Source organism: Gemmatimonadaceae bacterium (assembly GCA_040882285.1).
GTDB lineage: Bacteria > Gemmatimonadota > Gemmatimonadetes > Gemmatimonadales > Gemmatimonadaceae > JACDCY01.
In genome coordinates, this window is sequence record JBBEBQ010000010.1 from 286464 (window position 1) to 401806 (window position 115343).

Annotated in this window: 99 protein-coding genes and 1 tRNA gene (2 of these 100 cut by a window edge); 58 read left to right on the forward strand and 42 right to left on the reverse strand. The window is 66.9% G+C overall.

Features of this window, described 5'->3' with window-relative positions:
* The 3 genes in view from WEA80_06920 to WEA80_06930 are tightly spaced (at most 55 nt apart) and all read left to right on the forward strand, a layout consistent with a single transcriptional unit that may run on beyond the window.
* A protein-coding gene (locus WEA80_06920; protein MEX1186304.1) for a hypothetical protein crosses the window boundary here: on the forward strand, positions 1-11 show its final stretch. The gene continues 577 nt to the left of window position 1, outside the view; 11 of the gene's 588 nt are visible here — the last part of the coding sequence; its start codon lies beyond the left edge, outside the window; the stop codon is at positions 9-11.
* A gap of 55 nt (positions 12-66) precedes the next feature.
* Positions 67-729 (forward strand): Crp/Fnr family transcriptional regulator, encoded by a 663-nt coding sequence (locus WEA80_06925; protein MEX1186305.1) that lies wholly within the window; start codon positions 67-69, stop codon positions 727-729.
* Positions 730-779: 50 nt separating this feature from the next.
* Positions 780-1484 carry an alpha/beta fold hydrolase gene (locus tag WEA80_06930; protein MEX1186306.1) on the forward strand — a complete coding sequence of 235 codons (705 nt, stop codon included), beginning with the start codon at positions 780-782 and terminating at the stop codon, positions 1482-1484.
* A gap of 48 nt (positions 1485-1532) precedes the next feature.
* On the opposite strand, the gene WEA80_06935 is transcribed toward WEA80_06930, so the two are convergent.
* A complete protein-coding gene (locus WEA80_06935; GenBank protein ID MEX1186307.1) occupies positions 1533-1901 on the reverse strand; it encodes a hypothetical protein in 369 nt (122 codons plus the stop codon).
* A gap of 129 nt (positions 1902-2030) precedes the next feature.
* On the opposite strand from WEA80_06935, the gene WEA80_06940 reads away from it, so the two are divergent.
* On the forward strand, positions 2031-2720 hold the full coding sequence (locus tag WEA80_06940; GenBank protein MEX1186308.1) for a hypothetical protein: 690 nt from the start codon (positions 2031-2033) through the stop codon (positions 2718-2720).
* Positions 2721-2738: 18 nt separating this feature from the next.
* On the opposite strand, the gene WEA80_06945 is transcribed toward WEA80_06940, so the two are convergent.
* Positions 2739-3863: an aldo/keto reductase gene (locus WEA80_06945; protein ID MEX1186309.1), complete on the reverse strand. Its 1125-nt coding sequence runs from the start codon at positions 3861-3863 to the stop codon at positions 2739-2741.
* 49 nt (positions 3864-3912) lie between these two features.
* On the opposite strand from WEA80_06945, the gene WEA80_06950 reads away from it, so the two are divergent.
* From WEA80_06950 to WEA80_06985, 8 genes are all read left to right on the forward strand, one after another.
* Positions 3913-5913 carry a M1 family metallopeptidase gene (locus tag WEA80_06950; protein MEX1186310.1) on the forward strand — a complete coding sequence of 667 codons (2001 nt, stop codon included), beginning with the start codon at positions 3913-3915 and terminating at the stop codon, positions 5911-5913.
* A gap of 116 nt (positions 5914-6029) precedes the next feature.
* The gene (locus WEA80_06955) at positions 6030-6575 is read left to right on the forward strand and encodes a hypothetical protein (GenBank protein MEX1186311.1); all 546 of its coding nucleotides are present in this window, start codon (positions 6030-6032) and stop codon (positions 6573-6575) included.
* A 490-nt stretch (positions 6576-7065) separates the two neighbouring features.
* Positions 7066-7815: a fatty acid desaturase gene (locus WEA80_06960; protein MEX1186312.1), complete on the forward strand. Its 750-nt coding sequence runs from the start codon at positions 7066-7068 to the stop codon at positions 7813-7815.
* A gap of 2 nt (positions 7816-7817) precedes the next feature.
* Positions 7818-8096, forward strand: coding sequence for an oxidative damage protection protein (locus WEA80_06965; GenBank protein MEX1186313.1), 279 nt, complete (start codon positions 7818-7820; stop codon positions 8094-8096).
* A gap of 106 nt (positions 8097-8202) precedes the next feature.
* Positions 8203-9978 carry a glycoside hydrolase family 3 protein gene (locus WEA80_06970; protein MEX1186314.1) on the forward strand — a complete coding sequence of 592 codons (1776 nt, stop codon included), beginning with the start codon at positions 8203-8205 and terminating at the stop codon, positions 9976-9978.
* A 133-nt stretch (positions 9979-10111) separates the two neighbouring features.
* Positions 10112-10408, forward strand: a complete 297-nt coding sequence (locus WEA80_06975; protein ID MEX1186315.1) for a hypothetical protein — start codon at positions 10112-10114, stop codon at positions 10406-10408.
* A gap of 129 nt (positions 10409-10537) precedes the next feature.
* On the forward strand, positions 10538-11419 hold the full coding sequence (locus WEA80_06980; GenBank protein MEX1186316.1) for a TIM barrel protein: 882 nt from the start codon (positions 10538-10540) through the stop codon (positions 11417-11419).
* The gene (locus tag WEA80_06985) at positions 11410-12147 is read left to right on the forward strand and encodes a DUF1080 domain-containing protein (protein MEX1186317.1); all 738 of its coding nucleotides are present in this window, start codon (positions 11410-11412) and stop codon (positions 12145-12147) included. The genes WEA80_06980 and WEA80_06985 overlap by 10 nt, the downstream gene beginning before the upstream one ends.
* Here WEA80_06985 and WEA80_06990 read toward each other — a convergent pair.
* From WEA80_06990 to WEA80_07030, 9 genes are all read right to left on the reverse strand, one after another.
* Positions 12144-12272: a hypothetical protein gene (locus WEA80_06990; protein ID MEX1186318.1), complete on the reverse strand. Its 129-nt coding sequence runs from the start codon at positions 12270-12272 to the stop codon at positions 12144-12146. The genes WEA80_06985 and WEA80_06990 overlap by 4 nt on opposite strands.
* A 49-nt stretch (positions 12273-12321) precedes the next feature.
* Positions 12322-15243: a non-homologous end-joining DNA ligase gene (ligD, locus tag WEA80_06995; protein MEX1186319.1), complete on the reverse strand. Its 2922-nt coding sequence runs from the start codon at positions 15241-15243 to the stop codon at positions 12322-12324.
* Between the two features lie 15 nt (positions 15244-15258).
* Positions 15259-16131, reverse strand: coding sequence for a Ku protein (locus WEA80_07000; GenBank protein ID MEX1186320.1), 873 nt, complete (start codon positions 16129-16131; stop codon positions 15259-15261).
* A gap of 297 nt (positions 16132-16428) precedes the next feature.
* Entirely contained in the window at positions 16429-16641 is a 213-nt protein-coding gene (locus tag WEA80_07005; protein MEX1186321.1) for a cold-shock protein, read from the reverse strand.
* Positions 16642-17272: 631 nt separating this feature from the next.
* Positions 17273-19276, reverse strand: coding sequence for a M1 family metallopeptidase (locus WEA80_07010; protein MEX1186322.1), 2004 nt, complete (start codon positions 19274-19276; stop codon positions 17273-17275).
* On the reverse strand, positions 19273-19488 hold the full coding sequence (locus tag WEA80_07015) for a hypothetical protein (GenBank protein MEX1186323.1): 216 nt from the start codon (positions 19486-19488) through the stop codon (positions 19273-19275). Before WEA80_07015 ends, WEA80_07010 begins: the two co-directional genes overlap by 4 nt.
* Position 19489: 1 nt before the next feature.
* A complete protein-coding gene (locus tag WEA80_07020; GenBank protein MEX1186324.1) occupies positions 19490-20575 on the reverse strand; it encodes an SPFH domain-containing protein in 1086 nt (361 codons plus the stop codon).
* 87 nt (positions 20576-20662) lie between these two features.
* Positions 20663-22273, reverse strand: a complete 1611-nt coding sequence (locus WEA80_07025; GenBank protein ID MEX1186325.1) for a S41 family peptidase — start codon at positions 22271-22273, stop codon at positions 20663-20665.
* A gap of 8 nt (positions 22274-22281) precedes the next feature.
* The gene (locus tag WEA80_07030; GenBank protein MEX1186326.1) at positions 22282-23160 is read right to left on the reverse strand and encodes a replication initiator protein A; all 879 of its coding nucleotides are present in this window, start codon (positions 23158-23160) and stop codon (positions 22282-22284) included.
* 71 nt (positions 23161-23231) lie between these two features.
* Between WEA80_07030 and WEA80_07035 the strand changes: the two genes are divergently transcribed.
* Positions 23232-24530, forward strand: coding sequence for a phospholipase D-like domain-containing protein (locus tag WEA80_07035; protein MEX1186327.1), 1299 nt, complete (start codon positions 23232-23234; stop codon positions 24528-24530).
* Between the two features lie 98 nt (positions 24531-24628).
* Positions 24629-24925, forward strand: coding sequence for a DUF4235 domain-containing protein (locus WEA80_07040; GenBank protein ID MEX1186328.1), 297 nt, complete (start codon positions 24629-24631; stop codon positions 24923-24925).
* Positions 24926-25056: 131 nt separating this feature from the next.
* Here the strand turns inward: WEA80_07040 and WEA80_07045 are convergent, their stop codons facing one another.
* The 7 genes from WEA80_07045 to WEA80_07075 all read right to left on the reverse strand — a co-directional run bounded on the left by WEA80_07045 (position 25057) and on the right by WEA80_07075 (position 32898).
* Entirely contained in the window at positions 25057-26313 is a 1257-nt protein-coding gene (locus WEA80_07045) for an IS256 family transposase (GenBank protein MEX1186329.1), read from the reverse strand.
* Positions 26314-26469: 156 nt separating this feature from the next.
* Positions 26470-26940: a MerR family transcriptional regulator gene (locus tag WEA80_07050; protein MEX1186330.1), complete on the reverse strand. Its 471-nt coding sequence runs from the start codon at positions 26938-26940 to the stop codon at positions 26470-26472.
* Positions 26937-27959 (reverse strand): alpha/beta fold hydrolase, encoded by a 1023-nt coding sequence (locus WEA80_07055; protein ID MEX1186331.1) that lies wholly within the window; start codon positions 27957-27959, stop codon positions 26937-26939. Before WEA80_07055 ends, WEA80_07050 begins: the two co-directional genes overlap by 4 nt.
* Positions 27960-28146: 187 nt before the next feature.
* Positions 28147-29067, reverse strand: a complete 921-nt coding sequence (locus WEA80_07060; protein ID MEX1186332.1) for a hypothetical protein — start codon at positions 29065-29067, stop codon at positions 28147-28149.
* 163 nt (positions 29068-29230) lie between these two features.
* A complete protein-coding gene (locus WEA80_07065; protein ID MEX1186333.1) occupies positions 29231-30079 on the reverse strand; it encodes an MqnA/MqnD/SBP family protein in 849 nt (282 codons plus the stop codon).
* A gap of 81 nt (positions 30080-30160) precedes the next feature.
* Positions 30161-30604, reverse strand: coding sequence for a CBS domain-containing protein (locus tag WEA80_07070; GenBank protein ID MEX1186334.1), 444 nt, complete (start codon positions 30602-30604; stop codon positions 30161-30163).
* A gap of 95 nt (positions 30605-30699) precedes the next feature.
* Positions 30700-32898 (reverse strand): glutamine synthetase III, encoded by a 2199-nt coding sequence (locus tag WEA80_07075; GenBank protein ID MEX1186335.1) that lies wholly within the window; start codon positions 32896-32898, stop codon positions 30700-30702.
* A gap of 85 nt (positions 32899-32983) precedes the next feature.
* Between WEA80_07075 and WEA80_07080 the strand changes: the two genes are divergently transcribed.
* Genes WEA80_07080 through WEA80_07090 form a run of 3 tightly spaced genes read left to right on the forward strand, consistent with a single transcriptional unit; the run spans position 32984 to position 34818 of the window.
* A complete protein-coding gene (locus WEA80_07080; protein MEX1186336.1) occupies positions 32984-33592 on the forward strand; it encodes a sigma-70 family RNA polymerase sigma factor in 609 nt (202 codons plus the stop codon).
* The gene (locus tag WEA80_07085) at positions 33589-34488 is read left to right on the forward strand and encodes an anti-sigma factor (GenBank protein ID MEX1186337.1); all 900 of its coding nucleotides are present in this window, start codon (positions 33589-33591) and stop codon (positions 34486-34488) included. The genes WEA80_07080 and WEA80_07085 overlap by 4 nt, the downstream gene beginning before the upstream one ends.
* Positions 34489-34530: 42 nt before the next feature.
* Entirely contained in the window at positions 34531-34818 is a 288-nt protein-coding gene (locus tag WEA80_07090; GenBank protein ID MEX1186338.1) for a hypothetical protein, read from the forward strand.
* Here the strand turns inward: WEA80_07090 and WEA80_07095 are convergent.
* Positions 34812-35042: a hypothetical protein gene (locus WEA80_07095; GenBank protein MEX1186339.1), complete on the reverse strand. Its 231-nt coding sequence runs from the start codon at positions 35040-35042 to the stop codon at positions 34812-34814. The genes WEA80_07090 and WEA80_07095 overlap by 7 nt on opposite strands.
* Positions 35043-35236: 194 nt before the next feature.
* On the opposite strand from WEA80_07095, the gene WEA80_07100 reads away from it, so the two are divergent.
* From WEA80_07100 to WEA80_07110, 3 genes are all read left to right on the forward strand, one after another.
* A complete protein-coding gene (locus WEA80_07100; GenBank protein MEX1186340.1) occupies positions 35237-37282 on the forward strand; it encodes an Ig-like domain-containing protein in 2046 nt (681 codons plus the stop codon).
* A 166-nt stretch (positions 37283-37448) separates the two neighbouring features.
* Complete coding sequence (locus WEA80_07105) at positions 37449-38000, forward strand: helix-turn-helix domain-containing protein (protein ID MEX1186341.1); 552 nt, start codon at positions 37449-37451, stop codon at positions 37998-38000.
* Between the two features lie 144 nt (positions 38001-38144).
* Positions 38145-38216, forward strand: a tRNA-Cys gene (locus tag WEA80_07110).
* Between the two features lie 456 nt (positions 38217-38672).
* Here WEA80_07110 and WEA80_07115 read toward each other — a convergent pair.
* Together WEA80_07115 and WEA80_07120 are read right to left on the reverse strand one after the other, a co-directional pair.
* The gene (locus WEA80_07115; protein MEX1186342.1) at positions 38673-39419 is read right to left on the reverse strand and encodes a class I SAM-dependent methyltransferase; all 747 of its coding nucleotides are present in this window, start codon (positions 39417-39419) and stop codon (positions 38673-38675) included.
* Positions 39420-39664: 245 nt separating this feature from the next.
* Positions 39665-40909 carry a c-type cytochrome gene (locus WEA80_07120; protein ID MEX1186343.1) on the reverse strand — a complete coding sequence of 415 codons (1245 nt, stop codon included), beginning with the start codon at positions 40907-40909 and terminating at the stop codon, positions 39665-39667.
* Between the two features lie 184 nt (positions 40910-41093).
* Here WEA80_07120 and WEA80_07125 point away from each other — a divergent pair, with 184 nt between their 5' ends.
* Positions 41094-42464: an MATE family efflux transporter gene (locus WEA80_07125; GenBank protein MEX1186344.1), complete on the forward strand. Its 1371-nt coding sequence runs from the start codon at positions 41094-41096 to the stop codon at positions 42462-42464.
* 17 nt (positions 42465-42481) lie between these two features.
* Here the strand turns inward: WEA80_07125 and WEA80_07130 are convergent, their stop codons facing one another.
* A complete protein-coding gene (locus WEA80_07130; protein ID MEX1186345.1) occupies positions 42482-43243 on the reverse strand; it encodes a transglycosylase SLT domain-containing protein in 762 nt (253 codons plus the stop codon).
* Between the two features lie 84 nt (positions 43244-43327).
* On the opposite strand from WEA80_07130, the gene WEA80_07135 reads away from it, so the two are divergent.
* Genes WEA80_07135 through WEA80_07145 form a run of 3 tightly spaced genes read left to right on the forward strand, consistent with a single transcriptional unit; the run spans position 43328 to position 46363 of the window.
* Complete coding sequence (locus tag WEA80_07135; protein MEX1186346.1) at positions 43328-44398, forward strand: multicopper oxidase domain-containing protein; 1071 nt, start codon at positions 43328-43330, stop codon at positions 44396-44398.
* The gene (locus tag WEA80_07140) at positions 44391-45578 is read left to right on the forward strand and encodes a ZIP family metal transporter (GenBank protein MEX1186347.1); all 1188 of its coding nucleotides are present in this window, start codon (positions 44391-44393) and stop codon (positions 45576-45578) included. Before WEA80_07135 ends, WEA80_07140 begins: the two co-directional genes overlap by 8 nt.
* Complete coding sequence (locus WEA80_07145; GenBank protein MEX1186348.1) at positions 45578-46363, forward strand: hypothetical protein; 786 nt, start codon at positions 45578-45580, stop codon at positions 46361-46363. The genes WEA80_07140 and WEA80_07145 overlap by 1 nt, the downstream gene beginning before the upstream one ends.
* Before the next feature lie 30 nt (positions 46364-46393).
* Here the strand turns inward: WEA80_07145 and WEA80_07150 are convergent, their stop codons facing one another.
* Positions 46394-46741 (reverse strand): RidA family protein, encoded by a 348-nt coding sequence (locus WEA80_07150; GenBank protein ID MEX1186349.1) that lies wholly within the window; start codon positions 46739-46741, stop codon positions 46394-46396.
* Between the two features lie 327 nt (positions 46742-47068).
* Here WEA80_07150 and WEA80_07155 point away from each other — a divergent pair, with 327 nt between their 5' ends.
* The 11 genes from WEA80_07155 (at position 47069) to WEA80_07205 (ending at position 56860) form a co-directional block, all read left to right on the forward strand.
* Positions 47069-47620, forward strand: coding sequence for an RNA polymerase sigma factor (locus tag WEA80_07155; GenBank protein MEX1186350.1), 552 nt, complete (start codon positions 47069-47071; stop codon positions 47618-47620).
* Positions 47607-48179 carry an isoamylase early set domain-containing protein gene (locus tag WEA80_07160; GenBank protein MEX1186351.1) on the forward strand — a complete coding sequence of 191 codons (573 nt, stop codon included), beginning with the start codon at positions 47607-47609 and terminating at the stop codon, positions 48177-48179. Before WEA80_07155 ends, WEA80_07160 begins: the two co-directional genes overlap by 14 nt.
* Positions 48176-48832 carry a hypothetical protein gene (locus tag WEA80_07165; GenBank protein ID MEX1186352.1) on the forward strand — a complete coding sequence of 219 codons (657 nt, stop codon included), beginning with the start codon at positions 48176-48178 and terminating at the stop codon, positions 48830-48832. Before WEA80_07160 ends, WEA80_07165 begins: the two co-directional genes overlap by 4 nt.
* Before the next feature lie 46 nt (positions 48833-48878).
* On the forward strand, positions 48879-50000 hold the full coding sequence (locus tag WEA80_07170; GenBank protein MEX1186353.1) for a glycogen-binding domain-containing protein: 1122 nt from the start codon (positions 48879-48881) through the stop codon (positions 49998-50000).
* A gap of 76 nt (positions 50001-50076) precedes the next feature.
* Positions 50077-50757, forward strand: coding sequence for a hypothetical protein (locus WEA80_07175; GenBank protein MEX1186354.1), 681 nt, complete (start codon positions 50077-50079; stop codon positions 50755-50757).
* Positions 50758-50845: 88 nt separating this feature from the next.
* On the forward strand, positions 50846-51751 hold the full coding sequence (locus tag WEA80_07180; GenBank protein ID MEX1186355.1) for a DUF4382 domain-containing protein: 906 nt from the start codon (positions 50846-50848) through the stop codon (positions 51749-51751).
* A 235-nt stretch (positions 51752-51986) separates the two neighbouring features.
* Positions 51987-52454 (forward strand): glycine zipper domain-containing protein, encoded by a 468-nt coding sequence (locus tag WEA80_07185; protein ID MEX1186356.1) that lies wholly within the window; start codon positions 51987-51989, stop codon positions 52452-52454.
* 220 nt (positions 52455-52674) lie between these two features.
* Positions 52675-53073: a four helix bundle protein gene (locus tag WEA80_07190; GenBank protein MEX1186357.1), complete on the forward strand. Its 399-nt coding sequence runs from the start codon at positions 52675-52677 to the stop codon at positions 53071-53073.
* A 144-nt stretch (positions 53074-53217) separates the two neighbouring features.
* Entirely contained in the window at positions 53218-54879 is a 1662-nt protein-coding gene (locus WEA80_07195) for a HAMP domain-containing sensor histidine kinase (GenBank protein MEX1186358.1), read from the forward strand.
* The gene (locus WEA80_07200) at positions 54879-56264 is read left to right on the forward strand and encodes a M28 family metallopeptidase (GenBank protein ID MEX1186359.1); all 1386 of its coding nucleotides are present in this window, start codon (positions 54879-54881) and stop codon (positions 56262-56264) included. Before WEA80_07195 ends, WEA80_07200 begins: the two co-directional genes overlap by 1 nt.
* A 107-nt stretch (positions 56265-56371) precedes the next feature.
* Entirely contained in the window at positions 56372-56860 is a 489-nt protein-coding gene (locus WEA80_07205; GenBank protein MEX1186360.1) for a DUF3293 domain-containing protein, read from the forward strand.
* 58 nt (positions 56861-56918) lie between these two features.
* Here the strand turns inward: WEA80_07205 and WEA80_07210 are convergent, their stop codons facing one another.
* On the reverse strand, positions 56919-58460 hold the full coding sequence (locus tag WEA80_07210; protein ID MEX1186361.1) for a hypothetical protein: 1542 nt from the start codon (positions 58458-58460) through the stop codon (positions 56919-56921).
* Between the two features lie 121 nt (positions 58461-58581).
* On the opposite strand from WEA80_07210, the gene WEA80_07215 reads away from it, so the two are divergent.
* Complete coding sequence (locus tag WEA80_07215) at positions 58582-59268, forward strand: DNA-3-methyladenine glycosylase (GenBank protein MEX1186362.1); 687 nt, start codon at positions 58582-58584, stop codon at positions 59266-59268.
* Between the two features lie 13 nt (positions 59269-59281).
* Complete coding sequence (locus tag WEA80_07220) at positions 59282-59779, forward strand: hypothetical protein (protein MEX1186363.1); 498 nt, start codon at positions 59282-59284, stop codon at positions 59777-59779.
* A gap of 7 nt (positions 59780-59786) precedes the next feature.
* Here WEA80_07220 and WEA80_07225 read toward each other — a convergent pair whose 3' ends face one another.
* Complete coding sequence (locus tag WEA80_07225) at positions 59787-60038, reverse strand: CDGSH iron-sulfur domain-containing protein (GenBank protein ID MEX1186364.1); 252 nt, start codon at positions 60036-60038, stop codon at positions 59787-59789.
* A 19-nt stretch (positions 60039-60057) separates the two neighbouring features.
* Positions 60058-60537, reverse strand: a complete 480-nt coding sequence (locus WEA80_07230) for a DUF6526 family protein (GenBank protein ID MEX1186365.1) — start codon at positions 60535-60537, stop codon at positions 60058-60060.
* Between the two features lie 48 nt (positions 60538-60585).
* On the opposite strand from WEA80_07230, the gene WEA80_07235 reads away from it, so the two are divergent.
* The gene (locus WEA80_07235; protein MEX1186366.1) at positions 60586-61017 is read left to right on the forward strand and encodes an OsmC family peroxiredoxin; all 432 of its coding nucleotides are present in this window, start codon (positions 60586-60588) and stop codon (positions 61015-61017) included.
* A 1-nt stretch (position 61018) separates the two neighbouring features.
* Here WEA80_07235 and WEA80_07240 read toward each other — a convergent pair whose 3' ends face one another.
* Positions 61019-62518: an ATP-dependent DNA helicase RecQ gene (locus WEA80_07240; GenBank protein MEX1186367.1), complete on the reverse strand. Its 1500-nt coding sequence runs from the start codon at positions 62516-62518 to the stop codon at positions 61019-61021.
* 169 nt (positions 62519-62687) lie between these two features.
* Here WEA80_07240 and msrP point away from each other — a divergent pair, with 169 nt between their 5' ends.
* The 13 genes from msrP (at position 62688) to WEA80_07305 (ending at position 84394) form a co-directional block, all read left to right on the forward strand.
* Positions 62688-63608, forward strand: coding sequence for a protein-methionine-sulfoxide reductase catalytic subunit MsrP (gene msrP, locus WEA80_07245; protein MEX1186368.1), 921 nt, complete (start codon positions 62688-62690; stop codon positions 63606-63608).
* Positions 63609-63741: 133 nt separating this feature from the next.
* Positions 63742-64218 (forward strand): protein-methionine-sulfoxide reductase heme-binding subunit MsrQ, encoded by a 477-nt coding sequence (locus WEA80_07250; protein MEX1186369.1) that lies wholly within the window; start codon positions 63742-63744, stop codon positions 64216-64218.
* A gap of 9 nt (positions 64219-64227) precedes the next feature.
* A complete protein-coding gene (locus WEA80_07255; GenBank protein MEX1186370.1) occupies positions 64228-65382 on the forward strand; it encodes a class I SAM-dependent RNA methyltransferase in 1155 nt (384 codons plus the stop codon).
* A gap of 208 nt (positions 65383-65590) precedes the next feature.
* A complete protein-coding gene (locus WEA80_07260) occupies positions 65591-71293 on the forward strand; it encodes a HAMP domain-containing protein (protein ID MEX1186371.1) in 5703 nt (1900 codons plus the stop codon).
* Positions 71278-72153, forward strand: coding sequence for a protein-glutamate O-methyltransferase CheR (locus WEA80_07265; GenBank protein ID MEX1186372.1), 876 nt, complete (start codon positions 71278-71280; stop codon positions 72151-72153). Before WEA80_07260 ends, WEA80_07265 begins: the two co-directional genes overlap by 16 nt.
* 1 nt (position 72154) lies before the next feature.
* Positions 72155-72751 (forward strand): chemotaxis protein CheB, encoded by a 597-nt coding sequence (locus tag WEA80_07270; protein MEX1186373.1) that lies wholly within the window; start codon positions 72155-72157, stop codon positions 72749-72751.
* On the forward strand, positions 72748-74046 hold the full coding sequence (locus WEA80_07275) for an ATP-binding protein (protein MEX1186374.1): 1299 nt from the start codon (positions 72748-72750) through the stop codon (positions 74044-74046). Before WEA80_07270 ends, WEA80_07275 begins: the two co-directional genes overlap by 4 nt.
* A 49-nt stretch (positions 74047-74095) precedes the next feature.
* Positions 74096-76843: a 2-oxoglutarate dehydrogenase E1 component gene (locus WEA80_07280; protein ID MEX1186375.1), complete on the forward strand. Its 2748-nt coding sequence runs from the start codon at positions 74096-74098 to the stop codon at positions 76841-76843.
* Entirely contained in the window at positions 76840-79251 is a 2412-nt protein-coding gene (locus WEA80_07285; GenBank protein ID MEX1186376.1) for a PIG-L family deacetylase, read from the forward strand. Before WEA80_07280 ends, WEA80_07285 begins: the two co-directional genes overlap by 4 nt.
* Positions 79248-80360 (forward strand): extracellular solute-binding protein, encoded by a 1113-nt coding sequence (locus tag WEA80_07290; protein MEX1186377.1) that lies wholly within the window; start codon positions 79248-79250, stop codon positions 80358-80360. The genes WEA80_07285 and WEA80_07290 overlap by 4 nt, the downstream gene beginning before the upstream one ends.
* 2 nt (positions 80361-80362) lie before the next feature.
* Entirely contained in the window at positions 80363-81445 is a 1083-nt protein-coding gene (locus WEA80_07295; GenBank protein ID MEX1186378.1) for an ABC transporter ATP-binding protein, read from the forward strand.
* 1 nt (position 81446) lies between these two features.
* Entirely contained in the window at positions 81447-83096 is a 1650-nt protein-coding gene (locus WEA80_07300) for an iron ABC transporter permease (protein ID MEX1186379.1), read from the forward strand.
* Complete coding sequence (locus WEA80_07305) at positions 83093-84394, forward strand: NAD(P)/FAD-dependent oxidoreductase (GenBank protein ID MEX1186380.1); 1302 nt, start codon at positions 83093-83095, stop codon at positions 84392-84394. The genes WEA80_07300 and WEA80_07305 overlap by 4 nt, the downstream gene beginning before the upstream one ends.
* A 94-nt stretch (positions 84395-84488) precedes the next feature.
* Here the strand turns inward: WEA80_07305 and WEA80_07310 are convergent, their stop codons facing one another.
* From WEA80_07310 to WEA80_07330, 5 genes are all read right to left on the reverse strand, one after another.
* Positions 84489-85727, reverse strand: a complete 1239-nt coding sequence (locus WEA80_07310; GenBank protein MEX1186381.1) for an MFS transporter — start codon at positions 85725-85727, stop codon at positions 84489-84491.
* A gap of 201 nt (positions 85728-85928) precedes the next feature.
* The gene (locus WEA80_07315; protein MEX1186382.1) at positions 85929-86792 is read right to left on the reverse strand and encodes an ABC transporter permease; all 864 of its coding nucleotides are present in this window, start codon (positions 86790-86792) and stop codon (positions 85929-85931) included.
* Entirely contained in the window at positions 86789-87859 is a 1071-nt protein-coding gene (locus WEA80_07320) for an ABC transporter permease (GenBank protein ID MEX1186383.1), read from the reverse strand. Before WEA80_07320 ends, WEA80_07315 begins: the two co-directional genes overlap by 4 nt.
* Positions 87856-89412 carry an ABC transporter ATP-binding protein gene (locus WEA80_07325; protein ID MEX1186384.1) on the reverse strand — a complete coding sequence of 519 codons (1557 nt, stop codon included), beginning with the start codon at positions 89410-89412 and terminating at the stop codon, positions 87856-87858. The genes WEA80_07320 and WEA80_07325 overlap by 4 nt, the downstream gene beginning before the upstream one ends.
* The gene (locus WEA80_07330; GenBank protein ID MEX1186385.1) at positions 89409-90446 is read right to left on the reverse strand and encodes a BMP family ABC transporter substrate-binding protein; all 1038 of its coding nucleotides are present in this window, start codon (positions 90444-90446) and stop codon (positions 89409-89411) included. Before WEA80_07330 ends, WEA80_07325 begins: the two co-directional genes overlap by 4 nt.
* Positions 90447-90700: 254 nt before the next feature.
* Between WEA80_07330 and WEA80_07335 the strand changes: the two genes are divergently transcribed.
* From WEA80_07335 to nadC, 3 genes are all read left to right on the forward strand, one after another.
* Positions 90701-92221, forward strand: a complete 1521-nt coding sequence (locus WEA80_07335; protein MEX1186386.1) for an L-aspartate oxidase — start codon at positions 90701-90703, stop codon at positions 92219-92221.
* Entirely contained in the window at positions 92215-93228 is a 1014-nt protein-coding gene (gene nadA, locus WEA80_07340) for a quinolinate synthase NadA (GenBank protein ID MEX1186387.1), read from the forward strand. Before WEA80_07335 ends, nadA begins: the two co-directional genes overlap by 7 nt.
* A 95-nt stretch (positions 93229-93323) precedes the next feature.
* On the forward strand, positions 93324-94166 hold the full coding sequence (gene nadC / locus WEA80_07345) for a carboxylating nicotinate-nucleotide diphosphorylase (protein ID MEX1186388.1): 843 nt from the start codon (positions 93324-93326) through the stop codon (positions 94164-94166).
* Positions 94167-94254: 88 nt separating this feature from the next.
* Here the strand turns inward: nadC and WEA80_07350 are convergent, their stop codons facing one another.
* The 4 genes from WEA80_07350 to WEA80_07365 are packed head-to-tail and all read right to left on the reverse strand — an operon-like array spanning position 94255 to position 98611.
* Entirely contained in the window at positions 94255-94827 is a 573-nt protein-coding gene (locus WEA80_07350) for a hypothetical protein (GenBank protein MEX1186389.1), read from the reverse strand.
* Positions 94803-96074, reverse strand: a complete 1272-nt coding sequence (locus WEA80_07355; protein MEX1186390.1) for an acyl-CoA dehydrogenase family protein — start codon at positions 96072-96074, stop codon at positions 94803-94805. Before WEA80_07355 ends, WEA80_07350 begins: the two co-directional genes overlap by 25 nt.
* Positions 96071-96490, reverse strand: coding sequence for a hypothetical protein (locus WEA80_07360; protein ID MEX1186391.1), 420 nt, complete (start codon positions 96488-96490; stop codon positions 96071-96073). Before WEA80_07360 ends, WEA80_07355 begins: the two co-directional genes overlap by 4 nt.
* A gap of 54 nt (positions 96491-96544) precedes the next feature.
* Positions 96545-98611: a thioredoxin domain-containing protein gene (locus tag WEA80_07365; protein ID MEX1186392.1), complete on the reverse strand. Its 2067-nt coding sequence runs from the start codon at positions 98609-98611 to the stop codon at positions 96545-96547.
* 250 nt (positions 98612-98861) lie between these two features.
* On the opposite strand from WEA80_07365, the gene crcB reads away from it, so the two are divergent.
* Both crcB and WEA80_07375 read left to right on the forward strand, forming a co-directional pair.
* Positions 98862-99236: a fluoride efflux transporter CrcB gene (gene crcB / locus WEA80_07370; protein ID MEX1186393.1), complete on the forward strand. Its 375-nt coding sequence runs from the start codon at positions 98862-98864 to the stop codon at positions 99234-99236.
* A 25-nt stretch (positions 99237-99261) separates the two neighbouring features.
* Positions 99262-100641 (forward strand): dipeptidase, encoded by a 1380-nt coding sequence (locus tag WEA80_07375; GenBank protein ID MEX1186394.1) that lies wholly within the window; start codon positions 99262-99264, stop codon positions 100639-100641.
* A gap of 98 nt (positions 100642-100739) precedes the next feature.
* Here WEA80_07375 and WEA80_07380 read toward each other — a convergent pair whose 3' ends face one another.
* The 3 genes from WEA80_07380 to rho form a co-directional block, all read right to left on the reverse strand.
* The gene (locus WEA80_07380; protein MEX1186395.1) at positions 100740-105344 is read right to left on the reverse strand and encodes a translocation/assembly module TamB domain-containing protein; all 4605 of its coding nucleotides are present in this window, start codon (positions 105342-105344) and stop codon (positions 100740-100742) included.
* On the reverse strand, positions 105344-107551 hold the full coding sequence (locus WEA80_07385) for a BamA/TamA family outer membrane protein (protein ID MEX1186396.1): 2208 nt from the start codon (positions 107549-107551) through the stop codon (positions 105344-105346). The genes WEA80_07380 and WEA80_07385 overlap by 1 nt, the downstream gene beginning before the upstream one ends.
* A 76-nt stretch (positions 107552-107627) precedes the next feature.
* Positions 107628-109106 carry a transcription termination factor Rho gene (rho, locus tag WEA80_07390; GenBank protein MEX1186397.1) on the reverse strand — a complete coding sequence of 493 codons (1479 nt, stop codon included), beginning with the start codon at positions 109104-109106 and terminating at the stop codon, positions 107628-107630.
* A gap of 358 nt (positions 109107-109464) precedes the next feature.
* Here rho and WEA80_07395 point away from each other — a divergent pair, with 358 nt between their 5' ends.
* The gene (locus WEA80_07395; GenBank protein MEX1186398.1) at positions 109465-110052 is read left to right on the forward strand and encodes a hypothetical protein; all 588 of its coding nucleotides are present in this window, start codon (positions 109465-109467) and stop codon (positions 110050-110052) included.
* A 19-nt stretch (positions 110053-110071) separates the two neighbouring features.
* On the opposite strand, the gene WEA80_07400 is transcribed toward WEA80_07395, so the two are convergent.
* Positions 110072-110842 (reverse strand): polysaccharide deacetylase family protein, encoded by a 771-nt coding sequence (locus WEA80_07400; protein ID MEX1186399.1) that lies wholly within the window; start codon positions 110840-110842, stop codon positions 110072-110074.
* A gap of 259 nt (positions 110843-111101) precedes the next feature.
* On the opposite strand from WEA80_07400, the gene WEA80_07405 reads away from it, so the two are divergent.
* On the forward strand, positions 111102-113228 hold the full coding sequence (locus WEA80_07405) for a PBP1A family penicillin-binding protein (GenBank protein MEX1186400.1): 2127 nt from the start codon (positions 111102-111104) through the stop codon (positions 113226-113228).
* A 542-nt stretch (positions 113229-113770) separates the two neighbouring features.
* Here the strand turns inward: WEA80_07405 and WEA80_07410 are convergent.
* Together WEA80_07410 and WEA80_07415 are read right to left on the reverse strand one after the other, a co-directional pair.
* Positions 113771-115024, reverse strand: a complete 1254-nt coding sequence (locus WEA80_07410) for a DUF1501 domain-containing protein (GenBank protein MEX1186401.1) — start codon at positions 115022-115024, stop codon at positions 113771-113773.
* Positions 115025-115038: 14 nt separating this feature from the next.
* Positions 115039-115343, reverse strand: the end of a protein-coding gene (locus WEA80_07415; GenBank protein MEX1186402.1) for a DUF1800 domain-containing protein. Its footprint extends 1417 nt past the window's final position; only the last 305 of its 1722 coding nucleotides appear in the window; its start codon lies off the right edge, out of view; it ends in the stop codon at positions 115039-115041.

Below are 115343 nucleotides of genomic sequence, written 5' to 3' on the forward strand. Positions count from 1 at the left end.
TGGAGGAGTGATTTCAAACGGGCGCGGTGATTGCAATGGTGAGCGGTCGTCAACCGGTGCCTGCAAATGTCGCAGAACGGACAGTTCCAGCCAGGACAGCTCACGCGGGATGACCTCGAGGTTCTCGCGGGATACGGCGCGAAGGCAAACTGGCCTTCGGGATTCGCCTTGTACGAGCGGGGCGCGCCGGCCAACGGACTTTTTGCCGTCGCCAGCGGGCGGATCGTGCTGAGCAACAGCGGGCGGAACAAGCGCGACTTCGTGTCGTGGGTCGCGTTCGAGCGGGAGACGTTCGGCTGCGAAGGTCTCTCGCCGGATGCATCTTACGCCACGAATGCATACGCCGCGGTCCAGAGCGAGACGCTGCATCTCAACTTCGACGGCTACCGCGCGCTCGTGCGCGAGCAGCCCGCGTGCGCCATCTCGCTGACCAGTCAGATGGTGACGGAGCGAGCCGCGATTCTCCAGCGGCTGCACGATTTCGCGGCCGCATCGGTGGACGCGCGCGTGCTGGCCGCGCTCGATCGTCTGAGTCACGATCCGTCCACCAAGGCGAATGGCTCGCTGGTCGTATCGCCGTCAGATTACCGGCTCATCTGCGAGATGGTGGGCGCGACGCGGGAGTCGATATCGCTGGCGTTGGGGCGCCTCGTCGGAGCGGGAGTCGCGGAGCGGAAGGGCACGTCGTACGTGATCAACCGCAACCAGCTCGCGCCATCGCCGGCCTGATTCCCGGCGCCGGGCCCATAGACCTTCGCGGGACGGGCGACTCGGCCGTCCTGCTTCTGCACGGCTTCGGCGACACTCCTCAGACTTTTGACTATCTCGCCGCCGCGCTGCATGCGGCGGGATTCACGGTAAAGGCTCCGCTGCTCCCCGGGCACGGCACCACCGTGGACGACTTCGACCGATCGCGCGCAGCCGAGTGGATCGAGCACGCCCGTGCTGCATACGATTCGATGCTGCCTTCGTTCGGCGCGGTGGGTCTCGCGGGGCTGTCGATGGGTGGGGCGCTCGCCGCAATCATAGCGGCGAACGCGCCGCGGCTGCCCGCGCTGGTGCTGCTCGCGCCGTACGTCGGAATGCCGCGCTCGCTCGCCGTGGCGGCACGGCTCCATCGGTTGTGGGGGCCGTTTGTCGGGCAATTCAAGGCCCAAAGCGACCTTTCGATACACGACCCCGACGAGCGCGCGAAGAATCTGGCGTATGGAGTCACGACCGCGAGCGCGATCCGGCAGCTGCTCGAGGTCACTCGGACCGCCAGGAAGGCGTTGCGATCGATCACGGCGCCCACGCTGATACTCCAGTCCCGGAACGACAACCGGGTCTCGCGGAAAATCGCGAGGTACGCCTATAGTAAGATTCCCGCGAGCGAAAAGCGTCTGACATTCGTGGAGCGGGGCGGCCACATAATCACGGTGGATCACGACCGCGAGCTCGTCGCGGCCGTGGTCCGCGACTGGTTCTCGAGCCACATGCAATAAGAAAGGTGAGGCCTCTCGTCGAGAAGCCTCACCCGTTCCCGCACCGCCCTAGAACCTGTCGGTTACCTGGCTGGCGGTCTCGCTGATCTTGTGCCCGGCCGACTGGGCGAGATCGACCGCCTGTTTTGCGACCGTGGTTGCGACCCGTTGCGTGCGCTTTACGATCGCCCGCGCCCGCGCGCGCGGACTGGTCTTCCTGCCGGACGAGCGACGCTTCGTGGCCGACTTGCGTGCGCTGCCGCGCTTCGCCGAGCTGCGCTTCGCCATGCCTCCACGCTTGGTCGAGCCGCGCTTGCTCGCGCCGCGCCTGGCGCCACCGCGCCTGGCAGTGCCGCGCTTGGCGGAGCTTCGCTTCGCCGTCCGCTTCGACTTGCCCCGTGCCGCGGACTTGCTCCGCGATGATTTTTTCGCCGCCATTGAGGTCTGCTCCTGTAGAGGAGGGTGGTCTTAACCGGACCAGATAGCAAGATTCGCGCACATAACCTGCGTGACGTTGCCCATGGGGTACCTTCCCGGTTCCACCACGGTCTCAAGCGAGGGTGAAAAATGCGCAAAAGAGTGCTGATATTCGGTCTTGTTCTGGGCGCGTGCGCGCCCGCCGCCAGCAGCGGCACCGCGGACACCGGTGCAGCCGCGCCGGCCGTCCAAACGGAGGCGGATCCGGACTTGAGGCCTACCGGTGCGGGCGGCTTGCCCGCCGGATATCTCGGCCGGACCGACCGGGCGAACACGAGCATCGCCGACGCCAAGTACGTCGTCTCGGCAAACAGGTGGGAGATTACGACGGGTCCGGCCCACATCGTGTATTCCCCCAGGGACGCGGGCACGGGCAACTACACCGTGAGCTCGACGATCGAGCAGCTCGCCGCGCCGCGGCATCGGGAGGCGTTCGGGTTGATTTTTGCCGGCCGGAACCTCGACACACCGGCCCAGGAGTACGTGTACTTCGTGGTTGCCGGGACGGGTGAGATGCTCGTGAAGCAGCGCCAGGGTGATGCGACGCACGACCTGATCGCCTGGAAGAAGACACCGGCGGTGCCGGCTGCGGACTCGCTGGGGAGACAGACCTACCGGCTCCAGGTGCGCGTCGCCAGCGACTCGGTGAGGTTCGTCGTCGACGACGTCGTCGCGGGGGCGCTGAGCAAGGCGGCGCTCAACCAGACGGATGGAATCGCCGGTCTGCGGGTTAATCACAACCTTAGCCTGAGGGCGACGCCGGTTGTGGTCCAGAAGTGACTAGTCACTAGTCACTAGTCACCGTTGTACGGCTTCCAGCTGCTCCCGCAAGTGCGCCGGGCTCTTCATGCCGACCAGAGCGGAGGTGACCCGCGGGAGCGAGCGGACAAACGCCACCGCCCGCTGCGCGTCGGTCGCGAGATCGGGAAACGCTTCGGCGAGCTTGGCGGGCAGCCCGCTGGTGAGCTGACCCTGCATGAGCGGGGCGCTGGCGATCACCGTGATCCCCAACTCGCCGGCCGCCTGTAGCAGCGGAACCACGGCTTTGCCCAGTGGCTGCGTCGGCACGCGAACCGCCTCCGGCATCGCGAGGCTGATCGGCAGCTGTATTACGCGAAAATGGTGGTCGGTGCCACCGACCGTCTCCGCGATTTTCAGCAGCTCGGCGAGTGAGAGGTGTGACTTGTCGCCCGGCGCGACCCTGAATCCGCTCCACGTCGCGCAGCCGTAGCAGCCGATGTTCCCGGCCGCGACTTCCCGCTCCAGTTGCGTGAACGCCGCCGCAATCGCGTCGGAGAACGCGTCGCGCGACAGCGCATCGAGCTGCTGCTCGGGGTTGTGCAGGTAATAGATGTCGATGGTGGAGAGGCCGAGGTTGCGGCGGCTCCGTTGAACCTGGTCGGCCAGGTAACGCGGCGCGATGCAGTGTCCTCCGGCGACTACCTGATCCGGCGAGACGATGCCCGAATCGAAGTACTGCGCCTTCAGCTGCGCGTCGTAGTCGCGGCGCGTCGCGGGCGGTGCGCCGTCGAGCGGTATGTAGCCCGCCTTGGTGCACACCACGATCTCGTCGCGTGACTCCGCGCCCGAGGAGAGGAGTGCTCGCAGCGCTTTCCCGAGCGCGCGCTCGGACCGCTGGCAGCGGTAGTTGATCGCGCTGTCCAGCAGGTTGATCCCGGAGCGCGCGGCCTGCTGCGCCGCCACTGCGTACCCGGCGTCGGTCCTGTCGTCGCAGTCGCCGAGGTAGGTGCCGAGCCCGATGGACGATACGCTGAGCACGTCGGCGACCGGCCGGTAGAAATCTTCGGCGCGGTTCGACGCATGCCGGCCGCGGTATCGCTCGGTGCCTTCGCGGGTGGCACAGCCCGCGATCAGCCTGTCTGCTTTCCTCGGCGCGCGCACTGCGGCACTGTAGTGGTGCATTGGTTACCCTGCAAGAACCAGATCTGACCCTCCAACTCGGCCCGTTTCCATGAAAAGAACCGTCCTCGCGCTTTTCTGCCTCGCCTGCGCCCCGCAGCAGCCCGTCACCACCGCCCCGCGCCCCGCCGATGCTTCCGTCGTCCTCGAAAGCAAGGCTGGCGATTCGGCGGCGCCCGCCTCCGCGCGGTCTTCCGTACAGTGGCGAACAATCGACGAGGATCTTTTCATTCTTCCGCAGCGGGGCACTTGGTCGGGACCCAATCGGTACCGATCCGCCGACGGCTCACCCGGACCCGACTACTGGCAGCAGCGCGCGGACTACACGATCGCCACCCAGCTCGACACGGCGGCCAAGCGGATCAGCGGGACCGTGAGCATCCGCTACACCAACAACTCGCCGGATACTCTTCGATTCGTCTGGCTGCAGCTGGGCCAGAATCTGTACCGGGCCGGCAGCAAAGGCGCGGCACTCTATCCAGCCGATTCGCGCTGGGGAGTGCGCGGCTTTCTTGGCGGGTTCGACCTGAGCGACGTCAGAACGAACGGCCGCGCCGCGACACTGCACGTGGATGATACGATGCTGCGCCTGGCACTCGACCGTCCGCTGCCGCCGGGCGGACGCGCGACGATCGCGATGAGCTTTGCCTTCCTCGTGCCGGAGTACGGCTCCGACAGGATGGCGAGAGACGGGAGCTTTTACGAGATCGCGCAATGGTATCCGCGAATGGCCGTGTACGACGACGTTCGCGGCTGGAACATCGAGCCCTACCTCGGCCAGGGCGAGTTCTATCTCGAGTACGGCGACATCGACTACTCCATCACGGTCCCGGCCGGCTACGTGGTCGCGGGCAGCGGTGTGCTCGACAACCCGGAGCAGGTGCTGACAGCCGAGCAAAGACGGCGGCTCGCGGTCGCGGCGCGGAGCGACACGGTGGTGCGGATCATCCCGCCGGCGGAAGCGGTGGCTCGCCCGACGCCGGGGACGAAGACGTGGCGCTTCACCGCCCGCAACGTGCGCGACGTAGCGTGGGCGGCGGCACCCGATTTCAGGTGGGACGCGACGAGCTGGAAGGGAATCCTGACGCAGGCGTACTACTACCCGGAAGCGGGAAAGGGGTGGGAGGCCGCGGCCGAGCAGACCCAGTTCAGCATCCGGACGTACTCCGAGCTGTTCTTCCAGTATCCGTATCCGCAGGCGACGAGCGTGGCCGGTCCCGTCGGAGGCATGGAGTATCCGATGTTCGTGATGGTGCACGGTGGCGCCACTCCGGCGGCGGTCTTTGGAACGCTGGATCACGAGCATGGGCATGAATGGTTTCCCATGATCGTCGGGTCGAACGAGCGGCTGTACGCGTGGCAGGACGAGGGATTCAATACCTACATCAACTCGTTCTCCAACGAGCGCAGATATCCGGGACGCGAGGCGTGGAGCGCCTACTCCGCGAATTGGAAGTCGATAGTCGAGCGGGGGATCGATTCACCGCTCATGACCGCGCCCGACAACGTGCATCCCTCCGCACTCGGAGCCGTAGGATATCGCAAGCCCGCGGCGGTGCTGCTGATGCTGCGGAATCACGTGGTGGGACCCGAGCTGTTCGACGCGGCGTTTCGCGAATACACGCGCAAGTGGGCGTTCAAGCATCCGACGCCGGCCGACTTCTTCCGCACGATCGAGAGCTACGCCGGCGGAGACCTGTCGTGGTACTGGCGCGCGTTCTTCTACGGGAACGACGTGCTGGACATCGGCGTCACCAGCGTGACGCAGAGCGACACCGGGCAGATGCTGGCCACGGTGGGCTTGAGACGGATGACGTCGGTGCCGTTTCCGGTGATGCTGCGCGTGCGCTACGCGGATGGAGGTACGGAGGACTTCCGGCTGCCGGAAAAGATCTGGGCGCGGGGTGACGCATTCGCCGCGACGCTGCCCACCCGCGGGCGCGTGATCGGCGTGCGGCTCTGGCCCATTCCGTCGGTCCCCGACTGGAACAGCGAGAACGACACCTGGGGCGATGCGCCGCCGGCGGATTCGCCGGCCCCAACGACCCGCTGATCGGCCGAAGGCGCGTTTCACCTGCTGCTACGTCACAAGGCGTATGTGGCCGCCATGGGCTGAGTGCGATCGTCATCCAGCGATAACGGTGCAATCCACCTTCAATGGAGAGGATGATGAACGCCGCACTCGGTATTCTGGTCGCTGTACTGGTTTTCTCTTCGCCCGTCGCCGCGCAGATGGCCGGGCTCGGCGCGGGCTCGCGCGTTCGCGTGACGTCGCCGCGCGATGATCTCAACAAGCACGTCGGTACTGTGCTGGAAGTGCGCGGCGATTCCGTCGTAATAGCCGGCCGGCACGGCTCGCGCACCATTGCGCTCGCCAACGTCACGCGGCTCGACGTGAGCACGGGAACCCGTCGTCACGTAGGGCGCGGCGCGCTCATCGGGCTCGGTGTGGGTGCGTTGCTCGGTCTAACCGTGGTCGATGAAGGGGTCGAGGACTGCACGGACGAATTCCTCATCTGCCCGGTTCCGGTGAGTCGGGCACAGATGGCAACGGCCGGCGCACTGGTATCCGGCGCGGCAGGAGTCGTCATCGGGGCGATCGTCGGCGCCTTCGTCAAGAGCGATCGATGGGAGAGCCGCAGCGCGCCCTTCCGTGCCGCGATCAACCCGGGCCGATCGGGCGGGGTGCAGCTGTCGCTTTCACGGAAGTTTTAGCTCGTCATGCTCGTCGTGTGCAACCTTTGGCGGTTGGTGGTTACGCGATCGGCTACGCCTCATACGATGGGCCAGACTTTTTCTCCACCAGTCCAAGCCAGGACGGAACATTCGTCGGCGCCGCGCTTGGTGTGATCGGCCTGTTCACGGGGGCGATTGTCGGCGTTTTCCACCGCGGGGATCATTGGGTTCCCTAGCAGCCGCTCGTCCGAGCTTCGATCGGTGCTACGCGGTCCGGAGGCGTGTCTTTCGGCATTTCGAGAGCGTTCTAGAGGAGAATACATTCCCGGAGGGGGGTGCACGCTCTTTGCATTATCAACCCTCTGGAAACATGAGAGTTAGGGCCTCCGCCGCTAGCAAAATGAGCCAGGGTAGGTTAGATTTCGTACATCGCTCCGGGGAGCCACAAACGGCCTCGGAGCGCTTCTTTTCGGTTAGAAAACCGCGTCGCGGCGGAGGGTTCGTCCCCCGTCCATTGGAGCTTGTGTAAATGCCTTATTTCGCCGCCTGGGCGAGCGAGTGGTGGATACCAGTGGTATTCATCCTCATCGCCGGCCACATCACCAACGTCTGCGTAACTCTGTTTCTGCACAGGTCGCAAACCCACCGCAGCGTCAAGATTCACTCGCTGGCGGCGGTGCCGATGCGCGTCTGGCTCTGGATGTCCACCTCCATCATCACGAAGGAGTGGGTCGCCTGCCACCGCAAGCACCACGCGTTCGCCGATCGCGAGGGCGATCCGCACAGCCCCCTGCTCGAAGGCCTGCGCAACATCGTGCTGAAGGGCGCGCTGTACTACAGGAAGGCGGTCAACCAGCCCGGCGTCCTCGAGAAGTACGGCAAGGGCACGCCCAACGACTGGCTCGAGCGGCAGCTGCTGACGCCGCTCAACTGGCTCGGCATCCTGGTCATGCTCGCAGTCGACATCTACCTGTTCGGCTTCTTCGTTGGCCCGCTCGTCTGGGGCGTGCAGATGCTGTGGATTCCGTTCTGGGCCGCGGGGATCATCAACGGCGTGGGTCACGCCGTGGGCTACCGCAACTTCAGCGTGAAGGACCACAGCCGGAACATCCTGCCGATCGCCATCTGGCTCGGCGGCGAAGAGCTGCACAATAACCACCACGCCGATCCTCACTCCGCCAAGTTCAAGGCGAAGTGGTACGAGTTCGACATCGGCTGGATCTATCTCCGCCTCCTTCAGCTCTTCGGACTCGCCAAGATCGAGTACGCCCGTACGTAACCGTGCCAGCCAGGGTCACGTGCGTCCGCTGCGGCGAGACGCGCGAAGGATTTGAGAAGCCGCCGTTTCCGGGCCCCGTGGGGGCCCGGGCCGGCGAGGAGATCTGCCGCGAGTGCTGGGCGGCGTGGGTCAAGCAGCAGATGATGCTGATCAACCACTACGGGCTGAACCTGATGGATCCGCAGGCCCGGGCCTTCCTCACCAAGCAGATGGAAGCCTTCCTTTTCGGCGGGAAGCGTGAGGAGATCGATACCAGCAAGCAGGGGACGATCAGTCACTAACTGGTGACTGGTGACTAGTGACTCGTGACTAGTAAAAGCTACAACTCCCGCCTTGTCCGCGTCTTTCCGCTCGCCTAGTCACTAGTCACTAGTCACCAGTCACCCGATGAAGCTCTCCACGATCCTTGTCGCTGCGGCGTGCCTGTCATGCGCGGCGATCCCCGCGTCCACCCCGCAACCTGGCAGCGCGGCACAGGCTTCCAACTGGGTCGATTCGGTGCTCGCTTCCATGACTCTGCGCGAGAAGGCCGCGCAAATGGTCTGGCCCACGGTCCTCGGCGATTACACGGCGCTCGACTCGCCGCAGTGGCAGCGCGTCCGCAGGGAAATCGTCGAGGACAAGGTCGGCGGATACACAGTGTCCGTCGGATCGCCGACGGAGATCGCCGCCAAACTGAACGCGATGCAGCGGCTCAGCGAGGTCCCGCTCCTCGTCGGCGCGGACCTCGAGTTCGGCGCGGGCTTCCGGGCGCGCGGCGGCTACTTCGTACCCAACGCGATCGACCTCGGCGGCGCGGTGCTCTTTCCCACGCAGATGGCGCTCGGCGCCACGCGCGATACGGCGCTCGCGTACGAGCAGGGACGGGTCACCGCGATCGAGGGGCGCGCGCTCGGCATTCACATCGCCTACGCGCCGATACTCGACGTCAACAGCAATCCGGCCAACCCGGTGATCAACGTCCGCTCCTACGGCGAGGACCCGCACCTGGACGGCAGGCTCGGCGCGTCCTTCATCCGCGGGCTGCAGGAGCACGGGATGCTCGCCACGGGCAAGCACTTCCCGGGACACGGCGACACGGAGGTGAACTCCCATCTCGCGCTGCCGGTCATCACGGTCAGTCGCGCGCGGCTCGACAGCCTGGAACTCACGCCCTTTCGCGCTGCCATCGCCGCCGGCGTTGGCGCGATGATGTCGTTTCACGGCGTGATGCCGGCGCTGGATTCGACGGGCGTGCCGGGCACACTGTCGCGTGAGGTCCTGACCGACTTGCTGCGCGAGGAGATGGGATTCGGCGGCGTCATCATCTCCGACGCGATGGACATGCGCGGCGTGCTGGATCAGTTCGGCGCCGAGGAGGCGACCAAGCGCGCGGTCGCGGCCGGAGCGGACGTGCTGATCCAGCCGCTCGACATCCGCGCGACGATCGACGCGATCGTCGAAGGCGTGGCGGAGAACCGGTACACCGAGGCGCGGATCGACGCCGCGGTGCGGCGGCTCCTGGCTCTCAAGCAGCGCATGGGTCTGGACCGCAACCGGCTCGTGCCGCTCGACTCGGTGCGCGCGGTGGTGGGCGGCAGCGCCAACTACGCGGTGGCGCGTGAGATTGCGGATCGGTCGATAGTCCTCCTAAAGGATTCAGGCCGACAGCTCCTGCGCAATCCGACGCCCGGCATGCGCGTTCTGTCCATCACGGTCGCGCGTCGCGCCGACCTCGCCGCGGGTGCGGCGTTCAACGCCGAGCTGAGGCGGGTTTACCCGCGCTTGCGGACGATCTTCGTCCCCGCGGACGACATCTCCGGGTCGCTGGCACGGTTGGAGGCTGCCACGGATTCAGCCGACGTAACTATTATCGGCTCATACGTAGGCCAGGGTTGGGACGCCGTGACGGTTGGCGCCCCACGACCGTTTGTGGATTTCGTCCAGCGCAGCTCCGCTCGCGGCCGGGATCCGATCGTGGTGGCGTTCGGGAACCCGTACCTGCTGAGCCAGATTCCATCCGTGCCGACCTACCTCATTGCCTGGAGCGGCGCGCCCGTATCGCAGATCGCCGCGGCCCGAGCTCTGCTCGTCGAAATCCCCATTACAGGGCGCCTCCCGATCACCATTGGGGCGTTTGCGCCCGGGAGCGCGATCATCAAGCGGCCGCCGCGGAATCGATAATTTTCCGCAGCAGCACATTTGTAGCATTTCGTACAGAAGGGCCCTGAAACTATTGCGCCAATTGGTGTAGTAGTTGCAAAGTGGACCTGACGGAGGAAGTGGCCGTCAGGCGCCGATCCGTCACGGAGGGCCTATGCTGGCATATGTAGACTCACTCTGCGCGGCGCTGCTCGCGAGGAATTCCGGCGAAATCCGGCGGCTGCTCGCGCTCCCGCAGGCCGGGAAGCTGCCGCGTCGCGTCCGCGAGGAAGCGACCGCGATCGCCAAGTCCGCCGGATATGGCCATGCCGCCCCGGTGCACGCCCTGCACTACTACTATACGCTCACCCACCTGCTCGACGAGAACAACGACCCGCTGTTCGAGGGGGAAATGGGCCAGGCGGAGCGCTCGCAGATCGAGCTTCCGCTGCGCACGGCCAGCGGTTTCTAGCGCGAGCGTAGATTCGCATGCACCGCCGAAGCCAGGGGATTCTCCTGGCCTCTTGCGTTTGCGAGTGAGCCAGGGCGAGCCACGTGTGACGAAGCTAAACCGGACCGGCAGATGATCAGGCGCGATTTCTTGAAGTCCGGCGTATTGTCCGTAGCGGCGATCCCGTCGCCGCGATCGTCCTGGTTGCAGCCGCCGAGGACGTTCAGGCTCCGCTACGCGCCCCATTTCGGAATGTTCCGCGAGCACGCCGGGAGCGATCTCGTCGCGCAGCTGGAGTTCATGCGCGCGGAGGGATTCGTCGCGTTAGAGGACAACGGAATGAAGGACCGGCCGGTAGCGGATCAGGATCGCGTCGCGGCGGCAATGACGCGGCTGGGGATGCAGATGGGCGTGTTTGTGGCCCACACGATCAAGTGGCGTGAGCCTGATCTCGTGCAGGCCGAGAGCCGCGACGCGTTCCTGCGGGAGATTCGCGAGTCGGTGGACGTGGCGAAGCGGGTGAACGCTAGGTGGATGACGGTGGTGCCCGGGCACGTGGACATGCGCCTGCACAGGGAGTTTCAGACAGCAAACGTCATCGAGACGTTGAAGCGCGCGGCGGCCATTCTCGAGCCGCACGGGCTGGTGCTGGTGCTGGAGCCGCTCAACACGCTGCGGGATCATCCCGGGCAGTTTCTCATGCGAGTGCCGCAGGCGCACATGATCTGCAAGGCGGTGGGGAGCCCGGCGTGCAAGATCCTCTTCGACATGTACCACCAGCAGATCACCGAAGGGAACCTGATCCCGAACATCGACGCGGCGTGGGACGAGGTGGCCTATTTCCAGGTGGGAGACAATCCGGGGCGGAAGGAGCCAGGGACCGGCGAGGTGAACTATCGGAACGTCTTCCGGCACATTCACGCCAAGGGGTACACGGGGATCGTGGGGATGGAGCACGGGAACGCGCGGCCGGGGCGCGAGGGGGAGCGGGCGGTGATCGATGCGTACGCGGCGGCGGACCAATGGGATTGATTCGCGTGGTGGCGCTGAGCGCCGCGCTTGCGTCGCCGTTGGCCGCCCAGGTTCAGCCGCAGTGGGAAGTGCACGATACGCTGCGGACGCTGCCGCGGATCGTGTCGGTGCGAGGTGGGCCGTCGGACGCGATTGTCCTGTTCGATGGAAGGGATTTGTCGGAATGGCGGTCGGTGCGGGGCGGCGCTGCGCCGTGGCAGGTGCGGGACGGGTTCGTCGAGGTCGTGCCCGGCAGCGGCGATATCGAGACGGCGCGCGGCTTCGGCGACGTGCAGCTGCACATCGAGTGGGCGACGCCGGCGGAGGTGAGCGGTGAGGGACAGGGGCGGGGGAACAGCGGCGTGTTCCTGATGGGGCTGTACGAGCTGCAGATCCTGGATTCGCATGAGAATCGCACGTACGCGGACGGGCAGGCGGGCGCGCTCTACGGGCAGCATCCCCCGCTGGTGAACGTGTCGCGCTCCCCGGGGGAGTGGCAGACGTACGACATCGTGTTCCGGCGGCCGCGCTTCGATTCGACGATGGGCGCGGTGCTGTCGCCGGCGCGGATGACCGTGCTGCACAACGGTGTGCTCGTGCAGGACAACGTCGAGCTGCTCGGGGCGACCGCGCACCGGCGGCGCGCGACGTACACGGCACATGCGGACCGGCTGCCGATCAAGCTGCAGGACCACGGCAATCGCACGAGGTTCAGGAACGTCTGGGCGCGCGAGCTCGAGCAGCCCTAGCCTCCCGTTTTTTCATCCTCGGCTTCGGCTTCGTCGAACGACAGCGCCTTGCCCACTGGCACGACGATCTCGCCATCGAGCACGAACCGCCTCGCGGGGAGCGCCTTCAGGGTTTCGACGCCCAAGAAGTGAGAAGCCAGATGTGAGATAGCCTCTCACTTCTTGGATTCCCCGTCATTTCTCCTTGCGCGTGTTCGCGGCCAGCAGCTTCCGCAACGAGTTCTTCCGCTTCATCGCCGTTCCCCAGATGTCCCCTTTCGCAGTAAACCGCTCCATTACCGAATCGATCGTAAAGTCCCGTGGATCGAGCTCCGCAGTCAATTCGTCCCAGTCGAGGGGAGTCGAAACTGTCGCTCCATCGCGCGCCCGAACGCAGTACGGCCCGGCGACCGTCTTCCCCTTGATGTTCTGCAGATAATCGACGTACACCTCCGCCTCGCCGCGGTGTTTCGTGAACCGCTTGACCGTCGCTTCCTTCGGGTGCTCGCGCGCCACGCGCTCCGCGACAATCTGCGCGACCAGCGTGGACGCGTCAGTGGGCGTCCGCGGCGGGAGCGGGATGTACACGTGCAAACCCTCCGAGCCTGATGTCTTGAGCGCCGCGTGCAGCCCGAGCTCGTCGAGCACTTCCTTCACCCAGATCGCTATCTGCACGACGCGCCCGAACTTCGCCTTCGGCCCCGGATCGAGATCGATGATCGAGTAGTCGGCGTACGCGAGATCGGGGAAACGGCCGTGCCACGGGTCCACCGAGACGGCGCCGAGCTGGATCGTGTAGAGCAGAGTGAGCAGATCGCCGCCCACTATGCGGCGCTGCTTCTCACCGTCGTCGTTGGTGACTACCTCGACGCGAACGCCGTCGGGTGTGTCGTCGGAAGCCTTCTGCTGGTAGAACGCCTCGCCGTGGATCCCGTTGGGAAACCGCTTGAGCACCAGCGGTCTGTCGGCGATCGTCGGGAGGATGAACGGAGAGACGAGCGTGTAGTAGCGGAGCAGGTCGCCCTTCGTGTGGCTGGTGGACTGGAAAAAGACCTTGGCCAGGTTCGTGACGGAGAGCGTCCGGCCTTTACCGAAGTCGAGCGTGCCGCGCTTGTCGCTGCCGCACAGCTCGTCTATCTGCTTGAGGACACGGGCCGCATCGGCGCGGAGCGGTGCCGGCGGCTCGGCGCCGGCGATCAGCTTGCCGGTGGATCTCGCCGCGCTCCTTCTCTTCGCCGGCGTGGTCTTTTTGGCGGCCGTGGTTTTCTTCGCGCGCGCGGCGGCTTTCGCCGTCTTTGCGCGTGTCGAGGTCTTTTTTGCGGGCATGGATTCCCTCGCTCGCGGCTGCGCGCTCATCGCCTCGCGGGTGATCTTGCTCGCCGACTTGTCGGTGCGGGTGCCGAGGTAGATGGGCTGGCGGAGCTTTCCGTCGGCGGTCCATTCGCTGAACTTCACTTCGACTACGATCTTCGGCTTTACCCAGTGCGGCTTCTCGTTCGTCTTAGGCCGCGTGCTGAACGGCGGCGTGTCCCGCTCGAGCGGCGCGAGCAGCTTGTACATGTCCGCCAGCCCCTGATCGGTGAAGCCGCCGCCGGTGTGTCCGGCGTACACGAAGTCGTCGCCGTCGTAGTAGCCGAGCAGGATCGCGCCGATGTGCGAGCGGCTGTTGCGCGGCTCGGTGTAACCGCCGACGGCAAACTCCTGCCGGAACTCGATCTTGAGCTTGAGCCACGCGCGCGAGCGGACGCCCGGCTCGTACGCGGCGCCGGTGCGCTTGGCTATGATCCCTTCCCAACCCTGCTGCTTCGCCTGCGCGAGCAGCTTCTCGCCGTCGTCGCTGGTCTCGCCGAGCCGGATCACGCTCGACGTGCGCGAGGCGATCCGCTTCTCGAGGCGCGCGCGCCGCTCGCTCCACGGCTCGCGGACGAGCACGTCCTTCCCGTCGACCAGAATGTCGAACAGGCAGATCCCGACGGGCGATCCCTCCCGGTGGACCGCGATCGCCTTGTCATCGGTCACGTGCATGCGGCCCTGCAGCTCCTGAAAGCGCACGGGCTCTCCCTGCTTGAGCGCGACGACCTCGCCGTCGAGCACAAAGTCGCGCCGCGCGGAAGACGCGAGCTTGCGGAGCGCCTCGGCGATCTCGGGAAACTGCCGCGACTTGTCGTGCCCGTTGCGGGTGACGAGCCTCGCGTCCTTCGCGGTACAGAACGCGAGCACGCGCACGCCGTCGTACTTGGGCTCGAACGTCCAGTCCCCTTTCGGGATCTCGCTGCCGACGCTGGCGAACATCGGCTCGAGCACTTTCGAGAGCTTGAGCGGTTTCGGGTCGCTGCGCGCAACCGTCCGGGCAGGAGGCTTCTTCGCTTCGGCCTTCGCGGCCGCGCGCGCGGCCTTGCGCGCTTCGGCCGCGTTGCCGCGGTTGCTGTTCCACGCCTTGCTCTTCCTGTCCGCCGCGATCTCGTCCATCGTGCGGCCGCTGACGACCGAGCTGTCGTACGTCTCCGCGATGTCTTCGCGGCCGGCGAACTCGTCGCGGTGCTTGATGAACAGCCACTGCGGCTTGTCGGATGAGCCGAACCTGGCACCTTTCATTCGAACGAGCACGTACGAGCCCTGCAACCGCTCGCCGTGAAAGTAGATCTTGAAATCGCCCTTGCGGTACCCTTCGCGGAGCGCCTCCTCTTCGTCGTCGACGGGCTCGACCGTGGTGTACGTGCCGCGGTCCCAGAGCATCACCGTGCCGCCGCCGTACTGGCCCGCGGGTATCGTCCCCTCGAACGTGTTGTACTCGATGGGATGATCCTCGACCTGCATCGCGAGCCGCTTCACCGTCGGATCGATGCTGGGCCCTTTCGGCACGGCCCAGCTCTTCATGACGCCGTCGAGCTCCAGGCGGAGATCGAAGTGAAGGTTGCGGGCCGCGTGTTTCTGGATCACGAAACGCAGGCCTTTCCGCGCCGACGTCTTCTTGCGCGCGGGCCCGGCTCCACCCGCCGGCTCGCGCGTACGCGAGAAGTCGCGCTTGCGGCGGTATTCCTTCAGCTGCCCGGCCGCGGCCTTCTCTTTTCCGGACGTTGCTCCGGCGCGCTTACGCGGCGCTTTGCTGCGCGCCATTGGGTGTGAGTCCGGTTAGGCGGTCTTTCGCTTCTTCGAGCGCGTCGTCTTCTTCGCCGCCGCCGGCTCGCGCTCCGCGCGGTTCGCCTTCGCGCCGCCCCGCTTCGCGGCTCTCCCGCCGCCGCCCTGCTCCAGGCTCTCGCGCAGCCGCGACATGAGATCGAGCACGCCGGTGTCCTCTACCTCCTCCGGCTCCTCGTACTTGATCTTCTTCCCCTTCATCTTGTCCTTGATGACCTTCATCAGCTTTTCGCGGTAGTCGTCCGTGTATTTGTCCGGACTGAACTGCTCCGTGAGATTGGCGACGAGCATCTCGGCCATCTGCAGCTCCTGCGGCCGGACCATGTCGGCCTCCGGGAACGTGTACTCGGCCGGATCGACCAGCTCGTTGGAGAAGCGCATGATCTCCATGACCAGCGCGTCACCGACGACCTTGATCCCCGCGAGGTGCTGCTTCGTGCGAATGATGATCTTGCCGATGCCGACGGCGTCGGCGTTCTGCATCGCGGCGCGAAGCAGAGCGTAGGCCTTCTCGCCCCCCTTGGCGGGAACGAGGAAGTACGGCGTCTCGAAGTAGCGCGGGTCGATCTCCTCCTGTTTGACGAAATCAATGATGTCGAGCGTGCGGGAGGATTCGACCGCCGCGGCCTTGAAGTCGTCGTCGGTCATCACGACGAACTTGCCTTTCTCGTACTCGTACCCTTTGACGATCTCGTTCCACGGCACCGGCTCGCCTTCCTCCTGGCAGACCCGCTCGTACCGGATCGGAGACAGGTCCTCGGCGTGCAGCATCCGGAAGCTGATGTGATCGTCCCGGACCGCGGTCATGACTTCGACCGGGATGTTCACGAGGCCGAAGGTGACCGCTCCCTTCCAGATTGCCGCCATTGCTCAAGATCTCCGTATGTCGAGTAAGGCCCGAGGGGGGGCAAGAGAGGTGCCCCTGTCAAATATGTGACGTGTGGCGGCAAGTTCCGAGTCTACGGCCGAGGGAATCCAAGTATGGAGTGTGGCAGTTTGGAGTGAGCAGTATGCAGTAACTCCTGACTGCCGACTCCGTACCGCCACACTCCAAACTTGGATTCCCTTTCCACCACCTCGGAACCTCCAATAAAGCAAAACGCCCCACGATCCTCGCGGGGCGTTCGTCACCGTCACCGGGTGACTTCGCGCGTGGCGAACATTTTATTCGGCTTTGGTCACGTCCGCGGCCTGCGGTCCCTTTTGGCCCTGCACGATCTCGAACTCGACCTTGTCGCCTTCGGCGAGCGACTTGAACCCGCTGCCCTGGATGGCGCTGAAGTGCACGAACACGTCAGGCCCGCCCTCGCGCGAAATGAAGCCGAACCCTTTCGCGTCGTTGAACCACTTCACAGTACCCGTGATCCGTTCCGCCATTGCTTGCCCCCTTACCTTGCACTTCTCCCCTACCGTACGGGCGGCTTGCGCCGCGGTACCGCCAACCAGGAAAAATCGGGCAATTTTTATGCGCGGTAAGCGGTTACGCGGCTCCGGCGATGTACCGCGCGACCCGACCGCACTCCTTGCAGGTCAGCGTCACATGAGTGGTAGCCGGGGGTGGCTCTTGATCGGGATGGCGCGAGATCGATCCGGAGCAGGAAGGACAGCTCAGCGGCTTGCCGTGCCGGTCGTGAGTAATGAGGCTGAGCGCTTGAGCGGGGTTGTACGTCGCGGGACGAGGCTTACGCATTCAAATCCTCCAATAAGCGACGCTCGTTGGCTACGTAGGGACGGAGCCAAGGTCGCTGCTCGTGTAATCTAACAGCCCCCGGAAGGGCCGGAACCAGATGTTCCTGGGAGCTGTTCCGGGGCGGAGTTCCTGGCAAGGGCTGCTACCCGGACCTGGGGAGCATTGTTCCGTGGGGAAGCTGTTCCTTGGCGGTGGAAGCGGAATCCAAGAAATGAGAAGCCAGAAAACAGAGGCCAGAAGAGAGATAGCCTCTTCTGACAATCTGGCTATCTGGCTTCTGGCCTCTCACCTCTTGGATTCCCTTACAGCATCCCGGGACTATGGACTCCAGGCCTGATTGGACCTGTCCAAGTCCGGGAAGAAGCCTTCGGGATCGATTTCGATCCGGGTCACTGTCCCCGCATTCTCGACCGTATGGGTCGCGCGGGGCTGCCCCCGCAACCAAACCTCGACCGGAATCTCCGCCCGTTCGGTCGTTCCGTCCGACCGGGTTACCACGAGTCTCGTCGGCATCGGCGCCGATCCGCGGTCCTCGACCGTCACCAGCAGCCGGTCGCCCGACCGCTGTACCGCGGCGATCGCCTGGTCGTGCGTCCATGTCTCGTAGAACCACGTGCGCCAGAACCACGACAGATCACGGCCAGTGACGTCGTTGAAGGTGTTGAACAGATCCTGCGGCTGCGGGTGGCGATTGGTCCACCGGCGTCCGTACTCCCGGTACGCGCGCATGAACAAATCCTCGCCGAGCATGCCGCGGAGCGCGTGCAGCGCGACCATCGGCTTGTCGTACGCGGCAACACCCCGCGCCGCGTCGCGCATGTAGTGGTCGCCGTGGCGCATGATCTCGAGCTCGGTGCCGGCGCGGGCGGTCCGGTAATACGAGGTCCCCATCAGCGTCGCGGGAGAGATCCCGGGGAAGAACTCGACCGATCCGTTCCAGTCGTTGAAGCTCGTCAGCCCTTCGTCCTGCCACATGTTCCGCTTCTCGTCCGACCCGACGACCATCGGGAACCACATGTGGCCGATCTCGTGGATGGTCACGCTCTGCAGCGCCACCGAATCGCGGGGCGAGCCGGTGATGAACGTGGTCATCGGGAACTCCATCCCGCCGCCGACCGCGAGACCCTCGACGACGGTCATGTGCGGGTACGGGTACGGCCAGAGGAAGCGCGACAGAAAGTCGATCGAGTGCCGGGCGTACCGCGCGGTCTCGCGCCAGAGCGTGTACTGCGGGCGATACAGCGCGTGTACCAGCGGGAAATCGCCGTCGCCGTCACCGTCCGCGTCGCCGACGCTTACTCGTGCCGCGTCCCAGACGTACTTGCCGCTCGCGGTCCACGCGAAATCGCGCACCTGATTCGCGGTGAACCGCCAGGCGAGCGTGCGGTCGGTCCCGCCGGTAGCCGTCGCGCGCCCCGGTCCGCGCTCCCCTTCTGACACGATGTGCACGATCCCTGAGTCCACCGCGCCTCTGCCTGTGCGGAGCCGCTCGAGCCGGCCGCGCACCGCGGGCGCGAGTACTTCCGATTCGTTCTCCAGCTCGCCTGTCGCCACGACCAGCAATCCCGCGGGCACGCGCACCGTCACGTCGTAGTCGGCGTAGCCCATGTAGAACTCGCCCGTGCCCATGTACTGGTCGGTCTGCCAGCCCGTCACGTCGTCGTACACGGCGAGCTGTGGATACCAGTACGCGAGATGAAACACTTCCGCGTCCTGTCCCATGCGCGGCGAGCCGGGCAGCGGCGGGATCGGGAACGACCACGCTACGGCGAGATCGATGCTGTCGCCGGCGGCGAGCGGCGTTGGGAGATTGAGCCAAGCGATCGTTCCGTCGAGTCTGTAGCCGGTGTTGGTAGTGTCGCTGGATGCGAGCGCCGCGAGCTGCGTTCCGCGCGCGGACAGCCGCGACAGAGTTACGCCGCCCGTCACGCTCACGACCCGGTTCCTCTGCGCGGCCGGCGCGTACAGGTTCTGGTACAGGTGCAGCGCCAGGCGCGGGAGGGCGTTGGGGGAGCGGTTGTAGTAACGGATGGTGCCGGTGCCGCTGAGCGCCTTTGAAGCGGTGTCGAGTGAGGCGGAGAGCTGATACCGCGCGTACTGCTGCCAGTAGCGTGCGCCCGGCTGCCCGGCACGCGTTCTGGTGCCGCGCTCGACGGCCCGGGTGAAATTCGGCGGCTCGACGACCGAGAGGTAGCGCGGATGCAGCGCCGGCGCTGTGGCCGACGGGTCGTCGAGAATCTGAACTGGTAGGGTTACGACACCGGCCGGCGGCGCGCATGCGCCGGCAAGCACGAGCGCGCACGCGATCAGCGCGCGGCTCATTCGTACACTACGTCGCCTTCCGCATCGATGCCGATCTCCTGATGTACTCCGCATACTCCACAGACCCTGGTGACGTGCCACGCCTCGCCCAGCTCCTCGCGATGTGAGGCGCTGGCGGGTTTGACGGTGAGCTTCTTGAAGCTGAATTCACCGCAGATCACGCAAGGATGGCTCCGCGCGATCTGGGTAGCGCGCTTCTCCCCGATAGCCAAGTCAGCGATCCCGCGATGTGCCCGCATCCGGTCGCGGGCCGAGCTGCGAAGGAACGGCTGAATCCCCTCCGCTTCCGCCACGCACGAGCAGCTCGCGCAGTCCGCCGAGCGCGCCCATGACGCCCGCCGCTTCGACCGGGAGAAAGATCGTCGAGCCCTTGCCCTGCGCGAGCGACGGCAGCGCTTCGAGATACTTGACGCCGAGCAGATAGACGGCGGCCTGCCCGTCGGGCAGCGAGTTGGCGATGCGCTGCAGCGCCTCCGCTTCCGCGTTCGCCATGGCCAGCCGCGCTTCCGCGAGACCCTGCGCCCGCAGCACCGACGCTTCCTTCTCGCCTTCCGCGCGGCGGATCTGCGATTCGCGCACGCCTTCGGCTTCGAGAATCGCCGCGCGCTTCCCCGCTTCCGCGTTCGTCACCGCCGCGCGGCGCTCGCGCTCGGCGCGCATCTGCAGCTCCATAGACTGCTGAATGTCGCGCGGCGGCTCGATCGCCTGCAGCTCCACGCGGGTGACGTCGACGCCCCAGCCGATCGACGCTTCCTCGATGACCTCGCGCATGCGCCGGTTGATGACGTCGCGGCTCGCCAGCGTGGAGTCGAGCTCCATCTCGCCGACGATGTTGCGCAGCGTCGTGCGGGTGAGCGTCTCGAGCGCGTACGGCAGGTTCTGCACGGAGTACGTCGCCTTTTGCGGATCGGCAACGCGGTAGTACAGCACGGCGTCGATGTCGATCGTGACGTTGTCCTTGGTGATGACCGGCTGGCTCGGGAAGTTGAGCACCTGCTCGCGGAGGTCGATTCGCGACGTGGACGAGATCCTGAGGGTGTTGCCCGCAAGTCCGGATTCGAGGAAGCGCACGTCCAGCGTCTTGGGGCGCTCGACGAACGGAATCAACAGGTTCAACCCCGAGCGCGCGACCCGGTTGAATCGCCCGAATCGCTCGATGACCATCACTTCTGCCTGGCCGATGATCTTGATGCCTTTCGAGAGCGTAAACAGCCCGAGGGCCGCGAGGACCGCGAGGATGATTGCCGTGGTGAGAATGGGGCGCTCCGGTTGGGACGGGTGAAGTTTACGGCGCCGCAAGCCCGACCAACAGACAGCGCTGGCAGCTATTGGCTGTTGGCTCTTGGCTCTTAGCTAAGCCAACAGCCAATAGCCAATAGCCAAAAGCTACTCTCTCGGCGCCGCGGCCAGAGTCCGCGCTATGGCGAACAGGTCCTGCTGCGTGCGGCCCCTGCCGAGCAGCTCGATCGCGCGCAGAAGCGGCCTGTCCTCGGCCACCGAGCGACGTTTTGCGGTGGAATCGCCAAATGCCACGACGGCTATGCGGTCGCTCAGAATGGCGTCGATCTCGCTCGCGCCTTCGTCGTACAGTTCCTTCTCGATCTTGATTCCCGCTGCTGTCAGGCGCCGAAACAGCTCTTCTCTCCAAGCGGGCTGGAACACGAAATCGGGCGTCACCTGCGACTTGAGCTCACGCGCATAATCGTACAGGGTTGTGCGGAAAATCTGACTCTGCGGGGCAAGCGCGGTAGCCAGACGCTGCTCAGCGGATGTGAGGGTGTCGGGACGCACGATCACGTCGGGCGTGATCGCCCCGCCGCCGTAAACGATGCGGCCGGCGTCGGAGCGGAACTGCGGCTTGTTGCGCCGCGTCTCCTCGGTCTCGAGCGAGTCGGGCGCGACTTCGACGAACTCGCCGTTCGGCATGAGCTTCCGCTCCTTCTGAATCGACCTGCCGCTGGGCGTGAACCACTTCGCGGTCGTCATCTTCAGCGCGTACCCGCCGTTGAGCGGATACACCGTCTGCACCAGTCCCTTGCCGAAGGAGGTCGTGCCGACGATGAGCGCGCGGTCGTGGTCCTGCAGCGCGCCAGCCACGATCTCCGAGCCGGAGGCCGATCCACCGTTCTGCAGAATCACCAGCGGCAGCTCCGCCGACAGCGGCCGCTCGCGCGCGATGAAAGTCTGCGGCTCCGTGCCGCGGCCGCGCATGCTGGAGATCTCCTGCCCTTCGCGCAGGAACAGGTTGCTGACCGTGAGCGCCTCGTCGAGAATGCCGCCGGGGTTGCCGCGCAGGTCGAGGATGATCCCCTTTGCGCCCTGGCCCACGAGGCGCTGCACCGCCTCGGACAGCTCCTTCGTCGCCGTCTCGTTGAACTGGAGCAGGGGGATGTAGCCGTAGCTGTTCGCCAGCATTATCGCGTACGGCACCGCGGGGATGTGCACGATCGCCCGCGTGAACCGGACGGGGATCGGCTCGGGGACGCCGGGGCGCTGGAACTGCACGGAGACGCGCGTGCCGGGCGTGCCCTTGAGCGCGTCGGATACCTGCGTGACGGTCCAGCCGCGCGCCTGCACCGTGTCGATCACGACTATCCGGTCGCCTTCCTGCACGCCGGCCTGCTCGGCCGGAGTGTGCGGGAAAACCTTCTGCACTGTCACGAACCCGTTGACCTCGGCGATCTCCATCCCGATGCCGCCGTACCGGCCGCCGGTCTGCGCGTTGAAGTTCGACAGCTCGCGCGGCGAGAGCAGCGTGGTGTACGGATCGTTCAGCTCGTGCACCAGTCCGCGCGCCGCCTTCTCGTACAGCTGCGCGTCGTTCAGCGTGTCCACGAACCGGTTGGACACGAGCTGCATGACCTGCTCGAGCAGACGGGCGTTCTCGAGCGAGCTCTGGTTTTGCTGTACGAACGCGCCTGCGATCAGGGGAAGGACCAGCGCGGCGGCGATGAAGTGCCTGCGGAAACGGCTCATTTTCTTCTGTTTGGGTGTCATCATCTAACCTAATGAGTACCGCCGGGCGCGGCCGGGGTTCCGGCCCTGCCGGCGATGACGTAATCGACCATCCATTCGCGATTGACCTGCTTGACACGGACGTTGCGCGCGATGCCGGCCGCAAGAAGCATCTCGTGTGCTGGCTGGAGGACGCGCTGCAGGTGCGAAGGGAAACGCTGGGCCAGCGGCAGCTGCTCGGCGAGGCTCTCCAGCGACGAGCGCCAGGTAAGGTGTCCCTCGGCGCGCGCGACTTCCAGCAGGCGATACAGCCGTCGCGCGACGGGACTGCTCAGGGCGAGATAGTGTGCCGGCGACAGGGTGATCGTGTGGCCGGCCGCGATGTTCGCGCGCATGAGCGGCGAAAGCGTGACCCTGGCCTCGCCGGGCTCGGCCGACTCGAGGGCGGGGAAGAAGCTGAGCTGCTCGCGATCGGTCAGCCGCCTGCGGTCGATCGCCACGGCGGTGAGCAGCGTGAAGCCGCCGTCGAGCGGTTTGCCCTCGGCTGCCACGAAATACGCGCCGTTGGATTCGGCCGTAGTCCGGTGCAGTCGGGCGAGGCCGGCCCGCAGCTGCTCGTACGTCCGTCCGTCCACCCGGCGTCCGATCGAGCGAAGAAAGGCATGAAGCGTGAATGTGAGGCACCCGTCGGCCGGGAAGCCGGACTCGTGATAGCGACGGAGCAGCTCCACGTAGATGTCCTGGTCGAACGTGCCGGGCAGGCGGTCGCCGGGGCTGGGAAGCACGCGCCAGCGCCCGCCGGACGGTGGTGAGTAGCTTATCGCGGAGTCGTCGGCGGAATCACTGAGGCGGAAGAACGGCAACGCCTCCAGCGATCGGTCGAGTACTATCGCCCGGGTGGCTGCTCGGCGGCGTGCTGCGACATTCATTCCGCCGAAACTGTTCTGATTCGTGACTGGGAGCAAGCTTTGAGACCTTCAGGCAAGCGGAGAAACGCCGAATGACGTTCATCAAATACGCCGGGTCGATTCTCCTGGTCCTGCTGGTGCTGACGCTGACGCTGATAGGAATTCTATCGGTCACGCGCAGCCATACCGTCAAGCATGTCATCGCCGAAGGGGACGACGAGGGGCCGCCGCACGTGCGCGACTCTCTCTTCGCCAAGTCGATCGAGCTGTACACCGGGACGCACATCGACGAGGGCAACTGGGTCGACATCCTGCTCGACGGCGAAGGGACGTATCCGGTTCTCTGGAATGATCTGGCGGCGGCGAAGCGGACGATCACGGTGCAGATGTACTACTCGCAGCCGGGCGCCGTCGCGGACACGCTGGCGCACTACCTCTCCGAGCGGGCGCGGGCCGGCGTGCGGGTGCTGCTGCTGCTCGACGCGTTCGGGTCGGGGCAGTTGAAGGAAGAGTGGATCGAGGGGCTCCGGCAGGCAGGGGTCGAGGTCGCGTGGCTGCGTCCACTCAAGTGGTATACGCTGCATCAGGCGACGCAGCGGTCGCACGCGCGGGTCGTCGTCGTGGATGGCGAGATCGGCTACACCGGCGGCTTCGGGCTGGCCGATTACTGGCTGGGCGACGGACACAGCGAAGGGCAGTGGCGCGAGACCAACGTGCGCTTCGGCGGCCCGACCGTCGCGTCGCTGCAGGCGGCGTTCGCCGCCGGCTGGGTGGAAGCCACGGGCGAGCTGATCACCGGCGACATGTTCTTTCCGTGGCCCGCGCTGTCGAAGCGCGGGGAGATCAACGCCGGGCTGATGCACACGATTCCCAGCGTGGGGAGCACCCCGGCCGAGCGGTTCCTCTCCGTTTCGCTGGCCGGTGCGCGCAAAACGCTGTACATCGCCAACTCGTACTTCGTCCCCGACGGCAACCTGAAGGCGCTGCTCATCGCGGCGGTGAAGCGCGGCGTGGACGTGCGCGTGCTCACGGCTGGCCCGCCGATCGATGTCAAGACCACGTGGTACGCCGGCCGCGCGATGTACGACGAGCTGCTGGAAGGCGGAGTGCGCATCTACGAGTACCAGCCGTCGATGATGCACGCCAAGACCATGGTGGTAGACAGCTACTGGTCCACCATCGGGTCGATGAATTTCGACAACCGCTCCATCTCGTTCAACAACGAGACGAACATCGTCGTGCTCGACGAAGGCTTCGGCCAGCGCATGGAGGGCATCTTCTTCGAGGATCTCAACTACTCGAAGGAGATGACGCTGGAGGAAGTCCGCGGCTGGCCGCTCAAGGACAAGCTGTTGAGCTGGGGCGCGGAGAAGCTGTGGCGCGTGCTGTAACTGCGCTGCGTGCTGCGTGCTGCGTCCTAGAGAGATCGAGAAGGGCGCGGCATCGGTATTGCCCTCTTACAAGGGTGAGGACTTGAAGAGGAATACGGATGAAGAAAAAGAGACAGAAGCCTGAGAGCATGCTGTGGGCGATCGTCGCCGCGGGATCGGCGATGCTGGCGGGCGCGATCGTGCAGAAGGCGCTCAACCGCGGCTGGCGCGCGGTGACGCACGAGGATCCGCCGAACGTAAAGCAGCTGCCGATCGAACCGTGGAGGAAAGCGCTCAGCTTCACGCTGGCGTCGGCGATCACCGCGGGACTGGCGACGCTGCTGTCGCAGCGCGGCGCGGCGGCGGGGTGGGAGAAGGTGACCGGCGATCCGCCGATCAGACGGCTCAAGAGATAGTCGGGAAAGTGGATCAAAAACAGGGTTGGGTGAACGGTCGTCGGTGTTGGTTCTGGTTAACGACCGGTTAACGACCGGTTGACGGTCGAAAGTTGCGGCGGTATCAGAATTTCTGTGTGTGAGGCTTTTGCTTAGAAGTGCGGTTCAGGGGTAAAGCGATCTGGGAATAACAGGGCGAAGTGGGTCATTGCTGCATGCCATTCCTTGGATGCATGCCAGCGTTTGTGGATGTTGCGCAGCGCGAGATAGATAAGCTTTGCCGCGGCCTCGTCGTTCGGGAAGTGGCCGCGTGTCTTGATGATCTTCCGGAGCTGGCTGTGCAGGCTCTCGATCGCGTTCGTCGTCGTGAGCACACGGCGTATCTGCGGGGGGTACGCGAAGGCCGGCGTGATGTACTCCCACTGCCGGTCCCAGATCGGGGCGATCGTCGGATACTGCTCTCCGAGCGGGCCCTTCCGGAAGCGGTCGAGCGCGGCCTTGGCGGCGGGTACGGTTTCCGCGCGGTAGATCGACCGTAGCTCTGCGGCCACGCGTTTCCTGTCCTTCCAGGATACAAAAGCCAGGCTCCGCCGGACCACGTGCACTACGCAGCCATGGATCTGGGTCTGGGGGAAAACAGCGTTCACCGCTTCGGGAAAACCAGCGAGCCCATCGATCAGCGCGATCAGGATGTCCTCGACTCCGCGCGCCTTGAGCTCGGTCATCACGCGGTGCCAGAACCGGGCGCCCTCGGTCTGCTCGATCCAGAGCCCCAGGACGTCCTTCGTGCCGCTGCGCGTGATGCCGAGCGCCAGGTACACGGCCTTGTTCCGCACCACGCCCTCGTCGCGGATCTTTACCCTGAGAGCGTCGAAGATCACCACCGGGTAGCAGCTCTCGAGCGGCCGCTGCTGCCAGAGCGTGACCTCCTCCAGCACCTCGTCGGTGACCGTGCTGATAAACTCGGGCGAGACCTCCACCTGGTAGAGCTCCTCCAGGTGCTCCCTGATCTCCCGCACCGTCATCCCTCTCGCGTAGAGCGAGAGCACGTTCTGGTCGAAGCGCGGGAGACGGCGCGCATTCTTCGGCACGAGCTGCGGCGAGAACGTCCCCGATCGGTCGCGAGGGATCTCCAGCGGGATCGCGCCTTCCTCGGTGAGCACCGTCTTGGGCGTCGTCCCGTTCCGGTGATTGCTCACGCCCTCGGGCTTCTCCGCACCCCGCTCGTAGCCCAAGTGGTGCGTCAGCTCGCCGGAAAGGATCCGCTCCATCAGCGCCTTCTTCATCTGGCGGAAGAGCAGTTCGACATCCTCCGCCGTCTTCGCATTCCCGATCAGGGCGTCGAGCGACGCCGGGTCAAACCCCGCAGCAGGAACAGCGGGCAAATCCTTCTTGCGTGTCTTGGCCATACAGCCTCCTCATGGCTAGAGTATGACCTCACACACAGAATTCCTGAAAGGGCCAAAGTTGCGGGTCGCTTCGCCACCAATGACCACCAACCCACAACCCGTAGTTAACCAGAACTCAAACCAACAACCGTTCACCCATCCCTGCTGTTGGTCGTTTTAGTCGCGCACGTCCTCTCTGCCGAGCGCGGCACGAACCGCTTCCCGCATCGCGACCACGGCATTCTCTCTCGCCGCCGACACGTCCGACCGGACGTGGATTTCCACTCCTTCGGTGACATCCACTCTGCGCCATGACCGTGCCGGATCGTCGTCGTGCGCGACGGCTTCGGCGGTGCCGGCGCCGAGCGCGGGCGCAAGCGACGTAGCGATGCGCCGCTCGAGCGCGTCGCCCGTGACGCCGGTGAACTCCTGCTTGATCGACTCGAGACTCTGACCTTCGCGCTGCCGGATCTTGATCGCGAGGAGCTGCAGCAGATGCCGGTAGTTGTAAGTCGCCGCGGTGCCCGACCCGTCGGGCCGATCCATCAGTCCGCCGGCCACGTAAAACCGTACCGCTCGCGCTGTCGGCGCCGCGCGCGCCGACGCATTGGTTGGACGCAATCCCGCGGCGTCCACCAGCGCGGTCACATGCGCTGCGAGGCCTCGGGCGTTCCAGGGAGCGTGGCGGGAGTGGGCGCGGAGGAGAGCGACTGGCGACTCAGCCATGCGGAAACGATAACATTAAAGTCCTCGGCACGCTCATCGTGCGGCAGGTCTCCCGCGGGTGACAAAACGGTCAGCTCGATAGCGGGCTGAATTGAGCGATAGCGCGTCGCTTCGTCCAGAGGCGCCTCGGTGCTGTCGCTCCCCCACACGAGCAGGGTCGGCTGCATGAGCCGGCGCACCGCGCGCGAGACGTCGATGTTGAGCTGTCCCGCGAATTCGGCGGCGAGCGCGTGCCGCGCCCCGCGCTGGTGCGTTGTCGTGTGCGCGACCCCAACGAGCTCCGGCGTCACGATGGTGTTGTCCGAGTACTTCTTGCGGAGATGCGCGCGCAGCGCGCGCGACGAGACCATGGCGTTGAACGCCGCGGTGCCGAGCACCGGCGAGTCGAGCGCGAGCCGCCCGGCGTCGAGCGCGATGCTGCCGGTCTCGGTCAGCCGCACCAGGCCTGACGGTGCGATTATCACGAGGCCGGGGAACCGCTGCGGATCGCGCGCGCCGAGCACGAACGCGTACGCCGCCGACAGGGACGACGCGATCAGCACGCACGGTGTGCCGATCACCTGCGCGGCGAAATCGGACAGGAGCGAGATGTACAGCCGCGCCGAATAGCGGATCGCGGGCCGGTCGGAGCGGCCGAAGCCGAGCAGGTCGATGGTGTAGACGGTGTTGGTGCGAGCGAGATAGTCGACGTTGTTCCGCCACTCGTACGACCACGCGGCCGGGTAGATGCCGTGCACCAGCAGCAGCGGGGGCCCGCTGCCGCGCTTGGTGAACGCGATCCGCCGGCCGCGCCAGCTGAACCCCCCCTCTTCGCCGCCGATCAGGTTCGTGAGACGGTCTACGCCCTGCCGCGCGAACGCGTTGAACAACGCCGCGGCCCCGACGATCGCGCCGCCGGAGAGCAGCAGCTTTTTGAGTTTGGCGTTGCCGTCTTCTTCCATGGCAGTCGAAAGCTAGTGCGAGGGCGCTGCGTTCAACGACGCCTTGTGCGCGCGGACGCAACGAGGGTGGAGGCCCCAGGAGAGCTAGTAGCGCGCCCGCTCTTGCGAGCGGGCACCCGCGTTACACGCTCTCCTGGATCTCCACCCTCGTTGCGTCTGTCCAGCACCACGCCAAGGCGCAAGCGGATCAGCGGCGCGCCGCTCTCCCCTTGGCGCGACGCTGGCTGGCCGACCTTCCGGCAGCTCTGCCGCCGCCCGCGGCGCGGCCGCGGCTCGCCTTCGAGCCCCGTCCGCCGGCCGTCGATGCCCGGCCGGCGCCGGCGCGACCCGCCGTCTTGCGACCGGCTGGCCTGCGGGCAGCCGCGCGCTTCTTCGCACCGCGACCCGCGGATTTCTTCATGCCGCGCGAGGCCGATGCCGCGCGCTTGGACTTGGCGCCACGGCTGCCGCCCGAGGCTTTCGAGCCGCCGCGAGCCGACTTCTTTCTTGCACTGGTCGCACCCGACCTGCCGGCGGCTTTCTTCGCCGGCTTCCTGGCGGCCTTGGCCGCCTTCCTGGGAGCGGCCTTCTTCGCGGCCGGCTTCTTCGCCGTCTTCGCGGCCGGGCGAGACGTCTTGCCGGCTCCGCCGGTGTTCGCGCGCGTGGCCGTGGCTCCACTGGTGCCGGCCCCACCGGCGGCGTCGGTTGCCGCGGCGATTCCCGTGGCCGCACCGGTGTTCTGCGCGGCTCCGGGCGTCGACGGCGTGCCGGTGAGACCCGTAACGTCGCCCGTCTCGAAGATGCTCGGCTCGATCGGAGGCGCCGGCTTCACGCTGCGCGGCCTGCCGCGGCGGCGCGGGGCGGTCACCGCGAAGAGATCGGCCTCTTCGTCCTCATCCTCCGTCACCTCCGGGGTGAGGCCCGGCTCCTCGTCGTCGTCCTCATGATCTTCCGCGCTGTCCCACAGACTCTCGGTGTGGTCCTTGTTTAACGCCCAACCGCTGCCGTCCTCGTCCTCGTCGTCATCGTACGACGGACGTCCGCCTCCACCGTAGCTGGGTACGTCTTCGCTGTCTTCGTCTCGATCGGCGAAGCTGAAACCCCGCTCGAGTCCATCTCTCCCCGGCATGCCGCCTCCTTATCAGTAAAGCTGCTGGACCACAGTCAAATGCGATGGAGCGAGCCACACTTGGCCTGCACGACCTGTGCCCCCTCCGGCGTTCGTCACTTCGGTCACTTCCACGCTCCCACTTCCGAATACAACAGACATGTCGTGGCGTCAAGCGGTACGGCTAGTCCGCGAACTCCGCGGCCACGCGCCGGCCGATGATTCCGGCGTCGTGCCCGCGATCCAGCAGAACCTGAACCGCTTCCCTGCCGGTCGCACCATAATCGAGTGTCCACCGGTTCACATACATCCGGACGAACTCGTCGGCCGTGCCCCGGTCCAGACCGCGCGCGTACTGCATCGCGTGGTCCAGCGCGCCGCTCCGGTGGTCCAGCGCGTACGCAATGCTCTCCCGCAGGTGGCGCGAGACGGTCCGGATCAGCTCCTCGCCCAGATCCTTGCGCACGACGTTTCCGCCCAGCGGCAGCGGCAAGCCGGTCTCCCGGAACCACCATTCACCCATGTCGGCGCTCAGCTTGAGCCCGCGCGTGGCGTACGTCAGCTGCCCTTCGTGAATGATCATTCCGGCGTCCACTTCGCCGGCCAGCACCGCGTCCTCGACCCGGTCGAAGGGCATGTGTACGGTTTCTACCTCCGGTTGGTACAACCGCAGCGCCAGCGTCGCGGTGGTCAGCGGCCCCGGCGTGGCGACGCGCTTCCCGCGCAGCTCCTCCGCGGTGAAGACGCGCTTGCCCACCAGCCGCGGCCCATACTGGTCGCCCATCGAGCAGCCGTGCGGCAGGAGAGCGTATCGGTCCGCGATATGAGCGTACGCATGGATGGACACCGCGGTGACCTCGAGCTCGCCGCGCATCGCGCGCTGGTTGAGCGTCTCGATGTCCTGCAGCTCGTGCACGTACTCGATCCCGCCGGTGTCTATCAACCCTTCGGCGAGCGCGTAGAACATGAACGCGTCGTCCGAGTCCGGGCTGTGCGCCACGCGGATCGTGCGCGAGAAAGTTGCGGGGGGCATCCCCAAAAATAAGCGCTGTTTGCTGTTGGCTATTGGCTTTTGGTTTTGCCAACAGCCAACAGCCAATAGCCAAAAGCCGTCTTATTGAGAGTGCTTTCCGAACGGCTTCGAGATGTTCTCGACCATCTCCTCGGCCTTTCTGTCGTCCTTGGCCTCGAGCACGACGTCCGCCTGCGACACCATGCCGACCAGCGCGCCGCGCTCGTCCACGATCGGAATCCGGCGCACCTGCTCGCGACCCATCGTCTCCATCACGTCGTGGACGGGGGTATCGGAGCGGCACGTCATCACGTTCTCGCTCATCGCTTCGCTCACCGGACAGTCGGGCGACGAGTGTCCCTCGGCGACGTGCCGGATGGCGATGTCACGGTCGGTGATCACGCCCACGAGCTGCCGCGAGCCTTCCTCGGTCACCACGGGCAGCGCGCCGACATTGTGGTCCTTCATCAGCCGGGCGGCTTCCTCCATCGGCGTTCGCGGCGTCACGCACACGGGATCCGCCGACATTATGTCCTGAGCTTTCATTGGCTCCTCCTCGAGAGTCGTCCACTCAAAGGAGTACTAACCAGCAACGGTTGTGCCGAAGGGGAAAAGCGCCGCGTGCTGCGTAGTTCAAGCCGTTACACCGGGAACAGCATCTCCCGGTATTTAGGCAGCGGCCAGTACTCATCTCCAACTGTTAACTCGAGCTCGTCACAAACCTCCCGCACCGCTGCCATGGAGCGCGCGCCCTCGGAGGTGAGGAAGCCGGCCTGCTTCCGCGGGTCGTCGTGCAGCTCGTTCGCGTCGTCGATCGCGTCGGACAGCGCGTTCCGGCTCGCCACCAGGCGCTCGATCATCCGCCCGATCGCGTTCGCCGCCTCGAGCTGGGGGATCACCTCCACGCCGCCCGTCCTGGCCTCCGCGGCCGAGCGCGCCAGCGAGCCCGAGTACGCGAACGCCGCCGGAAGGATCATCGTGTCCACGACCTCGCGCAGCGCCGCCAGCTCGATGAGGATGTCCTTGGAGTACCGCTCGAGCCGGACGTGGTAGCGCGAATCCAGCTCCTCGTTCGTCAGCACGCCGAGGCCGGTGAACAGCTTGCGCGAGCTGTCCGTCACGAGCTGGTCGAGCGCGTCGGGACTGCGCCGGAAGTTCGGCAATCCGCGCCGCTCCGCCTCCTTTACCCACTCCTCGGAGTAGTTGTTTCCCTCGAACCGCACCGGCGTGCTCCACTTGAACGACTCGCGCACCACCGCGAGCACGGCGTCGTCCCGCGACTGGGTCTTCTTCAGCTCGGCGCGGAGCTTCCCGGTCAACTCGGCGATCGCCTCCGCGACCGCGGCGTTCAGGATCATCACCGGGAACGCGATCGACGCGCTCGAGCCGACGGCGCGGAACTCGAACTTCTGCCCCGTGAACGCGAACGGCGACGTGCGGTTGCGATCGGTGTTGTCGCGCTGGATCTCGGGCAGCTTCGCGACCCCGAGCTTGATCATCGCCTGCTCGGCGTTCGGGCTGGTCTTGCCGGTGCTGATCTCGTCGATGACGCGCGTGAGCATCTCGCCCATGAAGGCGGAGATGATCGCCGGCGGCGCCTCGTTGGCGCCCAGCCGGTGCTCGTTGCCCGACGACGCGATCCCCGCGCGCAGCAGCCCAGCGTGCTTGTGCAATCCCTGGAGCGCGGCGGCGAGGAAGATGAGGAAGCGCACGTTCTGGTGCGGCGTCTCGCCCGGCTTCAGCAGGTTGGCGCCGTCGAGCCGCGGATCGTCCGACCGCACCTGCATCGACCAGTTGCAGTGCTTGCCGCTGCCGTTGATCCAGGCGAACGGCTTCTCGTGCAGCAGTGCCTGCAGGCCGTGCCGCAGCGCGACGCGGCGCAGCGTGGACATCACCAGCATGTTGTGATCGCACGCGACGTCGGTCTCCTCGAACACCGGCGCCATCTCGAACTGGCAGGGCGCGACCTCGTTGTGCCGCGTCTTGATCGGCACGCCGAGCTTGTACAGCTCGTACTCGACCTCGGCGATGCACGCCTGTACGCGCTCCGGAATGCCGCCGAAGTAGTGGTCCTCGAGCTGCTGTCCCCGCGCGGGCGGCGCGCCCACCAGCGTGCGGCCGGCCATCACCAGGTCGGGACGCAGCGCGAACTGCGTGCGGTCGATCAGGAAGTACTCCTGCTCCGGCCCGAGCGTGGTGTACACGCGGTGCACGTCGTCGCCGAGTATCTCGAGCAGCTCGACCGCCTTTTGCGACAGCGCGTCCGAGCTGCGCAGGAGCGGCGTCATCTCGTCGAGCGCTTCGCCGTTGTAGCCGATGAACACCGACGGCACGCACAGCGTGCGCACGCCGGCCCACTCCGCGATGAATACCGGCGACGCCGGGTTCCACGCCGTGTACCCGCGCGCTTCCCACGTCGCGCGCAAGCCGCCGGAGGGAAAGCTCGACGCGTCGGGCTCGCTCTGGATCAGCTGCTCGGCGGAGAATGCCTCGAGCGGATTGTGATCGGCATCGAACGAGAGAAACGCGTCGTGCTTCTCCGCGGTCAGTCCCGTCTGCGGCTGGAACCAGTGCGTGAAGTGCGTCGCTCCGCGGGAGATAGCCCAGTCCTTCACCACCTGCGCGAGCACCGGCGCCACTTCAGCGTCGAGCTTTTTCCCCCAGCGAATCGACTCGTGCAGCTTCTGGTAGACTTCCTGCGGCAGCTTGTCGCGCATCTGGCGCGCGCCGAACGTATTTACGCCGAAGTAGTCGGAGATTCGGTGTGAGTCACCGCGGTCGTTGAGCAGCACCGAGCGCGTCGCGAGATCCTGGATAGCGGCGAGTCGTGGAGTGGGCATTCTATGCGACGATTGTGGCGAAGGTTGAGAGCGACGAGGCGGGATTGGCGCGGTGCATCAAGCTGAAAGCTACTAATTTGTCCACGTGATTCCAGCCGACATCGCTTCCGACCAACCGCGCGCGACGGACGACCTTGCCCTGGTGCGGCGCATAGCGCACGGCGACCCCGTCGCTCTGTCCGCGCTGTACGATCGGCACGCGCAAGCGCTCCACTCTCACGCGTTCCATCTACTGGGGGGCGTCGCCGAGGCCGAGGACGCGGTGGAGGAGACGTTCTGGCGGGTGTGGCAGCGGGCTGGAAATTACGATCCGACCCTGGCCGACGTCGCCACCTGGCTACTGCTGATCTGCCGCCAGCGCGTCGCCGAGCGGCTCAGGGGCAGGAAGCGTCCGCTCGACGGCGTGCTGGAAGACACCACGGGGCTTCCAGCCGCGGCCGCCGCGCACTCCGGCGGGATTCCCGGTGCCGCGCAGCAGCGGATCGCGGCGGCGCTCGCCTCGGTTCCGGCCGACCAGCGCACGGTCCTGGAGCTGGCGTTCTTCCGCGGGATGAGTTCGGCGGACGTCGCCACCTTGACGAAACAGTCGCCCGAGACCGCCCGCACCCGCCTGCGCGTGGCGATGCGGAAGCTGCGCGACGCGCTGGCCGAGCCCGCGGCGCCGGACGCGAGCGCGACGGAGGGGACGCCGTGACGGCTCCGCTGACGCACGGTCAGGCGGCGGAGGAGATCGAAGCCGTCGCCCTCGGCATCGCCCCGGACGATCTGTCCCAGGAAGTGGTGGCGCACGCCGCGGGCTGCCCGGAGTGCGCCGCAGAGCTGGGCAGCTTCTATCGCGTCGCCGCCTCGCTCTCGGCTCTGATCCCCGAGCGGGAGCTGAACCGGGGGCATTCCGCGGGCATCAAGTCACGGCTGGTCGCGAGGACGGGCGGGAAGGACGCGGCCACGCCGCGCCGCCCGGTGCGGGTCGAGCCGGCGCGGTCACCCGAGCCCCGCGCTCCGGCTGCCAGACCGTCGCGGGTCGAGTCCGAGCCGGTCCGGGAGCGGCTGGACCGGAGCAGCATGCCGATCTGGATCGCGGTGGTGGCGACGCTGATCGCCGTGGGCTCGATCGCCGCGATGTTGAACTCGCGGGGCGAGCGCGACTCGCTGGCGGACGGTGGAGCGACGGAGTCCGCGGTCGACGACTCGCGCGTGGCGGAGCTGGAGCAGGCCGTCGCCCAGCGCGACACGACGATCGCGTCGGTGACCGGGCCGGGCGTGCGGATCATCAGCCTGTACAACCGTGAGGCGCGCGAGCCGCTGGCGCGCATGTTCTGGGACAGGCGGAGCGACCGGTGGACGCTGTTCGTCTACAGCCTGCGGCAGCCGCGTCCGGGGAGGGTCTTCCAGGTCTGGCTGGGCACCGACGACGGCCGTGTCGCGCTCGGCACCTTCCGGCCGGGCGCCGATGGGACCGGGACGTTCAGCACGGAGCATCGGCTCGCGCTCGCCGCGCTGAACACGGTGTCGATCAGTGAGGAGGAGGACCTGGGCGGCGGCGCCCGGTCGCCGACGGGTCCGGTGGTCCTGGCCGGGGCGCTCCGCTGATCTAGCTGTCGGGCGCGGTTCGTGCAAAACGCACATCTGCACATGACACGACGCGAGGGTAACGAGCGGGCGGCGGCGATCAGGCTGACGTCCGGCATCCACCCCGAGACCGCGCGGCGGGTACTCGAGCGCTGCCTCGCGGGCGACCTGCCGCCGTCGTCCGCGCTGCGCGAGCTGCTGGAGATGACGGAGGAGCCGGAGCGGGTGCGGTCGCTGGTGGATCAGGTGACGGACCGCGCGGCGGAGCTTTCCCGCGCGGGCGACCGGTTACTGCAGGACCGGGTGGACGAGCTGACGCAGCTCGTGGTCGAGCCGGAAAAATATCACTGATCCCTCCGCTCGCCGCGCCGCCGGTCGCCGCGCCGCGGCCGGTACCAGCGGACTGTGAAGAAGAACGCCAGCGCGGCCAGGATCCAGTAGCCGGGAATCAGGAGCTCGCGGGCGGCCGGCACCGTCCGGCCGATCCAGTACAGGCCCGCGGCGATGAGCAGCCCCGCCAGCCAGAACCTCACCAGGCCGCCGGTCCGCCTAGTCGTCACATCGAGTCGTCGCATGGCCGCCGTCGTTGAAGGGACCGTTTCCGTTCGATCGGCATAGAAGTCATGGTAATGCGGTGCGGATGCTCTGGTGGCCGGGGCTGTACGGCTCCGGGGCGCGTCCGATTGCTTTGGCGGTTTCCAGTCATAGCTTCAATTTCGCATACGACACCCGGACCTCGAGCTCTCCTCATCATATGGTGGCATTGCGCATGAGCGTTTTTTCCGCGACGAGAGTGCTCGTTGCCGCTGGTCTGATGTTTACGGCTGCGTGCGGTGGGGGGGATGGTCCTACGCCGCCGGCCGGGCCGGCTTCGGTCGATCTGGTGCCGACCGGCAGTCTGCGGCTGTTTGTCATCGGAGAGACGGTCCAGCTCACGGCCACGCCCAAGGATGGTTCGGGCAATCCGGTCTCTGCGCCTGTCTCGTGGACGTCGGGCAACCAGGCGGTCGCGACGGTCAGTGGCTCCGGACTGGTAACGGCTACGGGATTCGGCACGACGACGATCCGGGCCACCGCGGGCACGGTGTTCAAGGAAACTTCTATTCTCGTGCAGGCGGCGGTGACCGAACAGTCGTTCAACGTGAACGCGGTGCAGTCGTGCAGCGACCCGATCATGGCGTCCGCCAGGCTCGAGGCCACGTCCGCCCACCTGTTGATCTACGCCGACGTCAACAACCCGCCGAATGGATTCACGACGGCCGATTACGAGGCGTTCGCGGCGTCGTTCGAGAGTCTCGTCTGGCCCGTGCTCACCGAGAATTTCGGGGAGCCCGCCGACATAGACAACAACGCGAGGGTGATCGCGCTGTTCACCCGCGCGGTCAACGAGCTCACCGAAGCCGGCTCGACGGGCGTGGTGGGCGGGTTCTTTTTCGGGCGCGACCTGTTCCCGAAAACCGCCGGCGGAGGGCTTCCGGCCTGCTCGGCGAGCAACGTAGCCGAGATGTTCTATCTGCTCGTGCCGGATCCGACCGGCTCGATCAATCAAAATCCCCGGTCGGTGGATGATGTCAGACGCATCACCGTTGGCGTGATCGGGCACGAGATGCAGCATCTCATCAACTCCTCCCGGCGCCTGTTCATCACTCAGGGGGCGCTGTGGCCGGAGACCATTTACATGGAAGAGGGGCTGTCGCACATCGCCGAGGAGCTTCTATTCTACGACGCCAGCGGGGACGCGCAGCCCAGGATGAACCTGGGGGCGAACGAGATCCGGGCCACGGAGCCGCGACGGCAGGCGTTCAACCTATTCGGGATCTCCAACGCCGTGCGGTTCAGGAATTACCTCAGGACCCCGCACAACAACTCGCCGTACGAGAAGGGTGATGATCTCGAGACTCGTGGAGCCGCCTGGTCGTTCCTGCGGTATCTCGCCGATCGCATCGGTTCGACCGCCGTCACTGAGTCGACGTGCGCGGCGCCGGTATCGCTCGCGCTGGGCGGACGGTGCCGCATAGACGGTGCCGCCGCGGCCCAGTTCGATGTCGCACCGGGCGCGAGCCTGGGCGAGTTCACGATCGTCGCCTTCGCGGCGGACATTCCCGCGACGGGTAGCGGCCCGACTGCGACGGACGGGACGATGACCACGACAGCCAGCGCGACTTCGAGTATCGCGGTCACGGGACCGCCTAACCCCTCGGCGGCCCCGGCTGGCGCGCGGCTCTCGACGTTCGCTGCGGGGAGCCTTGGACCGGGCAGCGGGGTGCAGCTCGACTACACGGTCCACGACAGGCTGCGCCGGCTGGAACGCCGCGACTTGCCGAGCCGGGTCCCCGCAGCGCGCGCGGCGTACGCCAATCGGGCGCACACGGGTCCGCGGTTTTATTCGGCTCCCGCAACCGCGCCGTCCATGGCGGTGCTCGTCGTCGAGCCTATATGGGCACAGCTCGTTAAGAACTCGGTTGACACCGGCATGGTGAACCTGCGTAACAGGTTCGACCCGAATATCACCGGAGCCGCGAAGGACTGGGCGGTCGCGAACTACGTGGACGACATCGGGCTCAGCGGCCTTCTCGCGCAGTACACGCACCCGAGCTGGAACTTCAGGACGCTCCTGCCGGAGATCAATGATCCGAATGTGTATCCGCTCAAGGTCAACAGCCTTACCGAGGCGACGTCTCTGACGATGACCAATGGGGGTGCGGCCTACTACAGGCTGGGCGTGGCGGCGGGAACGACGAGCACGGTGCGATTCACGGTCAACAATGGCGTACCGACCGACAGGCTCAGGCTGGTCGTGGTGCGGACAAAGTAGGGAGAGCGGGGGAGATTTTCGAGAAACAGCCGGGCTCGCGCCCGGCTGTTTTTTTTTGGCGCGGTGTGCGTTCACCGTCGTTCCGTTTTGCGTGAGGACGTAACGGCGGAAGGTTGTTGAGCGACGAGGCTGCGACTACAGCTTACCGCGCATAGAATTCGGGGTGATGAAGCGAGCGAACAGTGATTGGGGGGCCTTGGCGCGCACGGCGGTGCGTGCGGACGGCGCGGCGCGGTGCAGGCGGTGTCTCGGGCTCACGCAGTCCGATTTCGCCGACGCGGTGGGAGTGGGGCGGGTGACGGTGGCGCGGTGGGAGACGGGAGTCATCCGCCCGACTGCTCGGCACGTGTCCGCGATGCTCGATCTGCTCGCCGGGATGGTGACGAAGTCGCGCGTGCGGGGCGCCGAGAACGGCGAGCTGCGCGAGCGGTTCGCGGCGGTGGTGCTGTTCGGCGCGCGCACGCGGCTCGCGCCGGCGGCGTGGCGGGAGCTGCTGGATCTGCCCGCGAACGCGCTCGGGGGAGTGCCGACGGCGGAAGGGCGGGATGGCCGGCAGCTCGCTTCCGGGTATGACGTTGGGTTGTGGATAGAGCGGAAGCTCAGGCGGAAGAACCCTCGGCTCGCGGTCGAAGGTGACGGTGCGCGGGAGATCGGAGAGCGGCGGTTGATGAGCGAGATCGTGTTTTTCGCCGAAGGGCTGCGGGGGAAGAGCGGGTAACCGCGCTGCGTGCTGCGTGCTGCGTGCTGCGTGCTGCGTGCTGCGTGCTGCGTGCTGCGTGCTAACTGCAACAGCCAACAGCTAACTGCTAACAGCCAATAGCTAACAGCCTCCTTCCCGCTATTTTACGTATTCCCCACACACGGCGCGGTAGCCAAGTGGTAAGGCAGCGGTCTGCAAAACCGCTATTCGCCGGTTCGATTCCGGCCCGCGCCTCTTTGACGGTTACAGAGTGGTTCAGTAGCCCCGAGAATCTCGCGAAGTTTCGGCATGAGATTGCCGACGTCGTTATTTACGCGCTGCTGCTTGCCAATTCTGTCGGGATAGAGGTGCCCTCCGCCGTGCGGGACAAGCTGCTACTGAATTCTTGAACTTTCTTCGTGAAGACCCCGTGATGGGTTGGTTCATATTCTTTGCATTACTGGTAACTGTTGTGCCGGCAGCATCGGTGCTCTGGCGCAGGATATCTAGGCGTGACCAGGTGGAAGTGAAAAAGCAGACAGCTCCTGAAAGAAAATCGACACACTTCGGAAACCGGACGGAAGTTGTCATCCTGTTCGTCGGGTTTATGCTTCTGCTGGCCGTAATCGGCTGGATACGCAGCACCTTTTTTGGATAACTTGGCAAGCTTGGGCAGAGCGAAGCGAAATCCGCCCCGCGCGCGGCCGCTAGCTAGGGACCGAGACTAGCTCGTAGCACGTAGATCACCCACGGCGCGATCGCCGTCTCGCTGATCCAGCTCTGCCCGTCGTCGGGCCTGCCCAGCGGCGTGAATCGCGCGACGAGCTCGAGCTCCGCGGCAGCGAAGAGCGCGAGATAGTCCTCGTGGAACCAGATGAGGTCGACGACCGGCCGCCGGTCGGGGACGTCCTGCATGACGATGCGCACAGGGTCCCCGCTCTTCGCGTCGCGATTGTCAGGAAAATCGCGCGTGGTGAACGAGGCCCACTCGTGCATGTAGATGTCGGGTGTGGACCCGAGCAGGATGATTCGCCCGCCGGGGCCGAGGAGCCGCCGAAGCCCGTGCAGCAAGTCGCGCCGTCTGCTCACGCCCGGGATGTTGTCGAACGCGAACGTCGACAGGACGAGATCGAAGCGGCCGGGCGCGAGCGCGCTGAAGTCACCGTCTTCGACCCTGTGATAGCTCCCGGCGGGGTCGAGCTTCCGAGCGAGCTCGACCATCTTCGCCGAGATGTCGATGCCGGTCGTGTCGAATCCGAGCTGCTTCAGGAACCGTGTGGACCGCCCGGCACCGCAGCCGAAGTCCAATGCCTCGCGCCCGGTGACGTGCCCGGCGATGATCGCCGGCAGGTCGCGGTAGGCGAGGAAGTACGTACCGGGGAAATCGAGCGCCGCGTAGGCAAGGGCCCGCGCGTCGTCGTCGTACACGTTCGAGAAGTGGCCCTCGTCTCCCTGCATGACCAATAAGATGACCGGTTACAATCTCCGGGAAAGTTGCAGTTCCCTTTCGGTTCCCTCGAAGCCTGCCAACAAAAAAAGCCCCTGCCGCCAACCACTCGGCAGGGACTTTCACCAACCCCTGGTAGCAGGACGCGGCTGCCATGATCCGCGTCACAAGCATCCGGAGCTGCTACCTACGCGTGCTCTGATCTATGGGCTGGCGATGATGTTCCTGGTCCAGTGCCGGTTGCTCCCGAGCCACGTCACAACGATTTCAGGAATTGAACGAGGTCGCCCTGCTGCGACGCGCTCAAGCCGAGGCGGCGAACGTTGTTGTAATGCGCGACCACGGCGTCGAGCGTCGCGGCGCTTCCATCGTGGAAATAGGGCGGATGTTGCCAGAGCCCGCGAAGTGGCGTGGTGCGATACCGCTTGTTGGCCGTGCGCATCGCATACGCGGCGCTCATGCCGGTCTCCGACGGATCGTGCAGCACGCCGGAATTGTTGTCGGTCCCGGTCGCGCCGACGTGGCACGACGCGCAATTCGCATTGAAGACCAATCTTCCGCGCGCGGCCGCCGCGGCGTCGAAGCTCCCGGCCGGCGGCGCGGGCGTCTGCAGGCTGTGCTGGTACGCCCGCAGCGCGGCGAGCTTGGGCGCCACGAGGTCCGGCGACTGCCGTATGTCGATCCCGACTCGCGGGTCGGAGAAGTTGCCGCGCCCGTGTAGCTGCGTGATCGCTACGTACGCGTTCCAGTAGGAGATAGGTCCTTCCGCGGTGAACGTCACGTTGCGGGTGGAAGCCAGGCCGTACGCGGGTGGGAGGACGAGCGGCGTGCTCTTGCCGTCGAAGTTGAAGCGCGGATCGTACTTGCCGGGGCCCCATGAGCCATACACCGCCTTTTGCGCGGGGGTGATCGCGGGCGAGAGTGATATGATCGCTCCCACGTTCAGATCCCTATTCGGCGAGCCATCCATCCGCCGGCCGATTCCCCGTGCGAACGAGTTGTCCACGGTCGAATGGCATAGCGCGCACGTGATCCCGAGGCGGACGAGCGTGTCGCGGCCGCCCACCGTGTTCACCGCTCCTTTGAGTCCAACGACGGCGTTCAGCTTCAGGAGCGTCACCGTCGTGGCCGGGCTGTTGAGGTCGACCTGACCTGCCTTGATTGCCTGGGCAACGTCCGGCGGAATCGCTTCGGCATCCACTTTCAGCCCGACGGACAGCGCGGTGTTGGGGCTGACCGATTTCTGCACGACTTCGTGCATGCGCGCCGTGTCGGTCCAGAATTGCTCGTCGCCGAAAGTCTCGAAACGGAAAATGTCCCGTCCCGCTGCGATCGTCTGCGGCGACATGTTGCCCGGCACGTCGAAGCCGGTGGGCGCGGATGCGGCCCCGGGCTGCGCCGCGGTGCAACCGGCGACCGCTCCGCCGACGACGAGCAGGAAGAGAGTCGTAACGATGATTGTGCGACCGGACCAGCGCGAATGTGTCCGCTCGATGCTCACGTCACTGCTCCTTGGCGACATTTTCGAGCGAACTGTACCCGGAAGCGACCGGTTCGCGCTTGCCCGCGAGTGACGGCTTAGGACGTAAGTGACGGGGAGTCCTGCTCTCGATTATGGTTGGTGGTTCGCGCGGCGAGTCGTGGAGGGCGTCGCGTGAGCCACGAACCATGCACGAGGAACCGTCTTGCGTCCCAGCCGGAGTGAATACGGCGCGCTGATCTCGCTCGCTACGCCCATCGTCGTCGTCCAGGTCGGACTGATGACGATGGGCGTGGTGGACGCGATCATGGCGGGACGGTTCTCCGCGGAAGCGCTCGCCGCCACCGCGATCGGGAACTTCTACTTCTTCGTGGTCGCGATCTTCGGCATGGGCGTGCTGCTCGTGCTCGATCCGCTCATCGCGCAGGCGGTGGGCGCGCGCGACGAGACGGGGATAGCGCTCGCGGTCCAGCGCGGGCTGCTGCTCGCGCTCGTGCTTAGTGCCGTGCTCGGCGCGCTGATGCTGCCGGCGGAAGGAGTGCTGCGCGCTCTCCGGCAGCCGGACGAGCTGGTGCCGCTGGCCGCGCGGTACGTGCTGATTTGTCTGCCCAGCCTCCTTCCCTTCAACGCGTTCCTCGTCTTCCGGCAGCTGCTGCAGGCGCTCGGCCTGACGCGCGCGATCGTCGCGACGATCCTGCTGTGCAACCTCGCGAACGTCGGGCTCAACTGGGCACTCATCTTCGGGAACCTCGGGTTTCCGCCGCTCGGGGTGACGGGCGCGGCGCTGGCGACGTCGATTTCCCGCACGCTGCTCGTCCTGGTTCTCCTGGCTCTCGCGTGGCGGCGGCTGCGACCGTACGTGCGGCCGTTGCGGCGGCAGGCTCTCGAGCGCGCGCCGCTCGCGCGGATGCTGCGCCTCGGACTTCCGATAGGCGCGCAGCACGAGCTGGAAGTGTCGTACTTCGGCGGACTGATCCTGCTCATGGGACTGCTCGGGATCGTATCTGTCGCCGCGCATCAGGCCGCCATCAATCTCGCGTCGCTGACGTTCATGGTTCCGGTGGGCGTGGGCTCGGCGACCGCGGTGTTCGTCGGACGCGCGGTCGGGGCGCGGGACGAGCCGGCGGTGCGCCGGTACGCGGTCGCGGGACTGGTGTGCGGCGTCGGGTTCATGTGCCTCGCCGCGGCTGTGTTCCTGCTCTTTCCCTTCGGGCTCGCCGGCCTCTACTCGCGGGACCAGGAAGTGATCGCGCTCGCCGCGGGGCTGATTCCGATCGCGGGGCTGTTCCAGGTGTTCGACGGAACGCAGGTGGTATCCGCCGGTATCCTGCGGGGAATCGGCGACACGCGCTTTCCCATGATCGCGGCCGCGCTGGGCTTCTGGCTCGTCGGGCTGCCGCTGAGCTTGCTGCTCGGTTTCGGCGCGCGGCTGGGCGCGGAAGGGCTGTGGTGGGGATCGCTCGTCGCGCTGATGATGGTGGCGGCGCTGCTGCTTTACAGAGTGCGGATGCGGCTGCGCCGCAGTATGGAGCGAGTGATCATCGACCACAGGGAGCCGTTAGCTAATAGCCAATAGCCAACAGCCAATAGCTGCTATTCAGTCAGCTCGGCTACCATCTGGCTGGCCGCGGTGCGGGAGTACCTGAGGACCTTGTTCGGATACGTGTGGCAGTTGGGCGTGTTCCTGCCGCGCACGCACCCGTTGTAGCGGAGCAGCGCCTTCTCGACTGTCTTCGTCTTCCCCATGTACTCGGCCAGGATCGCGACGCCGTGGCAGATGTTCGCCTCGACGTTGTACAGGTCGGGTGACGAACAGCCGTACTTGCCGCTGTGGAACGGCATGATCTGCATCAGCCCGCGCGCGCCGACGCTGCTCCGCGCCTTCACGTCGAGTGTCGCGTCCTCGGTGAGCAGCACGCCGATCAACAGGGCCGGGTCGATGTTCTTCTTGCCGCCCTCGATGACGAAGGAGCGCGCGATCCTGTCGGCCAGCAGCGTGTCCTTGGTGTGGAGCCGGAGAACGCGCGAGACCCGGTAGATCTCGTCCTCCTGCGTGTTGGGCTGAACCACGGCGACGGGGAGGCTGAGTAGCCCGCCCGGCTTGGCGAAATGCAGCGGCTGCCGGCTGATGGCGAAGACGGTTCCGGCCGTGAGCAGCGCGATCGCTCCCAGGACCTGACCGGCGACGCGGGCGGCGCGGCGGCAGTACCACGCGAGGCATTCGCGCTTTTCCGGAACGCCGGGCTTGCCGGTTTTCCGGGTGTGGGGCGCGAGAAAGGCCGGCGGGGGAGCTGCCGCCTTCCGCCTGTCGTGTGCGAAGTCGCCGCTCATGCCCCGGAGAGTCGCAGGGGCCATGCCATCCTATAGGTGTGCCCGAAGGCCTCCATTGCGCATTCCGCCGCACTAAACCATTATTTAGGGTACACTAAAACAGGGATTATGTCTGATCAGAACGACCGGGCGCCGGAAGGAAAGGACCTCGTCGCGCCCTTGATGAGCCGGCGGCAGGCCGTGAAATGGGGGGCGCTGGGTACCGTCGGGCTGGCGGCGGCCGGGACCGCCTGCGTCCAGCGCGGAGGCCCGCTGGCCGCCGGCGACACCTTGAAAGGCGGACTGGCCCCCGGGCACGGCTCCCATCACGACATGATGGCGGTGGGGGAGCTCCGGCGGGATTCGTTCGACCCGACGGCTTTCCTCACTCGCTTCGATTACGGCCGCGAGTCGACTCTTCCATCTGGGCAGACTCTGCGCGAGTACGACATGGAAGCCACGGAATTCGAGCTCGAAGTCGTGCCGGGCGTGTTCTTCCCGGCGTGGGGCTACAACGGGCAGGTTCCCGGGCCGACGATCCGCTGCACCGAAGGGGACCGTCTCCGCGTCCACTTCACCAATTCCGGGACGCATCCGCACACGATCCATTTTCACGGCTTTCACCCGGCGAACATGGACGGCGCGTTCGAGGTCGTGGCGCCCGGCCGGAGCTACACGTACGAATTCGACGCCGCCCCGTTCGGGCTGCACCTGTACCACTGCCACACCGTTCCGCTCAAGCGGCACATCCACAAGGGACTGTACGGCGCATTCATCATCGATCCCAAGGAAGGTCGCCCGCCCGCGCGCGAGCTGGTGATGGTGATGAACGCCTTCGATACGAACTTCGACGGAGAGAACGAGATTTACGCGGTCAACTCCGTCGCGTTTCACTATCAGAAGCATCCGATCGAGCTCCGGCTGGGCGAGCCGGTGCGCGCCTACGTGGTGAATCTCACCGAGTTCGACCCGATCAACTCCTTCCATCTCCACGGGAACTTTTACCGGCTGTACCGGACCGGCACGAATCTCACGCACCACGAATTCACCGACAACGTGATGCTCTGCCAGGGCGAGCGCGCGATTCTCGAGTTCACCTACGACCACGAGGGGCCGTTTCTCTTTCACGCCCATCAGAGCGAATTCGCCGAGCTGGGATGGACCGGGATGTTCGTGGTGCGGGGCCCGGCCGTTGGCTGACGCCGCGGGGGTATCCCGCCCGGACCGCACGCGCACCTGGCTTGCCGCGCTGCTGCCGCTCGTGGCGCTGCTCGTTTTTCTCCTGCTGTTTCTGCGCTTCGGACCCGCCGGCGTATTCACCGGATCGTTTCCTCCGGTGGAGGAGCTCACCATCACGCGGGTGACGCTGCCGGATCGCGGCGTGCTCCGGGTGCACGCCGTGAATGGAGGGCCGGCGCCCGTCACGGTCGCGCAGGTGCTCGTGGACGACGCGTCGTGGGTGCACACGGTTGATGGATCGCGGACCATCGGCCGGCTGGAGTCGCGCGAGATCACCATTCCGTATCCGTGGGTGGAGGGCGAGCCGGTCGTCGTGCGGCTGGTGACGAGCACCGGACTCACCTTCGACAAGGAGGTAGCGGTCGCGGTCCGCACGCCCGCGCCGGACGCGCGCTATCTCACGACCTTCGCGCTGCTCGGGCTGTACGCCGGCGTGGTGCCCGTGTTCATCGGGCTGCTCTGGTTTCCGTTCCTGCGAAATCTCTCGCAAAGATGGATAGAGTTCTTCCTGAGCTTGACCGCCGGCCTGCTCCTGTTCCTCGGCGTCGACGCGCTGGCCGAGGCCGTCGAGCTTTCCGCGCTGGTTCCCACGGCATTTCAGGGGCTCGGCCTGGTTCTCCTCGGGCTCGTCGGTACGCCGCTCGTGCTGGCCGCGGTCGGCCGCCGGCGAAGGGGCGGTGGCTCGGCCTCGCCCGTGTACGTCGCGATGCTCGTCGCCTTGGCCATCGGACTGCACAACCTGGGCGAGGGGCTTGCGATCGGAGCGGCGTACGCGAGCGGGGAGATCGCGCTTGGCAGCTTCCTCGTGATCGGATTTCTGCTGCACAACACAACCGAAGGTCTCGCCATCCTCGCGCCGCTGACAAAGAGCAGGGTGACGCTCGGGCTGCTCGCGGTGCTCGGTCTGCTCGCGGGCGTCCCCACGATCATCGGAGCATGGATCGGCGGATTTACCTACAGCCCGGGGTGGACCGCGCTGTTCTTCGCCATCGGCGCCGGCGCGATCGTACAGGTGCTGGTCGAGCTGGCGCGCCTCTTCCCGGGTGACGAGAAGGGCAGCATCGCCGCTCCGCTCAACGTCACCGGCTTTCTCGCCGGCATGCTGATCATGTACCTCACCGGACTTCTGGTAACCGCCTGATGCGACGGTTGCCGCTGCTCCTTTGTCTCCTGTTTCTCCCGTCCACCGCGGACTCGCAGGATCCGCCGCCCATCCGCGACAACAGCTTCCTCATAGAGGAGGCGTACAACCAGGAGCCGGGCGTCGTACAACACATCCTGCTGTTCGCTCGCGACCGCGCGACGCGCGACTGGGAGCTTGGCTTCACGCAGGAGTGGCCGTTCCTGAGCCAGGATCATCAGCTGAGCTACTCCGTCCCGCTCGTGAGCACAGCCGGCGGCTCCGGCATCGGGGACGTCGCGCTGAACTACAGGTATCGCTGGCTCGCCCAAGCGCGCAGCGAGTCCGTCCTTCGGATCAGCGCGCTGCTTCCCACCGGCAGCGCCGAGCGTGGGAGGGGCGCGGGGGGAGCGGGCGTCGAGCTAAACCTGCCCGTCTCACTGGAGATTGGCCGTACGCTGGCGGCGCACTGGAACGTGGGCGGATCGGTGATTCCATCCGCGCGCGCCGTGGACGGAACGCGGCGCGCGGCGAGCGAGCTGTTCGCCGGAGCCAGCCTGGTGTGGCTGCTGCATCCAATGCTGAACCTGCTCGCCGAATCGGTGTGGTCGCGAGCGGAAACGCCGGGCATCGGCGGAACGCGAACGTCAGAGACGTCGCTCACTCTTGTGCCCGCAGTCCGCGGCGCGATCAATCTCCGCTCGGGTGCGCAGATCGTCCCCGGCGCCGGCCTGACGATCGACGCGCGGGACGGAATGCGGGTATCTGGCCTGCTCCTGTACTTGAGCTTCGAGCACGGGTTCTGAGCCACGCCGTTACTAGTCACTAGTCACTAGTCACGTCTTCTCAATGAGCCCCTCCGCCTCGATCTCGACCAGCATGTCCGGATCGATCAGCCGCGCGACCTGGACCATGCTTGTGGCCGGGCGAATCTCGCCGAAGAAGGAGCAGTGCGCGCGGCCGATCTCCTCCCACTGGTCGATGTCGGTCACGTAGATCCGCGTCCGCACGATGTCGCTCAGCCGCGCGCCGGCGCGGTGCAGCGCGGTCTCGATGTTGGTAAGCGTCTGGATGGCCTGGGCGTGGGGGTCGCCCTTTCCCACGAGCGGGCCGCCGTCGCTCGTGGCCGTCGTGCCGGACACGTAGATGTGCGAGCCCACGCGGACGACCCGCGAATACCCCACCACGGGCTCCCACATGCTGTCGGTCGAGATGTTTACGCGCGTCAGGGCCGCCTCCAGGAAGATTCTGAAGTAGAGGAATATGCTGCTTCCGACTGAGGACTGAGGACCTTGCGGACTCAGAACTAACTACAATTGCGGATCGGCGACTAATTGAGGACCGAGGATGGGCCCAACCGCGCGGAGGAAGCGATAGGTGTTTCTTTCCGCAATCCTCAATCAGTCCTCGATCGTCAATGGCCGTTAGTCCTGAGCCCGCAAGGGTCCTCAGTCCTCAGTCCGCAATCCTACGGATGTGACCCAAGCACGCCACCATATAGTCTATATCCTGTGACGGACCTCACTGACGAGCAGGTCGTCGACGCGGTGCTGGGGGGAGACACGGACGCATTCGCGGTCCTGGTGTCCCGTTATACCGCGCGATACGCGCGCTTCGCGGTGCGCATGCTCGGCAACCGTGAGGACGGGGAAGAAGCTTTGCAGGATGCGTTCGTGCGCGTCTACCGCGCGCTGGGCAAGCGGGACCGGAAGAGCGCTTTTGGTCCGTGGTTTCATTCGATTCTGTCGAATCAATGCCGGACGGCGGCGAGCAGGCGCGCCAACCGGCTGCGGCTGGTGGTGCACGACGAAGGGGCGCTCGAGCGGGCGGCGGTTGATTCTCCGGCTCCCGCCGGCGGCGATGGGTCCGAGATCGAGACCGCGATCGGAAAGCTGGATCCGGCGCAGCGCGAAGTGTTCCTGATGAAGTACGTGGAAGAGATGAGCTACGAAGAGATTGCGGAGGTCACCGGTGTCGGAGTTTCGGCACTCAAGATGCGCGTGAAGCGCACGGCGGACCATCTGCGTGAACTGATGGGGGAGGTACCGCATGAAGCAGGATGACGAGGATTTCCTCGAGCAGATTGCGAGGCCGCTTCGCGAGCCGGTGGAGATGAGCACGGGGTTCGAGGCGCGGGTCATGGCCGCGGCGCGCAAGCGTGAAGGCACCAGCGTGCTCGCGTGGATCGTGCGCCCGCGCGTTCTGCGTCTTTCGCCGCTGGCGGGACTCGCGGCGGCCGCCGGGATCGCGCTCGCGGTGCTCACGCTGGACCGCGCGGGCTCTGAGCGCGTCGCGACACAGGTGGCCGCGACGTTGCCGGCCGCGCCCGCGGCCGCGGCCGACACGATCAAGCTCGTGCAGTTCATGCTGGTCGCGCCCGAAGCGCGCACGGTGTCCCTCGTCGGCGATTTCAACGACTGGGATTCGACGGCAACGCCGCTGCGCGAAGCGGCCGACGCGGGCGTGTGGACGATCACGGTGCCGCTCGCGGCGGGCAGACATCAGTACGTGTTCATGGTGGACGGCAATCGCTGGACGCCTGATCCCGCGGCGCCCACGGCGGTCGAGGACGACTTCGGCATGCCGAACTCGGTGATCACCGTCGGGGAGAGTGCGACGTGATCCGCATTCTGTTCCGCAGTCTCACTATTGCCACGGTGCTGACGGCGCTCGCGGCGTTCGCGGCGTCGGCGCAGGACGCGCGCGTGTCGACGCGCCTCGACGCGCGCACGGCGGCCGCGGTCACGCGCGTCGTCGATTCGGCGCGGTCGCGGTCGCTGCCCACGGAGCCGCTCGTGCAGAAGGCGTTGCAGGGCGCGGCGAAGCGCGCGCCGTCGGCGCGTGTGCTGGCTGCGGTCAGCGAGCTGCTGGGCGAGCTCTCGACGGCGCGCTCCGCGCTCGGCCAACGGTCCACGGAAGCCGAGCTGGTGGCCGGCGCGGGCGCGCTGCACGCGGGCGTTCCCGAGGCGACGCTCTCGCGGATCCGCGAGCTGCGCGGCGGCCAGTCAGTGACGGTCGCCGTGGGGACGCTGGCGGATCTCGTGGCCCGCGGCGTCCCGGTGGACGCCGCGGTCAGCGCAATCCTGGCCCTCGTCGAGCGGCGCGCCGCCGACGGGGACGTCATCGCGTTCAGCAATCAGGTAGGGCGGGACATCGCCGCGGGCGCGCCGCCCGCGGTCGCGGCCAGAGTGCGAGCCCGCGGACCCGGCGCGCGTCCTGCAATAGTTCCGGGCCGGCCCGACAACGCCGGGCGCGGCCGGCCACCGGCGGAGTAGGCGCCTGCCGGCCGCCCCTGGAACAGTTTCTTTCACTACAAGGAACATGCGGAATCTGATCGCGCTGGCAGGCGCCGCAATGTGCGGATGGTCGTCGCTCGTGTTCGCGCAGGCCGGAGTTTATTTCGACGCGGGTGGCGCCCGGGTCCGGTATGGGGACACGGTTCAGGTGAGTGCCGCTACGGTCGGCGCGTCCGCGTATTCACTCACCCGCAACACGGGCTTCTCCGCCACGCTCTCCGGCTCGACGACGCAGCAATCGAGCTGGACGACATTCGGCGCCGCGCAGGGTTCGGTCCTCACGCCCGCACTCGCTTTCGCGCGGGGCGAGCTGCACGGCGGCGGCTCCATCACCTCGTACGGCGCGGGTTCGGGGAGCGGACAGCTCGCTGGCGGCGGCAGGCTGCACCTCTCGGGGCGCAGCGCGGGGGCATGGCTCGGCGCGAGCGCGGGGAGCGTGAAAGATCCCATCGGCTGGCGATCCATGAACGCGGGCGAACTCGGCGCCTGGATGCAGACCGGCTTCGCCATCGCGCAGGCGGTGATCATGCCGGTGCGGATCGCCGGCGGCCTGCGCTACACAGACGTCGAGGGAACGATCAGGTTCGACAACTCCCGCCTGGAGCTGATCGGCGTCGCCGGGATGCGTTCGGCGATCGACGGCTATGATGACGATCCGGATCCGTGGGCGAGCGTGAACGCGACAGCCTGGCTGTTGCGCGCGGTCGGCATCACCGCCGGCATCGGCAGCTATCCTGCCGACCCGGGGCAGGATTTTTCCGCCGCCAGGTACGTCACGCTCGGCCTGAGGGTCGCGCCGATGAACACGCGCCGCTCTCCCGTGTTGCTGTCCGCCGACGTTCTCGGAGGCACGCGCGTCGCTCCGCCCGCTATGACGGTGACCGCTGGTCCCGGCGCGGTGCGCACGATCACGTTCCGGGCTACCGCGGCGCGGACCGTGGAGATCATGGGCGACTTCACTGATTGGACTCCCGTTCAAATGAGTCCGGGGCGGCCGTCGGGAACGTGGGCCATCTCGCTGCCGATCTCCCCCGGCGTGCACCAGCTCAACGTGCGTCTCGATGGCGGAAGCTGGGTCGTGCCTGAGGGGCTTACCGCGATAAAGGATGAATTTGGCGGGTCGGTGGGGATTCTGCTGGTCCCGTGAAAGAGGATGTGACGGAAGGCGCGGATCGGCTGGTCTATATCTGCGTACCGAGCCACATCCCATTCAGGAGCAAGGAATGAAAGCATTTACTGTTCTGGCGGCGTTGGTTGCGCTTGCCGCCCCGGTTTCGGCCCAGGGGACTTCCGAGGATCTGAGCGCGCGTCTGCGCGCGGTTCTCCCCGCCGAAGTCGCCGATCGCGTGATCGCGACGGTTTCCGAAGCGCGCAACAGAGGCCTTCCCGCGCACGCCCTCGAGCAGCGCGCTCTGATGCTCGCGGCCAAGGGCGTCGAAGCGAGCTCCATCGCCCGTTCGGTCGCCGACCAGTCGCGCGCCATGGGCGAGGCGAGAGCGGCGCTGGCGCGTGGCCGAGCCGACGTTGCGACCGGCGACGACATCGCCGCGGGCGCCGAGGTGATTCGCAAGGGTGTCGACGGCGCACAGGTCAGCGAGCTGGCGAGAAGCGCTCCTTCGGGACGGTCGCTTGCCGTTCCGCTGTTTGTGCTTGGCAGCCTCGTAGATCGCGGCCTGCCGTCCGACGTTGCGCTGGCGCAGGTCGTGGAGCGGATGAACGCCCGCGCTACCGATGCCGAGCTGGCCGCACTGCCTGAGCAGGCCGTGGCCGGACGCGCGCGCGCTGTTGCAGGTGGACGCGGTGCAGGCGCGGCCGGGGGCACGGTCCGTGGCGGGCCGCCCACCAACGTCCCGCCCGTCGCAGGCGGCGGACGTGGCCGCCCCGCTGGCGCGGGCCGACCGTAGTCGAAGGTGAGGTAAGCGCTGGCGACCGCCATGGCGCGGTCGCCGGCGTCCTTCCGTTTTGCTTTTCACATCGAACAGGAGCATTCAGATGATTCGCAAGATCTCGCGCGCCGTTCTCGGCTCGCTGATGGCTGTTACCGCGGTAACCGCGTGCAGCGACACGACGGGGTCCAACACCGGCAAGCTCACCGTCAAGCTGACGGACGCGCCATTTCCGTTCGCGGAAGTGAGTAGCGTAGACATGTGGGTGGTCCGCATCGACGCCCGCACGCAGAGCGTGAGCGAGGCCGAAGCGAGTGACGCGTCGGACACCGGCGGCTGGACCACGATCGCGTCGCCAAACGCCTTGATCAACCTGCTCAGTTTGCAGGGCGGCGTGACGACCAACCTCGGCACGACCTCACTGGCCACCGGCAACTACAATGGCTTCCGTCTCATTCTGGACACGCAGAAGTCCAGCGTGACGCTGAAGGACGGCACTGTTCTCACCGGCGGCAACGGCATCATCTTCCCGAGCGCGGCTCAGACGGGCATCAAGATCAATCTCGACGCTCCGATCCAGATCACGCAGGACAGCTCGGTGATGATCCTCGACTTCGACGTCGGGAGCAGCTTTGTCATGCGGGGCAACAGCATCAAGAACAACGGCCTGCTGTTCAAGCCGGTGATTCGCGCCGTCGCCACCGAGCTCACCGGCGTGCTCACGGGCTCCGTTCGCAGCACGAGCGCGACCGGCCCGGGAGTAGCGGGCGCGACGGTGGACGTGCTCAAGGACGGCACGGCGCTGGCCGATACCGTCGCGGCCAACGTGGTGGCGAGCACCTCGACCGACGCATCGGGGAATTACAGGTTTTCGTTCCTCCTGCCCGGCGCGTACGAGGTTCGGGCGACACCTCCGGCGGCCAGCGGCTTCCTGCCGGCGCTGCTCCCGGATGGTGTGACGATCACATCGGGCGCGACGGTCGCCGACAAGGTGATCGTGGTGGTCCCGTAGCTTTGGAGCCTGTGAAAAATCCCCTGTCCGAAGCGTTCGGATGGGGGATTTTTTTGCGTCCTCCGAGGGGGACACCAGTCTCAGGAAACTGGGCGATTTTCCCGGGTTAAGCGCGTAGACGCGGACTTAAGGGCCCAATGGAAGCAGCAGCGAATGGCACGTCACGTGCCTTAATAAGAGGCATCACCGCGGGAGCCATGAGGGCGACAGCGGCCAGTCAGCGGAGGTTGACACAATGCAGAAACTCAGAGCACTCGTACTCGTCCCGGCGATTCTTTTCGCGGCGGCCTGCGGTGGTGACGATTCCAAGAGCGTCGACGCGGCGCTGGACAGCGATCTGCGCCTGGCGGGTGAAGCGTATGCGCCGGGCATGGACAGCATCTCGATGATGGAGCGGAACGCGGCGCTGGCGCCGACTACGCCGAGGCGGACGACGACGGCTCCGCGGCGCACGACCACGGCGCCGCGACGTGCTTCGAGTTCGGGCAGCGGCACGTACTCGGCCCCGGCTCCGGTTCGCACCGAGACGCAAAGAAACACGGCCCGTGACGCCGCGATCGGCGCCACGGCTGGTGCGGTCATCGGCGCCACGACCAGCAGAGACAAGGTCAAGGGCGGATTGATCGGCGCGGCCATCGGCGGAATCGCCGGTGCGGTGATCGGGCACAACGTCGACAAGAAGACGGTGCCGGTGAACCAGTAACGGCAGAACGGCAAGCTGGAAAGGCGGGTGCGGATCGCACCCGCCTTTTCTTTTTGATTGAACTACCACTGAGAACTGAATAGCTGCCCGCTGCCAGCTGGAAGCTGTCCGCTTGTCAGCCGACGGCATGTTGACTCTTCGCGAAGATCGAACAGCGGATTGATGTTTGCCGGACGGAAGTGATTCACGCCTTGGCTCGGTTGAGGCGCAGACTTCCTGGGTGAGCGACTATAAGAAGCTGCGCGTTTGGAGAAAGGCGCACTCTCTGGCGATCAATGCGCACCGCGTGGCAAGCCGGATGCGCGGGTCGCAGTATTCGAGCTTCCGATCTCAGGTTATCCGTGCGGCCATGTCGGTGCCGACGAACATCGTCGAGGGACGGGAGCAAAAGGGCGAAGCCGGCTTCGCGCGCTTCCTCCGAATCTCGCTCGGGTCGCTTTCAGAGCTGGAGTATCACTTGCTTGCTGGACGCGACGTCGGCGCGATCTCGACGAGCGATCATCGTTCGCTCTCCAGCCAGGTCGAGGAAGTACGCATGATGCTCCACGGTCTTGTGCGAAAGCTCGAGAGCACCGGGAAATTGGCAGGTCAGCCACGACGAACGGTCAACAGGTCGTAGGCTGGACGGCGGACAGCTACCAGCGGGTAGCGGGCAGCTTATCAGTTTTCTTTCAGTAATACCTTCTGCCCATTTTCTTCCGGAAACCTTCAATTTCGTCCGGCCCCCGTACAACTTACCCGCCCCACCTTCGGACCCGCATTAATGGATCGTTCGCGCGGCCCGCGAACAACCGACATACTGACCAGGCTTCCCGGCTTCGCGAGTCTGTTCGCGATCGCTTCGGGAACGGCCGTGCTCCTCGGATGGTCGCTCGGCATTCCCGAGCTGACGCGGATGCTTCCCGGCTTCGCTCCGGCTCGGCTGCTCGCGGGCGCGGCCATGGTTCTCTCGGGAGCCGCGCTATGGCTCGTGCGGGACGCGGAAGCGGGAACGCTCCGGCGGTTCACCGCCGCGATCCTGGCGGTTGTCGTTGCGGCCATAGGGCTCGCGTCGTTGAGCGAGCAGCTGATCGGGAGAGCCTTCGACTGGTCGCTGCTGGGGCCGCGCGTCACGGCGATACCGGGACTGACCAGCAGCCTCCCGGTAAACTCCGCGTGGGGATTCGTCCTGGTTGCCGCCGCGGTGTGGACGCTGTGCTCGCGCAAGCTCAGCCGGAGCCGCGCGCCGCAGTGGATAGGGCTCGCGATCTTCCTCACCGGATTCTTCGCGCTCGTCGGACGAGCGTTCGGCGTCAGCGCGTTTTACAGCCCGATGCCGGGCCTCCCGATGAGCCTCTGGGCGATGTTCGTCCTCCAGGTGCTCGGCGTCGGCGTCGTGTTCGCGCGGCGCTGGTTCGGCTTCTCGGCGCTGGTCATGGACAAAGGGCCCGGCGGAAAGCTCGCGCGCCGTCTGCTGCCGCCCGCGATCGCCATGCCTTTCGTCGTCGGATGGGCCGCGCTGCTTCTCGAGCGCGCCGGCGTGTACGGCACGGAAGTGGGCTCCTCCTTCTTCGCGGTCACGATCGTGCTCGCGTTCACCTGGATGGTCATGCGCGCGGCGCGCGCGGTGCAGCGCGCCGACGCCGACCGGCTGGCGGTGCTCGGCCGCGAGCAGCACGAGCGGGAAGTCGCCGAGCTCGCGCTGGTCACGGCAGAAAAGGCGAGCCTCGCCAAGAGCGACTTCCTCGCGGTGATGTCGCACGAGCTGCGCACTCCGTTGACCGCGATCATGGGCTACGAGGAGCTGCTCGCCGACGGGATCACGGGACCGATCAGTTCACAGCAGGCGCAGCAGCTGAGCCGCATCAAGGCCAGCGCGCAGCACCTGCTCGGTCTAATCGACGAGATCCTGACGTTCTCGCGGATCGAAGCCGGCCGCGAGACGATCCGCCTGGAGATCGCGGACGTGAACCGGATGATCGAGGACTCGGCGAATCTCGTGGCGCCGCTGGCGGTGGAGAAGGAGCTCGGCTTCGTCGTGCACCTGCTCGACCCGCCGCGGTACATGCGCACGGATACCGTGAAGGTCCGGCAGATGATCGTGAATCTGCTCACCAATGCGGTGAAGTTCACCGAAACGGGGACGGTCAGCGTCAAAGCCGCGACCTCCGGACAGAACGTCGAGATCATCGTGCACGACACCGGGATCGGCATCGCCGAGGAGCACCTCGACAAGGTGTTCGATCCCTTCTGGCAGGTCGAGCAGAAGGCGACACGCAGGGCCGGGGGAACGGGCCTCGGACTCACCGTCACGCGGCGGCTCGCGCGGCTGCTCGGCGGCGACATCCTCGTGCAGAGCAGCGTAGGCGAGGGAACCAGCTTCACGATATCGATTCCGGGGCTCGCGACCGCGACTCCGACGGACACTCCAACAGTGACAGAATGATGCGAAACGCTTTCCTCCGTGCAGCGCTCGGCGCGCTGCTGCTGGCTTCGCTCTTCCCGGCTTCGCCGGACGCGCAGACGATCGCCGACCGGTATCGCGCTACGACCGACAGGATCATCGCGGCCGCGTTGAGCGACAGCGCGGCGTACGACCGCGTCGCGCTCCTCACCGACAAGTTCGGCCACCGGCTGAGCGGGTCGGCGAGCCTCGAGCAGGCGCTCGACTGGATAATCGAGGAGATGCGGCGCGACGGACTGGTGAACGTGCGCGGCGAGCCGGTGCTGGTGCCGCACTGGGTGCGCGGCAGCGAGTCCGCGGAGCTGGTGCAGCCGCGTCGGGTGAAGCTGCACATGCTCGGTCTTGGTGGGAGCGTCGCCACGCCGGCCGCGGGAATCACCGCGCCCGTGCTCGTCGTGACGAGCTTCGACGAGCTGATCGCGAGGGGCGAGGAGGCCCGCGGCAAGATCGTGCTGTTCGACGTGCCGTTCACCAACTACGGCGCGACCGTGCAGTATCGCAGCCGCGGTCCCGTGGAAGCCGCGAAGCTGGGCGCGGTCGCGGTGTTGATCCGGTCGGTCGCGAGCAACTCGATGCAGAATCCGCACACGGGAGCGACACGGTACGACACCGCCGTCGCGCGGATTCCGGCGGCGGCGCTGAGCGTCGAGGACGCGGCCATGCTCCACCGGATGCACGCGCGCGGCGAGAGCGTGGTCGTGACGTTGAAGATGGAAGCGACGACGCACCCGGACGCGATGTCCCGCAACGTGGTCGCCGAGCTCGCCGGCCGCGAGAAGCCGGAGGAGATCGTAGTGCTCGGCGGGCACATCGACTCGTGGGACGTCGGCCAGGGAGCGATGGACGACGCCGGCGGAAGCGTCGCGGCGTGGGAGGTCCTGCGCGTGCTCCAGCGGCTCGGGCTGCAGCCGCGCCGGACCATCCGCGTGGTGCTGTGGACCAACGAGGAGAACGGACTCCGCGGCGCGACCGCGTACCGCGACGCGCACGCCGCCGAGATCCCGCGGCACGTGCTGGCGATGGAGTCCGACGGCGGGGTGTTCGCGCCCGAAGGCTTCAGCGTCGCCGGATCCGCCGACGCGGTCGCGATGGTAGGCGGCCTCGCGACGCTGCTCGAGTCCATCGGCGCGACGAGGATAACGGCCGGCGGTGCCGGCGCGGACGTGGGTCCGCTCACCGCGGCCGGCGTTCCCGGCCTCGGCCTCGATGTGGATGGCACGCGCTATTTCTGGTATCACCACTCGGAGGCCGACACGATGGACAAGCTCGACCCGCGCGAAGTCGCGCAGTGCGTCGCGGCGATGGCGGTGATGGCCTACGTGATCGCGGAGATGCCGGAGACTCTGCCGCGGCGGGCGCCCAGATAAGGCGTGACTGGTGACTGGTGACTGGTGACTAGTGACAACGGGCTGGCAGCCTTTATTGCACGTCATCACTAGTCACTAGTCACCAGTCACTAGTCACCAATTGCCAAATGCCCCCCATCTCCGAGCAACTCGACCCCGACTGGCACCGGTATCCCGATACGGTGCTCCACTTCCGTACCGACCCGCCGGTGCGGGTCGATCTGCGCGAGCCGGTGGCACGGGACGCGGTTGCGGCGATGGATTCGATAGGATTGCCCCGCCCCTTCGCGGTCCTCACGGCACACGATCCGCGCGGCCGCGACGAAGACGCCGACGTCAACGAGCGCCGCGCTGAAACGCTCGATGACAGGCTGCTTGCCCTGGGGGTCGAGTTCATTCACGTCGACGCCTGCTCGCCCGACGGCTCGCACTGTGAGGCCAGCGTTGCCGCGCTCATCGAGCGCGAGCGGGCGACGGCGCTGGCGCGCGAGTTCGAGCAGGTCGCGATCTTCTGGTTCGACGGCGAGAAGTTCTGGATTGTGGGGGCGCTCACCGCTGGCGATCCTGTGATGCTGCCGCGGTCCGCAGTCCGAAGTCGCAAGACATGGCCGGACTGACCGCACTAAAAAAGCCCGCGACTTGCGCCGCGGGCTTTTTCGTCTTCTGTCAGCGAAGTCAGAGCAGTGGCTTGTACCTGAACGCCACTATTCCGATCGCCTTCCCGGTGACGTCGAATTCCCCGGTCCCCTTCGCCTCGACCGGACCGACCTGCGCCTGCTCGGTCGCGACGACATTGCCCGACCGGTCGAGCATCTCGGCGATCAGCGTGTACGTCTGCGGGGTGGTACCGAGGTTCTCGATGGTTCCCCGCAGACGGGCCTCGCCCTCTCCGGGTGAGAACTCCGTGAACGACACGCGCACGGGCATCTGGCTCGCCATCCTGTCGTACTTGGTGGACGAGTCCGTGTAGGCGCGACGCTGCGCCGCGCTGGACGCGCGCTCCGCCATGCCGGCGTAGGAGTAGGCGTGGAACACCCAGTTCTCCGGGTTGTTCGGGTCGATGGTCGTCAGCCGCGTGGTGATCGGCAGCAGTCCCGCATAATCGTTCAGCTTGATCAGCGTCAGCGACAGATTGCGCAAGGCGTCCCGGTGATTCGGGTTGGAGGTGAGGACGGCGTTGTACAGCGCGGCCGCCTGTATCGACGTTCCGAAGCGCGTCGCGAGAATCCCGGCCGTGAGCAACGAGCGCTCGCCGTAGCCGGCGGGATTGGACGACACTCCCCCGTACACGGCGCGGATGGACGCCGTATCGTTCACGGCCTCGAACGCCTCGCCGATCTTCTGCAGCGCGTCGGCCCTCTGCAGGTCCGACTCGGCGAGCGCGGCGTACTGCTTGAAATGCTCCGCCGCTTCACGCGCGCGGACCGGGCGCTCGGCAACCGGCGCGTCGGCGATGGACGCCGACGCCAGCTCGCCGAGCTCGTAATGCGAGCTCCGCACCACGTCGACGTACTGCGTGTCGTTCTGCGCTATCTCCAGCGCTCTTGCCAGGTGGCTGCGCGCCTCCGTGTACAGCCTCGTCTTGTCCGCGGCCGCGGCCGCGCCGTCGGCGAGACGCTGTCGCGCGATCCCGCCCAGCACGACGTACGCGTACGGCGCGTTCCGGTCGAGAATCAACGCGCGGCGCGCGAGCGTCTCGGCGGTGTCCAGCCGGCCCTCGCTGAGCGCGGCCAAGGCCTTGTTCATCGTTCCGACCCAGGGCGGACCCTGGCGCCAGGCCGAAACCTGGCTGGCGCACTGCGGCGCAAGCGTCTCGACCAGCGTGAAGATCGAGTCGGCCAGCACGTACAGATCAGCCGACTGCTCCCGATCGGTCGCGAATCCGAAGTCGGCCCGCGTCCCGTTGACGGGCGCCGAGGATTCGGTGAGCAGAAGCGCCAGGGCCTGGCCAAGAGTGAAAGCCTGTCCGGCGGGATTCTTGTCGCGATCGCGCGCCGTGGGATCGGTCAGCAGCCGAACGGCGGTCCGCGCATCGGTGGCGGGATCCCCGTTGCTGTTCAGCGTCGCGATCCCCTTCTGCACGGCGAAGAAGGCACGCCCGACGAATTGCGGGGCGTTCTGGTCTATGTTGCACGCGTCGTCCTGCGCCCGCGCGGGTGTCGCGACTACGGCGGAGGCGCACGCCAGACCAGCCAGGAACTTCACACAGGGATTCATCCACCTACTCCGAGAGGAAGACAAGAGTTACCGTCCTGGCAGTCGGCGAGAAGCGCTCCGCCGGACGGGGGCAATCCTCGTAATATACCATTCCCCTGCCACTGTTCCCCGCGCCAGCCCCATGAACAAGCCGCGACCGTACACACCCGCCCTGCATCGATCCGCCCTGCGACATTTGCGGCGCTCCGACCCCGTTCTGGCGCAGGTTCTCGCGCGCCACGGTCCGCACCGCTTCGAGCTGCGGACCGGCGGGTCGCACTTCGACGCGATCGCGCGGGCCATCGTATCGCAGCAGCTCTCCGTTAAGGCGGCGTCGACCATCCATGGACGGTTCAGGGCCCTGTACGCCGCCGCCGGCGGGATGCCGGAGGTCGTCGCGCGCATCCTCGAGAGCCGGCTGCGGGAAGCCGGGCTCTCGCGGCAGAAGATCGCCTACATCAGGGACCTCGCGCGGCGGGTGGCGGCCGGCGAGCTGGAGCTGGACCGGATCGACGAGATGCCGGACGACGAGCTGATGGCGCGGCTCACGGCCGTGAAGGGTGTGGGCACGTGGACCGCGCAGATGTTCTTGATGTTCCGCCTCGGCAGGCCGGACGTGCTGCCCGTGCTCGATCTCGGCATCCAGAAAGCGATTCAGCGGGCGTATGGGCTGCGGAAGCGGCCCAGCGTTCGACAGATGGAGAGAATCGGGAACGCATGGGCGCCGTACAGGACCATCGCGTGCTGGTATCTGTGGCGCAGCCTCGATCAGCCGCCGGTCGAGCCGCGCGCCGTGGGCCGAAAGTCAAAAAGCGGCCGCCCACAATAGGTAGATTGAAACCATGCCCATGGTTTCCTTCGATTCATTGGGCGACGACTCCCGCGTGTGGGTCTTCGCCGCCGATCCCGCGCTGGACGAAGATCGCGCCCGGCAGCTTCTCACCCTGGTCGACGACTTTCTGCGGGAGTGGACGGCGCACGACGAGCCATTGACCTGCGGCCGGGATTGGCGCGACGGACGGTTTCTCGTAATCGGCGTGGACCAGAACGCCACCGCATACGCATCCGGCTGCTCGATCGACGGTCTGTACCGGAAGCTGGCCGAGTTCGAGAAGCAGACCGGCGCATCGCTCCTGTCGCGGGATCGGGTGTTCTACCGTGACCCCGCCGGACGGGTGCAGAGCGTCTCGCGGGACGAGTTCGCCGAGCTTTCCGCCAGCGGCGCGATCGGCCCGGAGACCACCGTGTTCGACACGAGCATCAGCTCGCTCGGCGAGTGGCGCCAGCGGTTCGAGCTGCCCGCGTCCGCCTCCTGGCACAGGGCGCTGCTGACGGTGTGAGTGCGGGCTAGGGCGCTTTGTTCCCGTCGAGCGCCTGCTGCCTGTCGAACTCCTGCTGCGCTTTCTCCGCGGCGAGAAACCCGATCTTGCTGTGCGTCCCGTCGCAGAACGGCTTGGTGGCCGACGCGCCGCAGCGGCACAGCGAGATCCGCTTCCCCGGCGTGGTCGGCACGCGCTCCCCGAGGTGATTCACCAGGTTGATCTCACCTTCGATCACATATGGGCCAGTCTGCTTGATCGTGATGGTCACATCGGGCATCTGATCCTCCGCGCGGATGTCAAACTCTCAGGGTGTCGGGCCGCCAATTCTTGATGGCGCGCTTGATGTCGTCCTTTTTTTCGAGCTCTCCCGCCAGGCACCGCTGCGCAAGCTCGGGCGCTTCGGCGTCGGAAGCGAACCGCAGGGCGACGAGCTGGCCCGGTCTCAGCTCCGGGATCCGTGGGCGGAGATCTTCAGGGAGGATCCGCGCGAGCCGCAGTCTCTCTTCGAGACCGATGATGCGCGTCTGCACGACGAGGGCCATTGCGCGCGCCGACCACGCGAGACCGACCAGCGCGGCGGCCACGACGACCAGCCACGCTGAACCCCAGGAGGGGTTTCTCACCGCGGCGACGATGCCGACGACAAGATTGGCAAAGAGGATCGGGAATACGAAAAGATGATAGAGCGGATACACCCGCTTGTGATTGGCGTACGTCTGCTGCTGGCCGGCCATGTGTCGCTCTCGGATGGTGGACGAAGGAATGTAGCCCTTCATTAGCTTACTGTTGTCGTAGTCAGTCAACTGTCAGAACCGGAGCGGGCGATGCCGACGAGAAAAGCGAGCGCGGTGTGGGAAGGCGATCTCAAGAGCGGCAAAGGCACCTTCAGCGGCGAGGGCGGAGCGATCGGCGGCTCGTATTCGTTCTCCCGGTTCGCCGACCAGAGCGAGGGTACGAACCCGGAGGAACTGCTGGCGGCGGCCGAGGCCGCGTGCTTCAGCATGGCGCTGAGCGGCGGGCTCGGAAAGAACGGCACGCCGCCGACGCGGGTGGAGACCGACGCGCACTGCACCGTCGAGAAAGTCGGCGACGGCTTCAAGATCACCACCATGAAGCTGATGACCCGCGCGACGGTTCCCGGGCTGGACGACGCGACGTTTCAGCGAATCGCGAGCGCGACGAAGGACGGCTGTCCGGTGTCGAGCGCGCTCAAGGGCAACGTCGACATCCAGCTCGACGCCAAGCTGACGGGATAGGTCAAGCCGTCGTGCTCTCGGTGGCCATGTCGGTCCCGATCTCCCAGTTGTCGATCTCGTCGCAGGCGTCGCAGTTGCCGCAGCGCCAGTCGGGCTCGACTTCCTCGCCGAAGTGCTCGAGGATGAACCGTGTGCGGCACTCCGCCGTCTGACAGAACTCGATCATGGTGCGGAGCTTCTGCTGGTCGCGCTCGCGGCGCTCTTCGTAGTCCAGAAGATCGGCGCTCAGGTTGACCGATGTCAAACGGTCGGCGAGGCGCTCCCACTTTCCGTCCCGGTGCTCGCGCACCACCCCGTGCCGCTTGAGCAGGGAGAACACGATCCGAGTCTTCCGGAGCGGGACTCCGGTCTGCTCGGAGATGTCCGCGCCCGCTACCGGCTGGCCCTTCGGATACTGCTCCAGCGCGATCGCCACGCGCGCGGCTTCTTCCACCTCGGGATATTTCCCGCCGAGAAAGTACGACTGGATCCGCTTGTCTTCGACGCGATACAGAACCGTGCATACGGCCGGTTTGCCGTCGCGCCCGGCACGGCCCGCCTCCTGGTAGTACGCTTCGATCGATCCGGGAAAGTGGTAATGCAGCACGAAGCGCAGATCGTGCTTGTCGATTCCGAGGCCGAACGCGTTCGTGGCGATGATCGCCTTGAGCTTGTTCGCCATGAACAGCTCCTGCGATTCCTTCCGGTCCGCCGCCGGCATCCTGCCGTGATAGATCGCGATCCTGTGCTTGTCGCGAAATTTCTCGTGCAGCCACTCGGTTTCCTTCACGGTGGCGACGTAGATGACGCCGACTCCCTCGCCTTCGGCCAGCGTCCGCTCCACAACCGCGTCCTTGATGCCGTCGTTGACCGTCCGCCTGACTTCGAAGCGGAGATTGGGCCGCGCGAAGCCGGTGATCGTGACGTGCGGGTCCTGCATGCCGAGCTGGTGGATGATGTCCTGCTGCACCTCCGCCGTGGCCGTCGCGGTGAGCGCGAGTATCGGCGGGCGGCCCAGCCGCTTGGCGATGTTTCCCAGGGCGAGATAGTCCGGGCGGAAATCATGCCCCCACTGGCTGACGCAATGCGCCTCGTCCACCACGAACAGACTGATCTCGCGGCCGAGCAGATGCTCGAAGAACTCGCGATCCTTGAACCGTTCGGGAGTCAGGTAGAGGATGTCGCCCTCGCCCTCGCTGATCTGCCGGTGCGTCTCGCGCGATTCGGAGGTGGAGAGGTGCGAGTGCATGGCCACCGAGTCCACGCCCTGCGCCAGCAGCTTGTCGTGCTGGTCCTTCATCAGGGCGATGAGCGGGGTGACGACGATGGTGAGGCCGTGCAGCATCACGGCGCCGAGCTGGTAGATCAGCGACTTGCCACTGCCCGTGGGCATCACGACGAGCACGTCGCGGCCCTCGGTGAGCACCTTTACGGGCTCCCACTGGCCGCGGCGGAAGTCCTTGTGGCCGAACCGGTCGCGGAGACACGCGACCGCCTCGGATTTCGTAATAGTTTTGGGCATCGGGGGGATTAGGGCAGGAAGTATTCCGTGAAAACGTAGCTATTAGCTATTGGCTATTGGCTATTGGCTATTGGCTTTTGGCTGGAGCGGAGCGCGGAGTCCTCCCCGGTGTACGAAACCGGCTAGGACGCAGCACGCAGCACGCAGCGCAGTTCAAATGGAGCCCGCAATGCTCATTCGACGCCGACCTGACATTCCCGCCAGTGAAATCACCGACGAGCGGTTGTATTTGAACCGACGGTCGTTCATCGCCACGAGCGGCCTGCTCGGCGTGGCGGCCGCGACCGGCGCGCTCCCGGGTTGCCTCCAGGCCGCGCCGTCCGAGGAACAGGGTGAAGACAAGCTGACGCCGTACAAGGACGTCACCACCTACAACAACTACTACGAGTTCGGCACGGGGAAAGACGATCCCTCCGAGAATGCCGGCTCCTTCCGCACGCGGCCGTGGAGCGTGGCGGTCGAAGGCCTCGTGAAGAAGCCCGCGGTCTACGATCTCGAGGACATACTCCGCCCCGTGACGCAGGAGGAGCGCGTGTACCGGCTGCGCTGCGTCGAAGGATGGTCCATGGTGATTCCGTGGCTCGGCTTTCCGCTCGCCGCCCTGATCAACCGGGTCGAGCCGACCTCGCAGGCGAAGTTTGTCGAGTTCACCACGCTGCTCGATCCGCGTCGGATGCCGGGTCAGCGCCGTCCGGTGCTCGACTGGCCGTACACCGAAGGGCTCCGGCTCGACGAAGCGATGCATCCGCTGACGATTCTCGCCACCGGCCTATACGGCCGGCCGCTGCCGAACCAGAACGGCGCGCCGCTTCGGCTCGTCGTGCCGTGGAAGTACGGCTTCAAGAGCATCAAGGGGATCGTGAAGCTGCGCTTCACCGACCGGCAGCCGGCGACCGCGTGGAACAAGGCCGCTCCCTCGGAATACGGCTTCTACTCCAACGTGAACCCGGAAGTCGATCACCCGCGCTGGAGCCAGGCGAAGGAGCGGCGCATCGGGGAGTTTCTCCGCCGCCGCACGCTGATGTTCAACGGCTACGGCGATCAGGTCGCGCGGATGTACGCGGGCATGGACCTGCGCAGATACTACTGAGAGGACTCCGCTCTCGCGCCGAACCCGGGTAATCAAGCCGCTGGTATTTGCCGCGGCGCTCATTCCGCTCGCGCTGCTCCTCCGGGACGGATTCAACGATGGCCTCGGCGCCAATCCCATCGAGGAGATCGAGCTGCGGACCGGGCGCTGGGCGTTGCGCTTCATCGCGATCACGCTCGCGGTGACTCCGCTCCGCCGCCTCACCGGCTGGAACGAGGCGATCAAGTACCGGCGCATGCTCGGCTTGTTCGCGTTCTTCTATGCTACGCTGCACCTGTCGGCGTTCATCGGCCTCGACATGTTCTTCGACGTGAGCGACATAGTCGAGGACATCGTCAAGCATCCCTACATCACGATCGGCATGGCTACCTGGCTGCTGCTGCTTCCGCTCGCCGTCACTTCCACCAAAGGCTGGATCCGGCGGCTCGGCGGCAAGCGGTGGAACCGCCTGCACCAGCTCATCTACGTCGCGGCGATCACCGGCACCATTCATTACCTGTGGGCGGTGAAGAAGGACACCTTCCTGCCGCTCGTCTATCTCACGATCATCGGAGCGCTGCTCGCGTGGCGGCTCTGGCACTGGCTCGCCAAGAGAAAGGCACGCGTGTAAGCTGAGGTCGTGCCGGACCTACTCGAGCCGCTCGAAGCGTTCGCGATCACCGCGCCCGGTCTCTCCCGCATCGCCGCGCGCGAGCTCGCGGGTATCGGGCTCGAGGTGGACGCGGTCGAGCCCGCCGGTGTCACGTTCAAGGGTGGACTACGCGAGGTGTACGCGGCAAATCTGCGGCTGCGCACCGTGAGCCGCGTGCTCGTGCGGCTGGCGCGCTTTCACGCGCGGACCTTCGCGGAGCTGGAGCGACATTCCGCGAAGATCCCGTGGTCGCGGTTCATCGCGTCGGGACGGTCGTTCGAGTTGCGCGTGACCTCGCGGAAATCGCGGCTGTATCACTCCGATGCGGTCGCCGAGCGGATCGAGCGTATCGTGGCGCAGGGGACGGGTGGCGAGCTCGCGGAAGGCGAGCCGTCGGGGGAGCACGACGGCGAGCGGGCGCAGCTCGTCATCGTGCGGCTCGACCGCGACGAGTGCACGGTCAACATCGACAGCTCGGGTGCGCTCCTGCACATGCGTGGATACCGCCGGGCCACGGCCAAGGCCCCCATGCGCGAGACGATCGCGGCGGCGATGCTGCTCGCCTCGGAGTGGCGCGCCGACGAGCCGCTGTTCGATCCCTTCTGCGGCTCGGGCACCATTCCTATAGAAGGGGCCATGCTCGCCAGACGGATTCCGCCGGGGCTGGACCGGGTGTTCGCGTTTCAGCAGTGGCCGTGGGTGGAGGCGGGGCTGTGGTCGCGGATGCGCCGCGACGCGGAGACCGAGATCCTCGACGACCTGCCGGCACCGATCATCGGAGCAGATCGCGACGAGGGCGCGATTCGCGCGGCGAGCGAGAACGCGGCGCGCGCGCGAGTGGACGGCCAAGTCGAATTCGTGCTGAGCCCGGTGTCGGAGGCGAGCGTGGACGCCGGACCGGGATGGGTGATAACGAACCCGCCGTACGGTGTGCGCGTCGGTACGTCGCGCGAGTTGCGTAATCTCTATGCGCGGTTCGGCGCGGTGCTGCGGGAGCGGTTCGGCGGCTGGCGACTGGCGTTTCTGTCCGCGGACCACGCCCTCGAGGCGCAGCTGCGCATGGAGCTGGAGGTGCTCTTCCGGACGACGAACGGAGGTATTCCCGTGCGCTGCATGACGGCGAAGCGGATTGCTCGTCGATAAACGCTACAAGCGTATCTCGCAGAAGGTAAACCCCGGCTGGAGCAGGGGTTACGCCCGCGTCCCGGAAGAGGGTCGCGTCCGCCTCGGCGGTGACTTCGTGGCGGTATCACTCTTGAAGTAGAAAGGGTCGGAGTGTGCCGGAGAATGCTTCCGGCCCGATGAGGATCGGCGCTCGACCGCGCCGCACACCAGACAATCGAGGGATTTCGTGGAAATCGGAGACGAGATCGAGATCGAGGGCGTCGCTGACGCTCCGACCGGCGCTGCGCGTACCCGCAGGCGAAGCAAGGGCAAGTCGGGCAAGCGAGCCGGCAACGGGAGGCAGACCGGCAACGGTAACGGGTCGCGCCAGATTGAGATGCGGCGGCTACTGGCCGGCCTGAAAGACATGTGCGGCGGCGATTTCAGCGTGCGTCTGCCCGACAGTGCCGATCCGATGATGAACGACATCATCGACGAGTTCAACGCCATCGCCGCGCGGAACCAGGCGGTCACGACCGAGCTGCGCCGCGTCGCGACGACGGTCGGCAGCGAAGGGCGGATGCACGACCGCGCGTTCGTCCCCGAAGTCGAGGGCGGCTGGCGGTCCATGATCGGCTCCGTGAACTCCCTGATCACCGATCTCGTCCAGCCCACCACCGAAGTCGCGCGCGTGCTCACGGCGGTGGCCGAGGGCGACCTCAGTCAAAAGATTGTTCTGGAGATGGAAGGGAAGGCGGTCCAGGGGGAATTCCTCCGGATCGGCACCACGGTCAACACGATGGTCGATCAGCTCAGCGCTTTCGCCTCCGAAGTCACGCGCGTCGCGCGCGAGGTCGGCACCGAGGGACAGCTCGGCGGCCAGGCGAACGTCCCGGGGGTAGCCGGCACGTGGAAGGACCTGACCGACAACGTCAACATGCTCGCCGGCAACCTGACGAGCCAGGTACGGAACATCGCGGACGTCACGACGGCTGTCGCGAAGGGCGATCTATCGCGCAAGATCACGGTGGACGTGAAGGGCGAGGTGCTCGAGCTCAAGGACACGATCAACACGATGGTGGATCAGCTCAACTCGTTCGCGTCCGAAGTCACGCGCGTCGCGCGCGAGGTGGGAACGGAAGGGGTGCTCGGCGGGCAGGCGAACGTGCCGGGCGTGGCGGGCACGTGGAAGGACCTGACGGACAACGTGAACTTCATGGCCTCGAACCTCACGGGCCAGGTGCGAAACATCGCCGACGTGACGACGGCCGTCGCGCGCGGCGACCTGTCGCGCAAGATCACCGCGGACGCCCGCGGCGAGATTCTCGAGCTGAAGAACACGATCAACACGATGGTGGACCAGCTCAGCGCGTTCGCATCGGAAGTGACGCGCGTCGCGAAGGAAGTGGGAACCGACGGCAAGCTCGGCGGCCAGGCGGAAGTTCCGGGGGTCGGAGGCACGTGGAAGGACCTGACCGACAACGTGAACACGCTCGCCGGAAATCTGACGAGCCAGGTGCGGAACATCGCCGACGTTACGACGGCCGTCGCGCGCGGCGACCTCTCCCGCAAGATCACCGTCGAGGCCCGCGGCGAGACGCTCGAGCTCAAGAACACGATCAACACGATGGTGGATCAGCTCTCGGCGTTCGCGGACGAAGTCACGCGGGTCGCGAAGGAAGTGGGCACCGAGGGGAATCTGGGCGGGCAGGCGGAAGTGCCGGGCGTCGCGGGAACGTGGAAGGACCTCACGGACAACGTGAACGCGATGGCGAACAACCTCACCGGTCAGATCCGCAACATCGCCGACGTGACGACGGCCGTCGCGAAGGGCGATCTCTCGAAGAAGATCACGGTGGACGTACAGGGCGAGATCCTCGAGCTGAAGGACACCATCAACGACATGGTGGACTCGCTGCGGATCTTCGCGGGCGAGGTGACGCGCGTCGCGCGCGAGGTGGGCACGGAAGGGCGGCTCGGCGGGCAGGCGGAGGTGCCGGACGTCGCCGGAACGTGGAAGGATTTGACGGACAACGTGAACTTCATGGCCTCGAACCTCACGGGCCAGGTCCGCAACATCGCCGACGTCACGACCGCGGTCGCGCGCGGCGACCTCTCGCGGAAGATTACCGCGGAGGCGAAGGGCGAGATCCTCGAGCTGAAGAACACGATCAACACGATGGTCGATCAGCTCAGCGCGTTCGCGTCGGAAGTGACGCGCGTCGCGCGCGAGGTGGGCACGGAAGGGAAGCTCGGCGGCCAGGCGAACGTGCCCGGCGTGGCCGGCACGTGGAAGGACCTCACCGACAACGTGAACACGCTCGCGGGCAATCTGACGAGCCAGGTGCGGAACATCGCCGACGTTACGACGGCCGTCGCGCGCGGCGACCTCTCCCGCAAGATCACGGTCGAGGCGCGCGGGGAGACGCTCGAGCTGAAGGACACGATCAACACGATGGTCGATCAGCTCTCGGCGTTCGCGTCGGAGGTGACGCGCGTCGCGAAGGAAGTGGGAACCGAGGGGAACCTGGGCGGGCAGGCCGAGGTGCCGGGCGTCGCGGGAACGTGGAAGGACCTCACGGACAACGTGAACGCCATGGCCTCGAACCTCACCAATCAGATCCGCAACATCGCCGACGTCACGACCGCCGTCGCGAAGGGCGACCTGTCCCGCAAGATCACGGTGGACGTGCAGGGTGAGATCCTCGAGCTGAAGAACACCATCAACACGATGGTGGATCAGCTGTCCGCGTTCGCGTCGGAGGTCACGCGTGTCGCGAAGGAAGTCGGCACCGAGGGAATTCTTGGCGGACAGGCGGAGGTCCCGGGTGCCGCCGGCACATGGCGCGCGCTCACGGACAACGTCAACGCGATGGCCAACAGCCTCACGCTCCAGGTGCGCGCGATCGCGGACGTGGCTACGGCGGTGACGCGCGGCGATCTCAGCCGGCAGATCACGGTGGAGGCGCAAGGCGAGCTCGACGAGCTGAAGAACAATCTCAACCAGATGATCGGCAACCTGAAGGAGACCACCGAGAAGAACACCGACCAGGACTGGCTCAAGACCAACCTCGCGAAGTTCTCGCAGATGATGCAGGGGCAGAAGGACCTGGAGACCGTGTCGCGCCTCATCATGTCGGAGCTGACGCCGCTCGTGTCCGCGCACTACGGCGTGTTCTACCTCATGGACGACGCGGCCGGCGCTCCGGCGCTCCGGCTCCTGGCGAGCTACGCGTACAAAGAGCGGAAGAACGTGAGCAACGTGTTCCGGCTGGGCGAGGGCCTGGTGGGACAGGCGGCGCTGGAGAAGAAATCGATCCTGCTGACGAACGTTCCCGACGACTACGTCACGATCGTGTCGGGGCTCGGCGAAGCGCCGCCGCGGAACATCATCGTGCTGCCGATCCTGTTCGAGGGGGAGGTGAAGGCCGTGATCGAGCTGGCTTCGTTCCAGCCGTTCAGCCAGATCCACCAGCTCTTCCTCGATCAGCTCTCGGAGAGCGTCGGCGTCGTGATCAACATGATCAGCGCCAACATGCGCACCGCCGAGCTGCTGGAGCAGTCGCAGGGGCTGACGCACGAGCTGCAGAGCCAGTCGGAGGAGCTGAAGCGGCAGCAGGAGGAGCTCAAGAAGACGAACACCGAGCTGGAGCAGCAGGCCAAGACGCTCCGTACCTCGGAAGAGCTGCTGAAGGATCAGCAGGAAGAGCTGCAGCAGGTCAACGAGGAGTTGGAGGAAAAGGCCTCGCTGCTCGTGGAGCAGAACCGGAAGGTGGAGCAGAAGAACGCGGAAGTCGAGGCGGCGCGGGTGGCGCTGGAGGAGAAGGCGGAGCAGCTCGCGCTCAGCTCGAAGTACAAGTCGGAGTTCACCGCGAACATGTCGCACGAGCTGCGCACGCCGCTCAACAGCCTGCTGATCCTCGCGCGGCTCCTAGCGGAGAACAAGGACGGCAACCTCACGCCCAAGCAGGTGGAGTTCGCGAACACGATCCTGTCCTCGGGTAACGACCTGCTCACGCTGATCAACGACGTGCTCGATCTCTCCAAGGTCGAGGCGGGGAAGATGGACATCAGCCCGACGGAGGTGGCGCTCACCGAGCTGTCGACGTTCGTGGAGCACAGCTTCCGCCCGGTCGCCGAGCAGAAGAATCTCCTGCTGAACACGGAGATACAGCCCGGACTTCCTCCCGCGATCTACACCGACGGGCAGCGCCTGCAGCAGGTGCTCAAGAATCTGGTGGCGAACGCGATCAAGTTCACCGAGAAGGGCGCGGTGACGCTGACGATCCGTCCGGCCGAAGCGGGGCGCCGGTACCAGTCGCCGCAGCTGCAGGCGGCGAAGGAAGTAGTGGCGTTCTCCGTCTCCGACACGGGCATCGGCATCCCGCGCGACAAGCAGCGGCTGATCTTCGAGGCGTTCCAGCAAGCCGACGGAACCACCAACAGGAGGTTCGGGGGGACCGGGCTCGGGCTGTCGATCAGCCGTGAGATCACCCGGCTTCTCGGCGGCGAGATCCGCGTCGAGAGCGAGATCGGCAAGGGGAGCGCTTTCACGCTGTATCTCCCCGCGAAATACCATCCGGATCCGGACTCGGACATGGATGGCGACGGCTCGTCCCAGGAAGCTCTCATCCGCCGCGCGTCGAGGCCCGCGAGCAGCCTCCCGTATCAGCAGCGCCCGGCGTTGGCCGGGGAGGAACAGGGCGCGACCGCACGTCAGACCGGCGAGCCGCGGGAGGAGATTCCCGACGACCGCGACGACATCGCCCCGGGCGATCGCGTGGTGCTGGTCATCGAGAACGATCCCTCGTTCGCGAAGATTCTCCTGGGGATAGCGCAAGAGCGCGGCTTCAAGGGGGTAGTGGCGCTGGACGGCGACGCCGGCCTGGAAGCGGCCAGCGATTACCGACCGGATGCCATCACGCTCGACATCGACCTGCCGGGAGGGACGTATGGCTGGGGCGTGCTGGACCAGCTGAAGCACAATCCGGAGACGCGGCACATTCCGGTGCACATCATCTCCGGCGTCGAGCGCAGGCAGCAGGGATTGAAGGCGGGAGCGCTGGCCTATCTCGAGAAGCCGGTCAGCAAGGAATCCCTCGACGAGGCCTTTGGTCGCATCGCGACGTTCATCGACGAGCGGGAGAAATCGCTGCTAATCGTCGAGGACGACGAGACGCAGCGCAACAGCATGGTGGAGCTGATCGGAGACGAGGACGTCAACATAGTCGCCGTCGACAGCGCCGAGGCGGCGCTCGATGCGCTGGCGAAGCAGAAGTTCGATTGCATGGTCGTGGACCTGGGACTGCGCGACATGAGCGGCTTCGATCTGCTCGAGCGGGTGAAGCAGGACCCCGGGATGCAGGAGATGCCCATCATCGTCTACACAGGCAAGGAGCTGACTCCCGCCGAGGACACGCGGCTGCGGAAGTACGCCGAGACGATCATCGTGAAGGACGTGAAATCGCCGGAGCGGCTGCTGGACGAGACCGCGCTGTTCCTCCACCGGGTGGAGGCCAAGCTGCCGGAGCAGAAGCGGGTGATGCTCGAGCGGCTGCACAACTCCGACGCGCTGATGGCGGGCAAGCACGTGCTCGTCGTTGACGACGACGTGCGCAACATCTTCTCGCTCACCAGCGTGCTCGAGGCGCGCGGCATGGAAGTACGGTTCGCCGAGAACGGCAAGGACGCGATCAAGGCGCTGGAAGACGACCCTGCCGTCGACCTGGTGCTGATGGACGTCATGATGCCGGAGATGGACGGCTACCAGACGATGTCCGCGATCCGGGAGATGGAGGAGTTCAAGACGCTGCCGATCATCGCGCTCACCGCGAAGGCGATGAAGGGTGACCGGGAGAAGTGCATCGCGGCCGGCGCGTCGGATTACATCACGAAGCCGGTGGACACGGAACAGCTCCTTTCACTGATGCGGGTGTGGCTGTATCGCTGACGCCGCGGGACGGCGTGGAGTCCCCCGGAGCGTCGCTCGGACGGAACGAGCTGGAGAAGCTGGAGATCGAGCTGCTCCTGGAGGGCATATACCGCCATTACGGCTTCGACTTCCGGTCGTACGCATACTCCTCGCTGCGGCGGCGGCTATGGAAGCGGATCGAGGCCGAGCGGCTCGAGTCGGTGAGCGCCCTGCAGAACGCCGTGCTGCACGATCCCGAGGTGATGGAGCGGCTGCTGCGCGACCTGTCCGTCAACGTCACGGCGATGTTCCGCGATCCGACCTTTTACGTCGCGTTCCGGAACCAGGTCGTTCCGCTGCTGCGCACGTATCCGTTCATCCGCATCTGGCACGCCGGCTGCTCGACCGGGGAGGAGGTGTTCTCGATGGCCATCCTCCTCACCGAGGAGGGACTGTACGACCGCTGCCGCATCTACGCCACGGACATCAACGACATACTTCTGCGCCAGGCGAAGCAGCGGATCTTCCCGCTGGAGCGCATGCAGGAGTACACCGACAACTACATCAAGGCCGGCGGGAAGCGTTCGTTCTCCGAGTACTACACTGCGATGTACGAGGGCGCGCTGTTCTCTGCGGCACTGCTGAAGAACGCCGTCTTCTCGCAGCACAACCTGGTGACCGATGGATCGTTCGCGGAATTCAACGTCATTCTCTGCCGCAACGTCCTGATCTACTTCGACAAGTCGCTACAGGGAAAGGTGCACGGCCTCTTCTACGACAGCCTGTCCACTTTCGGCGTGCTATGCCTCGGGTCCAAGGAGTCGCTGAAGTTCTCCCGGTACGAGCACTGCTACGAGGAGCTGAACACCCGCGAGAAGATTTACCGGAAGGTCGTGTAACGTGGTCTTCGACCTGATCGTCGTGGGCGCTTCGTGGGGCGGGCTCGATGCCCTGACGGTCCTTGTGCGCGGGCTGCCGCCGGACTTCGCCGTGCCGCTCGTGATTGTCCAGCACCGCGGCGCCGATGCCGAGGGCTTCCTCAGCGGCCTGCTGCAGGAGTGGACCGGCAGGAAAGTGCTCGAGCCCGAAGACAAGGATCCGATAGAGCCGGGACACATCTACATCGCGCCGGCGAACTATCACCTGCTCGTGGAGACCGGGCATCTCTCGCTCACCACCGAGGCGCCGGTGCGGTACAGCCGGCCTTCAATCGACGTGATGTTCGGATCCGCCGCGCACGCGTACGGCGAGCGCCTGATCGGCGTGGTGCTGACCGGCGCGAACGAGGACGGCTCGCGCGGGCTCCAGTGCGTGGCCGAGTTCGGCGGGTACTGCGTCGTGCAGGACCCGGCGACCGCGGAAGCCGCGAGCATGCCGGCAGCGGCGCTGCGGCGGGTGCCCGGCGCGGCGGTGCTACCCCTGTCCGGCATCGCCGCCCACCTCGTGGACGTCGCCAGAAACGGACCCCCCTCCGAATTCGTGCGAGCGACCGCGTGAGCGATTCCGCCGAAAAGGTCAACATCCTCATCGTGGATGACCGCCCGAAGAATCTGCTCGCGCTCGAAGCGATCCTCGAGCCGCTGAACGAGAAGCTCGTGCGCGCGAATTCCGGCGAGGAAGCGCTGCGCGAGCTGCTGCTGCGGGACTTCGCCGTGATTCTGCTCGACGTGCAGATGCCGGGGATGAACGGTCTCGAGACGGCGCAATACATCAAGGCCCGCGAGCGGTCGAGGTCGATCCCGATCCTCTTCCTGACCGCGATCAACAAGGAGGAATCGTACGTGTTCAAGGCGTACGAGGTCGGAGCGGTCGACTACCTGTTCAAGCCGTTCGATCCCGAGATACTCCGCTCCAAGGTGGCGGTGTTCGTCGACCTCTGGCGCAAGCAGGAGCAGATCCAGACGCAGGAGGAGCGGATCCGGCTATCGGAGAAGCGCGAGCTGGAGCTGCAGCACCGCACGACTCTGCTGGAAACCGAGGCGCGGTCGGCGGAGGAGCTCGCGACCGTGAACGACGAGCTGCAGCGGCGGCAGTACGAGCTGGAGCGCGCGATCACGGCGCGCAGCAGGTTCTACGCGTCCATGAGCCACGAGCTGCGCACGCCGATCAACGCCGTGCTCGGCTACAGCACCCTCATGCTGGACGGCATCTACGGCCCGCTGAACGAGAAGCAGCGCGAAGGGCTGGAGCGCACGCATCGCGCCGCCAAGCACCTGCTCGAGCTGGTGAACGACGTCCTCGACCTCTCCAAGATCGAGGCGGGCAAGATCGAGCTCGCCATGCAGCCCGTGCAGTTCCCCAGCCTGGTGGAGGACCTGTTCGTCACGGTCGCGCCGTTCGCGGCGGAGAACAAGACGAAGCTCGACCTCGACATGGAAGGGCCGCCCGTGACCATCGTGTCGGATCCCCGGCGGATCCGGCAGGTCATGCTGAATCTCGTGTCGAACGCGATCAAGTTCGGCGGCGGAAACCCGGTGCGGGTCGTGAGCCGCGGCACTCCGGACGGCGGCGTGCAGATCGAGGTGAACGACGCCGGCGCCGGAATTCCCGAGGAGGACCTGACGCGGATCTTCGACGAGTTCGTGCAGCTCGGGCAATCGGCGCAGCCGGGCACGGGGCTCGGACTTCCGATCTCGCGCCGGCTCGTCGAGCTGCTCGGCGGCAAGCTGGAGCTGGAATCCGAGGTCGGCAAAGGAAGCTGCTTTCGGGTGACGCTTCCGCCAGGGGTCGCTGTCAGTGAAGACGGCGCCGAGCCGGAAATGGTGGAAACGGGTTCCCAGTCCGCCGCCTGACGCGCGTCCGGCGGCTGTGAACGCCGGCGCCGCCGGAATAGATTTCGTCATGCCTCTTCCCATGGCGGGCGCGTTCAACGACGGCCTCATCGCCGAGCAGTGGGAGCGCTTTCAGCGCGATCCCGCGTCGGTCGACGAGAGCTGGCGGCAATACTTCCGGTTCGCGCAGTCGCTCGCGGGAACGGGCGAAGCCGGCGTCGGCGAGGCCGACGCGTCGCTGCTGCGGAAAGTCGCGGGCGCCGCCGGACTCGTGGCCGCGATCCGCGCGTTCGGTCACCTCGCGTTCCAGCGCGACCCGCTCGGCGGCCAGCCCACGGGAACTCCCGAGCTCACGCCGGAATTCCACGGCATCGCGGAAGAAGACCTCGCGTCGGTGCCCGGCTCGGCGCTCGGATTTCCGCAGGCCACGGCCGCCGATGTCATCGCGCACCTCCGTCGGCTCTACAGCGGATCCATGGGGCTCGAGTTCGAGCACCTCGGTCGCGCGACGGAGCGCGAGTGGCTGCGGAACGCGGTCGAATCCGGTTCGCTGAACGAGCCGCTCGCGGCGGAAGAGAAGATCGCGCTGCTCCGCCGGCTCACCGAAGTCGAGGGGTTGGAGCGGTTCATCGGGCGGGCGTATCAGGGCTACAAGCGCTTCTCCATCGAGGGAACCGACGCGCTCGTGCCGATGCTGGACGAGGTCATTCGCCGGTCCGAGGACGCCGGCGCGCGCGAGATCGCGATGTCCATGGCGCACCGCGGCCGGATCAACGTCCTCGCGCACATACTCGGCAAGCCGTACACGGCCATCTTCGCCGAGTTCGAGGGCAAGCACGCCGCGACGAACAGCCCCGACGGAACCGGCGACGTCAAATATCATCTCGGCGCGCGCGGCGAGTATCCGCTTTCGGAAGACGAGGCCGCGGCCGTCACGCTGGTGCCGAACCCGAGCCATCTCGAGTTCGTCAACCCGGTGCTCGCGGGCGTCGCGCGCGCGTTGCAGCGCGTACCGGACGAGCCGGGCAGGCACGACGAGTCCACGATCGTTCCGATCTGTATTCACGGCGACGCCGCCTTTCCGGGCGAGGGCGTGGTGGCCGAAACGCTCAACCTCTCCCGGCTGCGCGGCTATCGCGTGGGTGGGACGATTCACATCATCGTGAACAATCAGATCGGCTTCACGACCGACGTGAAGGACGGGCGGTCCACGCGCTACGCCGGCGATCTCGCGAAGGGGTTCGAGATTCCGATCGTGCACGTCAACGCCGACGACGCGAACTCGTGCGTCAGGGTGGCGCAGCTCGCCGTCGCCTTCCGGACGAAGTTTGCCAAGGACTTCCTGGTCAATCTCGTGGGCTACCGGCGGCACGGCCACAACGAGACCGACGAGCCGTCGTTCACGCAGCCCGTGATGTACGCGCGGATCAAGTCGCACCCCACGGCGCGCCAGGTCTGGGCGTCGCGGCTCGTGGCGGAAGGATTGGTGGCCGAAGAGCAGGTCGCGGCGATCGAGGCCGAGGTGAACGCGAAGTTCGAGGCGGCGCACGCCGAGGCGCAGGCCGACGAGGACCCGGCGGAGCAGACGAAGCTGGATCCGAACGGCGGCGGGGCCGTCGCGACGGCCGTGCGCGCGGACAGGCTGGTCGCCATGAACGAGCGGCTGCTCACCTGGCCGAAGGAGTTCAAGGTCAATCCGCGGCTGGCGAAGAATCTCGCGCGCCGGCGGGACGCGCTGGGTGATGCCGGCGGGATCGATTGGGGTCACGCGGAAGCGCTCGCGTTCGCTTCCATAGTGACCGACGGCGTGTCGATCAGGTTCACCGGGCAGGACGCGGAGCGGGGGACGTTCTCGCACCGGCAGGCGGTGCTGCACGACGCGGAGACCAACGAGACGTACGTGCCGCTGAAGAATCTGCCCGACGCGAAGGGCGCGTTCCAGATCTACAACAGCCCGCTGTCCGAGACGGCGGTGCTCGGCTTCGAGTACGGCTTCAGCACCGCGGCGCCGGACGCGCTGGTGCTGTGGGAAGCGCAGTTCGGCGACTTCGTGAACGTGGCGCAGCCGATGATCGACCAGTTCATCGCGTCTGATCACGCGAAGTGGGGGCAGGACTCGAGCGTCGTGCTGCTGCTGCCGCACGGGTACGAGGGGCAGGGTCCGGAGCACTCGAGCGCGCGGCTGGAGCGGTTCCTGCAGCTCTGCGCCGAGGGGAACATGCGCGTCGCGTACCCATCCACGCCCGCGCAGTACTTCCACATCCTGCGGCGGCAAGCGCATCAGAAGCAGCGGCGGCCGCTGATTCTGCTGCAGCCCAAGAGCCTGCTACGCATGCCGGAGGCGGCGTCCCGACTCGCGGATCTCTCCGACGGCGCGTTCCAGTGCGTGATCGACGACCCGGGCCGCGCCGAGGGACGCGATCAGGTCAAGCGTCTCGTGTTCTGCACCGGCAAGATCTATTACGATCTAATCGCCGGCGGGCCGCCGCCGGAGGTCGCGGTCGTGCGCGTCGAGGAGCTGTACCCGTGGCCGCACGAGGACGTGACGCGCGTGGTGGATGCGTATCCCAACGTCGCGGAAGTCGTGTGGGCGCAGGAAGAGCCGAAGAACATGGGAGCGTGGACGTACGTCGCTCCGCTGCTGCGCGTATCTACGGGGGACGCTCTCGTCACGCGGTACATCGGCCGGCCGGAGCGCGCGAGCCCGTCGGAGGGGTACGCCGCGTCGCATACCGCGGAGCAAAAGCGCATCGTCACGTCGGTGCTGTCGCTCGCGCAGCCGGCGCGCGGCCGCAGGAGTGCCTTAGCATCTTCGTGAGCCTGCGGCTCGGAGCCGTACTCCTCGCGCTGATCGTCTCGGCGCCGGCGCTGCGCGCGCAGGACCACGGCGCCGCGGCGCTGGCGAGAGCCGTCGCGCTGCTCGGACCGGAGACGCCGCGCGTGTTGTACATCGCCGCGCATCCGGACGACGAGGACGTGCGGCTCATCACCTGGCTGTCGCGCAGCGGCCGCGCCGAGGTGGCGTACCTGTCGCTCACGCGCGGCGACGGCGGGCAGAACCTCATCGGCAACGAGCTCGGCGAAGCGCTTGGCGTGCTCCGCACGCAGGAGCTGCTGGCGGCACGGCGGATCGACGGAGCGAAGCAGTTTTTCGCCCGCGCGTACGATTTCGGTTACTCCAAGAGCGCGGAAGAGACGTACACGCACTGGCCGCGGGATTCGCTGCTCAACGACGTCGTCCGGGTCGTGCGCGCGTTCCGCCCGCACGTGATCGTGGCCACGTTCTCCGGCACGCCGCGCGACGCGCACGGCCAGCACCAGGTGTCGGGGCAGCTCGCGCGCGACGCGTATGATCTCGCGGGCGACGTCGCGCGGTTCCCGGTCGCGGAGTACGGCGAGCCGTGGACTCCGCTCAAGCTGTACCGCAACGCCGGATTCTATCCCGACGGTCCGCACGTGCTGATGAACGTCGGCGAGTACGATCCGCTGAGCGGGATGTCGTACGACCAGATCGCGAGCGTGAGCCGGTCGCACCACAAATCGCAGGGGCTTCGCGGTAACTACCGGCTCGGAGAAGTGACGAGCCGGTACTTCCGGGAAGCTTCGCGCGTGACGCCCGAGATCCCGCGCGAGCAGGAGCGGTCGGTGCTCGACGGCCTGCCGGGCGTCGTTCGGAACGGCTCCAGCGGGAGCGGCAATCGCTCGGCCGCCGCGACGGTGGACGTCCGCTCGCCGCCTTCCGCCATTCCGTACATCGCCCTGCACGCGCCGCGCAACGACGACGAGCGCGCGCGGTACGAGCGCGCGGCGATCGCGGCAACGGGTCTCGCGTTCGAGGCGCTCGCCCCGCGTTCGTACGTCGCGCTCGGCGACAGCATCGTGCTCGATTACGCGCTGCACAATCGTGGCACGGTCCCGGTCACGATTGACTCCGCGGCGGGCGCGTTCCCATCCGAGACCGTTGCGCCAGGCAAGTCGGTGCGCTGGAAGGGCACGCTCCGTCCCGCGCGCAAGCTCGAGCCGTGGTGGCTGAAGCAGCCGCGCGTCGGCGACATGTTCGCCGGTCCGCCTCCGGCCGCGTCGGACGACCAGATCGCGCAGGCCGACTGGCCCCGGGTGAAGGTGCGCGTCGAGGGACTGCCGCGGCCGGTCGCGCTGAACGCGCACCCGGTGCACCGGCTGAGCGAGGGGTTCTACGGCGACTTGTACTCTCCGCTCGTGGCCGCGCCGGGCATCACGGTGACGCCGTCGCCGGCACACTCCTTCGCGCGCGCGGGGACGCGTTTCGAGCGCGACGTGTATGTCAGCGTGCGGTCGAGCTTCGACGCCGAGAAGACCGTTTCGGTCAGACTCGATCTTCCATCGGGACTGTCGGCATCGCCGGCGGTCGCCCAATTGACGCTGCCGTCCGGCGCGACACGCACGGTCGTCTTCCGGATCACCGGCACCGCGCCGCCGGGCGAGCATCGGCTGAGGTTGCGCGCCGAGTCGGACGGCGAGGTGTTCGGTGAGGCCGTGAGGATCGTCGATTATCCGCACATCTCGCTGCAGCAGATGTACGAGCCGGCGGAGATCAAGTTGCATGCGGTGCCGGTAGAAGTTCCGTCCGGTCTCTCGGTCGGCTACATCGCCGGGAGGGCCGACGCGGGGCCGCAGGTGCTGCGCGAGCTGGGCGTGCCGGTCACGCTGATCGAGCCGGCGGAGATTCCGCGCCTCGATCTCGCGCGCTTCCCGGTAATCGTGATCGGGCCGCGCATGTACGAAGCGAGCGCGGATCTCCTCGAGCACAACGGCCGGCTGCTGGAGTACGCCAACAACGGCGGGCGCCTGGTCGTGCAGTTCGGGCAATACATGATGAGCGGCGCGGGGATTCTGCCGTACCGCATCACGATCTCGCGCCCTCCCGATCGCGTCACGGACGAGAACGCGCCTGTGACGATCACCGACCCGGCCGCGCGCGAGCTGACCTACCCGAATCGGATAACGCTCGCGGATTTCGAGGGCTGGGTGCAGGAGCGCGCGACGTTCATGCCGGACGAGTTCGACCCACGCTATCGCACCATGCTGGCGATGAACGATCCCGGCGAGCCGCCCGTGAACTCGTCCATTCTCGTGGCGCCGGTGGGCCGCGGAACCTACGTGTACGTGACGCTCGCGCTGTTCCGCCAGCTGGAGGACGGAGTGCCGGGCGCGGTGCGCCTGTTCGTGAATCTGCTGGCGCCATGAGGGGAGCTATTGGCTGTTGGCTATTGGCTCTTGGTAACTGCCTACGCCGCAGCTCATATCCGCTGTTGCCAACAGCCAACAGCCAACAGCTAACAGCTGTTGTTCTTTGCCTCGCATTAGCGGCGTGTTCCGGCGATGGACGTACCGTACTTACGGTCTATTCACCCCACGGCAAGGACCTGCTCGGCTACATGGAGACGGAGTTCGAGAAAGCCAATCCGTCGGTGGACGTGCAGTGGGTGGACATGGGGTCGCAGGAAGTGCTCGACCGGATTCGCGCCGAGGGCGCGAATCCGCAGGCGGACGTCTGGTTCGGCGCGCCGGCGGAAGCGTTCGACCGCGCTGCCCGCGAGAACCTGCTCGAGCCGTATACACCGACCTGGTCGGCCGCCGTGGACGGCGAAGCTCGGCATCCGCAGCATCTCTGGTACGGCACGTATCTCACGCCGGAGGTGATCGGCTACAACAGCGAGGCGCTGAGCGCGGCCGAGGCGCCGCAGGACTGGGACGACGTGCTCGATCCGAAGTGGAAGGGGAAGCTGCTCATCCGCGACCCGGTGGCTTCCGGGACGATGCGCGCTATCTTCGGCGCCATCATGCTGCGCTCGCTCGCGCAGACGGGATCAGAGGAGGCCGGTTACGACTGGCTGCGGCGGCTGGACGCGAACACACGCGAGTACGTGCTCAACCCGACGATCCTGTACCAGAAGCTCGGGCGGCAGGAGGGGATCGTCACGCTCTGGGACATGCCCGACATCGCGACGCTGCAGCAGCGGACGCGGATCCCCGTGGACTACGTGATTCCCGCGAGCGGCACGCCGTTGCTGGTGGACGCAATCGCGATCGTGCGCGGCACCGATCAGCCCGCGGTTGCGCGAGAGTACTACGAGTTCGTGACCAGCGAGCCCGTGCTGCTCGAGTCGGCGAAGAGATTCCTGCGCATCCCGGCGCGAACCGATCTGCACACGGATTCGCTGCCGGCCTGGATCCGCGACGCGAACGCGCGCATCAAGCCGATGCCGATGGACCGCGAGATCCTCGCGCGCGATCTCGACCGGTGGATGAAGTACTGGGACGCCAACATCCGAAACCAATCGCGCCGTAGGTGACCATGCGTGATGCAGCGGCCGGCGCAGCCGGCTCCGGCGGCACGCTCTCGCTTCGCAACATCACCCGCCGGTTCGGCGCGCACACGGCGGTGGACGACGTGTCGCTCGACGTCGCCCCCGGGGAGTTGCTGGCGCTCGTCGGCGCGTCCGGGTCGGGCAAGACCACCACGCTGCGCATCGCGGCGGGTTACGAGCACCCCGACAGCGGCTCCGTGCACATCGGCGAGCGGGAGATTACCCGGCTCCCTCCGCAGAAGCGCGCGTTCGGCATGGTGTTCCAGCACTACGCTCTGTTCCCGCACATGAGCGTCGAGCAGAACATTGCGTTCGGACTCGAAGCCCGCGGCGTCCCCAGGAAGGAGCGGCTGGAGAAAGCGCGCGCGGCGCTCACTGGTGTCGGACTCGGCGGCGCGGGGGGTCGCCCGGTGCAGTCGCTCTCCGGCGGTGAGCAGCAGCGCGTGGCGGTCGCGCGCGCGCTGGTGATCGAGCCGCGGGCGCTGCTGCTCGACGAGCCGCTGTCGAACCTCGATCCGATTCTCCGGCAGTCTATGCGCGACGACCTCAGCGCGCTGTTGCGCCGCGCGGACGTGCCCGCGCTGCTGGTGACGCACGATCAGGAGGACGCGTTCGCCATCGCCGACCGGATTGCCGTACTGCACAAGGGGCGCATCCTCCAGACCGGGACGCCCGCGCAGCTGTACAACAATCCGGCTTCGCTCGAAGTCGCGCGCTTCATCGGGCGCGGAACGCTGGTGCCGTGCACGATAGGCGACGGCCGCGCCACGATCACGATTCACGATCACGCGCTGTCGTTTCCGGTGGCCGGTACCGCCACCCGGCTCGCCGGCCGGCCCTCGCACGCGATGCTCCGGCCCGAGCTACTGGAGCTGGCCGCTGCCGACTCGGCGGATGCATGGACCGGAGTAGTGCTCGCGCGGCGCTTCGCCGGGTCGACGATCGTGTATCGCGTGGAGCTGGCCCCGGAAGTCGTCGTGGAAGTGCCGAGCAGCGACGACAGCTCGCACATCGGGGACCGGGTCGGCGTGCGATCGCGCGGCAACCCGGTGCCGGTGTGCGGAGACTAGCATGAGGCGGCCGACGACGGGGACGTGGCTCCTGGCCGTTCCCGTCCTGGCTCTGCTGCTCTGGTCCGTGGTGTACCCGAACGCCGCGGTGATATTCGGCAGTTTCGAGGGCGGGCTGGCGCACTGGCGCGAGTTCCTGGCGAGCCCGGCCGATCGCGAGGCGCTGAACAGCACACTCATCATCTCCGTGGCTTCAGTCTTTGCCGCGCTGATCATCGGCGTGCCGCTCGCGTTCCTGCTGACGCGGTTCGAGTTCCCCGGCCGGCGCGCACTGAGAATCGTGGCGACGCTCCCCGCCGCGTTGCCGCCGCTCGTCGGCGTCATCGCGTTTCTGTTTCTGTACGGCGAGAGCGGGGTGGTCACGCGCGGGGTGCAGAACTTGTTGGGCATGGACGAATCGCCTTGGCGACTGACGGGGATCTGGGCGATCGTGTTCGTCCACGCGTACACGATGTACGTCTTCGTCTTTCTGTTCGTCTCCGCGGGTCTCGAAAGGTTCGACAGCAGCCTCGACGAAGCAGCCGCGGGCCTCGGCGCGTCGCCGCGCCACCGGCTCCGCCGAGTGACTCTGCCGCTGCTGCTCCCCGCGATCGCCGGCTCGATGCTGCTCGTATTCATGAACTCGCTCGGCTCGTTCTCCGCGCCGTACGTGTTCGGCGGCGGAATTCGCGTGCTGTCCACGCAGATCCTCGCGTCCAAGCTGAACGGAGCGATGGGGCTCGCGTACGTCGAGACCACAGTGCTCGCGCTCAGCGCGATCGCGGCCCTGGCGCTGTTCCGCGTGCTACAGCGAAAGCGCAGGGTGGTCAGCACGGGGAAAGGCTCCGTGACCAGGCGCGTGATTCGCTCGCGCTCATTGCAGGTTCTGCTCGCTGTCGCGGGAGCGGGCATCGTCATCGCGCTGATCCTGCCACATCTGATGGTCATACTGGTTTCCTTCGCGCGCGACGGGGTGTGGACCACGCAGGTACTTCCGCCCGAGTACACGCTGGAGAACTACCGCCGGCTCGCGACCGACGCGCAGCTCTGGCGGCCGATCTCGAACAGCGTCGTCATGGCGCTGATCGCCACGGCGGCGAACATCGTCGTGTGCTTCGTCGCGGCGTACCTGCTCGTGCTGCGACGCTTCAGCGCGCGCCCGCTGCTCGGCCTGCTCGTCGCGCTGCCGTGGGCGATACCGGCCACGGCAATCGCGCTCGGCCTTGCGGCCACGTTCAACGTCAACGATCTCTCGACCGGCCGGATCGTCCTGGTCGGAACATTCTGGATCCTCCCGCTCGCGTACTTCATCCGCAACATCCCGCTGGTCGCGACCGCCGCGGAGAGCTCGCTCAGGCAGCTCGATCCGGCTCTCGAAGACGCGGCGCGGGGGCTGGGAGCGTCGTGGTGGCTGACTATGCGAAAGGTCGTGATCCCCGCCGCGCGTCCGGGACTCATAGCCGGCGGGCTGCTCGCCGCGGTGACGGCGGTCGGCGAGTTCGTCGCGAGCATCGTGCTGTACACCCACGCCAACCGCCCGATCTCGATCGAGATCCTCGCGCAGCTGCGCGCGCTCGCGTTCGGCACCGCGGCTGCGTATAGCGTCCTACTGATTCTGCTGGTTCTCGCCATGGCGATAGGCGCGAGGACCGTCGAGGAGCAGTACGCGTGACGTCACCTGTGACCATTCCCGTCGCGCACCCGGCGCCGCGGCGGCCGCACGTGGTGATCGTGGGCGGAGGATTCGCCGGATTGCACGCGGCCCGCGCGCTCCGCGACGCGCCGGTCCAGATCACGCTGGTGGACCGCACTAATCATCACCTCTTTCAACCCCTGCTGTATCAGGTCGCGACCGCGTCGCTCTCGCCGGGCGACATCACCGCGCCCATCCGTTGGGTGCTGCGAAAGCAGCGGAACGTGTTCGTGATGCTGGGGGAGGTCGTCGGGATCGACGTGGATTCGCGGACGATCGCGCTCGACGCCGCGCGGCGGTCGATCACGTACGACTATCTCGTGCTCGCGCCGGGGGGTCGGCACTCGTACTTCGCGCACCCGGAGTGGGAATCACTGGCGCCCGGCCTCAAGTCGGTGGAGGACGCGGCCGAGCTGCGGCGCAGGTTCCTGCTGTCCTTCGAGCGTGCCGAGCTGTCCGACGATGAGGCGGAGCGCGCCGCCTACCAGACGATCGTGATCGTCGGCGCTGGGCCGACGGGCGTGGAGCTTGCGGGCGCCATTCCGGACATTGCGCACAAGGCCCTCCGCCGCGACTTCCGGCGGATAGACACTCGGCTAACGCGTGTCGTCCTGCTCGAGGCCGGCGACCGCGTGCTGCCGGCGTATCCCGAATCGCTGTCCGAGCGCGCGAGGCGGGACCTCGAACGGCTGGGAGTAGAGGTAAGGCTGAATGCCTTCGTGACCGAAGTCCATGACGATCGAGTGTGCGTCGGCGACGAGACGATCCCCACACGCACTGTCTTCTGGGCGGCCGGGAACGAGATTTCTCCCCTCACGAAGCTGCTCGGCGCGCCGCTCGACAAGGCGGGCCGCGTGCTGGTCGAGCCGGACCTCACGGTGCCCGGGCACCCTGAGCTGTTCGTGATCGGCGACGCCGCGCACGTGGTGTGCGGCGGTCGCGTCGTGCCAGGCGTCGCGCCGGCGGCGATGCAGCAGGGCAGATCGGCGGGACGCAACATCGCGCGCACCTTCGCGGGGAAGCCTCGGGTTCCGTTCGACTACTTCAACAAGGGCGATGTCGCGACGATCGGGCGGCACAAAGCCGTTGCCGATTTCGGCCGCTTTCGCTTCGGCGGCCGGTTGGCCTGGTGGCTATGGCTGACGGTTCACATCATGTACCTGATCGGATTCCGCAATCGAATCACGGTGCTGATCGAATGGGCATACGCGTATTTCACCTACCAGCGCGGTGTGCGATTGATCACGGGCTCGGGGCGCGCTCCGGGTCGCGGCTGAACCCGCTCCAGCGAGGCTAGGCGCGTGCCATTCGGCCACCGCGCTATCGAATTCATCGGCCGATCCCGTTGCTAAAAAGAGCCGGGGCGCGGTCTCACGCGACCGGCTCGGCCGCGGGCGAGCCGGCGACTTGCTTCCCGCCGCCGGCGTCGATGCCCAAGCCGAGAAAGATCGTTCCACCGATCAATATGGCGGAGGTGTAAAACGGCACGCCGTGGCCGAGCTGGTCGTAGGCAAAACCGGCCCACAACGGGACGATGACGCGCGCCAGGCCCCCGAACGTTTGCTGCACCCCCATGTACAACCCGCGCTCGTTGCTCGGAATCAACCTCGAGAGCAGCGACGTCACGCACGGGAACGTGAACGCCGTCCCGAGGGGCACGAGCGCGATCGCGAGCGCGAGCAACAGGTAATGTCCCGCGAATGGAATCGAGCCGAGTCCGATCGCGAGCAACACCAGGCCGATACGCGACAGCCGCACCTCGCCGAACCGATCCACGAGCGTTCCGAGTATTCCCGCGCGCGTGATCACGGAGATCACGCCGAGGTACGTGAACACCATCCAGATCTTGTCCGGGCCGACCGCCCACTCGTGCAGCAGAAAGAGCGCGAGGATCGCGGTCATTCCGGAGAACGCGCCCATCGCGATTGCGTAAATCCAGATAAGCCGCGGAACGGGCTCGCCGGAATGCGTGATGACCCGAATGATCGCATGCCGCGACGCGCCAGGCCGCTTCACAAACGCCTCGGTCATGTCGCGCGACTCTTTGAGAAAACGCGCGGCGAAAGCGATGTTCAGCACGCACAGCGTCGCGGCCACGAGTCCCGGGCCCGGTCGGCCGAGCAGCAGCGCGGCGGAGCCGAGCGGCGGGCCCAGCGCGACGCCGAGGTTCGTCGCCGCGGAAAGCCAGCCCAGCGCCTTCGCGCGATTTTGCGGCTCGGTCGAATCGGCGACGTACGCCTGAATTACGCCGACGGTCCCGCCGCCGGCGCCTTGCACGATGCGCGAGAGCAGCAATAGCCACAGCGACGTGGCGAACGCGAACACGACGTAGGCGATGGCGGCGGACGCGAGCCCCACGAGCAATGCCGGTTTCCGTCCGTGCTTGTCGGAGAAGCGACCCCACAGCGGAGCGCTGATCAGCTGCGCGGCCGTGAACGACGACACTAGTAGCGCGACTTCCATCCCGCCGCCGCCGAGCTCGTCGGCGTAGTACGGGAGCAATGGCAGGATCATCAGCAATCCCACCATGTCCACGAAGTTCGTGACGATCAGTATGAACAGCTTTCCGCGCGTAGCTCCGGTGAAACGGCCGCGAACTGTCTGGCTCATTGGTGCGGGTCGGCGCTCGTGCGTCTCAGGGACAATCGCTCCCTTCGGGCGCTACGCTAGCTCCGCGCTTCGCGCGTCGCTCGCTAAGACGCGCCCTGCGGGAGCGATTGTCCCTGCGAGCACCGAGCGCCTCACTCAGCACGGGCCGCGATAGCCCGCGCGCCAGCGCGCGGGCACGGCGGAAAGCCTGGTCATGACTGATCAGTCCTCCGCGCGCCCCAGCGCGGCGGGGGCGACGGCGCGGCCGACGAGGCCGGCGAGCGCGACGATCGTGAGGAGGTACGGGATCATTCCGATGAACTGCGACGGAATCCCGGCGACGCCCTGGAGCTGGATCTGCGTGGTCTCCGCGGCGGCGAAGAGCAGGCACGCGGCGCCCGCGCGCCACGGATCCCAGCGGCCGAAGATCACGGCGGCGATCGCGATGAAGCCGCGGCCCGCGGTCATGTTGTTGGTGAACTGGTGCTGATCGAGCGCGAGATACACGCCGCCGAGACCCGCGAGCACACCGGATATGGCCACCGCTACGTAGCGGATGAATCGGACGTTGATCCCGACGCTCGCGGCCGCTTCCGGATGCTCGCCCGCAGCCTGCACCCGAAGGCCGAACGGCGTCCTATACAATAGAAAGGCGACCACCGGCACCGACGCGAGCCCCAGCCACACCAGCGGGTCGCCGAAGCCCGACAGCCCCGCCTGGAACCCTTCCACGCGCGGCGAGTTCGACGAGCTGTCGAACAGCAGCATCAGAATCACCTGCGTCAGGCCGATCACGAGCAGGTTGACCGCGATTCCCGATACCACCTGATCGGCGCGGAAGCGAACGGTGGCGATCCCGTGGAGCAGTCCGAACAGCAATCCACCCGCCGCTCCCGCGAGCACGCCGATCACCGGACTGCCAGAGTAATAGCTGCCGAGCGTCGCGGTGAACGCGCCGCTCAGCATGAATCCCTCGAGAGTGAGACTCACGATCCCCGCGCGCTCGGCGACCAGTCCGCCGCTGGCAGCGAACAGGTACGGCACGGCGATCCGCAGCGTCTGCGTGATGAAATCGAACGGGTTCAAGTCGTTGCTCCCCGCGCGCTTCGCACTCCGCGCAACGCTCGCTGCACTTCGGGAACGGCTGCCGCCATGGCGAGGATCACGATTCCCTGGAGCACCTCGACCATCTGCTTGGGCACCAGCGCGTGAATCGCGAGCCCGCCCTGCGACAGCGTCGCGAAGAAGAACGCCGCCAGCACGACGCCGAAGGGATGGTTGCGGCCGACGATGGCGACGGCGATCGCGAGGAAGCCCGATCCGCCGGTGAAGCCGTCCTCGTAATAGTGCTTGTAGCCGAGTACGAAGTTGGTGCCGCCGAGCGCGGCGAGCATGCCGCCGAGCGCCATCGCCTTGATCCACACGCGGCCGACGCGGATGCCGCTGTACTCGGCGGCTTCCGCCTGGAGCCCGGTCGCGCGCAGCGCGTAGCCGCCCGGCGTGCGGAACAGGTACCACCAGCACCACACCGCGGCGGCCATCGCGAACAGGAACGTGACGTTGGCCGCGGACCCGTGGAAGCCGGGGATGAACTCGCTGAGCCTCGGCACCGCGCCGGCGTTGATCTCCGCCGTGTGCAGCGTCTCCTCGACGCGGAAGTGCTCGACGAGCAGCCAGTTGAGCAGCGCCAGAATGATGAAGTTCAGCATGATCGTCACGATCACTTCGTGCGCCCCGAACTTCGTCTTGAGGACTCCGGGAACTCCGCCGGCCAACAATCCCGCGGCGGCGGCGGCGAGCAGACAGAGCGGAACCGCCAGCACTCCCGGCGTACCGGCCGGCAAGATGATCCCCATTAGCGCGGCACCGAACGCGCCGGCCGCGAGCTGTCCTTCCGCGCCGATGTTGAACAGCCCGGCGCGCAGCGCCAGCGCGATCGCGAGCCCCGCGAACGTCAGTGTCGTCGTCTTGTACAACACCTGCGCGAAGCCGTACGGGTTTCCCCACGCTCCCTCGATCATGCGGCCGTACACGTGCGCGGGCGACTCGTGAAAGAGCAGGATCAGGATGTCGCCGAGGATGAGGGCGACGAGTAGCGCGACGATCGGCGGAAGCAGCGCCTCCTCGGCGCGACGGAGCAAGGACTCGCTCATGCCGCGTCGCGGCTTCCGCCGCCGGTCATGTAGGGGCCGAGCACTTCGGGCGTCGCCTCGTACGCCGGGAGCGTGACCGCGAACCTGCCGCGGTACATCACGGCGACCTTGTCGGACAACGCCAGGACTTCGTTCAGCTCCGCGGACACGAGCAGGATCGCCTTGCCGGCGTCGCGCGCTTCCCGGATCTGCCGATGGATGAACTCGATCGCCCCGACGTCCACACCACGCGTGGGCTGCGCCGCGAGCAGCACAGTGAACGATCGTCCCATCTCTCTTGCGATAACGACCTTTTGCTGGTTTCCGCCCGACAGCGTCCGCGCCGCCGGTGCCGGGTTTGGCGGTCGGACGTCGAACTTGCCGATCTGCTCCCGCGCATGCTCCTCGATCCGGGAGCTGTCGAGCGAGCCGTATCGTGAAAACTCCTCCTGCGCGCCGAGCACCAGGTTCTCCGCGATCGAGTACTCGAGGATGAGCCCGCGCCTGTGCCGGTCTTCAGGCACGTGCGCTATGCCGGCCTCGCGTCGCTCTTTCACCGTCGCATGGGTGATGTCGCGGCCGGAGACCGAGATGGACCCGCCGAGAATGTCGCGGAGGCCCGCGATCGCTTCGACGAGCTCGGTCTGCCCGTTCCCTTCGACGCCGGCGATGCCGAGGATCTCGCCCGGACGGATGGCGAACGTGATGCCGTCCACGACGCGCACGCGGCGCGAGTCATTCACGGCGAGATCAGTGACCTCGAGCACCGGGGCACCCGTAGGCGCGATCGCGTGCTCGGTCGTGGCGGCCGCTTCCCCGATCGCTTCGCGAATAGGCGCGGAGAGCACGACGTCGCGTCCGACCATCGCCTTGGCGATCTCGGCTGGCGTCGTCTCGGACGTCTTCATGCGCCCGACTGTCGCGCCGGCGCGCATGACCGTGACCGTCTCGGAGATGTCGATGACTTCATCCAGGCGGTGCGTGATCAGCACGATCGTGCCGCCTTCGTCGCGCAGCTTTCGGAGGACGGTCCACAGCTCTTGCACGTCCGGCGGAGACAGGACAGCGGTCGGCTCGTCGAGAATGAGAATCTTCGCGCCGCGATACAGGGTCTTGAGGATCTCGACGCGCTGCGCTTCGCCCACCGACAGCTCCGCGACCCGCCGGTCCGCGGGAACGATGAGTCCAGTCCTCTGGATCAGCGCGGTCACGTCGGCGAGTGCGCGCGCTCGATCGAACATCACGCCCCGTCTCGGCTCGGTCCCCAGCACGACGTTCTCGGCGACCGTCAGCGTGGGCACGAGCATGAAATGCTGGTGCACGACTCCGACGCCCGCGGCGATCGCGTCCGTGGTGGACCACGCCGTGACGTCGCGGCCGTTCACTTCCACCGTGCCGGCGTCGGGCTTGATCAGCCCGCCGAGGATCTTCATGAGGGTGGACTTGCCCGCGCCGTTCTCACCGACCAGCGCGTGGATCTCTCCCGGCGCGACGTCGAGCGAAGCGGCGCGGTTGGCGCGGACGGGACCGAACGACTTGTCGATCGCGGCCATCCTGATCGGATGCGCGCTCATCGCGTGGACGGCACCTTGATCCTGCCCGCGATGATGTCGGCCTTGAGCTGCTCCACGCGCCGGCGCGGCGCGTCGGGAATGAGCGCGCGGTTGTTCTCGTCATACACGTAGCCAACGCCGCCCTCGGCGAGGCCGAAGGAGTACACGCCGCCCTTGAAGGTTCCGTTCTCGACGCGCGCGATGGCGTCGTACACCGCCGCGTTCACCCCTTTGATCATCGAGGTCAGCACTCTTCCCGGTGCTTCGGCCGATTGATCGGCATCTACGCCGATCGCGAGCTTGCCCGTTGCGCGCGCGGCCTCGAACAATCCTCCGCCGGTCGCGCCCGACGCGTGGAAGATGACGTTGACGCCGGACTGGTACTGCGCGAGCGCGAGCTCCTTACCGCGGCCGGGATTCGCGAACGCGTCCGGGGTGACGCCGGCGTACTGCGCGATCACCGTGCAATCCGGACAGACGTGCTTCACGCCCGCGCGATAGCCGGCCTCGAACTTGTGGATGAGCGGAATGTCCATTCCGCCGATGAACCCGACCCGCTTGGAGTTGCCCACGAGTGCCGCGAGCGCGCCGACGAGAAACGATCCTTCTTCCTCGCGGAACTTGAGCGCGGCGACGTTGGGCGGCGGCGGAATGACGTTCCCGGCTGCGTCGGTGGCGACCGCGAAGTCGACTCCGGCGAATCGGCTGTCGGGGTATTCCCGCGACAACACGATGAGATCGTCGGTGAAGATGAACCCGATTCCCATGATCAGGTCCATCCTTTCGGCGGCGAGCAGGCGCAGCCCCGCCTCGCGGTCGGCGCCCTCGCCGGGCTCGATGAATCGCACGTCGGCGCCGAGCTGTTTAATGGCGCTGTCGGCGCCCTCGTACGCGCCGTCGTTGAACGACTTGTCGCCGCGTCCGCCGACGTCGAGTACGATCCCGACCCTGGTCGCGCCGGCGTCGGCGACCGCTTCGGTACCGCGCGGGCTGAGCACCAGGAACGCGGCGTGGACGGCGAGCAGGCCCGCGACGGTGATCAGAAGCTTGCGCATGGGTGGGTAAGTTTCGTGCGCGTAACGGCGGGGAGCAAGTGCGCGCGGGGCCCGTGGGCGCGGGTCTCCGGGCGCGGAGCGTACGTCCGACAGGGCTCTCCTCTGCGGCTACGCTCGCAAACAGCGCTCGCTAACACGCCGCTGAGGAGAGCCCTGCCGTGCGTACGCTCCTCAGGCCCCGGGATACCACACGCGCGCGCCCCTGGTCGCCCTGATCCCCGCAGTTGACGACCACACGCGCTGTAGATTCCAGCATGCCCGTCGACCGGATCAGAACGCGCTTTCTCGTGGTCGGCAGCGGCGTGGCCGGGCTGCACGCCGCGTGGCGGGCCAGCGAAGTGGACGGCGGCGAAGTGATGGTTCTCACCAAGCGGTCCCTGTTCGACAGCGCGACCGCGTACGCCCAGGGCGGGATTGCCGCCGCGCTCGGCGCCGGGGACTCCACCAAGCTTCACCGCAAGGACACGCTCGCGGCCGGAGCGGCGCTGTGCGACGCGCGCGCGGTGGACGTGCTCGTGGCCGAGGGCCCCGAGCGCGTGCGTGAGCTGCAAGTCGCGGGCGCAGACTTCGACGTCGGCCCGACCGGAAAGCTCCGGCTCGGGAAGGAAGCCGCCCATTCGCGCCACCGGATCGTGCACGCTCACGGCGACCAGACGGGCGCCGAAGTCGTACGAACGCTGATCGACCGCGTCCAGAACAGCCCGCAGATAGAAGTGCTCGAGAAGACGCGAGTGCTCGACCTGATCGTGCACGCGGGAGTGTGCGCGGGAGTTAGGGCGACCCTGGCGGGACGGCCCGTCGAGATCATCGCCGACGTAACGGTGCTGGCGACCGGCGGCTGCGGCCAGGTCTTCCGGTATACGACCAATCCGGTCGTCGCGACGGGCGACGGCTACGCGATCGCGCGGCGCGCGGGGGTGAAGCTGGCCGACATGGAGTTCGTGCAGTTCCACCCGACGGCGCTCGACACGCCGGAGAACCCACTCTCGCTGATCTCGGAAGCCGTGCGCGGCGAAGGCGCGACACTGGTCAACGACAAGGGCCAGCGGTTCATGACGCGGCGGCATCGCCTGGCTGAGCTGGCGCCGCGCGACATAGTGGCGCGCGAGATCTTCCTGCAGCAATCGGAGGGGAGCAGGGTCTGGCTCGACGCGCGCCGCCTCGGAAAGTCGTTCGAGAATCGCTTCCCCGGCATCTTCGCTCTCTGTCACGCGCGGGGCATCGACCCGCGCGACGAGCTCATTCCGGTGACTCCGGCCGCGCATTACATGATGGGCGGGATCGTCACCGATCTCGCCGGCTGCTCCAGCCTGCCGCGGCTGTATGCGTGCGGCGAGGTGTCCAGCACGGGCGTGCACGGGGCCAACCGGCTGGCCTCCAACTCGCTGCTGGAGGGGTTGGTATTCGCCGAACGCGTCGCGCGCGATATGATAAAGACGGAGCGATTGAGCCGGGTGCCGAGGAAGTCGGACTGGAAGGCTCCGCAGCTTCGCGATCGCGGCGCCGCGCAGGTGGCGGCCGACGACGTGCGGCGGGTGATGTGGGAGAAGGCGGGAATCTACCGGTCCGGCCGGGGATTGAAGAAATGTCTCGAGACGCTCGACGCGATCGAGTCACGGCTGCCTGCCGGAGCCACCGAGGAGGCCAACCTGATCGCGACGGGACGACTGATAGCGGGGGCGGCGATGCAGAGAAGAGAATCGCGCGGCGGCCATTTCCGCAGCGACTTCCCCCGGCCCAAGCAGAAGTGGCGGGGGAAGCACATCATATGGTAGTGATTGCGGAGCAGGACGTCGCGGCGCTGCAGGCGGAGATCAAGGAGCTCGCGCGCGCCCGGAACGCGGTGATACTTGCGCACAACTACGAGCGCTCCGAAGTCCAGGACGTAGCCGATTACGTCGGCGACTCGCTGGGGCTGAGCCGCGAGGCCGCGCGAACCGAAGCCGATGTGATCGTGTTCTGCGGCGTGCACTTCATGGCCGAGACGGCCAAGATACTGTCGCCGGACAAGACGGTGCTGCTGCCGGATCTCGCCGCGGGGTGCTCGCTCGCGGCGAGCATCGACGCCGAGCAGCTGCGCGCGTGGAAGGCGGAGCATCCGGGCGCGGTGGTTGTGTCGTACGTCAACACGTCCGCCGAAGTGAAGGCGGAGAGCGATTACTGTTGCACGTCTGGCAACGCGGTGGAGGTGATCAACTCCATCCCCGCGGAAAAGGACATCCTCTTCCTGCCGGACATGTTTCTGGGAGCGCACGTGCGGCGGGTGTCGGGACGCGAGAACATCCACGTCTGGATGGGCGAATGCCACGTGCACGCGGGGATCGACCCCGAGCACATCAACCTCACGCGGGCGGCGCACCCCGGCGCCGAATTTCTGATTCACCCCGAGTGCGGCTGCGCGTCGAGCGTCGTCGAGGCGGTGTCGGCCGGCGCGGTCAGCCCCGAGGGAATGCAGATACTCTCGACCGAAGGGATGATCCGCCGGCCGTCGCAATCGCCGGTGGACGAGTTCATCGTCGCGACCGAGGTCGGAATTCTGTACCGGCTGCGGCGGGAGAATCCGACCAAGACATTCTTCGCGGCGAACGAGCGGGCGGTGTGCGCGTACATGAAGGTCACGACGCTGCCGAAGGTGTTTCTGGCGCTGCAGGAGATGCAGCACGAGATCACGGTGCCGCCCCACGTAGCCGCGCGCGCGCGCAAGGCGATTGAGCGCATGATCGCGATCGGCGGACAGACGGCCCTGTCGCCGGTGCCGACGTCCCCGGATCCGGGCGAATAATCGGCGCACGACTCTTGCGCGGCTGATCCGGCATGAGCCCACCGCGCCGCAGCCAGCCGCAGCGTAGGAAGATCACGAGACCCGATGAGGGGGTGATGTTTCCCCTCAACCGGCGGGAGACGACCAAGCTCGTGCGTGCCGCGCTGGAGGAGGACGGCGCGTTCGACGACATAACGACGATCGCGACGGTGGTGTCGGACCGGCGGGCGCACTGCCGCCTGGTCGCCAGGAAGGCGGGCGTGATCGCGGGGCTGCCGCTTGCCGTCGAAGCGTTCCGGCAGCTGAATCCGCGGGTCACGGTACGGGTCGATGGCGAGGACGGACGCAAGGTGGCTCCCGGATCCGTTTTCGTCGTGCTGAGCGGCAGCGCGCGTGGACTGCTGTCGGCCGAGCGCGTCGCGCTGAACTTTCTCCAGCGCCTGTCGGGGATAGCGACGCTCACCGCCAAGTTCGTCGCGGCGGTGCACGGCACGGGCGCGAAGATACTGGACACGAGAAAGACGACTCCCGGCTGGCGGAGTCTGGAGAAATACGCGGTGCGCGCGGGCGGCGGCACCAATCACCGGCTGGACCTCTCCACCGCGATCCTGATCAAGGACAATCACCTCCGCGCCCTCGATGGAGATCTGGAGCTGGCGATTCGGCGGACGCGCGAGCTCGCGCCGCGCGGCACCAAGGTCGAAGTCGAGTGCGACAGGATCGCTCAGGTGCGCGCGGCCGTCGAGGCCGGCGCGGACATCGTTCTGCTCGACAACATGAAGGTCGACGAGATCCGGCGCTGCGTGGAGCTGGTGGACGGGCGCGCCATCGTCGAGGCGTCCGGCGGAATCAACCTGACCAACGTTCGGGCGATCGCCATGACCGGCGTGGATTGGATCTCGGTCGGCGCGCTCACGCACTCCGCACCTTCGCTGGACCTGGCGCTCGACTTCACCTAGCTCGACCGGCAGCAGACGGCTCCCAATCGTCCGGCGGGCCTACGCTTCGCTAACACGGCCCTCCGGACGATCGGGAGCCGTCTGCTGCTCACATCTCTGGTGTGTCGAGTATCGAGTCCGTGACGAAGTAGCCTCCCGACGCGCGCACGGCCGCGGCTGCGGTACGGCGCGCGTCGTCCACCGCGTCCTCGCTGTTGTCCAGGGCGTTGCGCGCGGCGCGGAAGCGGCGGCCAGACAGCACGCAGAACAGGTCGCACAGCGCGAGCACCTCGGCGTGGCTCGTCTCGTCTCCATCCGCGAGCAGCCGCTGCGTGCGGGAGATGGTCGCGGCTCTGCCGAACAGCTCGATCGCCATGTTGGCGAGCCGCTCGAGCAAGAGCTGCCGGTCGAGCAGCTCCGTCTTGTGCCGCATGATGGCGCGCTCGGCGGCGGACTTTAGCTCGGCGACGTGCTTCTCGAAGTAGCGCTTGTCGTCCGCGAGGCGCGGATGGAGATCGACGTCGAGCGTGGAGGTCGCGCCGAGCGCGCCGCGTACGCGGGCGGCGGCGTAGCCGCTCAATAGACCGAGGTTGCGCATCGGCCGCTTGAGCGCGACTCCCAGCTCCTTGAGCCGGCCGGCCGGTCCCTCCACTCCGTTCAGGGCGATGAACAGCCGCAGCACTTCGTTGGCGCCCTCGAAGATCCGGTTGATGCGCGAGTCGCGCGCAGCATCCGCTCGTAGGGGTACGGCTTCACGTAGCCGCGGCCGCCCGCGACCTGCACCAACTCGTCGGTGGCGCGCCACACCAGGTCGCTGGCGAACACCTTCGCGCACGCCGACTCCAGCGAGCTCTCGGCGTCGGGACGGTCGGCGAGCGACGCGAGGATACCGAACATGGCGTCCGCGGCGTAAATCTCGGAGGCGAGCTGCGACATCTTCCGCTGCGTGATCTCGAAGTGCGCGAGCGGGTGGCCGAACTGCTCGCGCTGCTCGGCGTACCGCGCCATCTCGCCGAGCGCTCCCTTGGCGCCGCCGGTGCAGCCGGCGAGCAGAGTGAGGCGGCCGGCGTTGAGCACGTTCACCGCGACGCTGAAGCCCCGGCCGACGCTGCCCAACACGTGATCCGCGGGAACCCGCATGTCCCTGTATATCAGCTCGGCTTGCGTCGAGCCGCGTACTCCCAGCTTGCGGACGGTCCCGATGATCTCGAAGCCCGGCATGTCGGGCCGGATGATGAACGCCGTCGGGCGTTGCTCGGTGAGGCCCTTTCGCCGTACCGGAGTCTGCGCGAAGGTGACGATCACACCGGCCTTGTGCGCGTTGCCAATCCAGATCTTGTGGCCGTCGAGAATCCACTCGGAGCCGTCCGTGGCGAGCCGCGCGCTCGAGCGGATGTGCTGCGCGTCGGACCCGATCTCGGGCTCGGTCAACGCGTACGCGGCCAGCATCTCTCCCCGCGCGAGCGGGGGGAGATAACGGCGCTTCTGCTCCTCCGTGCCGTAGAGAACGATTGCCTTCGATCCCAGTCCGCAGTGCACGCCGACGAGGACAGCCGTCGACGCGTCGGCGAGCGAGATCGCCTCGAAGACGCGCGCGTACGCGGTGGCGGAAAGGCCGAGGCCACCGTACTCGCGTGGAATCGTGAGCGCGAGAAAGCCGGAGTCCGCGAGCGCAGCGACGACGTCATCGCCGATCGTCTCTTCCTCGTCGAACTTCGCCGGATCTATGAGATCAGCGCGCAACTCCCGCAGTCTGTCGACTAGACGCCTGACGGTCTCCGCTTCTCCCGGATCGCGGACGTCCAACGGGTCCGGATACGGGAAGAGCAGCTCGTCGTGCACGGCTCCCGCGAACAGCCCGCTTCCGAAAGACGCGCGCCCGCCCGGAGCGGGCGCGGCGCGTGTCTCACGCTCAGCCGCGGACGTCACGCCATCGCTGTGCGGGAGCCGCGCAGCCAACGCCAGTGCACCGCGAACAGCACGCCGGCCACCAGCAGCATCAACGTCGACGTCACCAGCGAGCGCAGCGCCCGGTGGCGCACGGCGGCGATGCGCTCCGCGCGTTCTTCGGCACAGAGCGCCATGAGCACGCTGTCCGCGGGAATGTCGGGGGCGGCGGCGGACGGAGCGTCAGGACGAATCGAGCTGCTGGTGCGCATCCAGCGCTGCCTGCAGGCCTCGAGCGAGCGCCCGCCGAACTCACCGGTGACCTCCCGGGACATCTCCGGCTCCGCGAACTCGAACACGTTGTTCACGACGCTGTTCAGCGAGATGAGTATGGTGATGACGGCGATGAGACACACCGTGTAGCCGTACACCTGCGGGATCCAGCGCGGTTGGTCCATGATCTCTCCGTGGAAGCGGGCGCGCCCGGTGGCGCGAGTCCCGGGGAGCTAAAGCTACCCGCCCGACGGAGTCGGGACAGGGGCGCGGGCCGCGTCCCGGAGCTGCTCCGTCAGCTGCGCCGGATCCCGCGTCGGAAGGTTGCAGGTAAAGCCGCGGCAGACGTACGCCGTGGCCCCTCCCGCGGCATCCCGTCCACGCAGCAGTGCCACTTTGCCCGCCCGGGCCGGATCGCCACCGGCGAGAACCAGCGCGGGCACGTACGTGCCCGCGGCAGCGCGCACGAGCTGCCTGAAATCGTCGCCGGCCGGATCGCCGGCGATGGCGACCTGCACGCCGCCGCGCGCCAGCATGTCGGCGACGCCCAGCAAGTGCCCGAACGCTATCGCGTGCCTGCTCATGGACGTGGCGAGCGGGCGGAGGACGCGCTCGGCGCGCTTGCGATATGTCTCGTCGCTCGTCAGCTCGGAGATGCGGAGGCAAAGCTCCGCGGCGAGCGAGCTGCCCGCCGGCACTGCGTTGTCGGCGACGTCGCGCGGACGCGTGATCAGCTTCTCGGCGTCGCGGGCCGTGTCGAAGAACACGCGGGACTCCTCGTCCCAGAATTGGCCGGTGATCGCGGCGGAGATCTCCAGCGCCCGGTCGATCCACTGCTCGTCGAACGTCAGCTCGTAAACGGAGATGAAGCCGAGTGCGACCGCGGCGTGATCCTCCAGAAAGCCCGGGATGCGGCTGACGCCGTCCTTGCGGGAGCGCAGCACCCGCCCGTCGCGAACCATCTCTCGATGCAGCAGCGCGGCGTTTTTCAACGCCATCGCGCGGAACCGCTCGTTATCGAAGGCGCGGGCGGCCTCCGCTACCGCGCGCAGCATGAGACCGTTCCATCCCGCGAGAATCTTCTCGTCGCGGCCCGGCCAGACACGGCGCGAGCGCGCTTCATACAGCATCGTCTTCGCGCCCTCGATCGCCTCGGCCAGTTCGGTCGCCGTCGCGCCGAGTCGCGCCGCGAAAACGGCGGGCTCCGAGGCCACGAACAGAATGTTCGCTCCCTCGAAGTTTCCGCCGGGGGTCACGCCGTGATACGACTTCATTAGCGCCGAGTCGTCGCCCAGGAGCCCATCGAGCTCCGCTTCGCTCCAGACGTAGAACTTTCCCTCGTGTCCCTCGCTGTCGGCGTCCAGCGAGGAATAGAAGCCGCCTTCCGGCGATGTCATCTCTCGCTCGACCCACGTGATGGTGTCGAGCGTCACGCGCTTCACTTCCTCGTCGCCGGTCGCCTGCCACAGGTGGACGCCGAGGCGGAGGAGCAGCGCGTTGTCGTACAGCATCTTCTCGAAGTGCGGCACCAGCCACTCGTCGTCCACGGAGTAGCGCGCAAAGCCGCCGCCGATCTGATCGTAGATTCCGCCGCGCGCCATCCGGCGGAACGAATTGAGCGCGATGTCGGTCGCGTGGCGGCTGTCCGTCCGCGCCCCGTGCCGCAGGAGAAAATCGAGCGCCATCGCCTGGGGAAACTTCGGGGCCGAGTCGAAGCCGCCGCGTGCGGCGTCGTACCGCTGGGCGATGTTGCGGTACGCGAGCTCGAGCATCCGGTCCGTGAGCTCGCCCGCGCCGGCGGATGCCGGGGAAGGCTGGTAGATCTGGCGGAGCTGCGCGGCGCTCCTGTTCACGTCGTCGCGGTGCTCGCTGTATGCGCGCGCGACCGACTCGAGCACCTTGGTGAAGGACGGCATGCCGTGCCGGTCGGTCGGCGAGAAGTATGTGCCGCCATAGAACGGCTCGCCCTCGGGCGTGAGGAACACAGTCATCGGCCAGCCGCCGTGCCCGGTCATCGCCTGCACGGCCTGCATGTAGATGCTGTCCAGATCGGGCCGCTCCTCACGATCCACCTTGATGTTGACGAAGTGCTCGTTCATCAGGGCCGCGGTGGCTTCGTCCTCGAAGGACTCGTGCGCCATGACATGGCACCAGTGGCACGCGGCGTAGCCGATGCTCAGCAGGATGGGCTTGTCCTCGCGCCTCGCGCGCTCGAGCGCGTCGGCGGACCAGGGGTGCCAGTCGACGGGGTTGTCGGCGTGCTGGAGGAGGTAGGGGCTGGATTCGTTTATTAGGAGATTGGGCATTGCGTTTGGAAGCTTTGCATAATTCCGACCAGCGGAAACCGACGGGATGGAAGGGAGGAGAGCGTTGTGCGTTTACCGTTAAAGCGTTCTGCGTAAGGACGTGAGAGCGGGGGGAGAACCCCGCCAAGAGGCCCACCGCAGCCACGGCCTGACGCGCAACGGAACGACGGTGAACGCACAACGCTCTCCGTAGTTTGGCCCCGGCATCGCCGAGAACGACACGCCGTAATAACTTGTATGGATGCTGGCAATGATAGCCCTGGGCGGCGCCGTCGGATCAGTCACGAGATATCTGCTCGGCGGAGTGGTTCAACGCACGGCCGGGATGGCGTTCCCCGTGGGGACTCTGATGGTCAATGTCTCGGGATCGTTCCTCGCCGGGTTTCTGCTGCGCTATTTCATGAACGTCCAGACCCACCCGATGCTTCGCGCGGCGCTGATCGTCGGCTTCTGCGGCGGGTTCACCACGTTCTCCGCGTTTACCACGGAGACGCTGGGGCTGTTCGAGGGCGGAGAGTACGCGAGGGCCGCGTTGTACGTCGCGGCCAGTGTCGCGCTCTCGCTCATGGCGGTGTTCGCCGGCTTCGCGGCTGGGATCGTCGCCGTGCCGCACCATTCACGCTGATCCGGTCCGCCGGAAGGGATGCTCCGTGTCTGAAGATCTGACTCGTTATCTGGATGACAACGACGCGAGGATTCGCGACGAGCTGTTCGACCTGCTGAGGATTCCAAGCGTCAGCGCGCGGTCCGAGCACAAGGGCGACATGACGCGGACGGCCGAGTGGGTGCGGGACTCGCTCAGCGAGCTCGGCTTCGAGACGAAGATCCATCAGACGAAGGGTCATCCGATCGTCGTCGGCGAGTGGAGAAAGGCTCCCGGCGCGCCGACGGTACTCGTTTACGGCCACTACGACGTGCAGCCGCCGGAGCCGCTCGAGCTGTGGACGTCGCCGCCGTTCGAGCCGACGATCCGGGACGGCAAGATCTTCGCGCGCGGCTCGGTGGACGACAAAGGCCAGTTCTTCCTGCACATCAAGGCGGTGGAGGCGCACCTGAAGACGCGCGGCAAGCTGCCCGTGAACATGGTCTTCCTCATCGAGGGCGAGGAGGAGATCGGGAGCGAGAACCTCGCCGAATTCGTGAACAAGCAGCGCGACTTGCTGAAGGCGGACGCGGTAGTGATCTCCGATTCGACCATGTACGCGGCGGGGCAGCCGTCGATCCTCTCGTCGCTGCGCGGACTGGCGTACTTCGAGATCAACGTGCAGGGGCCGGCGAGCGACCTGCACTCCGGCATGTACGGCGGCGCCGTCGTCAATCCGGCGACCGCGCTCGCGAAGATCATCGCGACGTTCCACGACGCCAGGGGGCGAGTGGCCATCGACGGCTTCTACGATGCCGTCCGCGAGTGGGAGCCGGAGATACGCGAGCAGATGCGCGCCCTGCCGGCGGACGACGCCGCCTTTCTCAAGGAAGTGGGCGCGACGGCACTCGGCGGCGAGGCGGGCTACACGACGCTGGAGAAGCTGTGGACGCGGCCGACGTGCGAGGTGAACGGACTCCTCAGCGGCTACACCGGCGAGGGCGCCAAGACCGTGCTGCCGGCGCACGCGATGGCGAAAGTGAGCTGCCGCCTGGTTCCCGACCAGCAGCCGCAGGAGATCGAGCGGCTGATGCAGGCGCACGTCGCGCGGGTGGCGCCGAAGGGAGTGACGGTGACGTGCGAACATCTGCACGGTGGCCGCGCGTGGAAGGCCACGCTGAAGGGCCCCATCTTCGACGCGGCGCGCAGGGCGCTCGAGTCCGCGTTCGGTAAAGCGCCGGTGATTACAGGCGAGGGCGGCTCGATTCCGGTCGTCAGCGACTTCGAGCAGATCCTCGGCGCGCCCGTGCTGCTGGTCGGCTTCGGGCTTCCGGGCGAGAACGCGCACGCGCCGGACGAGTGGATCAGCGAGGAGAACTTCCGCCTGGGGATGCGGGCGATGGCGGAGATGTGGGACCATTACGCCGCCGCTGTCGCGGCGGCGTAGCTGTTGGCTGTTGGCTATTGGCTCTTAGCTACCCGCATCGCATTTCCCGTCGTTTCGCCCCAAGCCAACAGCCAATAGCCAACAGCTAATAGCTGTTCTCAGTATCTCCACTCCCTGATCAGGAACAGCCCCAGCACGCTGCGCGTGATGGGCTCCCGCCGCTCGAGCGTCGGCTCGCGCAGCAGGTAGCGCGGCTCCAGCGCCATCTCGATCCTGTAGCCGGGCATAGACGGGAAGCGGTGCTCGAGCGTGAAGCCGGGACGCCGCAGCGCGGCCGGATCCGGCCTGCCGGTGAGCGATATGAACGTGTTCGGGTTCACGTACTTGCCGAACTCCACCTCGGTGCTGCGCAGGAAGCTGCCGACGTCGGTCTGTATCTCGGCGGGCGAGATGATGAGCACGTCGGCGCCGAGCGAGCGGGCGGCTTCGGCCGCGATCTCTTCGGTGAAGACTCCGAGGGCGACGGCGGCGAGCTGCTTCGTCGCGAGCGCCGCGCCGGTTCCGACTAGTGTGCCGGCGCCGCCGCCGGTGGACAGCGCGGAGCCGCCCAGCTGCGTGAGGGTCGTGCCCGACTGCCCGAACGCGAGATAGCTCAGGATATCGCTCTGCGCCATCGGCGGCTGCGCGTCGCTCGTGAGCGTGATCTTCGGGCTCCTGAGCGTTCCGCCGATCACGATCTGGATGTTGATCGCCTCGCGCGTCGGGAGCCGGACCTCGTACTCGCCCTGGATCTGCAGAGTGGGATTTATCTCGCTCAGTCCGACGAACGTCGCCGATCCGCGCCTGATCTTGAACCTGCGGCTGAAGAACACATAGTCGCCGCGGTCGCTCAGCAGGACTCCGTCGAGCGTGAGTGATTCCCTGGCGCGGTCCGCGCGGACGATGAGGTCGCCGTCGGTGTACACCTCGAGGTTGACGTTCGGCGCGCGCACGAAGACGTCGCGCTCCACGCGGAGATTGAGCTCGACGCGCAGGTTCGCGAGCAGCGGCGACTGGGCGGGGAAGATCTCCGACGCCGGCGTGAGCGCGGTATCGAGTACGGCGAACAGCGCCGGGTCGTCCGCGCCGATGACTTCGCGATCCTCGGGCGTCGGTATGTAGAGAACTCCTTCGCGGATCCGCACGCCGCCGCTGATCAGCGCTCCGTCGAAGGGCCCGTACATCGCGACGTCGAGGTCGGCGAACAGCTCGCCGTGATCGTTGTCGAGGATCCGCGCGTTCGTGGAAGTCAGGTGCAGGTCGAACGACGGCGCGCGGAAGGCTCCGACGCCGACGCCTCCGGTTACCCGGAACGGACCGGCGCTCCGGCCCACGAGGGAATCCACCACGACGGTGTCGCCGGTCATCCGCACCACGCCGTACACCTGCCGCACCGTCACGCCCGTCGGGACGATCTTCGCGCTGCCGTTCTCGATGGCCACCGTCCCCGACAGCGCCGGCGCGCTCAGCGTGCCGCCGATGGTGACGTTGCCGCTGGTGCGGCCGCGAACGTTGGTGACGTAGCCGCCGAGCTGCGGCAGGATCGCGACAGGGAAGCTGTCTGCCGTCACGCGCAGCGCTATCTGCCGGTCGCGGGGAATGCGCGAGCCCGTGACTCCGGTGAGCGCGAGGTTCACCGGGATCGTTCCCTCCGCGACGATGATCGAGCGGCCGTTCGGGAGGGTGGCGTCGGCGCGCCCGGTAAGAGTCTCATCCGTGTAATCGACGGTGCCGTGTACCTCGGGCAGGCGCGTCTCGTTGTACACGAAGTCGGTCGCGCCGAACGCTCCCTTGAAGCGCGGATCCGCCAGCGTTCCGGACGCGTTCACGTCGAACGAGAGCAGCCCGCGCGCGCCAATGTCGCTCTGCAGCAGCGATGCTATGTCCGCGATCTCGAACCGGTCCACCGCGAGACGCAGGTCCGCGTTGCCCTCCCGCGGAATCAGCCCGTCCACGAAGATGCGTCCGCCCGCCGGATTGGTGAGCTCGAGCGTGCGCACCATGAGCCCGCGCGCGCCCCACTGAATCTCCGACGGCTGTGTGTTGGTCCAGACCGTCGTGTCGAACTGCAGCCGCATGCTGTCGAGGTGCAGCTCGTGGTGATTCGCGTGGAGCCGGTATTGCGCCGCCAGGCCGTATCTCGTGCGGTCGTCCTGCACGATCGAGATGTCGGCCGTGCCGCCGGGCTGCTGATACAAGATCTGCGCGTCGATGCTGTCGAGGGCGAATCCCGCCAGCCGCGCGTCAGCGAGCTGCGCGTCCACCACGAGCTTCGACGCCGGCGTACGGCCTCCGGTCCACTCGTAGTCGGCGACGAGTCGGCCCACACGCTGGCCGCGCGCGACCAGGTTCGTGCCGCGCGCAGTGCCCCGCAGGCCGAAGTTCTTGATGTTGCCCGTAGCGACACCCTCGGCGCGCAGCGAGCCCGCCAGCAGGCCGCGTGGGATGACGCTCGGCGTGTCTACAGCGATCGGCGGCACACGCCTGCCGGTCACGGCGCGCTCGACCTCGGTCTCGCGCGCGATTCGCAGCGAGTCCGCCCGCGCGCGCTCGACGCGCGCGGCGAGAATGCGCGGCCGCGGCGCCACCACGCCGGTATCGGCGCCGATGACTCCGGCCAGCGCGGACAGCGTGTCGACGGCGATGCTGTACTGCAACTCGCCCTGGCGCCGCTCGCTGAGCCCGAACGTGCCCTGCGCGTCGAGCCGGCCCTGCGGCACGCTCACGGTCAGAGTGTCGAAGCGGGCGAGCCCGTCCGCGAACGCCACGCGCACCTTGGCCGAGTCGAGCGCGAGTGTGTCCCACGTGGACGTGCGCACGTCAGCCACGAGATTCCCGCGCATGGTCTCCGGATCCGTGCCGGTGCCGACCATGTGCGCGGTCGCGGTGAGGGCGGTGCGCGGGGCCCGGGTCGAGACGGCGCTCGCATTGAACAGCGCGGCGTTCAAGCGCAGGTCGTAGGCGGTCGCGCGTCCCTCGAGGTCGACGCGGCCGTTGATCGCGATGTCGCCGCCGCCCGACGCGGCGAGAGTCGTGTTCACGGTGAAGTCGCGCAGCGTTCCGACGAACCGGATCGGGCCGCTCACGAATCCGCGGAGTCCCAGCGCGGGCGCGAACCGGCCGGCCGTCGCGAGCGCGAGCGGCGCGAACCGCGCGTCGGCATCCAGCCACACGCGGGCGCCGCGCGGACGCACGGCGACGCGGCCGATGCCTCGGGACCGGTTGCCGCCCTCGACGTGCGTCATGTCGCCGGTCGCCACGAGCGTGGAGCCGGTCGAGCCGTTGAGCACCGTCGTCCCCGTGAACGTTCCGCCGAACGGAATGTCGGGGATGATCACTCGCGCCATCTCCGCTGTCACCGGCAGCAGCCGGAGCCGGAGATTCCGCGCGCGGAAATACTCGCCGACGCCGAGCTCGCCCGTCGCTATCACGCGATTCCGGCCGGAGCCCGGTCCGACGAAGGTGACGTCGCCGTCCACCCGCATGGCGTTGAATCCGCCGTCGAAGCGCGCCCGGCCGGAGAGAACTCCCGGGCGCGGCGGCCACGACACGCCGAGCACCTGATCCAGGAGCGCGGTGCTGACGTTGGAGAATCGGAGGTCCGCCGCATGGAACGCGAGCGTGTCGGTGTCGGTGATTCCGATCTTTCCGGCGATGTGCGCGTCGCCAAGCCGCAGGTCCGCGTTCTCCACGAGATACATCGCGCTGTCGCCCTCCCAGTCCATGGAGAAGTCGAGCGATCCGCTGCCCCGCTCCGGCAGCTGCGGCAGCACCCAGCGCACGTCCGCCGGAGAGAACGGATTGGCGCGCATGCGCAGACGCAGGTCGGCGCCCTTCATCGTGTACCGACCCGACGCGATCGCGCGCGTGCCGGGCGCTTCGGCGCGCGCGTCGGCCCACCACACCGAGTCCTTGTTGAACTGGATCTTGCCGGTGAACGCGCGCACGACGAGCGACGGCGGGTTGAACGGGATCGCGTGCACCCGGCCAGACGCGACGTCGATCAGCGCGATCCTGAAATCCGGATCGTTGAGCCGCACCACGGGCATGCGCGCGTGGATGTCGCGATACTCGGAGACGTTCTGGAATCCGCCCGGCACGCGGATGATTCGCACGCGGCCTTCGCCCGCGAGCGCCTGCGTTATCTCGCGGTCCGGATCACCTTCTCCGCCGCCGGGCGTCCACGGCACGCGGGTCGTGAGGTCCACGTTCACCAGCGTGACGTCGTTGAAGCGGATCCACGTTCCCCAGCCGGGCTCGCGAGGGCCGGTATGTGGCACGGTGTCGCGCGGAAAGATCCGGTCGTAGTTCCACTTCTGTCCCGGCAGCCGCTCGATCACCACCTGCGCGTTCACGATCCGCAGATCGGACAGGACGATGCGCTTTCCGAACAGCGCGCGGAGACCGTACTCGGTGTAGATCGTGTCGGCGATGATCAGCGGCGCGCCGCTGCTGTCGGTGATCGAGACGTCGATCAGCGTGACGTCGCGGAGCAGATTGCCGCGCACCTCTCCGATCTTGATTATTCCGCGCGAGTTACGCGTGAGAACGTCCACCACGCGGTCGCGCACGAAGTTGCGGCCGATGTCGGCCTGAGTGAGGATGAGCACGCCCACGGCCGCGAGCACGACGACGCCGGCGAGGGCGAGCCCCGCGAGCCCCACGTGCTTCCTCCGGATCACCGGCCTGTAGCCGCGCCGCGGCGAGGCGGTCGGAGCGGTCACTAGAACGCTTCGCCTATCGAGAGATGGAGGACCATCCGATCCAATACCCCCATGAACCCGCCGCGAGCCACCGCGTACTCGCGGCGCGTGTTCAGCCGGACGAGCCTGCGCTCACCGTCCACGATCTCCTCCGAGATCACCGGCAGCCGCTCGGCGCGTCCCGGGTTGATGCCGATGTCGACGCGGATCGGGCCGACCGGCGAGCGGTAGCGCACGCCGAAGCCCGGCGTCACGGCGGCGCGGCTGCCGGGAAGCGAGGGATCAATGTTCTGCGTCACGACGCCGGCGTCGATGAACACCGCGCCGGAGAGCTGCCGCCACACGGGGAAGCGCAGCTCCACGTTTGCCTCTGCCACGGTGTTTCCACCGAGTGGGCGCGGCTGGAAATCCTCGTCCTGAAACGCGACCGAATTCGGATCGCAGTCAGTGATCGGCGTCGGCTCGGGGCAGGCGAGCGGTCCGTCCTTCGACAGCTTCCCCGCGCGCAGCTCCGCGGCGGAGACGGTGAGCACGCGGGGCCCGAGCTGGTTCTCCCCGAATCCGCGCACCGATTGCGCGCCGCCGGCGAAGAAGCGCGTGCGCGGGTGCAGGATCTGCTCGCCTTCCAATCCACCGAGCGCCTCGCCCGTGCTCGCGACTCCCTTGACCCAGCCGAGGCGAATGTGCCCGCCGAACACGCCCCGCCGGCGGATCCGCCGGAATACCGCCGCCTCGGCGGACGCGCGATTGTAGCGATAGTCCGATGCGGTGAAGCCGGACGCGTGCTCGAGCGCGGTGCGGCCGCGGAAGCCCTGGCTGGGGGAGAACGGATCGTTGGTGCGGTCGATGTTGCCAGTGAGCGTGAGCGGAGAGATGCGCTGAGTTCTGCGGAGGGCGTCCAGGGTCGGACGGTCGCACACGCCGAAGTTGACGCAGAAGTACACGTCTCCGGCCTCGACGGTGGTCAGCTCGAAGCGGTAGTTGAGGCTGGCCGGCGCCCGCAACGCCACCTCGCGGGTGAACGTCGCGCTCGAGCCGTAGCCGCGATCCACGTAGATGCCGGGCGCGCTGCGCCGGTGCGTGAAGACCGACAGCGCGAGCGCGTTCCGAGCCGAGCCGAACCACGGCTGCTGCAGCTCGGCGCTGCCGTTGTACGTGGGCGCGAAATAGCGGCCCCGGTCGCTGCCGACGTTCACGTAGTTGTCCGAGAAGATCAGCTTGTTGTTCAGCTGCTCGGCGAGCAGATTGCCGACCGCGCCGGTCACCGTCAGCCGCCGCGCTCCGCGGGTGAAGTTGTAATGCGTGTACCTGCCTTCGGCCTGAACGAAGTCCGCGGTGGTGAAGCCGAAGCTCGCCCGCGCTTCGCGCGGCGGTGACTCGACCACCGTGATGTCGACGATCTTGGTGGAGTCGACTCCCGTCTCCTCGGTCGACAGCTCGATGACCGCGCGGCGGAAGAGGTTCGATTCGTACAGGTTCCGCTGGCTGCGCAGCAGGTCGGAGCGGTGGTAGAGATCACCCTCCTCGAACGTCAGCGAACGGCGGATCGTGCGCACGGAGACCTGCTCGTTCCCGTGGACGTGGATGCTGTCGATGGTCGTGAGCCAGCGCGGATTGAGCGTGATCGCGACCGACGCCGACAGTCCGTCCCGGGCGAGCGCGATGGACGTGTCCACGATCGCGTCGGCATAGCCGCGGTCCCACAGCGCGATCTCCAGCCGGAGGCGCATGGAGTCGAGCTTGATCATGTTGAGCGGGTCGCCCCGCCTGAGCAGCGTGCGTCGCGTGATCGCCCGGTTCGGGAGGACCGGAGTCGTCTGCGTTATCGAGACGTCGCTGACGAGGGTAGGCGGGCCTTCGTCCACTACGAACGTGACCGCGACCTTGTCGCGGTCGCGCGGAGCGATAACCGTGTCGACCTGCGTCTCGCGGAAGCCGCGCTTCCAGTAGAACACGCGCAGCCGGAGCATGTCGCGGATCAGCTCGTCCCGGTCCAGGTAGCGCCGCTCGTAGAACAGCTTGCTCTTGTTGAACCAGCAGATCGGTCGCAGCGCGAAGCTCTCGCAGTGCGATTCGTCGGTGACGATGCTCTCGCGCAGCTCGTCGACCTTGAGCGACTTGACGCCCTGGAATTTGAGGTCGACTACCTCCGGCTTTTTTTCCTCGTCCTGGGCCGAAGCGGGGACCGGGGCCAGCGGCCCGGAGACCGCGGCGAGGCACAGGAACAAGGCGGTGCCAGACCTGGAAGGGACCCAGCGCCTCGGACTCGGATGCATGCCTCCCGCAGGAGCAAGCAGTGGGCCGTTAGAGGCCCTCTAGAAGGGCGTCGTTACCGGGGGTGGAGGCGATTCGCTTGATCAGCCATTCCATGGCCGAAGTCGAGGGCATCTGCTGGAGGCCCCGGCGGAGCGTGTAGACGTGGTCCAGCTGCTCCGGCCGGAAGAGCTTCTCCTCCCGGCGCGTGCCGCTCGTTCCGATGTCGATCGCCGGGAAAATGCGTTTCTCGGCCAGCGTCCGGTCGAGCTTGATCTCGCAGTTTCCGGTGCCCTTGAACTCCTCGAAGATGACGTCGTCCATGCGCGAGCCGGTCTCGACGAGAGCGGTCGCGATGATCGTGAGCGAGCCTCCGCCGTGCTGCTCCGCGACCGCGCGGGCCGAGCCGAAAAAAGCTTTCGGCTTGGCCATCGCCGTGGCGTCGAGACCGCCGGACAGGGTGCGGCCGGTGCCGCGCTCCACGGTGTTGTGCGCGCGCGCCAGGCGCGTGATCGAGTCGAGAACGATCACGACGTCGCGGCCGAGCTCCACGAGACGGCGCGCTCTTTCGAGCGTGATCTCGGCGACGTCGGTGTGGCGGTTCGCGGGCATGTCGAAGCTGGACGCGACGACTTCGCCGTAACCCCAGGTAATCATCTCGCTGACTTCCTCGGGGCGCTCGTCCACGAGCAGCACGAGCAGCACGGCCTGCGGATGATTCACGGCGACTCCCTCGGTGATCGCCTGCAGGAGCATGGTCTTTCCGGCGCGCGCTGGCGCGACAATCAGCGCGCGCTGGCCGTAGCCGATCGGCGCGATCAGGTCGATGGCGCGGCGCGTCAGCTCGGGTCCGCCCTTGGCGGGCTTGCCGGTCTCCAGCTTGAGCTTGCGGTCGGGATACGATGCCGTGAGCGATCCGAAATCGGGGCGCCTCGCCGTCGCCGCGGGATCGGCGTCGTTGATCGTCCGGACTTCGACGACGACGGTGCGATTGCGGTGATCGCGACCTGTGGTCGCGTTGAGCTCGTCGCCCCGGCGGAGCCCCAGCTGGCGCACGAGATGTCCGGGCACCATCGGATCAGATGGGTCTGGGAGGTAGCTGTTGGCGGCTTGTCGAATGAACCCGCTGTCGCGTTGCGGATCGAACCAGCCGGTCGCTTCCGCGTCGGCGACGACCGGCGTGGGAGGCTGCTGGTCCTGCTGCTGTTGCTGCTGCTGCTGCTGCGGCTGGCGGTCGCGGCGCGGACCGTGTCCGCGTCCCCGCCTGCCGTGCCGGGGGTTGGGCCCGCGGCGCCCATTTCTGCGCGTGTCGCTCTCGCCGGACGGTCCCTGCTGACGCTCCCGGTTACCACCCTGTTGCCGACCGCGAGGGCGATCCTGCTGCTCCTGGCCGGTGGGATAGTTGCGCTCGGGGTTGTCGCCCGGAGCCGGCGAGCCGGGTCGGTCGTCGGACCGGTCCTGCACTGAAGGCTCGGCTCGGGGCTCGTCCGTGACGGACGGCGGCTGTGGATTCGTGCTGTCTGGATCCATGGATCGTGAAGCGGGGTTATTGCTCCCGTTTCCGGCGCCGTTGCGCCGGACGGGCGTGGTCCTCGCAAGCGGCAATCGCCGCCCGAGGTTTAGCTCCTTCCTGGGGTCTGCTGCTTGTCGGAAAAGATCTCGCGGCTATGAAGCCATACGGCATTGCCGTAGCACCGCGGGAATCAAACGGTCGCAGGGAGTAGCGGGGAACTCACGCGGCTTACCGCGACCTGCAATTCTCCAGATAGACGCGCGGTGGACAGCGCGGTCACTACACAATGCTAGTAGTGGGGGGCGGCAAAGTAAAGCAATGGCGGGTTCTGGGATATTCCAGGCGGAATATTCCAGGAGCTTATCTTCCGCGACGATGCCTGACTCCGTCGACGTAACTGTTCTTATTCGACAAGCCGTCGATCGCTACAAGTCCGACGGCGAGATGGGCCCGCTGCAGGACACACTCGCCGCTCTTCCCGAAACCGCGCCGGCCATTCTCGCCGAAGCCGTGGAGCCGTACCGCGACATGCCCGAAGTCGCCGGCCCCGTGTACGAGCGGATCGTCGCGGCCGAGCCGGACGACGCGCGCGCGCTCGTCATTCTCGCGAACGCTTACTGGCTGAGCGGGCGCGGGCCCGACGTCGTTGGGGAGCTGGCGACACGCGCCATCGCAGCCGACGCGACGAACCGCGGCGCGTGGCACCTGTGGGCGCTTGCCGAAGGAAATCCACGCGAGCGAACGTCGCGCTGGAAGCAGGTGTCGGCGCGGTTTCCCGACGATCTGCTGGCGCGCGCGAATCTCGCCGACAACGCCGCGGCGCTCGCCGGCGCGGAGCAGGATTACGAAGCGCTCGACCTTGCCATCGACAGCTACGAGGAGCTGCTCGAGCGGTCCAAGATTCCCGAGCAGCGCGCAGCGCTGGAAAAAGCGATCGCTACCCTGAAAGGCTGGAAGTTCTAGACGCTGCCGGCGACCCAGCTCAAGGCTGCGTTGCTGGTCGCGCGACTCTGTTGCTCATGCCGTCGGAGACGTACCGCCCGTTCGGGCCCGGCCGGTCCAGCGCGTCGAGCGTCCGCTCCAGCTCTTCGCCGTATACCTGCACGCGGTTGATGCTCAGCGGGTTGAACTGCGGATCGTACGGGCTGCGAGTAGGTCCGCCCGACACCTCGAGAATCGCGTCGAAGTCGTACGTCACCACGTGTCCGCTCTTCGGATCGCGCCAGGATCCGCGCTTTGCGAGCGCGCGGTTCTTCGGCCAGACGCCGAGCGGTAGCGCGAACGTGCGCACCTTGTAGCCGGGCACGGCCGAGTCTATCGCCATCACGCCGCGCGCGATCTGCTCCTGCACGAACGCGTCGTCGTACTTGCCGAGGTTCGCGTGCCAGAGTGTGTGGTTGCACAGCTCGAAGCCGCGCTCGGCGAGGAAGCGCATCTTGGGGAAGCGCCACTCGCTCTTCTGTCCCTCGATCCCCTTGTCGCCGAACAGCGAGCGCCCGGCTTCAGCCCCGGAGAGCGTGCAGAAAACAGCCGAGTTGGTCCAGTCTGGATGGCGGGAGTTGAACTCGGTCAGGATGCCCACGGCGGAGTTGGGATCGATCTCGAGCCGGCCGTTTCGCTCGATGTAGCGGAACTGGCTGGGCGAAGCGTCGTCGAACATGAGCACTACCGGCGAGAGCCCGGCGGGCAGGTTCAGGTCGCGGTCCAGAATCTGCGAGATGGTGACGGGCCGGTAGCCCCTCCGGTACAACAACTCCAGATCCTGCCTGAAACGCGCATGCGACCGCTGCCATCTGCCTTCTTCTTCTCCGATGAGATGATATTCCAGTACCGGAATACGCCCCAGCTCGTTCGGAGCCCGGGATGGATCGCCGGGGCCGGAGGTTGAGGCATCTTGACCGGCAACCACCTGGGCGCCAGACACGACTGACGGTGTATCAGATTCAGCCGTCCGGGCGGTATCGTCCGGGTCCGCATTCCCCTTCGTATCAGAACATGAGACAGACAGCCCGATGAGGATCGCCACCGAGAGCAGACGCGCGGCCCTGCGCGAGCTCTGGCACAAGAAGGTGACGCCCAACCCATGGTGGGTCGGCGGAATGAGTGCCGCGCTGGCGGGCATGTTGCTCCTGAATTCGTGGCTGGTGACGTGCGGCTTCGAGGGCTGTCCCAGCGCGAGCGAGATCCGTGCCTTCCGCCCGTCGCAGGGCGGCCAGATTCTCGATCGCAACGGAGTGCTGCTCGGACGGCTGGAGACCGTTCGGCGGCTCAACGTTCCGCTCTCGACGGTCCCGGTATTCGTGCAGCAGGCGTTCATCGCCGTGGAAGATCGCAGGTTCTACGAGCACAATGGAACGGACTGGCGCGGGTTTGCGCGCGCGTTCCTCCGAAACATAAGGGGGCTCGGGATCCGCGAGGGGTTCTCGACGATCACGATGCAGGCCGCGCGCAACACGTTCGTGGTGAACCAGTATCGCGGGCGCACGCTCCGGCAGAAGATGCTCGAGCTCCGGCTGTCCAAGCTGATGGAGCGGTCGCTGACGAAGCAGGAGATCCTCGAGCTGTACCTCAACGTGATCTACATGGGGAACGGCGTGTACGGCGTCGAAGCGGCGAGCCGGGACCTGTTCAACAAAAGCGTGAAGAACGTGACGCTGCCCGAAGCGGCGACGCTCGCCGCGCTCCCGAAGGCGCCGTCGTACTACACCCCGCGGCGGAGCGCGAACCGCGCGCTCGCCCGCCGCAACCTGGTGCTCGACCTCATGGTGCGCGAGGGATTTGTCTCCGCCGAGCGCCTTCCCGGGCTAAAGGACACCCGCATACGGATCCACGGCGAAGGCTGGTATCCCGACCAGAGCAACGATTCGTACGCGCTCGACGCGGTCCGAGCGCTGGCCGACTCGGTGATCAAGGGCACGCGGCTCGATCTGAGCGAGCTGACCGTGTACACGTCGCTGGACGCGCGCGCCCAGCGCGCGGCCGACGCGGCCGTGCGCCGGCGGGCGGCGTCCATCGGCCGGAACGTGGAGGGCGCGATGGTCGCGATCGACCCGCTCACGGGCGACATCCGCGCGCTGAGCGGCGGCCGGAGATTCCGGCGCGGCACCTTCAACCGCGCGCTGTACGCGAAGCGCCAGCCGGGCTCCGCCTTCAAGCCGTTCGTGTACGCCGCGGCGTTGAGCGCCGGGTACGGCACCGCCACGGAAGTGGACGACGAGCCGATCACCGTGCGTATGCAGGGACGGATCTGGGAGCCGAAGAATTACGGCGGCAGTTATCTGGGACGGACTACGTTCCGGCAGGCGCTGATTCACTCGGCGAACGCCGCGACCGTGCGCGTGTCGCAGGTGGTGGGCGAGCAAAGGATCATCGAGACCGCGCACAAGAACGGCATCACCGCCGAGTTGCAGCCGATTCCTTCCATCGCGCTCGGCGCGTTCGAGGTCACGCCGCTCGAGCTGGTCACGGCGTACGCCCCGTTCGCGAACGGCGGCTTCCGCGTGAAGCCGCGTCTGGTGCGTCGGTTGGAGACGGGCGACGGCAAGATCCTGTACAGCCAGGAGGTGGAGCGCGAGCAGGTGATGGACCCGCGCGACGCGTACCAGCTGACGTCGATGCTGCGCGGCGCGATCGACTTCGGAACCGGACGCGCGCTGCGCGACTACGGCGTGCGCGGCATGGTCGCGGGGAAGACGGGCACGACCAACAACGCCAGCGACGTGTGGTTCATCGGCTACACGCCGACGATCGTCGCGGGCTTCTGGTTCGGGTTCGACGAGCCGCGGTCGATGGGCTCGAGCGCGGCGGGCGGGCGGCTGGCCGCGCCGGCGTGGGCGGAGTGGTACCGCGGCGGCTGGCGCGAGAGCGCGACCGCCGATGCATCCTGGGACCCGCCCGACGGGATGATCATGCGCGTGATAGATCCAACCACCGGCTACCTGGCCAACGAGTGGTGCCCGAGCCGCCAGAGCGAGTGGTTCGAGCCCGGCACCGAGCCGACCGCGATATGTCCGCAGCACGCGGAGCCGGTCTACGAGTGGGAGGACGAGCAAATGGAAGGTTGGGAGGAAGTTCCCGAGGCGATCGACTCCCTGGGCCGCAGCCTCAGCCGCCGGCTCCGTCGCATCTTCCGCTGGTAGTACTCGTGCTGTAAGTGCGTGCGAGTGAGCTCGTGCGCTGCCGGTCTCGGCGCGGGGGAGCGTGCCGCTATGGGCTCCCCAGTCGCGCCTACGCTCGCAAACTACGCTCGCTAAGACGGCGCTTTGGGGAGCCCACAGCTAGCACGCTCCTCCAGGCTTGGGAGGACCGTGGCGCTCGGGTGCTCCGCGAAGGCGCGTCTTAGCGAGCGCAGTGTGCGAGCGTAGCGCCGCAGGGGAGTACCCGAGCCCGCGGTCCTCGCGCACCGGACGATCGTCTCGGGACGGTTCTCTTTGGCGCGCTTACGGCGGCGGTGAGGGCGAGCGGTTTGACGTGGGAGAGGATTGGGGGACGACATTCACGCGATGCTGACATCGGTCGGGCACGCCGCGAGGGAGGCCGTGCTCAACGCGAGATTCCAGGCGTTGTCCACGGCGGCCGCGTTCGTCGTCACGACCATAGCAGAACGGGCGAAATCGCGTATGCCACGCGGTGGATACACCCGTAGGAGCGGGGGTCTAGCGCGAGGGCGCGGGGTCCGGCCTCAGAGCAGTCCGATCCATTCTGACCTGCGGTCGCCGTAGCCCGGGAAGATCGCGTCCAGCCTGCTCGCGCCGAGGTGCCCGCTCGCGATCTCGGAGAATACCGCGCGGAAATCGGTGGTGAGCGCGAGGTCGCGCTGCTCGAACAGCTGCTCGCGCTCGAGCCCGGGCCAGCGGCCGTGCACTTTCCCGCCGCGCACCGCGGAGCCGATCGCGAACATCGCTCCCGCGTGACCATGGTCCGTTCCGCGGTTTCCGTTCTCGCGGGCCATTCTGCCGAACTCGGACATCGTGAGGATGACGACGTCCTCCATCTTGTCGCCGAGGTCGGTGACGAGCGCCGCGATCGAGCGCGCGAAGTCGTCGAGCCGGTTGGCGAGCTGCCCCGTCGCGCCGCCCTGATTGACGTGCGTGTCCCAGCCGCCGATGTCGGCGAAGGCGATCTCCATTCCGACGTTGGCCTTTACGAGCTGCGCGATCTGCAGCAGCCGGCGGCCGAAGTCGGTGCGCGGATATTCCGCGCCGTTGCGTGGCTGGTACCGCTGCGGGTTCGCCGCGCGCAGCATCGCCACGGCCTCGAACATCTCGCGCCCCGCGCCGTGCACCAGATCGGCGCTGCCCGTTCTATATAGAGCCTCGAGTCGCTCGGCCTGCCCTCCGGCAGCGCGGATCGTGAACTGCTCGATCGAGTTCATCGCCACGGTCTCGGCGGCTCCCTGCATGCTGCGCGGAGTCTGAGCCGACATGGCCACGCCGCGAAACGCGCTCGGCGCCTTGCACTCGTCGCACGTGCCCTCGACGGCGAGCAGACGGTTCAGCCAGCCGTCGGGCGTGCTCTTTCTGTCCGGCGTCGCCGTCTCCATGTAGTCCTGCGCGTCGAAGTGCGAGCGCGTGGCCGAGGGACTTCCCACGGCGTGGATCGGCGCGAGCAGGTTGCGGTCGTACAGCGGCTTGAGCGGAGCGAGCGCGGGGTGCAGCCCGAAGAACCCGTCCAGGTCGATCGCGGCGCCCTGGGCCCGCAGCGACGGGCGCGGGATCGCGATGGACGGACGCAGCGCGTAGTACGCGCGCTCGCCGTGCGGCACCACGAGATTGAGCGCGTCAGCTGCGCCGCGCTGGAAGAGACAGATCAGCGTCTTTCCTTTCGCCGCGCCGGCGAGCTCCATGCCGAACGCGGTCCGGCGGAGAAAGCTGGGGCTGAGTCCCAGGGTCACGAGCGCGAGCGCACCCGACTTCACGAATACTCTGCGTTGCATGACGATGCTCTCCTTCAGCGCCGCTGAAATTCGGGGGAGCCCAGCGCGAGACCGATGATCTGCGCGAGCCCCTCGAGCCGCGGGATCTGCCCCGGCCTGCGCATTACCTGGTTTCGCCGCGCGCCCTGCCGGCGCGGCTGCGCGCCCGGCGCCATCATGTCGGCGTCTGCTTCATTGACCTCCGCGCTTGCGGCCGCGGCGGCTTCGACTGCTCCGCTCGCGATCATCGGATGGTCGCCGGAGAGCAGGATCGCGCGCGTGTCCGGCGATACCGAGCCGCCGAGCAGCGCGGACACGACGGCGTCCACTTGCTGCTCGC

Coding starts and splice junctions, on each gene's coding strand:
- WEA80_06925 (MEX1186305.1), top strand. CDS start 67: ATGTCGCAGAACGGACAGTTCCAGCCAGGACAGCTCACGCGGGATGAC.
- WEA80_06935 (MEX1186307.1), bottom strand. CDS start 1,901: ATGGCGGCGAAAAAATCATCGCGGAGCAAGTCCGCGGCACGGGGCAAG.
- WEA80_06940 (MEX1186308.1), top strand. CDS start 2,031: ATGCGCAAAAGAGTGCTGATATTCGGTCTTGTTCTGGGCGCGTGCGCG.
- WEA80_06945 (MEX1186309.1), bottom strand. CDS start 3,863: ATGCACCACTACAGTGCCGCAGTGCGCGCGCCGAGGAAAGCAGACAGG.
- WEA80_06950 (MEX1186310.1), top strand. CDS start 3,913: ATGAAAAGAACCGTCCTCGCGCTTTTCTGCCTCGCCTGCGCCCCGCAG.
- WEA80_06955 (MEX1186311.1), top strand. CDS start 6,030: ATGAACGCCGCACTCGGTATTCTGGTCGCTGTACTGGTTTTCTCTTCG.
- WEA80_06960 (MEX1186312.1), top strand. CDS start 7,066: ATGCCTTATTTCGCCGCCTGGGCGAGCGAGTGGTGGATACCAGTGGTA.
- WEA80_06970 (MEX1186314.1), top strand. CDS start 8,203: ATGAAGCTCTCCACGATCCTTGTCGCTGCGGCGTGCCTGTCATGCGCG.
- WEA80_06975 (MEX1186315.1), top strand. CDS start 10,112: ATGCTGGCATATGTAGACTCACTCTGCGCGGCGCTGCTCGCGAGGAAT.
- WEA80_06985 (MEX1186317.1), top strand. CDS start 11,410: ATGGGATTGATTCGCGTGGTGGCGCTGAGCGCCGCGCTTGCGTCGCCG.
- ligD (MEX1186319.1), bottom strand. CDS start 15,243: ATGGCGCGCAGCAAAGCGCCGCGTAAGCGCGCCGGAGCAACGTCCGGA.
- WEA80_07000 (MEX1186320.1), bottom strand. CDS start 16,131: ATGGCGGCAATCTGGAAGGGAGCGGTCACCTTCGGCCTCGTGAACATC.
- WEA80_07005 (MEX1186321.1), bottom strand. CDS start 16,641: ATGGCGGAACGGATCACGGGTACTGTGAAGTGGTTCAACGACGCGAAA.
- WEA80_07010 (MEX1186322.1), bottom strand. CDS start 19,276: ATGAGCCGCGCGCTGATCGCGTGCGCGCTCGTGCTTGCCGGCGCATGC.
- WEA80_07025 (MEX1186325.1), bottom strand. CDS start 22,273: ATGACACCCAAACAGAAGAAAATGAGCCGTTTCCGCAGGCACTTCATC.
- WEA80_07030 (MEX1186326.1), bottom strand. CDS start 23,160: ATGAATGTCGCAGCACGCCGCCGAGCAGCCACCCGGGCGATAGTACTC.
- WEA80_07035 (MEX1186327.1), top strand. CDS start 23,232: ATGACGTTCATCAAATACGCCGGGTCGATTCTCCTGGTCCTGCTGGTG.
- WEA80_07040 (MEX1186328.1), top strand. CDS start 24,629: ATGAAGAAAAAGAGACAGAAGCCTGAGAGCATGCTGTGGGCGATCGTC.
- WEA80_07045 (MEX1186329.1), bottom strand. CDS start 26,313: ATGGCCAAGACACGCAAGAAGGATTTGCCCGCTGTTCCTGCTGCGGGG.
- WEA80_07055 (MEX1186331.1), bottom strand. CDS start 27,959: ATGGAAGAAGACGGCAACGCCAAACTCAAAAAGCTGCTGCTCTCCGGC.
- WEA80_07060 (MEX1186332.1), bottom strand. CDS start 29,067: ATGCCGGGGAGAGATGGACTCGAGCGGGGTTTCAGCTTCGCCGATCGA.
- WEA80_07065 (MEX1186333.1), bottom strand. CDS start 30,079: ATGCCCCCCGCAACTTTCTCGCGCACGATCCGCGTGGCGCACAGCCCG.
- WEA80_07070 (MEX1186334.1), bottom strand. CDS start 30,604: ATGAAAGCTCAGGACATAATGTCGGCGGATCCCGTGTGCGTGACGCCG.
- WEA80_07075 (MEX1186335.1), bottom strand. CDS start 32,898: ATGCCCACTCCACGACTCGCCGCTATCCAGGATCTCGCGACGCGCTCG.
- WEA80_07090 (MEX1186338.1), top strand. CDS start 34,531: ATGACACGACGCGAGGGTAACGAGCGGGCGGCGGCGATCAGGCTGACG.
- WEA80_07095 (MEX1186339.1), bottom strand. CDS start 35,042: ATGCGACGACTCGATGTGACGACTAGGCGGACCGGCGGCCTGGTGAGG.
- WEA80_07100 (MEX1186340.1), top strand. CDS start 35,237: ATGAGCGTTTTTTCCGCGACGAGAGTGCTCGTTGCCGCTGGTCTGATG.
- WEA80_07105 (MEX1186341.1), top strand. CDS start 37,449: ATGAAGCGAGCGAACAGTGATTGGGGGGCCTTGGCGCGCACGGCGGTG.
- WEA80_07115 (MEX1186342.1), bottom strand. CDS start 39,419: ATGCAGGGAGACGAGGGCCACTTCTCGAACGTGTACGACGACGACGCG.
- WEA80_07130 (MEX1186345.1), bottom strand. CDS start 43,243: ATGGCCCCTGCGACTCTCCGGGGCATGAGCGGCGACTTCGCACACGAC.
- WEA80_07135 (MEX1186346.1), top strand. CDS start 43,328: ATGTCTGATCAGAACGACCGGGCGCCGGAAGGAAAGGACCTCGTCGCG.
- WEA80_07145 (MEX1186348.1), top strand. CDS start 45,578: ATGCGACGGTTGCCGCTGCTCCTTTGTCTCCTGTTTCTCCCGTCCACC.
- WEA80_07160 (MEX1186351.1), top strand. CDS start 47,607: ATGAAGCAGGATGACGAGGATTTCCTCGAGCAGATTGCGAGGCCGCTT.
- WEA80_07170 (MEX1186353.1), top strand. CDS start 48,879: ATGCGGAATCTGATCGCGCTGGCAGGCGCCGCAATGTGCGGATGGTCG.
- WEA80_07175 (MEX1186354.1), top strand. CDS start 50,077: ATGAAAGCATTTACTGTTCTGGCGGCGTTGGTTGCGCTTGCCGCCCCG.
- WEA80_07180 (MEX1186355.1), top strand. CDS start 50,846: ATGATTCGCAAGATCTCGCGCGCCGTTCTCGGCTCGCTGATGGCTGTT.
- WEA80_07185 (MEX1186356.1), top strand. CDS start 51,987: ATGCAGAAACTCAGAGCACTCGTACTCGTCCCGGCGATTCTTTTCGCG.
- WEA80_07195 (MEX1186358.1), top strand. CDS start 53,218: ATGGATCGTTCGCGCGGCCCGCGAACAACCGACATACTGACCAGGCTT.
- WEA80_07200 (MEX1186359.1), top strand. CDS start 54,879: ATGCGAAACGCTTTCCTCCGTGCAGCGCTCGGCGCGCTGCTGCTGGCT.
- WEA80_07205 (MEX1186360.1), top strand. CDS start 56,372: ATGCCCCCCATCTCCGAGCAACTCGACCCCGACTGGCACCGGTATCCC.
- WEA80_07210 (MEX1186361.1), bottom strand. CDS start 58,460: ATGAATCCCTGTGTGAAGTTCCTGGCTGGTCTGGCGTGCGCCTCCGCC.
- WEA80_07215 (MEX1186362.1), top strand. CDS start 58,582: ATGAACAAGCCGCGACCGTACACACCCGCCCTGCATCGATCCGCCCTG.
- WEA80_07220 (MEX1186363.1), top strand. CDS start 59,282: ATGCCCATGGTTTCCTTCGATTCATTGGGCGACGACTCCCGCGTGTGG.
- WEA80_07225 (MEX1186364.1), bottom strand. CDS start 60,038: ATGCCCGATGTGACCATCACGATCAAGCAGACTGGCCCATATGTGATC.
- WEA80_07230 (MEX1186365.1), bottom strand. CDS start 60,537: ATGAAGGGCTACATTCCTTCGTCCACCATCCGAGAGCGACACATGGCC.
- WEA80_07235 (MEX1186366.1), top strand. CDS start 60,586: ATGCCGACGAGAAAAGCGAGCGCGGTGTGGGAAGGCGATCTCAAGAGC.
- WEA80_07240 (MEX1186367.1), bottom strand. CDS start 62,518: ATGCCCAAAACTATTACGAAATCCGAGGCGGTCGCGTGTCTCCGCGAC.
- msrP (MEX1186368.1), top strand. CDS start 62,688: ATGCTCATTCGACGCCGACCTGACATTCCCGCCAGTGAAATCACCGAC.
- WEA80_07280 (MEX1186375.1), top strand. CDS start 74,096: ATGCCTCTTCCCATGGCGGGCGCGTTCAACGACGGCCTCATCGCCGAG.
- WEA80_07290 (MEX1186377.1), top strand. CDS start 79,248: ATGAGGGGAGCTATTGGCTGTTGGCTATTGGCTCTTGGTAACTGCCTA.
- WEA80_07295 (MEX1186378.1), top strand. CDS start 80,363: ATGCGTGATGCAGCGGCCGGCGCAGCCGGCTCCGGCGGCACGCTCTCG.
- WEA80_07300 (MEX1186379.1), top strand. CDS start 81,447: ATGAGGCGGCCGACGACGGGGACGTGGCTCCTGGCCGTTCCCGTCCTG.
- WEA80_07310 (MEX1186381.1), bottom strand. CDS start 85,727: ATGAGCCAGACAGTTCGCGGCCGTTTCACCGGAGCTACGCGCGGAAAG.
- WEA80_07320 (MEX1186383.1), bottom strand. CDS start 87,859: ATGAGCGAGTCCTTGCTCCGTCGCGCCGAGGAGGCGCTGCTTCCGCCG.
- WEA80_07325 (MEX1186384.1), bottom strand. CDS start 89,412: ATGAGCGCGCATCCGATCAGGATGGCCGCGATCGACAAGTCGTTCGGT.
- WEA80_07330 (MEX1186385.1), bottom strand. CDS start 90,446: ATGCGCAAGCTTCTGATCACCGTCGCGGGCCTGCTCGCCGTCCACGCC.
- WEA80_07335 (MEX1186386.1), top strand. CDS start 90,701: ATGCCCGTCGACCGGATCAGAACGCGCTTTCTCGTGGTCGGCAGCGGC.
- nadA (MEX1186387.1), top strand. CDS start 92,215: ATGGTAGTGATTGCGGAGCAGGACGTCGCGGCGCTGCAGGCGGAGATC.
- nadC (MEX1186388.1), top strand. CDS start 93,324: ATGTTTCCCCTCAACCGGCGGGAGACGACCAAGCTCGTGCGTGCCGCG.
- WEA80_07360 (MEX1186391.1), bottom strand. CDS start 96,490: ATGGACCAACCGCGCTGGATCCCGCAGGTGTACGGCTACACGGTGTGT.
- WEA80_07365 (MEX1186392.1), bottom strand. CDS start 98,611: ATGCCCAATCTCCTAATAAACGAATCCAGCCCCTACCTCCTCCAGCAC.
- crcB (MEX1186393.1), top strand. CDS start 98,862: ATGATAGCCCTGGGCGGCGCCGTCGGATCAGTCACGAGATATCTGCTC.
- rho (MEX1186397.1), bottom strand. CDS start 109,106: ATGGATCCAGACAGCACGAATCCACAGCCGCCGTCCGTCACGGACGAG.
- WEA80_07395 (MEX1186398.1), top strand. CDS start 109,465: ATGCCTGACTCCGTCGACGTAACTGTTCTTATTCGACAAGCCGTCGAT.
- WEA80_07405 (MEX1186400.1), top strand. CDS start 111,102: ATGAGGATCGCCACCGAGAGCAGACGCGCGGCCCTGCGCGAGCTCTGG.
- WEA80_07410 (MEX1186401.1), bottom strand. CDS start 115,024: ATGCAACGCAGAGTATTCGTGAAGTCGGGTGCGCTCGCGCTCGTGACC.